The organism is Enterobacter sp. BIDMC 30 (assembly GCF_000534355.1).
Taxonomy (GTDB): domain Bacteria; phylum Pseudomonadota; class Gammaproteobacteria; order Enterobacterales; family Enterobacteriaceae; genus Enterobacter; species Enterobacter ludwigii.
In genome coordinates this window covers 4,223,913-4,339,255 of sequence record NZ_KI973169.1, presented here as the reverse complement: position 1 = coordinate 4,339,255, position 115,343 = coordinate 4,223,913, and the positions used below count along the sequence as shown (strand labels likewise).

The 115,343-nt window shown below is 55.4% G+C and carries 102 protein-coding genes, 1 pseudogene, 1 riboswitch and 1 other annotated feature (2 of these 105 cut by a window edge); of the genes and pseudogenes, 60 read left to right on the top strand and 43 right to left on the bottom strand.

Annotated features, from left to right (window positions below):
* The 8 genes from L466_RS02075 to L466_RS02110 form a co-directional block, all read right to left on the bottom strand.
* Nucleotides 1–289 carry the 5' portion of a DUF1120 domain-containing protein gene (locus L466_RS02075; RefSeq protein WP_223398459.1) on the bottom strand. 281 nt of this gene lie to the left of the window's left edge, so the window shows 289 of its 570 coding nt (coding positions 1–289); the start codon lies at nt 287–289; the stop codon falls past the left edge of the window.
* Nucleotides 286–2,700: a fimbrial biogenesis usher protein gene (locus L466_RS02080; RefSeq protein ID WP_032681696.1), complete on the bottom strand. Its 2,415-nt coding sequence runs from the start codon at nt 2,698–2,700 to the stop codon at nt 286–288. The genes L466_RS02075 and L466_RS02080 overlap by 4 nt, the downstream gene beginning before the upstream one ends.
* Nucleotides 2,701–2,715: 15 nt before the next feature.
* Entirely contained in the window at nt 2,716–3,420 is a 705-nt protein-coding gene (locus L466_RS02085) for a fimbria/pilus chaperone family protein (RefSeq protein WP_044867940.1), read from the bottom strand.
* Nucleotides 3,421–3,491: 71 nt separating this feature from the next.
* Nucleotides 3,492–4,208: a DUF1120 domain-containing protein gene (locus L466_RS02090; RefSeq protein ID WP_014168534.1), complete on the bottom strand. Its 717-nt coding sequence runs from the start codon at nt 4,206–4,208 to the stop codon at nt 3,492–3,494.
* A 252-nt stretch (nt 4,209–4,460) separates the two neighbouring features.
* Nucleotides 4,461–5,171 (bottom strand): DUF1120 domain-containing protein, encoded by a 711-nt coding sequence (locus L466_RS02095; RefSeq protein WP_020885275.1) that lies wholly within the window; start codon nt 5,169–5,171, stop codon nt 4,461–4,463.
* Between the two features lie 271 nt (nt 5,172–5,442).
* Nucleotides 5,443–6,135: a DUF1120 domain-containing protein gene (locus tag L466_RS02100; RefSeq protein WP_032681695.1), complete on the bottom strand. Its 693-nt coding sequence runs from the start codon at nt 6,133–6,135 to the stop codon at nt 5,443–5,445.
* Between the two features lie 408 nt (nt 6,136–6,543).
* Complete coding sequence (gene lplA, locus L466_RS02105) at nt 6,544–7,560, bottom strand: lipoate--protein ligase LplA (RefSeq protein ID WP_032681694.1); 1,017 nt, start codon at nt 7,558–7,560, stop codon at nt 6,544–6,546.
* Nucleotides 7,561–7,599: 39 nt separating this feature from the next.
* A complete protein-coding gene (locus L466_RS02110; protein ID WP_020885273.1) occupies nt 7,600–8,244 on the bottom strand; it encodes a YtjB family periplasmic protein in 645 nt (214 codons plus the stop codon).
* Nucleotides 8,245–8,361: 117 nt separating this feature from the next.
* Between L466_RS02110 and serB the strand changes: the two genes are divergently transcribed.
* The 3 genes from serB to nadR are packed head-to-tail and all read left to right on the top strand — an operon-like array spanning nt 8,362 to nt 11,995.
* Complete coding sequence (gene serB / locus L466_RS02115; RefSeq protein WP_020885272.1) at nt 8,362–9,330, top strand: phosphoserine phosphatase; 969 nt, start codon at nt 8,362–8,364, stop codon at nt 9,328–9,330.
* Between the two features lie 11 nt (nt 9,331–9,341).
* Nucleotides 9,342–10,727: a DNA repair protein RadA gene (gene radA, locus L466_RS02120; protein ID WP_014168542.1), complete on the top strand. Its 1,386-nt coding sequence runs from the start codon at nt 9,342–9,344 to the stop codon at nt 10,725–10,727.
* Between the two features lie 35 nt (nt 10,728–10,762).
* Entirely contained in the window at nt 10,763–11,995 is a 1,233-nt protein-coding gene (gene nadR / locus L466_RS02125; protein ID WP_014168543.1) for a multifunctional transcriptional regulator/nicotinamide-nucleotide adenylyltransferase/ribosylnicotinamide kinase NadR, read from the top strand.
* A 58-nt stretch (nt 11,996–12,053) separates the two neighbouring features.
* Here the strand turns inward: nadR and L466_RS02130 are convergent, their stop codons facing one another.
* Nucleotides 12,054–13,055: a zinc-binding alcohol dehydrogenase family protein gene (locus L466_RS02130; protein ID WP_032679592.1), complete on the bottom strand. Its 1,002-nt coding sequence runs from the start codon at nt 13,053–13,055 to the stop codon at nt 12,054–12,056.
* Between the two features lie 108 nt (nt 13,056–13,163).
* Between L466_RS02130 and L466_RS02135 the strand changes: the two genes are divergently transcribed.
* Nucleotides 13,164–14,063, top strand: a complete 900-nt coding sequence (locus L466_RS02135; protein ID WP_032681692.1) for a LysR family transcriptional regulator — start codon at nt 13,164–13,166, stop codon at nt 14,061–14,063.
* 67 nt (nt 14,064–14,130) lie between these two features.
* Here L466_RS02135 and ettA read toward each other — a convergent pair whose 3' ends face one another.
* Nucleotides 14,131–15,798: an energy-dependent translational throttle protein EttA gene (gene ettA, locus L466_RS02140; protein ID WP_014168546.1), complete on the bottom strand. Its 1,668-nt coding sequence runs from the start codon at nt 15,796–15,798 to the stop codon at nt 14,131–14,133.
* 227 nt (nt 15,799–16,025) lie between these two features.
* On the opposite strand from ettA, the gene sltY reads away from it, so the two are divergent.
* The gene (gene sltY / locus L466_RS02145; RefSeq protein WP_014168547.1) at nt 16,026–17,963 is read left to right on the top strand and encodes a murein transglycosylase; all 1,938 of its coding nucleotides are present in this window, start codon (nt 16,026–16,028) and stop codon (nt 17,961–17,963) included.
* A 55-nt stretch (nt 17,964–18,018) separates the two neighbouring features.
* Complete coding sequence (gene trpR, locus L466_RS02150; RefSeq protein ID WP_020885267.1) at nt 18,019–18,348, top strand: trp operon repressor; 330 nt, start codon at nt 18,019–18,021, stop codon at nt 18,346–18,348.
* Here the strand turns inward: trpR and yjjX are convergent.
* Nucleotides 18,339–18,854, bottom strand: coding sequence for an inosine/xanthosine triphosphatase (gene yjjX / locus L466_RS02155; RefSeq protein WP_014168549.1), 516 nt, complete (start codon nt 18,852–18,854; stop codon nt 18,339–18,341). The genes trpR and yjjX overlap by 10 nt on opposite strands.
* A gap of 50 nt (nt 18,855–18,904) precedes the next feature.
* On the opposite strand from yjjX, the gene gpmB reads away from it, so the two are divergent.
* Nucleotides 18,905–19,552 carry a 2,3-diphosphoglycerate-dependent phosphoglycerate mutase GpmB gene (gene gpmB, locus L466_RS02160; RefSeq protein WP_014168550.1) on the top strand — a complete coding sequence of 216 codons (648 nt, stop codon included), beginning with the start codon at nt 18,905–18,907 and terminating at the stop codon, nt 19,550–19,552.
* On the opposite strand, the gene robA is transcribed toward gpmB, so the two are convergent.
* Complete coding sequence (gene robA / locus L466_RS02165) at nt 19,549–20,418, bottom strand: MDR efflux pump AcrAB transcriptional activator RobA (protein WP_014168551.1); 870 nt, start codon at nt 20,416–20,418, stop codon at nt 19,549–19,551. The genes gpmB and robA overlap by 4 nt on opposite strands.
* Before the next feature lie 211 nt (nt 20,419–20,629).
* Between robA and creA the strand changes: the two genes are divergently transcribed.
* Genes creA through creD form a run of 4 tightly spaced genes read left to right on the top strand, consistent with a single transcriptional unit; the run spans nt 20,630 to nt 24,637 of the window.
* The gene (gene creA, locus L466_RS02170) at nt 20,630–21,100 is read left to right on the top strand and encodes a protein CreA (protein ID WP_014168552.1); all 471 of its coding nucleotides are present in this window, start codon (nt 20,630–20,632) and stop codon (nt 21,098–21,100) included.
* 14 nt (nt 21,101–21,114) lie between these two features.
* Nucleotides 21,115–21,804, top strand: coding sequence for a two-component system response regulator CreB (creB, locus tag L466_RS02175; RefSeq protein WP_014168553.1), 690 nt, complete (start codon nt 21,115–21,117; stop codon nt 21,802–21,804).
* On the top strand, nt 21,804–23,228 hold the full coding sequence (gene creC / locus L466_RS02180; protein WP_032681691.1) for a two-component system sensor histidine kinase CreC: 1,425 nt from the start codon (nt 21,804–21,806) through the stop codon (nt 23,226–23,228). The genes creB and creC overlap by 1 nt, the downstream gene beginning before the upstream one ends.
* A 56-nt stretch (nt 23,229–23,284) precedes the next feature.
* Nucleotides 23,285–24,637, top strand: a complete 1,353-nt coding sequence (gene creD / locus L466_RS02185; RefSeq protein ID WP_032681690.1) for a cell envelope integrity protein CreD — start codon at nt 23,285–23,287, stop codon at nt 24,635–24,637.
* 42 nt (nt 24,638–24,679) lie between these two features.
* Here the strand turns inward: creD and arcA are convergent, their stop codons facing one another.
* Complete coding sequence (arcA, locus tag L466_RS02190) at nt 24,680–25,396, bottom strand: two-component system response regulator ArcA (RefSeq protein WP_003856501.1); 717 nt, start codon at nt 25,394–25,396, stop codon at nt 24,680–24,682.
* A 95-nt stretch (nt 25,397–25,491) separates the two neighbouring features.
* On the opposite strand from arcA, the gene yjjY reads away from it, so the two are divergent.
* The 7 genes from yjjY (at nt 25,492) to L466_RS02215 (ending at nt 32,273) form a co-directional block, all read left to right on the top strand.
* A complete protein-coding gene (gene yjjY / locus L466_RS23770) occupies nt 25,492–25,632 on the top strand; it encodes a YjjY family protein (RefSeq protein WP_001541509.1) in 141 nt (46 codons plus the stop codon).
* 399 nt (nt 25,633–26,031) lie between these two features.
* Nucleotides 26,032–26,718 carry a tRNA/rRNA methyltransferase gene (locus tag L466_RS02195; RefSeq protein WP_032679596.1) on the top strand — a complete coding sequence of 229 codons (687 nt, stop codon included), beginning with the start codon at nt 26,032–26,034 and terminating at the stop codon, nt 26,716–26,718.
* Between the two features lie 211 nt (nt 26,719–26,929).
* Entirely contained in the window at nt 26,930–26,998 is a 69-nt protein-coding gene (gene thrL, locus L466_RS23365; protein WP_015572623.1) for a thr operon leader peptide, read from the top strand.
* Nucleotides 26,937–27,054, top strand: a sequence feature (Thr leader region). (Overlaps the previous gene by 62 nt.)
* A gap of 24 nt (nt 27,055–27,078) precedes the next feature.
* Nucleotides 27,079–29,541, top strand: coding sequence for a bifunctional aspartate kinase/homoserine dehydrogenase I (gene thrA / locus L466_RS02200; protein ID WP_014168557.1), 2,463 nt, complete (start codon nt 27,079–27,081; stop codon nt 29,539–29,541).
* 1 nt (nt 29,542) lies between these two features.
* Entirely contained in the window at nt 29,543–30,472 is a 930-nt protein-coding gene (gene thrB, locus L466_RS02205) for a homoserine kinase (RefSeq protein ID WP_014168558.1), read from the top strand.
* A 3-nt stretch (nt 30,473–30,475) separates the two neighbouring features.
* Complete coding sequence (gene thrC / locus L466_RS02210) at nt 30,476–31,762, top strand: threonine synthase (protein ID WP_020882536.1); 1,287 nt, start codon at nt 30,476–30,478, stop codon at nt 31,760–31,762.
* A 211-nt stretch (nt 31,763–31,973) separates the two neighbouring features.
* Complete coding sequence (locus tag L466_RS02215) at nt 31,974–32,273, top strand: DUF2502 domain-containing protein (RefSeq protein WP_032681689.1); 300 nt, start codon at nt 31,974–31,976, stop codon at nt 32,271–32,273.
* A 34-nt stretch (nt 32,274–32,307) separates the two neighbouring features.
* On the opposite strand, the gene yaaA is transcribed toward L466_RS02215, so the two are convergent.
* Nucleotides 32,308–33,078 (bottom strand): peroxide stress protein YaaA, encoded by a 771-nt coding sequence (yaaA, locus tag L466_RS02220; protein ID WP_032681688.1) that lies wholly within the window; start codon nt 33,076–33,078, stop codon nt 32,308–32,310.
* A gap of 66 nt (nt 33,079–33,144) precedes the next feature.
* Nucleotides 33,145–34,575 carry an alanine/glycine:cation symporter family protein gene (locus tag L466_RS02225; protein WP_032681687.1) on the bottom strand — a complete coding sequence of 477 codons (1,431 nt, stop codon included), beginning with the start codon at nt 34,573–34,575 and terminating at the stop codon, nt 33,145–33,147.
* A gap of 262 nt (nt 34,576–34,837) precedes the next feature.
* Between L466_RS02225 and tal the strand changes: the two genes are divergently transcribed.
* The 3 genes from tal to L466_RS02240 all read left to right on the top strand — a co-directional run bounded on the left by tal (nt 34,838) and on the right by L466_RS02240 (nt 37,935).
* Nucleotides 34,838–35,791, top strand: coding sequence for a transaldolase (tal, locus tag L466_RS02230; protein WP_014168563.1), 954 nt, complete (start codon nt 34,838–34,840; stop codon nt 35,789–35,791).
* A 111-nt stretch (nt 35,792–35,902) separates the two neighbouring features.
* On the top strand, nt 35,903–36,490 hold the full coding sequence (gene mog / locus L466_RS02235) for a molybdopterin adenylyltransferase (protein WP_020882540.1): 588 nt from the start codon (nt 35,903–35,905) through the stop codon (nt 36,488–36,490).
* A 122-nt stretch (nt 36,491–36,612) separates the two neighbouring features.
* Nucleotides 36,613–37,935 (top strand): MFS transporter, encoded by a 1,323-nt coding sequence (locus L466_RS02240; RefSeq protein WP_032681686.1) that lies wholly within the window; start codon nt 36,613–36,615, stop codon nt 37,933–37,935.
* Here the strand turns inward: L466_RS02240 and satP are convergent.
* On the bottom strand, nt 37,912–38,478 hold the full coding sequence (gene satP, locus L466_RS02245; protein WP_020882542.1) for an acetate uptake transporter: 567 nt from the start codon (nt 38,476–38,478) through the stop codon (nt 37,912–37,914). The two genes, L466_RS02240 and satP, sit on opposite strands and share 24 nt — an antisense overlap.
* A gap of 297 nt (nt 38,479–38,775) precedes the next feature.
* Between satP and dnaK the strand changes: the two genes are divergently transcribed.
* The 4 genes from dnaK to nhaR all read left to right on the top strand — a co-directional run bounded on the left by dnaK (nt 38,776) and on the right by nhaR (nt 44,237).
* Complete coding sequence (dnaK, locus tag L466_RS02250) at nt 38,776–40,689, top strand: molecular chaperone DnaK (RefSeq protein WP_014168568.1); 1,914 nt, start codon at nt 38,776–38,778, stop codon at nt 40,687–40,689.
* 87 nt (nt 40,690–40,776) lie between these two features.
* On the top strand, nt 40,777–41,922 hold the full coding sequence (gene dnaJ, locus L466_RS02255) for a molecular chaperone DnaJ (protein WP_020882543.1): 1,146 nt from the start codon (nt 40,777–40,779) through the stop codon (nt 41,920–41,922).
* Between the two features lie 182 nt (nt 41,923–42,104).
* Nucleotides 42,105–43,280 (top strand): Na+/H+ antiporter NhaA, encoded by a 1,176-nt coding sequence (gene nhaA / locus L466_RS02260; RefSeq protein WP_014168571.1) that lies wholly within the window; start codon nt 42,105–42,107, stop codon nt 43,278–43,280.
* 57 nt (nt 43,281–43,337) lie between these two features.
* A complete protein-coding gene (nhaR, locus tag L466_RS02265) occupies nt 43,338–44,237 on the top strand; it encodes a transcriptional activator NhaR (protein ID WP_014168572.1) in 900 nt (299 codons plus the stop codon).
* A gap of 59 nt (nt 44,238–44,296) precedes the next feature.
* On the opposite strand, the gene rpsT is transcribed toward nhaR, so the two are convergent.
* On the bottom strand, nt 44,297–44,560 hold the full coding sequence (gene rpsT / locus L466_RS02270) for a 30S ribosomal protein S20 (protein WP_008502037.1): 264 nt from the start codon (nt 44,558–44,560) through the stop codon (nt 44,297–44,299).
* Nucleotides 44,561–44,662: 102 nt separating this feature from the next.
* Here rpsT and L466_RS24065 point away from each other — a divergent pair.
* The 8 genes and pseudogenes from L466_RS24065 (at nt 44,663) to L466_RS02305 (ending at nt 52,148) form a co-directional block, all read left to right on the top strand.
* Nucleotides 44,663–44,881, top strand: a pseudogene (locus L466_RS24065) (DUF2575 domain-containing protein).
* Nucleotides 44,882–44,888: 7 nt separating this feature from the next.
* A complete protein-coding gene (gene ribF / locus L466_RS02275; protein WP_014168574.1) occupies nt 44,889–45,827 on the top strand; it encodes a bifunctional riboflavin kinase/FAD synthetase in 939 nt (312 codons plus the stop codon).
* A gap of 34 nt (nt 45,828–45,861) precedes the next feature.
* A complete protein-coding gene (gene ileS / locus L466_RS02280) occupies nt 45,862–48,678 on the top strand; it encodes an isoleucine--tRNA ligase (protein WP_032681685.1) in 2,817 nt (938 codons plus the stop codon).
* Complete coding sequence (lspA, locus tag L466_RS02285; RefSeq protein ID WP_020882545.1) at nt 48,678–49,178, top strand: signal peptidase II; 501 nt, start codon at nt 48,678–48,680, stop codon at nt 49,176–49,178. Before ileS ends, lspA begins: the two co-directional genes overlap by 1 nt.
* A 92-nt stretch (nt 49,179–49,270) precedes the next feature.
* A complete protein-coding gene (fkpB, locus tag L466_RS02290) occupies nt 49,271–49,720 on the top strand; it encodes an FKBP-type peptidyl-prolyl cis-trans isomerase (RefSeq protein ID WP_020882546.1) in 450 nt (149 codons plus the stop codon).
* A 1-nt stretch (nt 49,721) separates the two neighbouring features.
* Entirely contained in the window at nt 49,722–50,672 is a 951-nt protein-coding gene (gene ispH / locus L466_RS02295) for a 4-hydroxy-3-methylbut-2-enyl diphosphate reductase (protein WP_025205467.1), read from the top strand.
* Nucleotides 50,673–50,830: 158 nt separating this feature from the next.
* Nucleotides 50,831–51,385 (top strand): glucose-6-phosphate isomerase family protein, encoded by a 555-nt coding sequence (locus L466_RS02300; protein ID WP_032681684.1) that lies wholly within the window; start codon nt 50,831–50,833, stop codon nt 51,383–51,385.
* A complete protein-coding gene (locus L466_RS02305) occupies nt 51,378–52,148 on the top strand; it encodes a glucose-6-phosphate isomerase family protein (RefSeq protein WP_032681683.1) in 771 nt (256 codons plus the stop codon). Before L466_RS02300 ends, L466_RS02305 begins: the two co-directional genes overlap by 8 nt.
* A 26-nt stretch (nt 52,149–52,174) precedes the next feature.
* Here the strand turns inward: L466_RS02305 and L466_RS02310 are convergent, their stop codons facing one another.
* Genes L466_RS02310 through L466_RS02330 form a run of 5 tightly spaced genes read right to left on the bottom strand, consistent with a single transcriptional unit; the run spans nt 52,175 to nt 56,478 of the window.
* Nucleotides 52,175–52,993 (bottom strand): PTS system mannose/fructose/sorbose family transporter subunit IID, encoded by an 819-nt coding sequence (locus L466_RS02310; RefSeq protein ID WP_032681682.1) that lies wholly within the window; start codon nt 52,991–52,993, stop codon nt 52,175–52,177.
* A complete protein-coding gene (locus tag L466_RS02315; RefSeq protein WP_025205460.1) occupies nt 52,993–53,790 on the bottom strand; it encodes a PTS mannose/fructose/sorbose/N-acetylgalactosamine transporter subunit IIC in 798 nt (265 codons plus the stop codon). The genes L466_RS02310 and L466_RS02315 overlap by 1 nt, the downstream gene beginning before the upstream one ends.
* 10 nt (nt 53,791–53,800) lie before the next feature.
* Complete coding sequence (locus L466_RS02320) at nt 53,801–54,295, bottom strand: PTS sugar transporter subunit IIB (protein WP_020882551.1); 495 nt, start codon at nt 54,293–54,295, stop codon at nt 53,801–53,803.
* Nucleotides 54,296–54,304: 9 nt separating this feature from the next.
* Nucleotides 54,305–54,733 carry a PTS sugar transporter subunit IIA gene (locus L466_RS02325; RefSeq protein WP_032681681.1) on the bottom strand — a complete coding sequence of 143 codons (429 nt, stop codon included), beginning with the start codon at nt 54,731–54,733 and terminating at the stop codon, nt 54,305–54,307.
* A 2-nt stretch (nt 54,734–54,735) separates the two neighbouring features.
* A complete protein-coding gene (locus L466_RS02330; protein ID WP_032681680.1) occupies nt 54,736–56,478 on the bottom strand; it encodes a class I mannose-6-phosphate isomerase in 1,743 nt (580 codons plus the stop codon).
* A gap of 188 nt (nt 56,479–56,666) precedes the next feature.
* Between L466_RS02330 and L466_RS02335 the strand changes: the two genes are divergently transcribed.
* The 8 genes from L466_RS02335 (at nt 56,667) to folA (ending at nt 66,935) form a co-directional block, all read left to right on the top strand.
* Nucleotides 56,667–57,674, top strand: coding sequence for a LacI family DNA-binding transcriptional regulator (locus L466_RS02335; RefSeq protein ID WP_020882554.1), 1,008 nt, complete (start codon nt 56,667–56,669; stop codon nt 57,672–57,674).
* Nucleotides 57,675–57,807: 133 nt separating this feature from the next.
* Nucleotides 57,808–58,629, top strand: coding sequence for a 4-hydroxy-tetrahydrodipicolinate reductase (dapB, locus tag L466_RS02340; protein WP_032681679.1), 822 nt, complete (start codon nt 57,808–57,810; stop codon nt 58,627–58,629).
* A 454-nt stretch (nt 58,630–59,083) separates the two neighbouring features.
* Nucleotides 59,084–60,232, top strand: a complete 1,149-nt coding sequence (carA, locus tag L466_RS02345) for a glutamine-hydrolyzing carbamoyl-phosphate synthase small subunit (RefSeq protein WP_020882556.1) — start codon at nt 59,084–59,086, stop codon at nt 60,230–60,232.
* Between the two features lie 18 nt (nt 60,233–60,250).
* Nucleotides 60,251–63,475 carry a carbamoyl-phosphate synthase large subunit gene (carB, locus tag L466_RS02350; protein WP_014168589.1) on the top strand — a complete coding sequence of 1,075 codons (3,225 nt, stop codon included), beginning with the start codon at nt 60,251–60,253 and terminating at the stop codon, nt 63,473–63,475.
* A 138-nt stretch (nt 63,476–63,613) separates the two neighbouring features.
* Nucleotides 63,614–63,847 carry a YgdI/YgdR family lipoprotein gene (locus L466_RS02355; protein WP_032681678.1) on the top strand — a complete coding sequence of 78 codons (234 nt, stop codon included), beginning with the start codon at nt 63,614–63,616 and terminating at the stop codon, nt 63,845–63,847.
* Nucleotides 63,848–63,952: 105 nt separating this feature from the next.
* Nucleotides 63,953–64,483 (top strand): glutathione-regulated potassium-efflux system oxidoreductase KefF, encoded by a 531-nt coding sequence (gene kefF, locus L466_RS02360; protein WP_020882557.1) that lies wholly within the window; start codon nt 63,953–63,955, stop codon nt 64,481–64,483.
* Entirely contained in the window at nt 64,476–66,341 is a 1,866-nt protein-coding gene (kefC, locus tag L466_RS02365) for a glutathione-regulated potassium-efflux system protein KefC (protein ID WP_020882558.1), read from the top strand. Before kefF ends, kefC begins: the two co-directional genes overlap by 8 nt.
* 114 nt (nt 66,342–66,455) lie before the next feature.
* On the top strand, nt 66,456–66,935 hold the full coding sequence (gene folA, locus L466_RS02370; RefSeq protein ID WP_008502023.1) for a type 3 dihydrofolate reductase: 480 nt from the start codon (nt 66,456–66,458) through the stop codon (nt 66,933–66,935).
* 39 nt (nt 66,936–66,974) lie between these two features.
* Here the strand turns inward: folA and apaH are convergent, their stop codons facing one another.
* From apaH to lptD, 6 genes are read right to left on the bottom strand one after another with little or no spacing between them, the layout of a single operon-like run.
* Nucleotides 66,975–67,823 carry a bis(5'-nucleosyl)-tetraphosphatase (symmetrical) ApaH gene (gene apaH, locus L466_RS02375; protein WP_014168593.1) on the bottom strand — a complete coding sequence of 283 codons (849 nt, stop codon included), beginning with the start codon at nt 67,821–67,823 and terminating at the stop codon, nt 66,975–66,977.
* 4 nt (nt 67,824–67,827) lie between these two features.
* Nucleotides 67,828–68,205 (bottom strand): Co2+/Mg2+ efflux protein ApaG, encoded by a 378-nt coding sequence (apaG, locus tag L466_RS02380; protein WP_014168594.1) that lies wholly within the window; start codon nt 68,203–68,205, stop codon nt 67,828–67,830.
* 3 nt (nt 68,206–68,208) lie between these two features.
* Nucleotides 68,209–69,030, bottom strand: coding sequence for a 16S rRNA (adenine(1518)-N(6)/adenine(1519)-N(6))-dimethyltransferase RsmA (rsmA, locus tag L466_RS02385; protein WP_014168595.1), 822 nt, complete (start codon nt 69,028–69,030; stop codon nt 68,209–68,211).
* Nucleotides 69,027–70,013 (bottom strand): 4-hydroxythreonine-4-phosphate dehydrogenase PdxA, encoded by a 987-nt coding sequence (gene pdxA / locus L466_RS02390; RefSeq protein ID WP_020882559.1) that lies wholly within the window; start codon nt 70,011–70,013, stop codon nt 69,027–69,029. Before pdxA ends, rsmA begins: the two co-directional genes overlap by 4 nt.
* Nucleotides 70,013–71,299: a peptidylprolyl isomerase SurA gene (gene surA, locus L466_RS02395; protein WP_014168597.1), complete on the bottom strand. Its 1,287-nt coding sequence runs from the start codon at nt 71,297–71,299 to the stop codon at nt 70,013–70,015. The genes pdxA and surA overlap by 1 nt, the downstream gene beginning before the upstream one ends.
* 53 nt (nt 71,300–71,352) lie before the next feature.
* Nucleotides 71,353–73,704 carry an LPS assembly protein LptD gene (lptD, locus tag L466_RS02400; RefSeq protein ID WP_014168598.1) on the bottom strand — a complete coding sequence of 784 codons (2,352 nt, stop codon included), beginning with the start codon at nt 73,702–73,704 and terminating at the stop codon, nt 71,353–71,355.
* 239 nt (nt 73,705–73,943) lie between these two features.
* Here lptD and djlA point away from each other — a divergent pair, with 239 nt between their 5' ends.
* Nucleotides 73,944–74,759, top strand: a complete 816-nt coding sequence (gene djlA, locus L466_RS02405; RefSeq protein ID WP_014168599.1) for a co-chaperone DjlA — start codon at nt 73,944–73,946, stop codon at nt 74,757–74,759.
* 30 nt (nt 74,760–74,789) lie between these two features.
* Here the strand turns inward: djlA and rluA are convergent, their stop codons facing one another.
* The 6 genes from rluA to araB form a co-directional block, all read right to left on the bottom strand.
* Nucleotides 74,790–75,449: a bifunctional tRNA pseudouridine(32) synthase/23S rRNA pseudouridine(746) synthase RluA gene (gene rluA / locus L466_RS02410; protein WP_014168600.1), complete on the bottom strand. Its 660-nt coding sequence runs from the start codon at nt 75,447–75,449 to the stop codon at nt 74,790–74,792.
* Between the two features lie 12 nt (nt 75,450–75,461).
* Nucleotides 75,462–78,368, bottom strand: coding sequence for an RNA polymerase-associated protein RapA (gene rapA, locus L466_RS02415; RefSeq protein ID WP_032681677.1), 2,907 nt, complete (start codon nt 78,366–78,368; stop codon nt 75,462–75,464).
* Nucleotides 78,369–78,496: 128 nt separating this feature from the next.
* Entirely contained in the window at nt 78,497–80,854 is a 2,358-nt protein-coding gene (gene polB / locus L466_RS02420; protein WP_032681676.1) for a DNA polymerase II, read from the bottom strand.
* Nucleotides 80,855–80,928: 74 nt separating this feature from the next.
* Nucleotides 80,929–81,624 (bottom strand): L-ribulose-5-phosphate 4-epimerase, encoded by a 696-nt coding sequence (araD, locus tag L466_RS02425; protein ID WP_032681675.1) that lies wholly within the window; start codon nt 81,622–81,624, stop codon nt 80,929–80,931.
* A 52-nt stretch (nt 81,625–81,676) separates the two neighbouring features.
* The gene (gene araA / locus L466_RS02430; RefSeq protein ID WP_014168604.1) at nt 81,677–83,179 is read right to left on the bottom strand and encodes an L-arabinose isomerase; all 1,503 of its coding nucleotides are present in this window, start codon (nt 83,177–83,179) and stop codon (nt 81,677–81,679) included.
* 10 nt (nt 83,180–83,189) lie between these two features.
* Nucleotides 83,190–84,899, bottom strand: a complete 1,710-nt coding sequence (gene araB / locus L466_RS02435) for a ribulokinase (protein ID WP_032681674.1) — start codon at nt 84,897–84,899, stop codon at nt 83,190–83,192.
* Nucleotides 84,900–85,235: 336 nt separating this feature from the next.
* Between araB and araC the strand changes: the two genes are divergently transcribed.
* Both araC and L466_RS02445 read left to right on the top strand, forming a co-directional pair.
* Nucleotides 85,236–86,081 carry an arabinose operon transcriptional regulator AraC gene (gene araC / locus L466_RS02440; RefSeq protein WP_025205437.1) on the top strand — a complete coding sequence of 282 codons (846 nt, stop codon included), beginning with the start codon at nt 85,236–85,238 and terminating at the stop codon, nt 86,079–86,081.
* Nucleotides 86,082–86,209: 128 nt separating this feature from the next.
* Nucleotides 86,210–86,977, top strand: a complete 768-nt coding sequence (locus tag L466_RS02445) for a DedA family protein (protein ID WP_014168607.1) — start codon at nt 86,210–86,212, stop codon at nt 86,975–86,977.
* Nucleotides 86,978–87,004: 27 nt separating this feature from the next.
* Here L466_RS02445 and thiQ read toward each other — a convergent pair whose 3' ends face one another.
* From thiQ to sgrR, 4 genes are all read right to left on the bottom strand, one after another.
* Entirely contained in the window at nt 87,005–87,706 is a 702-nt protein-coding gene (thiQ, locus tag L466_RS02450) for a thiamine ABC transporter ATP-binding protein ThiQ (protein ID WP_032681673.1), read from the bottom strand.
* A complete protein-coding gene (gene thiP / locus L466_RS02455) occupies nt 87,690–89,300 on the bottom strand; it encodes a thiamine/thiamine pyrophosphate ABC transporter permease ThiP (RefSeq protein ID WP_032681672.1) in 1,611 nt (536 codons plus the stop codon). The genes thiQ and thiP overlap by 17 nt, the downstream gene beginning before the upstream one ends.
* Nucleotides 89,276–90,259, bottom strand: coding sequence for a thiamine ABC transporter substrate binding subunit (gene thiB / locus L466_RS02460; protein ID WP_032681671.1), 984 nt, complete (start codon nt 90,257–90,259; stop codon nt 89,276–89,278). The genes thiP and thiB overlap by 25 nt, the downstream gene beginning before the upstream one ends.
* Nucleotides 90,260–90,290: 31 nt before the next feature.
* A riboswitch (TPP riboswitch) is annotated at nt 90,291–90,391 on the bottom strand.
* A gap of 36 nt (nt 90,392–90,427) precedes the next feature.
* Nucleotides 90,428–92,083, bottom strand: a complete 1,656-nt coding sequence (sgrR, locus tag L466_RS02465) for an HTH-type transcriptional regulator SgrR (RefSeq protein ID WP_032681670.1) — start codon at nt 92,081–92,083, stop codon at nt 90,428–90,430.
* An 88-nt stretch (nt 92,084–92,171) separates the two neighbouring features.
* Here sgrR and sgrT point away from each other — a divergent pair, with 88 nt between their 5' ends.
* Together sgrT and L466_RS02475 are read left to right on the top strand one after the other, a co-directional pair.
* A complete protein-coding gene (gene sgrT, locus L466_RS02470; RefSeq protein WP_014168612.1) occupies nt 92,172–92,324 on the top strand; it encodes a glucose uptake inhibitor SgrT in 153 nt (50 codons plus the stop codon).
* 119 nt (nt 92,325–92,443) lie between these two features.
* Nucleotides 92,444–93,622: a sugar efflux transporter gene (locus L466_RS02475; protein ID WP_020882570.1), complete on the top strand. Its 1,179-nt coding sequence runs from the start codon at nt 92,444–92,446 to the stop codon at nt 93,620–93,622.
* A gap of 201 nt (nt 93,623–93,823) precedes the next feature.
* On the opposite strand, the gene leuD is transcribed toward L466_RS02475, so the two are convergent.
* From leuD to leuL, 5 genes are all read right to left on the bottom strand, one after another.
* Nucleotides 93,824–94,429, bottom strand: a complete 606-nt coding sequence (gene leuD / locus L466_RS02480; protein ID WP_014168614.1) for a 3-isopropylmalate dehydratase small subunit — start codon at nt 94,427–94,429, stop codon at nt 93,824–93,826.
* Between the two features lie 10 nt (nt 94,430–94,439).
* A complete protein-coding gene (gene leuC, locus L466_RS02485) occupies nt 94,440–95,840 on the bottom strand; it encodes a 3-isopropylmalate dehydratase large subunit (protein WP_020882571.1) in 1,401 nt (466 codons plus the stop codon).
* 2 nt (nt 95,841–95,842) lie between these two features.
* Nucleotides 95,843–96,934 carry a 3-isopropylmalate dehydrogenase gene (gene leuB / locus L466_RS02490; RefSeq protein ID WP_032679621.1) on the bottom strand — a complete coding sequence of 364 codons (1,092 nt, stop codon included), beginning with the start codon at nt 96,932–96,934 and terminating at the stop codon, nt 95,843–95,845.
* Nucleotides 96,934–98,505, bottom strand: coding sequence for a 2-isopropylmalate synthase (leuA, locus tag L466_RS02495; protein ID WP_014168617.1), 1,572 nt, complete (start codon nt 98,503–98,505; stop codon nt 96,934–96,936). The genes leuB and leuA overlap by 1 nt, the downstream gene beginning before the upstream one ends.
* A gap of 91 nt (nt 98,506–98,596) precedes the next feature.
* Entirely contained in the window at nt 98,597–98,683 is an 87-nt protein-coding gene (leuL, locus tag L466_RS24155) for a leu operon leader peptide (RefSeq protein WP_071530973.1), read from the bottom strand.
* Between the two features lie 635 nt (nt 98,684–99,318).
* Between leuL and leuO the strand changes: the two genes are divergently transcribed.
* From leuO to murG, 14 genes are all read left to right on the top strand, one after another.
* The gene (leuO, locus tag L466_RS02500) at nt 99,319–100,263 is read left to right on the top strand and encodes a transcriptional regulator LeuO (protein ID WP_032669418.1); all 945 of its coding nucleotides are present in this window, start codon (nt 99,319–99,321) and stop codon (nt 100,261–100,263) included.
* Nucleotides 100,264–100,643: 380 nt separating this feature from the next.
* The gene (ilvI, locus tag L466_RS02505) at nt 100,644–102,368 is read left to right on the top strand and encodes an acetolactate synthase 3 large subunit (RefSeq protein WP_014168620.1); all 1,725 of its coding nucleotides are present in this window, start codon (nt 100,644–100,646) and stop codon (nt 102,366–102,368) included.
* A 1-nt stretch (nt 102,369) separates the two neighbouring features.
* Nucleotides 102,370–102,861 carry an acetolactate synthase small subunit gene (gene ilvN, locus L466_RS02510; RefSeq protein ID WP_003856371.1) on the top strand — a complete coding sequence of 164 codons (492 nt, stop codon included), beginning with the start codon at nt 102,370–102,372 and terminating at the stop codon, nt 102,859–102,861.
* Nucleotides 102,862–103,040: 179 nt separating this feature from the next.
* On the top strand, nt 103,041–104,048 hold the full coding sequence (gene cra, locus L466_RS02515; RefSeq protein ID WP_014168621.1) for a catabolite repressor/activator: 1,008 nt from the start codon (nt 103,041–103,043) through the stop codon (nt 104,046–104,048).
* 598 nt (nt 104,049–104,646) lie between these two features.
* Nucleotides 104,647–105,105: a division/cell wall cluster transcriptional repressor MraZ gene (gene mraZ / locus L466_RS02520; RefSeq protein WP_025205427.1), complete on the top strand. Its 459-nt coding sequence runs from the start codon at nt 104,647–104,649 to the stop codon at nt 105,103–105,105.
* 2 nt (nt 105,106–105,107) lie between these two features.
* Nucleotides 105,108–106,049, top strand: a complete 942-nt coding sequence (gene rsmH / locus L466_RS02525) for a 16S rRNA (cytosine(1402)-N(4))-methyltransferase RsmH (protein ID WP_014168623.1) — start codon at nt 105,108–105,110, stop codon at nt 106,047–106,049.
* Nucleotides 106,046–106,411: a cell division protein FtsL gene (ftsL, locus tag L466_RS02530; protein ID WP_008501989.1), complete on the top strand. Its 366-nt coding sequence runs from the start codon at nt 106,046–106,048 to the stop codon at nt 106,409–106,411. The genes rsmH and ftsL overlap by 4 nt, the downstream gene beginning before the upstream one ends.
* Nucleotides 106,412–106,426: 15 nt before the next feature.
* Nucleotides 106,427–108,193 carry a peptidoglycan glycosyltransferase FtsI gene (locus L466_RS02535; RefSeq protein WP_014168624.1) on the top strand — a complete coding sequence of 589 codons (1,767 nt, stop codon included), beginning with the start codon at nt 106,427–106,429 and terminating at the stop codon, nt 108,191–108,193.
* Nucleotides 108,180–109,667, top strand: coding sequence for a UDP-N-acetylmuramoyl-L-alanyl-D-glutamate--2,6-diaminopimelate ligase (murE, locus tag L466_RS02540; RefSeq protein ID WP_014168625.1), 1,488 nt, complete (start codon nt 108,180–108,182; stop codon nt 109,665–109,667). The genes L466_RS02535 and murE overlap by 14 nt, the downstream gene beginning before the upstream one ends.
* A complete protein-coding gene (murF, locus tag L466_RS02545; RefSeq protein WP_032681669.1) occupies nt 109,664–111,022 on the top strand; it encodes a UDP-N-acetylmuramoyl-tripeptide--D-alanyl-D-alanine ligase in 1,359 nt (452 codons plus the stop codon). The genes murE and murF overlap by 4 nt, the downstream gene beginning before the upstream one ends.
* Complete coding sequence (gene mraY, locus L466_RS02550) at nt 111,016–112,098, top strand: phospho-N-acetylmuramoyl-pentapeptide-transferase (RefSeq protein WP_008501985.1); 1,083 nt, start codon at nt 111,016–111,018, stop codon at nt 112,096–112,098. Before murF ends, mraY begins: the two co-directional genes overlap by 7 nt.
* A 2-nt stretch (nt 112,099–112,100) precedes the next feature.
* Nucleotides 112,101–113,417 carry a UDP-N-acetylmuramoyl-L-alanine--D-glutamate ligase gene (gene murD / locus L466_RS02555; protein WP_032681668.1) on the top strand — a complete coding sequence of 439 codons (1,317 nt, stop codon included), beginning with the start codon at nt 112,101–112,103 and terminating at the stop codon, nt 113,415–113,417.
* On the top strand, nt 113,417–114,661 hold the full coding sequence (gene ftsW / locus L466_RS02560; protein ID WP_014168628.1) for a cell division protein FtsW: 1,245 nt from the start codon (nt 113,417–113,419) through the stop codon (nt 114,659–114,661). Before murD ends, ftsW begins: the two co-directional genes overlap by 1 nt.
* Nucleotides 114,658–115,343, top strand: the 5' portion of a protein-coding gene (gene murG, locus L466_RS02565; protein ID WP_032681667.1) for an undecaprenyldiphospho-muramoylpentapeptide beta-N-acetylglucosaminyltransferase. The gene runs 379 nt beyond the window's last position; the window shows 686 of its 1,065 coding nt (coding positions 1–686); it begins with the start codon at nt 114,658–114,660; the stop codon falls past the right edge of the window. Before ftsW ends, murG begins: the two co-directional genes overlap by 4 nt.

The following is a 115,343-nucleotide window of genomic DNA, read 5'->3' as shown; positions in this document are numbered from 1 at the left end:
CCAGTCGCCCGTCCTGACCAAAGAGAACCCCCCCGTTGACGCCGGCAGTGGACTGCAGAAACAAGGCCATCACTCTCGGCTCGGGGCAGAAGACGTTGGCCGTAATTTCTTTGGCCGGCATCCGGTTCCAGTTCTTCTGCGAGGCGGCGATATCCGACGGTTTGAGTTTTCCAAACGAGACAACAGGCTGCGAAAACGTAACCTGACACTCTTCACTGGACGCGCGTGCGGAGAAGAGCAAAATCATGCTGGCAAACGCCGCGAATAAAAGGGAATAACAGGTTTTCACTGGCACATTCCTTCTGCTTTTTCGTAATAGGACTCGGTATTTTTGTCTTCGCTGAGCGAATACGTGATATGGCAAATTTTTGCCATGTTGTCGTCCACCACATACAGGGCGGGCGCATCCGTGGCGTCGGGAATAAACACGCTGCCGTTATCCATTACGCTGACGATATAACGGCTATCTTTATCCACCACGCTAAGCCCTCTGGCGAGCCATGACCCGTCAGGGCGTTTCACGCTCAGCATTAGACGACGCGTGTTCAGCACGTGGAAATCCACCTGCGCGAATGAGCCGTAAGCTGCGGAAACGGTCTGTATCCCGTTCGATAAATCCATTCCCTGTGGCAGGGAGCTGGCATCAATGACAATCTGAGAGGTTTGCCACTCGCGCAGACCCGGCACCACGGCTTGTCCCCACGCATCGGTCCAGACGGTTCCATCAGGCGTGGCGATTTGAATACCGCTTTCCGGCTCGCTTAATCGCGCAATGCCAAAGGTGTCTTTAATCGGGTAGGGTGCAAACGTAATGCCATGACCATGCAGGGCGATGCCGCCACTGAGGGAGGTGCTGTAATTATGCTGGTTCCCGTCGTTCAGCCCTGCGGCCATGCCCAACTGTGTGTAGTGCAGGTTGGTGCTGACATTGCCGTTAAACGACTGGGTCTTGTCCTGATTGTCGCGATCGACCGAGAGGTTGTAATTGGTGTTTTGACCCCACGATCCGCTGTCCTGAATACCGAGGTTTTGTTTTTCACCCTGGCTGCGCATATAGGTACTGATGCGCTCAGTACCAAACGGAATGACCAGATTAAGATAGAGCAGGTCGCCATCACTTGTGCCGCCCTTCTCCGTCTCACTGCTGCTGAGGGCGTGCTGCCAGTTCACTGAGAGCGACGTGTGCCCCAGACTCTTGCCCCAGGAGACCATCAGGTAGCGGGAGCTACTGCTCTCTTCATCCCCGGCATTCTCGCTGTACTGGAATGAAAGCGAGCCAACCCATGCGTTGTTCCAGTTGAGGCTGGTATTCCAGGCGCTTTGATAGCGCTGGGATTCAGCGTCCATCGCCTCGTTTAACTCCCGGTAGCCGGTGCTGTAGGTTGATGCGCTGACCCCAAGCGTGAGTTGCTCGGGCAGGGAAAGGTGACTTTGCAATTCTATCTTGCGGCCATTTTGTTGACCGTAGAACTGCGCGCGGCTCATCTGAATGCTGGGAGAAAGGAGCCAGTACTCGGCTGGCGACCATTCCAGCATCGCCCCGAGGGCCTGATACTGCTCTGCCAGCACGCCCGCCGTGACGCCGGTGAGCTGGGGCGTAAACCGGGTTCCGTCAGAAAAATTAAATACCCAGGGCGACCCCTGTTCATCCCCGGTATCGCGAACTTTACCCAACGAGACGCTGAGCCCTTCGGTGCGCGTCATCCCGCTCACGTTCAGTGAGGAGGAGGGAACCGTAAACGTCGTGGTGGAACCGTCGGTTTCGACCACGCTGATGTCCAAATCCACGTTGCCACGCACCACCGGGACATCGGTCAGAGTAAACGGACCGGCATTCACCAGCGAAGAGTAGATAACCTGCCCGGACTGACGAACGTCAACGCGCGCCTGGTTGGTGCGGGCGATGCCGGAAATGGTCGTCGCCGGAATATTCGGTTGCAGGCCCGTTTCCGGCAGGAACTGAACGCCATTAATTTGTGCGCCACTGAACAGCGCCGAGTTGACGTTAATCTGCCCCGCCTGAATGCGAAGTTTCCGTTCTTCGAAGACGTGTTCCGCGTAGGTATAGAGATTCTCTGTGCTGCGGGTTCCGTTATCGTCGGTCAGGATAAAGTTGCTGCGCAGCGTCCAGTTCGCCACGTTGAGACCGGCGCCAATATTGCCCTGGGAAAAGGTACTGTTTCCGCCGCTGCCGTACTCGTTGTAGTTGCTGAACGCACTGTAATTGATAAGACCCGCCGCACCGCCGTGCGCGTAGTATTTCGCGGCATAAAAACCATTGTCCATCGCCTCTGCGGGAACATAAATCTCAAGCGACTCCGCGTTGGGCAGCAGCGTGACGGTGGCCGTCGGGTAATCTTGCAGAAGATTATGGCAGGGCTCTTTTGCATCGATATTCAGCGGGAGAAGACCTGCCGCACGGGTAAAGTCATCATCCAGACACAGTTGCCCTTCCTCTCCCACGCGGATCGCAAGCGTGCCTTTATCGACGCCGTTAATTTTTACCTGCACGGCATGCGGCCCCGGCAGGTATCGCTGGGCCTGGGAGAAGTAGTGGGCGAGGTTGGTGCTGATACCCCGGGTCGCCAGAATATCGGTATTAAAATCCATACCGGCCGCCGATACCGACTGGGCGGGCAATGTCAAAGCCCCCAGTATGGCGGCGCGAAGCGTCTGATTACGCAAAGAGAACTCAATCACCAAAACATCCCTGTCTTACTGGCGCGTCAGGGAAGCGGTAAAGCTCTCAACTTCAATCCCGTAGCGGCTGGCCGGATTGAACTCAATGGCGTTATCGGTGCCGTTAACCGGGGTGTCGGTCTGCACCGTCATGGTCTCTCCCGGCAGGATAAACGTCTTGTTGACCAGACCTTCCGTATGCGAAGGCAGTAAGGTGACAGAGGTGGAGAAACGGACCACGTAGGCGGACGGATTCTGCACCTTGACCTCTTTCCCGGTGACTGACCAGGTCAGTAATTTCCAGGCGTCGGTGACCACCGGCAGATCTTTGGGATGGATCAGGACCGGTAAATCCTGACGCAGGTTGATCCCGACCTTCACGTTTTTATCCGTGCTCTTGGGCGGAATACCTTCGAACACCACGCGTTTGTACTGTTCAACGCTAAGCGGTTTGTCGGTTTCAAGAATAAAGCGAACCTGTTGCTCCTGGCCTGGCTCGAGGCGCACCACCGGCTGGGTGACGTTGAGTTTTACCCCCTGGTCGCCCCCGATATCCCGGATGGAGGTATAAAGCAGGGTGGGAATGCTGTCGGTGTTTTTCACGCTCATGACGCCGCCGTGGTTCGCTTCGTCAATCAGCAGCAGGGTGGTTTCAGGCACCATTCCGGCGGCAAAAAGCGAAGCCGGAAGGGCGAGGCACAGTGAGCAGATCAAACGTGTTGATGTGTGGATCGTAGACATAGTGGGTTTCATTCGCTGGTCAGGAAAAAAACTCCCCATGTAACTGGAGAGTTTTGCGTCAGGGGGCTGGATTAGAGGTAAACCAGGGTGATCGTTGACTGGCCTTCAAGCTCGGTTTTGTCGGTCAGGGTCAGCTTGTCGCTTGGGGCTACGGCCAGCGCAATCTTCAGCGGGAATGCCGCGCTCATGAAGGCTAAAGGCGCACGCTGGCCGCTTTTGGAAACGGTCATGACGTCGGTGCCATCGTTGGAGAGGATGCCGCTGGTCCACATGTTCATCCAGCTTCTGCTGCTGATCGTGCCGCCGGTATACAGGGTAGCCGCGATAGGCTGTACCGCCGCGCCGTCTGCGGTAACGGAGGTCAGGTAGGTAGAAATGGCATACGCACCAATGTTCTCGCCGGCGCTGGTTTTACCTACGCCGTTCAGTTGACTGGAGCCAGATGCCTGGCCACCGTTTGCGGTAGCGTTATCCACGTGGAACTGGTTGGCTGGCAGGCTGGCACCGGCGTTGGAGTCCGCACGATCGTCGTGAAGCGTCCAGCCCACGCGTGTGGCGGACTGGCACTTGATGGTCAGGGTGACATCTTTATGGCCTGCCTGATATGGCACGCTGGAGGAGAGGGAGTCCAGACCGATTTCACCGAAGTTGGCCAGACCCCCGTTGCTGATTTCCGGCACGCAGCCTGCGCTGGTCAGTGAGCCCTGTACTTTGAGCATGGCGGTCGGTTCTGCGCAAACGGCTGTTGCCGCCATGGATAGCACGGTGGCAAGAAGAAGCTTTTTCATTGTTATTCCTTAACCTGAAAGAGAGTGACTAAAAAAGATATTTTTAGTCCGCAAAGTGCTTGCATGAATACACGTGTTAAATAACAAGCGCCGCTGATTCTATTAATGATTCACAGAATGCAATAATTAGATTTTCTAACGAGCACATTGAGATTTTATTAAGTCATTACAATCAGATATGAATGGATTTATATTCTGCTTTAAAACGGCGGAATATCTCCGCCGGAGAAAAGAAAACATGACCTTAACGTATCAGAGATAAACCAGCGTAATGGTGGTTTCGCCGCTCAGTTGAGCTTCATCAGTCGTGGTCAGGCGATCGGTATTCACAATGGCCATCGAGACTTTAAACGGGAAGACGACGTTGGTAATCGCCAGCGGAGAAGATTTGCCTGGGGTGGTCGCCGTCATAATTTCTGCGTTACCGTTGGCAATAATACCGGTACTCAGGTTACGCCACATGTATTCGCCATTGCTGTTGACGTACGCCGGGGCATAAATGGCCTGAGCCGGAAGACCATTGGCGGTAACTTCATTCACGCGCGTTGCGATGGCATACGCCCCAATCTTTTCGCCCGCCGCCGTGGTGCCAACGCCATAGGTCGTACCAGCGCCCCAGGCATCACCCCCGTTATCCGCCGCATCGCGGATGTAGAACTGGCTGGACGTCAGGTCATTTGCCGCATTGGTATCTTCTTTATTGTCCGCGATGCTCCAGGCCACTTTGGTCGCTGAAGGGCAGGTAATGGTTAACGACATGTCCTTTTGACCCATCTGATTCGTCTGGGTAGGAGAAAGTTGATCCAGGGCGATGGTGCCAAAATCGATTGAACCGCCATTGCTTAATTCAGGCGTACAGGACGCATTATTCATTTTGCCTTTCACCTTCATCACAACGGTAGAGTCGGCGAGCGCAGCGTGAGAAGCCACGGCAATCAGAGTGGCGAGAAGAAGTTTTTTCACTGTTATTCCTTAACCAAAAAGTGGACATTTTCTTGTGTGCGTATAATTAACGTATTGATTCACAAGCGCGGGAATTCTATTAATGGTCAGAGTTATTTGTGAAATGAGAAATTCTACACTCGGTTGTGAGTTTAATTAAGGGCTGTAAATACAATCATGTATGTATTTACGTCTTGCGAATAATATGATGGATGCAGTATGAATAAAGGAATAAAAAACGGCGAATTAAATTCGCCGTCAGAGATACGTTATCGCCTGAGCGATAATTTAATTAGAGGTATTTTAGCGTAATGGTCGCCTGACCATCCAGTTCGGTATCTTCGGTAATGCTCAGTCTGTCGGTATTTCTGATTGCCATGGAGACTTTCATTGGGAATACGGCTTCGGTAAAGGCCATCGGCACGAGCTCACCCGGTTTGGCGACGGACATGGTTTCGTAGTCATCCAGAACAAGACGACCCGTCGTATTTTTTTTCCATTTAGTCAGATTAGTGCCTCCCGCGGTAATCGCATCAGCAGGTGCGCCGTCTACCGTGACATATGGCAGGTTGGTATACACTGACCATCCGCCAATCTTCTGACCTTCTTTGGTAAAACCTAAACCGCTTGTGTACTGAGGGCTGAATGTCGAGCTGCCATCAACGGCAGAATCATCGACTTCAATATAATGGCCGTCAGCCAGACTGTCTTTGCGGTTGTCGTACATTGTCCAGCCGACTTTGGTCGCAGAATTACAGGTAATTGTCATGGTGATATCACGCTGGCCGAGCTGGTTATCCTCAGTCGCGCTCAGTGAGCCCATTGATATTTTGCCATAATCTACTGCACCGCCGTTGCTCATTGTAGGAGTACATGACGCGTTGGTCAGTTTGCCTTGCACTTTCATGACGGCGGTGTTAGCCGCATGGGCTGCGGTCATGGACGTTGCCGCAGCGATGGCCGCGACAAGAAGAATTTTTTTCATTGTTGTTCCTTAACGAAGAGAAATTATAGAGCTGTCGACTAGTAATGTAATCAATAGGTTTTATATATGGGTGTAACCACGGGCAGTAGTATATTGTGGCTGCTCTAAATGGTGTATTTAGAATTTCTAAACGGGCAGTAATGAAAATATAAAAGCATAGATGGTGTGAATATTTTCACGCTTTTTACAGGCATATTTCCGCTTTTATTGTTCAATTTATTATTGAACGTTATTAGCGGTTTTCGTAAGGCCGGGAAACATTCAATGCCCTTCCCGACGATAATATAATATTTTTTAATAAGATGGGCCAGTCTGGATCCCTGAAGCCTGCTTAAAAAATAAGAATAAGACGTTATCGCGTAAACAGGTTACATCACTCGCCCGGCGAAGCACGCCGGGCAACATAGTTTAGCGTACCGCCTGCGAAAGCCAGGCAGAAAGCTCGCCCAGCTCAATTGCCTGATCGGGGAACTCGCCACGTAACGCCTCACATGTCAACTGCACCGTGTCGGCCCGATACAGGCAGCCCTGTAAGCGGTTGGCCAGCGCCTCCAGCGGCGCAGGGTTCAGACTGTCCGTAAAGACCTGCGCCCGGGTAATGTGGCCTTTTTCCACGTCAAAATGAAGCTCCACGCCGCCCCAGGTGAAGCGCTCGTCCAGCAGGTGCGAGAAGGCCGGCGCCTGACCAAAGTTCCACTCCCAGCTGCTCTGACGGGCAAAGGTTTCCGCAAAGTTTGGCAGGTCAGGGGTGTTATCCGGGGAGATCACTTCGGCTTCGACCTGCTCGCCGTAGTGAGCGAAAAACGCTTCGCGGATGGCATCGCAGATCTGTTCGTGGGTGATGCCCGGCAGTAATTCGATCAGGTTGGCGACGCGGCCACGCACGGAGGTGATACCTTTGGCCTGCAGTTTTTTCTTATCGGGATTAAGGTAATTCGCAAGACGGCTGAGGTCGGCATTCAGCAACAATGTACCGTGATGGAATCCCCGGTCCAGGGTTTCACGGTAGGCGGAGCCGGAGACTTTGCGATCCCCGTCGGGGGTTTTGACGACCAGATCGTTGCGGCCTGACGCTTCGGCAGTCACGCCCAGCGATGTCAGGGCGTTAAGCACAATCGCGGTGGAAATGGTTTTATCGTATTCAGGTTTGCCCGCCATAAAGGTAAAGCAGGTATTGCCGAGGTCGTGAAATACCGCGCCGCCGCCGCTGCTGCGTCGCGCCAGGCGGACGTTATCCTCTTCCATACGCCGGGTATTACACTCTTTCCAGGGATTCTGCGCACGGCCAATCACCACCGTATCGGCGTTGCGCCATAAAAATAACACCCGTTGAGTGGCTGGCATCTGACGGAAGATGCACTCTTCTACCGCGAGATTGAACCAGGGATCGTGAGAGTCAGAGATAAGCAGGCGTAACGTCGTCATGGCAAAGTTCCTTTTCCGAATCGTAAGCCTACTTTATCACTATTCTTTCTTATCGCCCTCGTCCTCTTCGGGCACCGATTTACTGGCGGTCAGGAGGAAAGGCGATTGCTGCCAGCGGGTGCGTTTACCCTGCAGCAGCGTGCGTGCCAGCACCACACCGATGGCCAACGAGAGCAGCAGCATCAGGCGCAAAATATTGGTGGTGTTGTCCACCTGTTTTGCTTCGGTGGGCAGGGTGTGGGTGTCGAGCGTCAGCCGCAAATACCCGAGCGGACCATTTTTCCCCTGCACGGGTTCGACGATCTGCTGATTGAAATAGCCGCCGGCTTTTTTGCCGTCCAGCGCCAGCCTGTCACGGACGTCAACGTGCTCACCGGCACGGGCGATCAAGTCGCCCTGTTCGTCATAGACACCGGCATCAAGAATGCGGCTGTTTTCGGTTAACTGGCGTAATATCTGACCTATGCGCTTCTCGTCCGGCGTTTCGGTGCGCATCGCCGGGGCGATGTTGAGCGTGACCTGACGCGCCAGAGTACGCGCCAGTTCCTCAAACTGCGGGTTACGTTGCCGCTGGTGGTTCTGGCTGAACCACGATGCCCCTTGCATCAGCGCGACCAAGAGTGCGAGACATATCAGGACAATCACGGCACGATGAAGTCGGAATTTCAGTTTTGCGCGAGCCATATTCCACCTGCTGAAAATTTACGGCTTAATGTTGCCAGAAGTGATGGTTACAAGGTAGCCTCATGCGTTATTTTCCCTCTGGAACCTTCCGGCGCGAACGAATTCACAGGAGCTTCAATGCCGAACATTACCTGGTGCGACCTGCCTACGGATGTCTCTTTATGGCCAGGATTGCCGCTCTCTTTAAGTGGTGATGAGGTGATGCCTCTGGATTACCACGCTGGCCGTAGCGGCTGGCTGCTGTACGGACGCGGCCTGGACAAGCAACGCCTGACCCAATATCAAACCAAACTGGGTGCAGCGATGGTCATTGTGGCGGCCTGGTGCGTAGAGGATTATCAGGTCATCCGCCTGGCAGGTTCCCTGACGCAGCGCGCGACCCGTCTGGCGCATGATGCCGGCCTGGACGTGGCGCCTCTCGGCAAAATTCCACACCTGAAAACGCCGGGTCTGCTGGTGATGGACATGGATTCCACCGCCATCCAGATCGAGTGCATCGACGAGATCGCCAGGCTTGCCGGCAGCGGCGAGCTGGTGGCCGATGTGACCGAACGCGCGATGCGCGGCGAGCTGGATTTCACCGCCAGTCTGAGACAGCGCGTGGCGACCCTGAAAGGGGCGGACGCGAACATCCTGCGCCAGGTGCGTGATGAGCTGCCGTTAATGCCGGGGCTGACGCAGCTGGTGCTGAAGTTAGAAACGCTGGGCTGGAAAGTGGCTATCGCCTCGGGCGGGTTCACCTTCTTCGCCGACTACCTTCGCGACACGTTGCGCCTGACCACCGTGGTGGCGAATGAGCTGGAAATCATGGACGGCAAGCTGACCGGCCAGGTGATCGGCGATATCGTGGATGCCCAGTACAAAGCCAATACCCTGACCCGTCTGGCGGAAAAATATGAAATTCCTGTCGTCCAGACCGTTGCCATCGGTGATGGCGCGAACGACCTGCCGATGATCAAAGCGGCAGGCCTTGGCATTGCCTACCATGCCAAGCCTAAAGTGAATGAAAAGACGGAAGTCACCATCCGTCATGCTGACCTGATGGGGGTGTTCTGCATTCTCTCCGGCAGCGTGAATCAGAAATAACGAGGTAAACCGTGGCGAAAGCTCCAAAACGCGCATTTGTCTGTAATGAATGTGGTGCGGATTATCCGCGCTGGCAGGGGCAATGTAGCGCCTGTCATGCCTGGAACACCATCACCGAAGTGCGTGGTGTGGCGGCTTCGCCGAGCGTGGCCCGCAATGAACGCCTGAGCGGTTATGCCGGCAACGCCGGTGTCGCGAAAGTGCAAAAGCTCTCGGATATCAGCCTCGAAGAGCTGCCGCGTTTCTCGACCGGCTTCAAAGAGTTTGACCGTGTGCTCGGCGGGGGAGTGGTGCCGGGCAGTGCGATCCTGATCGGTGGTAACCCGGGAGCGGGTAAATCAACACTGCTGTTGCAAACGCTCTGCAAGCTCGCCGAACAGATGAAAACCCTGTACGTCACCGGTGAAGAGTCCCTGCAGCAGGTGGCGATGCGTGCGCACCGTCTGGGCCTGCCAACCGGCAACCTCAACATGCTTTCGGAAACCAGCATCGAGCAAATCTGCATGATTGCCGAAGAAGAGCAGCCGAAGCTGATGGTTATCGACTCCATTCAGGTGATGCACATGGCGGATATCCAGTCTTCACCGGGGAGCGTGGCGCAGGTGCGTGAAACCGCCGCCTATCTCACGCGCTTTGCCAAAACGCGCGGTGTGGCGATTGTGATGGTCGGCCACGTCACGAAAGATGGCTCGCTGGCGGGGCCGAAAGTGCTGGAGCACTGTATCGACTGCTCCGTCATGCTCGACGGCGATGCCGATTCCCGTTTCCGTACGTTGCGCAGCCACAAAAACCGTTTTGGTGCGGTGAACGAGTTGGGCGTGTTTGCCATGACCGAGCAGGGGCTGCGTGAAGTCAGCAACCCGTCTGCCATCTTCCTCAGCCGGGGCGATGAAGTGACCTCCGGTAGCTCGGTGATGGTGCTCTGGGAAGGGACGCGTCCGCTGCTCGTGGAAATTCAGGCGCTGGTGGATCACTCAATGATGGGTAACCCACGGCGTGTGGCCGTTGGCCTGGAACAAAACCGCCTGGCGATCCTGTTGGCCGTACTGCACCGCCACGGCGGCCTGCAGATGGCGGATCAGGACGTGTTCGTCAACGTGGTCGGCGGGGTCAAAGTCACTGAGACCAGTGCGGATCTGGCGCTGCTGCTGGCAATGGTCTCCAGCCTGCGTGACAGACCGTTGCCGCAGGACCTGGTGGTGTTTGGTGAAGTGGGTCTGGCCGGGGAGATACGCCCGGTGCCTAGCGGCCAGGAGCGCATCTCCGAGGCGGCGAAGCACGGCTTTCGCCGCGCCATTGTGCCCGCCGCCAACGTGCCGAAAAAAATCCCGGAAGGGATGCAGGTCTTTGGCGTGAAGAAACTCGCAGATGCGTTAAATGTCTTTGACGACTTATAATTACGTATTCGATTTTGCAGGAGGCACCGTAATTTATGTCATCATTTGACTACATCAAGACCGCAATCCGCCAGAAAGGCTGCACGCTGCAGCAGGTGGCGGATGCCAGCGGCATGACCAAAGGCTACCTGAGCCAACTGCTGAACGCCAAAATCAAAAGCCCCAGCGCACAAAAGCTGGAAGCGTTGCATCGCTTTCTGGGGCTTGAATTCCCGCGTATGCAAAAGAACGTCGGCGTGGTATTTGGCAAGTTTTACCCGCTGCATACCGGGCACATCTATCTGATCCAGCGTGCCTGTAGCCAAGTGGACGAGCTGCATATCATCATGGGTTACGATGAAACCCGCGACCGTCAGCTGTTCGAGGACAGCGCCATGTCGCAGCAGCCAACCGTGCCGGATCGTCTGCGCTGGCTGCTGCAGACCTTTAAGTACCAGAAAAACATTCGTATTCATGCTTTTAATGAAGAGGGCATGGAGCCGTATCCGCACGGCTGGGATGTGTGGAGCAATGGCGTCAAAGCGTTCATGGACGAAAAGGGGATCACCCCGAACTGGATCTACACCTCTGAAGAGTCCGATGCGCCGCAGTTCCGCGAGCATCTGGGCATTGAAACCGTGCTGATCGATCCAAAGCGTACCTTTATGAACATCAGCGGGGCGCTGATCCGCGAAAACCCGTTCCGCTACTGGGATTACATCCCAACCGAGGTAAAACCGTTCTTTGTGCGCACCGTTGCGATTCTGGGCGGCGAGTCGAGCGGGAAATCGACGCTGGTCAACAAGCTGGCCAACATCTTTAACACCACCAGTGCGTGGGAGTACGGGCGTGATTACGTCTTCTCACATCTGGGCGGTGACGAGATGGCGTTGCAGTACTCCGACTACGATAAAATCGCGCTCGGTCATGCGCAGTACATTGATTTCGCGGTGAAATACGCCAATAAAGTGGCCTTCATTGATACCGATTTCGTCACCACCCAGGCGTTTTGCAAAAAATACGAGGGACGCGAGCATCCGTTTGTGCAGGCGCTGATAGACGAATACCGCTTTGACCTGGTGATTTTGCTCGAAAACAACACCCCGTGGGTTGCCGACGGGATCCGCAGCCTCGGCAGTTCCGTCGACAGAAAAGAGTTCCAGAGCATGCTCATCGACATGCTGCACGAAAATAACGTGGAGTTTGTGCATGTGGAGGAGTCAGATTACGACAGCCGTTTCCTGCGCTGCGTAGAGCTGGTGAAAGAGATGATGGGGGAGCAGGGGTAATTCCCTCATCCTAACCCTCTCCTGAGGGAGAGGGCCGGTGTGAGGGGGAACATCCCCCTCAATACTCAACCACCACTTTGCCACGCATATGCCCGTCCAGCACTTTTCGGTGCGCTTCGGTGATGCTTTCGACGCTCAGCCCGTGTAGCGTTTCGCTCAGTGAGCTTTCCACCACGCCGTTATCCACCAGCTTCGCAACCTCGTTTAAGATCTCGCCCTGACGCGCCATGTCGGCGGTCTGGTACATGCTGCGGGTGTACATAAACTCCCAGTGCAGCGCGGCGGATTTGGATTTCAGCTTATCCTGGTTCAGCGGATGTGCGTTCTCAACGATGGAGCAGATATGCCCCTGCGGTGCGATCAGTTCACTGACGGCATCCCAGTGGCCGTCGGTATCATTGAGAATGAAAATGTAATCCACAAACGTCAGGCCCTGTTTAGCCAGTTCACCTTTCAGGTCCCGGTAATTCACCACGTGATCGGCACCGCGATCGCGACACCACTGAGCAGAATCTTCCCGCGAGGCGGTCGCGACGATCTTCACGTTGCTGCGATGTTTCGCAAACGGGATCGCCAGCGATCCTACGCCGCCCGCGCCGCCAATAATGAGCAGCGTTTTGTCCGGGCCGGCATCCTGGATATTCAGCCGTTCAAACAATCCTTCCCAGGCGGTGAGGGCGGTTAACGGCAAGGCTGCTGCGGCAGCCCAGCCGAGGCTTGCCGGCTTATGCCCGACAATGCGCGCATCGATCAGCTGATGGGTGGTATTGCTGCCCGGGCGGGTAATATCGCCCGCGTACCACACTTCATCCCCCGGTTTAAAACCGCTAACGCCTGCACCCACGGCTTTCACAATGCCGCTGGCGTCCCAGCCGAGAACGCGTGGTTCCGTCAGGCCGCTTCTGACGATACCCGCGTGAACTTTGGTATCGACCGGGTTGATGGAAACGGCTTTTACCTCAACCAGCAGATCGTGCTCGCCGGGCTGCGGCATCGGTTGGGTAATTTCAATGAAATCAGCAGGACTGTCTGGATTAACGGCAATGGCTTTAACTGACATGGTGAGCTCCTTTAGGGAAAGCGTGTTGTTGAGACTAGTCTATTAAGTGCTCAGTCGCGTGATAAGATGGACAATTAAGAACGAAGTGTTCGTACAGGATGAACAATCATGTTTAAACAACTTCAGGATATGGCGCTGTTTGCGCTGGTGGCAGAGTTGGGCAGCTTTACCGCGGCGGCACAGAAAGCTGAGCTGCCGAAATCCAGCGTCAGTCAGCGAATCAGCCAGCTTGAGCAGCAGGTGGGGATCCGCTTGCTCAACCGTACTACGCGCAGGCTGAACCTGACGTTCGCCGGCGAGCACTATCTGGTTCACTGCCGCGAGATGCTGGCGGCAAGTGAACGGGCGGAGTACGCCATTCAGCGGCTGCGTGAAAACCCCAGCGGTCGGCTGCGCATCACCTGTCCGGCTGGGATCGGCGCGACGCTGCTGGCGCATTTGAATGCGGAGTTCCAGCTCCGCTATCCGGACGTTTCGCTTGACGTGTCCATTTCTGACGACGTGCTCGACCTGGTCGAGTCAGGTTTTGACGTGGCGCTGCGTACCGGTAAGCCGCAGGACTCCTCCCTGATTGGCCGTATGATCGGTCATTGCCCGCGCTATATGCTGGCCTCACCGGCTTACCTGGCGCGCCGGGAGCCGCTGACGCATCCCCGGCAGCTGGTGGATCACCGCTGTATTACCCACAAGGCGTGGTCTGAGTGGCTGCTGCAAAGCGAAAGTGAGGATTACCGTTATCTGCCGGATAACGCCCATCTGACGGATAATCTGGTGTATGCGCGCGAATGTGCCATCGCCGGCGCCGGGATCACGCTGCTTCCCGCTTTTTTGCTTGAGGATAAGGTTGAAAAGGGCGCGCTGGTGAAGGTGCTGCCGGAGTGGAACGTCGAGGGGAACGATCTGTGGCTGGCTTACCCGAGCCGCAAGCTGAACTCGCCGGCGCTGATGCGTTATATCGACTTTGCGATGCAGTGTGATGAGGTGAAGCGGTTTTACGTGGGTGGGTGAACGGTGCGTTACTCACAGGGTGTAGGAACAAACAAAAAAAACGGCAACTGACGTTGCCGTTTTACATTTATTTCGCGATACGTTTGTACTTAATACGTTTCGGCTCCAGCGCATCCGCGCCCAGCGTACGTTTCTTGTACTCTTCGTATTCGGTGAAGTTACCTTCGAAGAACTCCACTTTCCCTTCGTCCTGGTAGTCCAGGATGTGGGTTGCGATACGGTCAAGGAACCAACGGTCGTGCGAGATAACCATTGCACAGCCCGGGAACTCCAGCAGGGCGTTTTCCAGTGCGCGCAGGGTTTCAATGTCCAGGTCGTTGGTCGGTTCATCGAGCAGCAGCACGTTACCGCCAACCTGCAGCAGTTTGGCCAGGTGCAGACGACCACGTTCACCACCGGAGAGCTCGCCCACGCGTTTACCCTGGTCGGTGCCTTTGAAGTTAAAGCGGCCAACGTAAGCGCGGCTTGGCATTTCAGTGTTACCGATACGCATGATATCCAGGCCGCCGGAGACTTCTTCCCACACGGTTTTGCTGTTATCCATGGCGTCACGGAACTGGTCAACGGAAGCCAGTTTCACGGTTTCACCCAGAGTGATTGAACCACTGTCTGGCTGTTCCTGACCGGACATCATGCGGAACAGGGTGGATTTACCCGCGCCGTTCGGACCGATGATCCCCACGATGGCACCTTTCGGTACGGAGAAGGTCAGGTCGTCAATCAGCAGGCGATCGCCATAAGACTTACGCAGATTGGTGACTTCAACCACTTTATCCCCCAGACGTGCGCCAGGCGGAATAAACAGTTCGTTGGTCTCGTTACGTTTCTGGTATTCGGTGTTGTTCAGCTCTTCAAAGCGTGCCAGACGGGCTTTGCCCTTAGACTGACGGCCTTTAGCGCCCTGACGAACCCACTCCAGCTCTTTCTCGATAGACTTACGACGCGCGGCTTCCTGAGAGGCTTCCTGCGCCAGACGCTGGTCTTTCTGCTCCAGCCAGGAGGAGTAGTTGCCTTCCCATGGAATGCCTTCACCACGGTCAAGCTCCAGGATCCAGCCTGCAACGTTGTCGAGGAAGTAACGGTCGTGGGTGATCGCCACAACGGTACCTTCGAAATCGTGCAGGAAACGCTCCAGCCATGCCACGGATTCCGCATCCAGGTGGTTGGTCGGTTCGTCGAGCAGCAGCATGTCTGGCTTTTCCAGCAGCAGACGGCACAGCGCCACGCGGCGGCGTTCACCCCCGGAGAGGTTCGCGATTTTCGCATCCCAGTCTGGCAGACGCAGGGCGTCAGCGGCGCGCTCGAGCTGCACGTTCAGGTTGTGGCCGTCATGTGCCTGGATAATCTCTTCAAACTTGCCTTGCTGAGCGGCCAGTTTATCGAAGTCCGCATCCGGTTCAGCGTATTTGGCATACACTTCATCCAGACCTTTCAGTGCGTTAACGACGTCAGAAACCGCCTCTTCAACGGATTCACGAACGGTGTGTTCCGGGTTGAGCTGAGGCTCCTGCGGCAGGTAGCCAATTTTGATGCCAGGCTGCGGACGGGCTTCACCTTCGATGTCTGTATCGATGCCGGCCATGATGCGCAGCAGGGTGGACTTACCGGCACCGTTGAGACCCAGAACACCGATTTTTGCGCCCGGGAAGAAGCTCAGCGAGATATTTTTAAGAATATGACGTTTCGGCGGGACAACTTTGCCGACACGATGCATGGTATAAACGAATTGAGCCACGTTGGACTTCGCCTCTTTTATCGTGATGAGAAAGAATATCAGCCTCGAAGTGTAGCCTTTTTCCCGTCCTAATCCCAGCCAGGAACGTCGGGAGTGTTAAAACGCGCAAGAAAGGTAAAAAAGTGTCCGCGACGTGGCGCGTTGCAGGATGCCTGGTTAGCATAAGTTAATTAGACTTTGACGTGGCAAGACGCTGCAATTGACGAAAAAACAATGAGGAAGAGCTTGTGGGAAAAGCCAAACAGGTGGTCTGGCGTCTGCTGGCTGCCAGCGTATGCGTGATGGCGGCAAGCCAGGCGGTGCATGCCGATTCACTGGATGAACAACGTAATCGCTACGCCCAGATTAAACAGGCGTGGGACAATAAGCAGATGGATACCGTGCAGGCGCTGATGCCGACCTTAAAAGCGTATCCTCTCTATCCATATCTGGAGTATCGGCAGATCACTGACGATCTCATGAATCAACCCACGGTCACCGTGAATAACTTTATTCAGGCGAACCCGACGCTGCCGCCCGCGCGGACGCTGCAGTCTCGTTTTGTGAACGAGCTGGCACGTCGTGAAGACTGGCGTGGGCTGCTGGCGTTTAGCCCGGAAAAACCGAACACCACCGAAGCCCAGTGTAACTATTACTATGCGAAGTGGGTTACCGGACAGCAGGAAGAGGCCTGGGCAGGCGCGAAGGATCTGTGGTTGACCGGAAAAAGCCAGCCAAATGCCTGTGATTCCCTCTTTGGCGCATGGCGTGCGTCAGGTAAGCAGGATCCGCTGGCGTACCTTGAACGTATTCGCCTGGCGATGAAAGCCGGAAACACGCGGCTGGTTACCACGCTTGCGGGACAAATGCCGTCTGATTATCAGACGATCTCAACCGCCGTCATCGCCCTGGCGAACGATCCGAACAGCGTACTGACCTTTGCCCGCAGCACCGGCGCGACCGATTTTACCCGCCAGATGGCCGCAGTGGCTTTTGCCAGCGTGGCGCGTGACGACGTGGAAAATGCGCGGCTGATGATCCCGCAGCTGGTGCAGGCGCAGCAGCTCAATGAAGATCAAACTCAGGAGCTGCGCGACATTGTGGCGTGGCGACTGATGAGCACCGATGTAACCGACGAGCAGGCGCGCTGGCGAGACGATGCGATTATGCGTTCGAACTCCACGTCGCTGGTGGAGCGCCGCGTGCGTATGGCGCTGGGGACGGGCGATCGCCGGGGGCTGAACACCTGGCTTGCGCGTCTGCCAATGGACGCCAAAGAGAAAGACGAATGGCGTTACTGGCAGGCGGATCTGCTGATGGAGCGCGGGCGTGACGATGAAGCCAAAGAGATCCTTCATGCGCTGATGCAGCAGCGTGGGTTCTATCCGATGGCGGCCGCACAGCGTTTGGGTGAGGAGTACACGTTCCGCATTGATAAAGCCCCTGCTAACGCCAACCCGGCGTTGACTCAGGGGCCAGAAATGGCGCGCGTTCGCGAGCTGATGTACTGGAACATGGACAATACCGCCCGTAGCGAATGGGCGAATCTGGTGACCAGCCGTACGACCGATGAGAAGGCACAGCTTGCCCGCTATGCCTTTGATAACCACTGGTGGGATCTGAGCGTGCAGGCAACGATCGCTGGCAAGCTGTGGGATCATCTCGAAGAGCGTTTCCCACTGGCCTATAAAGATCTGTTTGAGCGCTACACCAGCGGTAAAGACATTCCGCAAAGCTACGCCATGGCCATTGCCCGCCAGGAGAGTGCGTGGAACCCGAAAGTCCGTTCTCCGGTCGGGGCCAGCGGCCTGATGCAGGTGATGCCGGGAACCGCGACGCACACGGTGAAGATGTTTAACATCCCGGGATACAGCAGCCCGTCACAGCTGCTGGATCCGGAGACCAACATCAATATCGGTACCAGCTACCTGCAGTATGTTTATCAGCAGTTCGGCAATAACCGCATCTTCTCCTCGGCGGCGTATAACGCAGGCCCGGGCCGCGTGCGCACCTGGCTTGGCAACAGCGCCGGGCGCATTGACGCCGTCGCGTTTGTGGAAAGTATTCCGTTCTCGGAAACCCGCGGCTACGTGAAGAACGTATTGGCTTATGACGCCTACTATCGCTATTTCATGGGACAAAAAGATACCCTGATGAGCGATGCTGAGTGGCAGAGACGTTACTGATGGGGGCGGGTTGTGTTATGCTGTACTCGTTAATGAGTACAACAGGCGGCATAACATGACCCAGCATTCCCCGTATTCCTCGGCAATGGCCGAACAACGTCATCAGGAGTGGCTTCGTTTTGTGGAGTTGCTCCGCCAGTCTTATGACCAGGATCTGCATTTGCCTTTATTGCAGCTGATGCTGACGCCGGATGAGCGTGAAGCCCTGGGCACACGCGTGCGGATCATCGAAGAGCTGTTGCGCGGTGAGATGAGCCAGCGTGAGCTCAAAAATGAGCTGGGCGCGGGTATCGCAACGATCACCCGCGGATCGAACAGCCTGAAATCCGCACCGGTGGAGCTGCGTCAGTGGCTGGAGTCTGTGCTGCTGGGCGCTCAGCGATAAATCGCGTTATGGAACGGGCTCAGGGCCAGAATCACCGCCTGGTGGTAAACGCCTGAACGCGTTAGTGCGCCAGCGGTAAAGACGCCAATCGCGCCTTCTTTGCGGCCAATTTCATCGATGCCGGTGTACTGAGACATCACCGGCCCGAGCGCTTCACCCGCGGATACTTTTTCCAGAATGATTTTTGGCAGCGGCAGGGTTGCTGAACGCGCTTCTCCACGCTGTTCACGGTTCTCGATGACCACCCAGCTGAACGTCGCGCCTTCGTCGATACCCGCTTCAATTGCCACCCAGAAGTCAGCATCCGGTGCGGCAGCCCTGGCGTTTGCCACGCGATTTCGTGCGCCAGCGCGCGTTTCCTCGCTGCCAAATGGCTGTTCAGGCACGCCGCTCTCGACGCCGATGGCATCAATATGGCAGGATCCTTCGCCGAAAATCTCTTCGAATGCCCTTAGAATTGCCTGAATTTTGGCAGGATTGGTGGTAGCAGAGACAACATGGTGCATAATTAAGCTCGATTCAAAAAAAACTCATCGCAGTATAACGGAAAAAAAGCATGTTACAGGTATACCTTGTTCGCCACGGTGAGACGCAGTGGAACGCCGAGCGACGTATTCAAGGCCAGTCAGACAGTCCTCTTACTGAAAAGGGTGTGCAGCAGGCGTGGCAGGTGGCAGAACGCGCCAGAACGCTGGGCATTACGCATGTTATCACCAGCGACTTAGGTCGCACACAGCAGACGGCGCGCATCATTGCCGATGCCTGTGGTTGTGATGTCATGATCGAGCCGCGTCTGCGCGAGCTGGATATGGGCGTGCTGGAAAAACGGCATATTGATACGCTGACGGAAACGGAAGAGGGCTGGCGTCGCACGCTGGTCAACGGCACCGAAGATGGCCGTATTCCGGAAGGCGAATCCATGCAGGAGCTGAGCGTGCGTATGCATGCCGCGCTGGCGGAATGCCTGAAGCTTCCGGCCGGGAGCCGTCCGCTGCTGGTGAGTCACGGTATTGCGCTGGGCTGCCTGGTGAGCACGATTCTGGGGTTACCTGCGTATGCAGAGCGCCGTTTGCGTCTGCGCAACTGCTCTATTTCCCGTATCGACTATCAGGAAAGCGCGTGGCTGGCGTCAGGTTGGGTCGTAGAGATGGCAGGGGACATTTCGCATCTTGATGCCCCTGCACTTGACGAACTTCAGCGTTAACGACGTATCGGAATTAAGAATTCCATACGCAGATTGATTGGGCCTTCTTCCGGTTTAGCATCGCTTGCCGGATAGTAGCGCTCAATATCCTGACCTTTACGGCGATTCAGGTTCAGCATTGGCATGCAGGTTCCGTAAACGGTCAGGATAAATTCCTGTACACCCGTTCCCAGCCCTTCATAAGCGAACATCACGTATTCGCCGCCTTCCAGCACCACGGGCTTTGAACCCTGAATATAGCCATTCGCCAGCTCTGGCGTTAACGCGGTGGTGTAGAACACCTCCTGCTCGTCGTCTTTTTCCTGGCTTGGGTGCGTTTCGTTGAGACCATACAGGATGGGCGGGATCGCCGGTGCATGGCTCAGGAAGTCGCGCCAGAACTGAACGCGCATCTGATGACGGAATTCGGAAATCTGCTCCAGCGAACAGGAGTAGCTTTGCGTCGTACCAATCAGGTGCGTTTCTGGCAGGGTGATAAATTCATATTTCGGCATTGCAAACTCGCCCAGACGCAGCGGCGGACGCATGCCAAACGAGCTCCAGTCAGGCGAGCGGCGATAGAGCGCTGGCGTTAACGAGAACTGTTTTTTAAAGGCGCGGGTAAAGGTTTGCTGCGAGTCGAAACGATATTGCAGTGCAATATCCAGAATCGGCCGCGCGGTCAGGCGTAATGCCACCGCTGATTTTGACAGACGACGTGCGCGGATATAGGCCCCGATAGCATGACCGGTGACATCCTTGAACATCCTTTGCAGATGCCACTTGGAATAGCCTGCTTTAGCCGCCACATTATCCAGTGACAAAGGCTGGTCGAGATGACCTTCCAGCCAGGTGAGCAGGTCGCGAATAATTCCAGCCTGATCCATATACTATCCTCATCCTTAAAACAGCAGGTGCCTGATAACAGGTTAGCGGATAATAGCATTTTTTGATGTTTTAGCATTCAGTGTTTTTTTTGCTCATTAATGCCTTTTGTTCCTCGTTTTGGGTGAATATATTCTAATCCTGTGATCTTGCTACATTTTTGTCTACAGTGTTGAATAATCGCTCAGCGTAATTCTTAAAAATGGTAACAATATGAAATACAAGACTTTGATCTTCACTGCCCTGATGTTGACGGTGGGGCACGCCGCGCAGGCGGAACAGATTGGTTCTGTCGATACCGTTTTCAAAGTGTTCGGCCCGGACCACAAGATTGTGGTGGAGGCGTTTGACGATCCGGACGTGAAAAACGTCACCTGCTACGTTAGTCGGGCGAAAACCGGGGGCATTAAAGGCGGGCTTGGGCTGGCTGAAGATACCTCCGATGCGGCAATCTCCTGCCAGCAGGTCGGTCCTGTGGAGCTGAGTGACAAAATCAAAAACGGCAAAGCGCAGGGCGACGTGGTTTTCCAGAAACGGACCTCGCTAGTGTTTAAAAAGCTGCAGGTGGTGCGTTTTTATGATGCCAAACGCAACACGCTCGCCTATCTGGCCTATTCCGACAAAGTGGTTGAAGGTTCACCGAAAAACGCCATCAGCGCCGTGCCGATCATGCCGTGGCACTAATTCAGGGATGAATCATGCAGCAACCTCTGGTCTGGCTGGTTGAGGACGAAATCAGTATCGCCGACACGCTACTCTACATGCTTCAGCAGGAGGGGTTTGCGGTGAAGGCTTTCGGGCGTGGGTTACCGGTACTGGAAGAGGCGCGGCGGCAGGTCCCCGCGCTGGCGATTCTGGATGTCGGGTTGCCTGACATCAGCGGCTTTGAACTCTGCCGTCAGCTTCTGGCGCAGCATCCGTCACTGCCGATCCTCTTCCTGACGGCGCGAAGTGACGAGGTGGATAAGCTGCTCGGGCTGGAGATGGGCGCGGATGATTATGTCGCTAAACCCTTCTCCCCGCGTGAAGTCTGTGCCCGGGTGAGGACTATTCTACGGCGGTTACAAAAATCCACCGCCCCCGCCGAGATCGTGCGTATCGGGCAGTTTGAACTGAACGAACCCGCCGCCAGAATCAGCTGGTATGGGGAGCCTTTACCGCTCACGCGCTACGAGTTCCTGCTGCTCAAAACATTGTTGCAGGCGCCGGGCCGGGTCTTTTCTCGCCAGCAGCTTATGGACAAAGTGTGGGGCGAAGACGGCGATAGCTTCGATCGTACCGTGGATACGCATATCAAAACCTTGCGCGCCAAGCTGCGCGCGGTCAATGACGGGCTTTCGCCCATCAGTACCCATCGCGGGATGGGTTACAGTCTGGGGCTTTATTAATGCGTATTGGCATGCGTCTGCTGCTGGGCTATTTCCTGATTGTCGCTATCGCCGCGTGGTTTGTGCTGTCTATCTTCGTGCAGGAGGTCAAGCCCGGCGTGCGCAGAGCCACCGAAGGCACGCTGATTGACACCGCGACCCTGCTGGCGGAAGTGGGGCGAGACGACCTGCTCGCAGGCAATCCGCAGGAGGGCCAGCTGGCGCAGGCCTTTTCACGGCTCCATCAGCGGCCGTTTCGCGCCAACATTGGCGGCATTCATAAAGTCCGCAACGAGTACCACGTTTACATGACCGATGCCACGGGCAAGGTGGTGTTTGATTCGGCGGGCCTGGCGGTAGGAAAAGACTACTCCCGCTGGAATGACGTCTGGCTGACGCTTCGCGGGGAATATGGCGCGCGCAGCACCCAGAGCAACCCTGACGATCCGGAAAGTACGGTGATGTATGTTGCCGCACCGGTCATGGACAGGGGCAACATTATCGGCGTGCTGTCGGTCGGAAAACCTAACAGCGCCATGGCACCGGTTATTCACCGTAGCGAGCGGCGGATCCTGTGGGCGGGTGGGGCGCTGCTCGGCATTGCCCTGCTGATTGGTCTGCTGGTGGCGGGATGGATCAATCGTTCCATTGGCAGATTGTCGCGCTACGCCGATGCGGTGACCACGGACACGCCTCTCCCGCTGCCTAACCCCGGCAGCAGTGAGCTACGAAAGCTGGCGCAGGCGCTGGAAAATATGCGCATTCGCCTCGAGGGTAAGAATTACATCGAGCATTATGTGCATGCGCTTACTCACGAACTCAAAAGCCCGCTGGCGGCAATCCGCGGCGCGGCAGAGATCCTTAATGAGCAGCCGCCGCCGGCGGTGGCCGCGCGGTTTATCGATAATATTCTGGTGCAAAACGCGCGTATGCAGTCGCTGGTGGAAAAACTGCTCTCTCAGGCGCGTCTTGAAAACCGGGTAGAGATAGAGCCGGTGAGCGTGAGTATCAGCACGCTGTTTTCACGGCTTGCGGATTCACGCTCCGCCGTTATCACGGCGAAAAATATCATCCTGACCTGCCAGCCCACTTCGCTGCAGGTGCAGGGCGACCCCGAGCTGCTTGAACAGGCGCTGGGCAATTTGCTGGATAACGCCATCGATTTTACCCCGCAGGGCGGGACGCTTCAGCTGGCTGCCGAGGAGACGCCAACCGAGATCCGGCTTACCGTAAGCGACAGCGGAAGCGGGATACCGGACTATGCCATGGCGCGTATTTTTGAACGTTTTTACTCGCTCCCCCGCGAGAACGGGTTGAAAAGCAGCGGGCTGGGTCTGGCATTCGTGCAGGAGGTGGCGCGTCTGCATCAGGGGGACATTGCTCTGCATAACCAACCAGAAGGCGGCGTGAAAGCCACGCTGACACTTCACCGTCACTTCACATAACTTCAAACTGGCCCCACATAGCCCCGGTACGCTCTCCACATCACAAAGGAGACGTAATGATGAAATCCCCCCTGTTCTGGAAAGTAAGCACCCTGCTGGGGTGCATTCTGCTGTTGTTAGTCCCGCTCTTTATGGTCAGTAACCTGATTTCGGAGCGTGAGAGCTACCGTAACGATGTTGAACACTCGCTTCGCCAAAGCACCAGCGGGCCGCAAAAGCTGGTAGGACCGCTGATTGCCATTCCTGTCACCGAGGTTTTTTACAAACTTGAGGATGAGAAAAAGGTCGAATACAAAAAAAGCTACCTGCACTTTATCCTGCCGGAATCTCTGCTCGTTGAGGGAAATCAGCACGTGGAGTCCAGAAGCATCGGTATTTATGACGGGCAAATCTGGAACACCGATCTCAAAATAAAAGCGCAGTTTTCGACGGAGAAAATGGCGCAGCTGAAGGGCGAAACCATGACGCTGGGGCAGCCATTCCTGGTGATTGGCGTGGGTGATGCCCGGGGCATTGGTACGGTGAAGGTCGCAAAAATCAACGGTGAGGCGCTCAGCGTAGAACCGGGAACCGGCGTGTATGGCACACTTGCCGGTATTCATATTCCGCTGAGTGATAAAGCCCTTGAGCCGAAAACGCTCGCCCTTGATATGTCGTTTAACCTGGCAGGGACGGGCAGTTTTGCGGTGGTGCCGGTCGGGCGTAACAGTGAAATGACGCTGAGCAGTAACTGGCCGCACCCGGGATTTATGGGATACTACTTGCCTGTTAAACATCAGATTAGCGAGTCTGGTTTCCAGGCAAACTGGCAGAGCAGCTGGTTTGCTAACAACATGCAAAGCTGGTTTGCCGAGGGCGAGTCACCGGAGTGGAGTTCTATCCCGGCCTTTAGCGTGACGGTTGCCACGCCAGCGGATCAGTACCAGCTGACAGACCGCGCGATCAAATACGCTATTTTACTGATTGCCCTGACGTTTATGGCCTTCTTCGTGTTCGAAACCCTCACCGGATTGCGTCTGCACCCAATGCAGTATCTGCTGGTGGGGTTGTCGCTGGTCCTGTTCTATCTCGTCTTACTTGCCCTGTCTGAGCATGTCGGGTTTACGCCGGCCTGGATTATTGCAAGCCTTGTCGGCGCGATGATGAATGGTGTGTACCTGCAGGCGGTACTGAAAAGCTGGAGGCGAAGCGGGGTGTTTATTCTGGCGCTGCTGGGGCTGGATGTCGTGATGTGGTTCCTGCTGCGTTCTGAGGACAGCGCGTTGCTGCTGGGAGCTGCCGTACTGGCGATGGCACTGTTTGCGGTCATGTACCTGACGCGTCACCTTGACTGGTATTCACTCTCTCAGCCGAAGCGTCCCGTGCCCCCCGTTGAACCTGATGCGGGTACGATGCGAGTCTGGAAATAAAAAACGGCGCGAAAGCGCCGTTTTTTTACTTCAGTTGCCGGATTACTCCTGCAGGTCGCCGCAGAAACGATAACCTTCACCGTGAATAGTGGCGATAATTTCCGGCGTATCAGGCGTAGATTCGAAATGTTTACGGATACGACGGATGGTCACGTCTACGGTACGGTCGTGCGGCTTCAGCTCACGGCCGGTCATTTTCTTCAGCAGTTCTGCACGGGACTGAATTTTGCCCGGATTTTCACAGAAGTGCAGCATCGCGCGGAATTCACTGCGCGGCAGTTTATACTGCTCACCGTTCGGGCTAATCAGTGAACGGCTATTGATATCAAGTTCCCAGCCGTTGAACTTGTAGCTGTCTACGCTACGACGCTCTTCGCTGACCGTGCCCAGGTTCATGGTGCGGGACAGCAGGTTGCGTGCACGAATGGTTAACTCGCGTGGATTAAACGGTTTAGTGATGTAGTCATCCGCACCGATTTCCAGGCCAAGGATTTTATCAACTTCGTTATCACGGCCTGTCAGGAACATTAACGCGACATTCGCCTGTTCACGCAGTTCGCGCGCCAGAAGAAGACCGTTTTTGCCCGGCAGGTTGATATCCATGATCACCAGGTTGATATCATTTTCAGAAAGGATCTGATGCATCTCTGCGCCATCGGTCGCTTCAAAGACATCGTAGCCTTCTGCTTCGAAAATGCTCTTTAACGTGTTGCGTGTTACCAACTCGTCTTCAACGATAAGAATGTGCGGGGTCTGCATGTTTGCTACCTAAATTGCCAACTAAATCGAAACAGGAAGTACAAAAGTCCCTGACCTGCCTGATGCATGTCGCAAATTAACATGACCGGCCTAACGTGACTAAAGTACGTAATTGCGTTCTTGATGCACTTTCCATCAACGTCAACAACATCATTAGCTTGGTCGTGGGTACTTTCCCTTTGGACCCGACAGTGTCAAAAACGGCTGTCATCCTAACCATTTTAACAGCAACATAACAGGCTAAGTGACACCAGACACCCAATAAAACTACGCTTCGTTGACATATATCAAGTTCAATTGTAGCACGTTAACAGTTTGATGAAATCATCGTAGCCGAATGCTAGCCTTTGTCACAATTTTTCAATAAACCAACTAGTTGCGTACCTTGATTTATAAACGATACGAATCCAATCAGAAAAGAGTATTCATGAGGTCATTACCATTATAAAACATAAGGATAATAGCCTTCTGTTAACATTCTAACTGATTGTTCAGCCACAAAATAGTTTAGCGTTTTTAATTTGTTCTGAAACGCTATTTCGGTGATTTGTGTTGCATTTTTGTAAATTCGCGCCGCGTAATATGTTGAAGTGCATCACATTTTTACCCGCTAACTGATTAAAAAGAGAGCATAAATGCATCTGTCGATTGTACTGGTCGCCCCAGCCAGAGCCGAAAATATAGGCGCTGCGGCGCGTGCCATGAAGACCATGGGTTTTACCGATCTTCGCATCGTGGACAGCCAGGCGCACCTCGAGCCCGCGGCCCGTTGGGTGGCGCACGGTTCAGGGGATATTCTCGATAATATAACCACTTACGACACGCTCGCCGCTGCGTTGCACGACATTTCTTTTACCGTGGCGACCACGGCACGCAGCCGGGCAAAGTTCCACTATTACGCCACGCCGGCGGAACTGGTGCCGATGTTAACGGAGAAAAGCCAGTGGCTGACGAAGGCCGCGCTGGTCTTTGGGCGGGAAGATTCCGGTCTGACGAACGAGGAGCTGGCGTTGGCGGACGTCCTGACCGGTGCGCCGATGGTGGCGGATTATCCGTCGCTGAATTTAGGCCAGGCGGTAATGGTGTATTGCTATCAATTAGCCTCCCTAATACAAATTCCTCAACCCCAGGCTGAAGGGGCAGATGAAAACCAGCTGGCCGCGCTGCGCGCTCGCGTTGACCATCTGTTATTACAACTCGGTGTCGCGGAAGATCAAAAAATGGCGGACTGGTTGCATCAGCGACTTGGGCGTCTTGAGCAGCGAGACACGGCAATGTTGCACCGTTTGCTGCATGATATTGAAAAAAAATTGGCCGAGTAAAATGCTGTCATAAGTTTTTACTATGGCGTATCCGTCTGTCTGGGTGGGGTGCGTCTGGGGGAATCGGATGAAAATAAATCTGCAAGCAGCGGGACGTGAGAGCGTCCCGAATTGTGATCAAATTAAAAATTCATTGACTTAAGGTGCCCAATCCTTTAACCCTAAAAGAATACAGCACAGACAGATAATAATGACAGAGTACACAACATCCATGAAACGCATCAGCATCACCACCATTACAACAACCATCATCATTACCACAGGAAATGATGCGGGCTGACGCGTACAGGAAAAACAGAAAAAAGCCCGCACCCAAACAGTGCGGGCTTTTTTTTCGGCTAAAGGAAACGAGGTAGAACCATGCGAGTGTTGAAGTTCGGCGGTACATCAGTGGCAAATGCAGAACGTTTTCTGCGTGTTGCCGATATCCTGGAGAGCAACGCCAGGCAGGGGCAGGTCGCGACCGTGCTCTCTGCCCCGGCAAAAATCACCAACCACCTGGTGGCGATGATTGAAAAGACCATCGGTGGCCAGGATGCACTCCCGAACTTGAGCGACGCCGAGCGTATCTTCGCTGAGCTGCTGCAGGGACTGGCGGAGGCGCAGCCGGGTTTCCCGCTCGCACAGCTGAAATCCTTTGTTGAGCAAGAGTTCGCCCAAATCAAACACGTGCTGCACGGTATCAGCCTTTTAGGTCAGTGCCCGGACAGCATCAACGCGGCGTTAATCTGCCGTGGTGAAAAATTGTCGATTGCCATCATGGCGGGCCTGCTGGAAGCGCGTGGCCACAATGTGTCGGTTATCGATCCCGTTGAAAAACTGCTGGCAGTGGGTCACTACCTCGAGTCTACCGTTGATATAGCCGAATCAACCCGTCGCATTGCCGCGAGCAAAATTCCGTCTGACCATATGATCCTGATGGCGGGCTTCACCGCCGGAAACGAGAAGGGTGAACTTGTCGTACTGGGCCGTAACGGCTCCGACTACTCTGCTGCCGTGCTGGCAGCCTGTTTACGCGCCGACTGTTGTGAGATCTGGACTGACGTCGACGGTGTATACACCTGCGATCCGCGCCAGGTGCCGGACGCCAGGCTGCTGAAGTCGATGTCATACCAGGAAGCGATGGAGCTTTCCTACTTCGGCGCTAAAGTTCTTCACCCTCGCACCATCTCTCCCATTGCCCAGTTCCAGATCCCTTGCCTGATTAAAAACACCGGTAACCCGCAAGCGCCAGGCACGCTGATTGGTGCCAGTACCGATGAAGACGGCCTGCCGGTGAAAGGCATTTCTAACCTGAACAATATGGCCATGTTCAGCGTTTCCGGCCCGGGAATGAAAGGCATGGTCGGTATGGCGGCCCGCGTTTTCGCGGCCATGTCCCGCAACGGTATCTCGGTTGTGCTGATCACTCAGTCCTCTTCTGAATACAGCATCAGCTTCTGCGTACCGCAGGGGGATTGCCTGCGCGCCCGTCGTGCGCTGGAAGAAGAGTTTTACCTTGAGCTGAAAGAAGAGCTGCTGGAGCCGCTTTCTATCCAGGAACGCCTGGCGGTTATCTCGGTGGTGGGCGACGGTATGCGTACGCTGCGCGGTATCTCGGCCAAATTCTTTGCCGCGCTGGCCAGGGCCAACATCAACATTGTGGCCATTGCCCAGGGGTCATCTGAGCGTTCAATCTCGGTGGTCGTTGACAACGACGATGCGACAACCGGCGTTCGCGTGGTTCATCAGATGCTGTTCAACACCGATCAGGTGATCGAGCTGTTCCTGATTGGCGTGGGCGGTGTGGGTGGCGCGCTGCTGGAGCAGGTGAAGCGTCAGCAGGAGTGGTTGAAGAAAAAGCACATTGATCTGCGCGTGTGCGGTATCGCGAACTCAAAAGCGCTGCTGACCAACGTTCATGGCCTGAACCTGGAAAACTGGCAGGCTGAGCTGAATGATGCCAAAGAGCCCTTTAATCTGGGCCGGTTAATCCGTCTGGTGAAAGAGTATCACCTGCTTAACCCGGTCATTGTCGATTGTACCTCGAACCAGGCGGTGGCCGATCAGTACGCCGATTTCCTGCGCGAAGGTTTCCACGTGGTGACGCCAAACAAAAAGGCCAACACCTCGTCGATGGATTACTATCACCAGCTGCGTCTGGCGGCGAGCAAGTCACGGCGTAAGTTCCTCTACGACACCAACGTGGGCGCGGGCCTGCCGGTGATCGAGAACCTGCAAAACCTGCTGAACGCGGGGGATGAACTGCAGCGTTTCTCCGGCATTCTTTCCGGCTCGCTGTCGTTTATCTTCGGCAAGCTGGATGAGGGCATGAGCCTGTCGGAAGCGACCCGTGCCGCGCGTGAACTGGGGTACACCGAGCCGGATCCGCGAGACGATCTCTCCGGTATGGATGTGGCGCGTAAGTTGCTCATACTGGTGCGTGAAACGGGCCGTGAGCTGGAGCTTTCCGATATCGTGATTGAGCCTGTTCTGCCTGCCGGGTTTGACGACAGCGGTGACGTGAACACCTTTATGGCCAATTTAGCGCAGCTAGACGACGCCTTTGCCGCACGCGTTGCGAAAGCCCGTGATGAAGGTAAGGTATTGCGCTATGTTGGCAATATTGAAGACGATGGTATGTGCCGCGTGAAGATTGCTGAAGTGGATGGCAACGACCCGCTGTTCAAAGTAAAAAACGGCGAAAACGCCCTCGCGTTTTACAGCCACTATTATCAGCCACTGCCGCTGGTGCTTCGCGGCTATGGCGCAGGGAATGATGTTACCGCGGCGGGTGTATTTGCCGATTTGCTGCGTACCCTGTCATGGAAGTTAGGAGTTTAACATGGTGAAAGTTTATGCCCCGGCTTCCAGCGCCAACATGAGCGTCGGATTTGATGTGCTGGGTGCGGCGGTGACGCCGGTGGATGGTTCGCTGCTGGGCGATACGGTAACGGTTGAAGCGGCAGAGAGCTTTAGCCTGAATAACGTGGGCCGCTTCGCCAGCAAACTGCCGACAGACCCGCGCGAGAATATCGTTTATCAGTGCTGGGAGCGGTTCTGTCAGGAGATCGGCAAAAATGTGCCGGTCGCCATGACGCTGGAAAAAAGTATGCCGATTGGCTCTGGTCTGGGTTCCAGCGCCTGCTCCGTGGTCGCCGGACTGGTGGCTATGAATGAGCACTGCGGCAAGCCACTGAATAATAACCGTCTGCTCGGGTTAATGGGCGAGCTGGAAGGGCGCATCTCCGGCAGCATTCATTATGACAACGTCGCCCCCTGCTTCCTCGGCGGTATGCAGCTGATGATTGAAGAAAATGGCATCATCAGCCAGCAGGTGCCAGGGTTTGATGAGTGGCTGTGGGTGCTGGCCTATCCCGGCATTAAGGTATCCACCGCTGAAGCGCGTGCGATCCTGCCTGCGCAGTATCGTCGTCAGGACTGTATCGCTCACGGACGTCATCTGGCCGGCTTTATTCACGCCTGCTACACCCGTCAGCCGCAGCTGGCAGCAAAATTAATGAAAGACGTTATCGCCGAGCCGTACCGCACTAAGCTGCTGCCTGGCTTTAACGAGGCGCGACAGGCGTCAATGGATACCGGCGCACTGGCGTGCGGTATCTCCGGCTCCGGCCCGACGCTGTTCGCCCTGTGCGATAAGCCAGACACGGCGCAGCGCGTGGCGGACTGGCTCTCTAAACACTACCTGCAAAATCAGGAAGGCTTTGTTCATATTTGCCGTCTGGACACGGCTGGCGCACGAGTACTGGGATAACGAATGAAACTCTACAACCTTAAAGATCATAACGAGCAGGTCAGCTTCGCGCAGGCGGTGACTCAGGGACTGGGCAAAAATCAGGGGCTGTTCTTCCCCCATGACCTGCCGGAATTTCAGCTGACCGACATTGATGAACTGCTGAAGCAGGATTTTGTCACCCGCAGCACTAAAATTCTCTCTGCCTTTATCGGCGATGAAATCCCGCAGGAGCTGCTGGAAGAGCGCGTGCGTGCAGCGTTCGCTTTCCCGGCACCGGTTAAGCAGGTTGAGCCGGATGTCGGCTGCCTTGAGCTGTTCCACGGTCCAACCCTGGCGTTTAAAGACTTCGGTGGCCGCTTTATGGCGCAGATGCTGACTCACATCAGCGGCGACAAACCGGTAACGATTCTGACAGCGACCTCCGGCGATACCGGTGCGGCCGTTGCCCATGCGTTCTACGGTCTGAAGAACGTTCGCGTGGTGATCCTCTACCCGAAAGGCAAAATCAGTCCGCTGCAGGAAAAACTGTTCTGTACGCTCGGGGGCAACATTGAAACCGTGGCGATTGACGGCGATTTCGATGCCTGTCAGGCGCTGGTCAAGCAGGCCTTCGATGATGAAGAGCTGAAAGTGGCGCTGGGTCTGAACTCGGCGAACTCCATTAACATCAGCCGTCTGCTGGCGCAGATCTGCTACTACTTCGAAGCGGTTGCACAGCTGCCACAGGAGGCGCGCAATCAGCTGGTCGTCTCCGTACCAAGCGGCAACTTTGGTGACCTGACGGCGGGCCTGCTGGCGAAATCGCTCGGCCTGCCGGTAAAACGCTTTATCGCCGCCACCAACGCCAACGACACCGTGCCGCGCTTCCTGAAAGACGGTAAATGGGCGCCGAACGCCACGCAGGCGACGCTTTCGAATGCGATGGACGTAAGCCAGCCGAACAACTGGCCGCGTGTGGAAGAGCTGTTCCGCCGTAAGGTCTGGCGTCTGGGCGATCTGGGTTACGCCGCGGTGACGGATGAGACCACCAAAGCCACCCTGCGTGAGCTGAAAGCGGTGGGGTACACCTCTGAACCGCATGCGGCGATCGCTTACCGTGCGCTGCGCGATCAGCTGAATCCGGGGGAGTATGGCCTGTTCCTGGGAACGGCTCATCCGGCGAAGTTCAAAGAGAGCGTGGAAGTGATTCTGGGTGAAACGCTGCCGCTGCCAAAAGAGCTGGCCGAGCGTGCGGATCTGCCGCTGCTTTCGCATGAACTGCCCGCGGATTTCGCCGCGCTGCGTAAGTTGATGATGACGCGCGGATAACGGTTCTGTCACCCTATGCAGGCCGGGTAAGGTAAAACTTACCCGGCTTTTTTTATGGAGAAATTAAGGAGGAAAATAGCAGTAAAAAAGCAGAAATTCCCAATAAATGCGGTCACTTAGCGATTAGGATTGCAGAGAATAACATCCCCCGTCCTCCTCACGTATTCTCCTTACATCGGCCCACATCGGGTAAATGAATAAGGAGTCACCTATGTCTAAACTGAAATCTGCTCTGCTGGTGCTTTCAATGATGCTGGTCGCTCCGATGGCGGTTCAGGCCTCTGAAATCACCCTCGTCCCTGCGGTAAAACTGCAGATTGGCGATCAGGATAATCGTGGTCACTACTGGGATGGTGGTCGCTGGCGCGACCATGACTGGTGGAAGGCTCACTATGACTGGCGCGATAATCACTGGCGCCCACATGACGAGCATCACGATCGTCATCATGATGACCACCATCACGATCGTCACGACGACCCGCGTCCTGGCCCGGACTGGAAACACCATTAATACAAAACCCCGCCATCTGGCGGGGTTTGTTTTACTACTCGTGACGCTTAAACACCAGTTCGCCTTTCCCTGACGCTTCTTCATCGAAGAAGTAGCCTTCGCTGTTGAAGCCGGTCAGTTGCTCCGGCTTCGTCAGGCGGTTCTGAATGATGTAGCGGCTCATCAACCCACGCGCTTTTTTGGCGTAGAAGCTGATGACCTTGAACTTGCCGTTTTTCTCATCGAGGAAAACGGGCTTGATAATTTCCGCATCCAGCTTTTTCGGCTTCACCGATTTGTAGTATTCATCGGAGGCCAGATTGATCACCACATTATCGCCCTGAGCACGCAGCGCAGCGTTCAGTTTGTCGGTGATGATATCGCCCCAGAAATGGTACAGATCTTTGCCTTTAGGGTTTTCCAGGCGGATACCCATCTCCAGACGATACGGCTGCATCAGGTCCAACGGGCGCAGCACGCCGTACAGACCTGACAACATGCGCAGATGCTGCTGGGCGAAGTCGAAATCGGCTTCGCTAAAATCTTCCGCCTGCAGGCCGGTATACACATCACCTTTAAACGCCAGAAGCGCCTGGCGGGCGTTGTTCGGCGTGAAGTCCGGGTGCCACTCGTGGAAACGGGTCGCGTTAAGATCCGCCAGTTTGTCGCTGATGCTCATCAGCGAGGCAATTTGTGGCGCAGAGAGCTTACGCGCGACGTGAATCAGCTGTTGCGAATAGTCCAGCAGTTCAGGCTGGGTATAGCGCTCGGTGGCGAGCGGGCTCTGGTAATCGAGCGTTTTAGCAGGTGAAATCAGAATCAGCATATCCAGTCCTTGCAGGAAATTTAGAGCGACTTTAGCAAAAAATCGCCCTCAATTGATCGATAGCTGTTATTGCCGTGGCAAATCATCCCAGGTGCCGGGCGCAATTTGCGCCTGGATGTCGGGATAACGCGAGGCATCAAAGACCGGCGGTACGCCCAGTTTGCGCTGACGAAGATAGTCCCGTGCGATAAGCGTAACCACGGGTGAGAGCAGCAGGATCGCCGTCAGGTTAGTGATGGCCATGAGCGCCATAAAGACATCCGCCAGTTGCCAGACCAGCGGCATGCTGAGCAGCGAACCTGCTAACACCATCAGTATCACCCCGAGGCGCAGCAGCGTGATCATACGGCGGGAGTCCACTTTCAGGAAAATAAGGTTATTTTCGGCGTAGAGGTAATTCACAACAATCGAGCTGAAGGCGAATAACAGCAGGATGAGCGAGACAAACCCGGCTCCCCAGCCGCCCGTCAGATTCACCAGTGCCTGCTGAAGCAGTTGTATGCCGGCTGTTTCCGATGAGTGAGGTACCGGACCGGCCAGCAGCAGGATCATGGCGCTGGCGGAACAGATAATAATGGTGTCCGTAAAAACGCCAATCATCTGAACAATGCCTTGTGCCGCCGGGTGGGGCGGCCAGGACGCGGCGGCGGCTGCGGCATTGGGCGTTGATCCCATACCGGCTTCATTGGAGAACATTCCGCGCTGAAAGCCCGACATCAGCGCCTGGCTGAAGGTATAGCCCAGTGCGCCTGATGCCGCCTCGCGCCAGCCAAATGCGCTTTTGAAGATGGTTGCAATCACTTCCGGCACCTGCTCGATATGCCGTGCGGCGACGAACAGGCTGGCGGCAACCCACAGCAGCGCCATGACCGGCACCAGCCACTGCATCAGGCGGGCGACACCTTTTAGGCCGGTCGAAATCGTCAGCAGGATACAGAGGGCTAAAACAAGCCCGGTGATCCACTCCGGACATGCAAAGGCATAGCGCAAAGCATGGGCGACAGAATTCGCCTGAACGGTATTGAAAATCAGACCGTACGCGAGCAGTAAAAACAGCGAAAACAGCACGCCCATCCAGCGCATTCCCAAGCCACGCGCCATGTACCAGGCCGGGCCGCCGCGAAACTGTCCGTTTTTATCTTTTTCTTTGTAGAGTTGGGCGAGGGCGCTTTCGGCAAAGGAGGTGGCCATCCCGATAAGCGCCGTGACCCACATCCAGAAAACGGCGCCCGGGCCACCGGCGCTGATGGCCAGTGCTACCCCTGCCATATTACCGCTGCCGAGGCGTGCGGCAATGCTGGTGCAGAGGGCCTGGAAAGAGGTTAATCCGCCCGGCTGGGGCGTGACGCTGTTTTTCAGACTTCTGCCAAATTTGCGAATATAACGAAACTGGATAAACCCGCTGCGTAGCGTAAACCAAATACCTGCACCCAGCAGCAGGTATATCATTATCGAACCCCAAAGGACTTCATTAATAAAGAAAAGGAAATCAGGCATTAACGTCCCTCTTGTTGATGCCAAAATGAATATGTAAGCGCTACCACTGATTGGACATGCTGTTACTTAGCAGCCTGTTAATATTCTGAGTTTATCATACTCTGTCTAAGCGCACTGTCTGCGGTTGCGCTACCCCTCCGTCGTGTTATCATCAGGGCAGACCGGTTACATCCCCCTAACAAGTAAACCTGTCATTTTTCCGCTGCAGGCATGCTGTCGGTAGCGTGAATTATCCAGGGCACGTTAAAAGAGAAACACTATCATGACGGATAAATTGACCTCCCTTCGTCAGTTCACCACTGTCGTAGCTGACACCGGAGATATCGCGGCAATGAAGCTGTACCAGCCGCAGGATGCCACCACCAACCCTTCTCTGATCCTTAACGCCGCACAGATCCCTGAGTATCGCAAACTGATTGACGACGCAGTGACCTGGGCGAAAGCACAGAGCAACGACCGCGCGCAGCAGGTTGTTGATGCCACTGATAAACTGGCCGTGAACATTGGTCTGGAAATTCTGAAACTGGTTCCTGGCCGCATCTCTACCGAAGTTGACGCACGTCTCTCCTACGACACCGAAGCGTCTATCGCCAAAGCAAAACGTCTGATCAAAATGTACAACGATGCCGGCATCAGCAATGACCGCATCCTGATCAAACTGGCGTCAACCTGGCAGGGTATTCGTGCAGCTGAACAGCTGGAAAAAGACGGTATCAACTGTAACCTGACGCTGCTGTTCTCCTTCGCACAGGCGCGTGCATGTGCGGAAGCCGGCGTATACCTGATTTCTCCATTCGTTGGCCGTATTCTGGACTGGTACAAAGCCAACACGGATAAGAAAGAGTACGCGGCATCTGAAGATCCAGGCGTCGTTTCCGTGACCGAAATCTACGAATACTACAAACAGCACGGTTATGAGACTGTGGTGATGGGCGCAAGCTTCCGTAACGTAGGTGAAATCATCGAACTGGCTGGCTGTGACCGCCTGACCATCGCCCCGGCACTGCTGAAAGAGCTGGCTGAAAGCGAAGGTGCTATCGAGCGTAAACTGTCCTACACCGGTGAAGTGAAAGCGCGTCCGGAGCGCATCACTGAATCTGAGTTCCTGTGGCAGCATAACCAGGATCCAATGGCTGTAGATAAACTGGCGGACGGTATCCGTAAGTTTGCTATCGACCAGGAAAAACTGGAAAAAATGATCGGCGACCTGCTGTAATCATTCTGCGTGACCGGGTTCCCGGTCACGCTACTTCTTTCGTACTCTGTCTGAATTTCCCCTCTGCGTGTATCATTCCCTTTAATCAGTACTTTTTTGAATGGAATGGATATGAATACCTTACGCATCGGCTTAGTGTCGATTTCTGACCGCGCCTCCAGCGGTGTTTATCAGGATAAAGGCATCCCCGCGCTGGAAGAATGGCTGGGCAGTGCGTTGACAACCCCCTTTGAGATCCAGACCCGCCTGATCCCTGACGAACAGCCCATTATCGAACAGACACTCTGTGAGCTGGTGGATGAGATGAGCTGCCACCTGGTATTGACCACGGGAGGCACCGGGCCTGCGCGCCGGGACGTCACTCCGGATGCCACGCTGGCGGTTGCCGATCGTGAGATGCCTGGCTTCGGTGAGCAGATGCGCCAGATCAGTCTACACTTTGTCCCGACGGCGATCCTCTCCCGTCAGGTCGGGGTAATCCGCAAGCAGGCATTGATTCTGAATTTGCCGGGCCAGCCGAAGTCCATCAAAGAGACGCTTGAAGGACTGAAAGCGGAAGATGGCAGCGTGATCGTGCACGGGATTTTTGCAAGTGTACCGTATTGTATACAGTTGCTTGACGGTCCGTATGTGGAGACCGATGAGAAAGTGGTAGCAGCTTTTCGTCCGAAAAACGCTCGTCGCGAGACAATCTCCTGAAATTAATCAATATGTGACATTAGCTGAAGCGACGGTAGCGTGGTAAGGGTTTTACGGTATAGTAATTTTTTCTTTACGTTTGCTGTAAAAATAAATCCACAACACAAGCCAAATGGTTCGCTATGTCACATAACACCCGACCTCTGAATCGACAGGACTATAAAACCCTCACGCTCGCGGCCTTAGGCGGTGCGCTGGAGTTTTACGACTTTATCATCTTCGTCTTCTTCGCCGCCGTGGTGGGGGAGCTTTTCTTCCCGGCAGATATCCCGGAGTGGTTGCGCCAGGTGCAAACCTTCGGCATTTTTGCCGCCGGGTATCTGGCACGACCGCTGGGTGGCATTGTGATGGCCCACTTTGGTGACCTGGTCGGGCGTAAGAAGATGTTCACGCTCAGCATTTTACTGATGGCCGTGCCGACGCTGGCCATTGGTCTGCTGCCCACTTACGCCTCAATGGGCATTGTTGCTCCGCTGCTGCTGTTGCTGATGCGCATTCTTCAGGGGGCGGCAATTGGCGGCGAAGTGCCGGGGGCCTGGGTGTTTGTGGCGGAGCATGTGCCGGCGCGCCGCATCGGCATCGCCTGTGGAACCTTAACGGCGGGGCTGACTGTCGGTATCCTCCTCGGTTCAGTGGTGGCCACTATCGTGAATACCAGCATGACGCAACAGGCGGTTCACGACTGGGGATGGCGCGTACCGTTCCTGCTCGGCGGGGCGTTTGGCCTGGTGGCGATGTATCTTCGCCGCTGGCTGCAGGAGACACCCATTTTCCTTGAGATGCAGCAGCGCAAGGCGCTGGCGCAGGAGTTGCCGGTAAAAGCCGTGGTGGTGCGCCACCGAAGCGCGGTTGTGGTGTCGATGCTGCTCACCTGGCTGCTGTCGGCGGGCATCGTGGTCGTTATCTTAATGTCTCCGGTATGGCTGCAAAAGCAGTACGGTTTTGCGCCGGCGGTAACGTTGCAGGCAAACAGTATCGCCACCATTATGCTCTGCTTTGGCTGTCTGGCCGCGGGGCTGGCCGTTGATCGTATCGGTGCCGGCCTGACTTTCATCATCGGCAGCCTGCTGCTGGCTGCGTCGAGCTGGGCGTTTTACCACCTGGCAGGCAGCCATCCTGAACAGCTGTTCCTGCTCTACGGTACGGTCGGGCTGTGCGTGGGGGTTGTCGGTGCAGTGCCGTATGTGATGGTGCGAGCTTTTCCACCAGAGGTCCGCTTCACCGGGATCTCTTTCTCCTATAACGTCTCTTACGCCATCTTTGGCGGGCTGACGCCGATTGCGGTCACGGTGTTGATGGGAGTATCCCCGATGGCACCCGCCTGGTATGTGCTCGCGTTGTCGGTGATGGGGCTAGTGTTAGGCATTTGGCTTCGGCAGAAACAGGGATGTCGTGCCCGCGAGGCGGACACGACAGATGGATCAGTGTTTTTCACCAATCGGTAGGATGGTGCGGTCAAACTGCTCGTTCAGCACTTCACCCATTGCCAGGTAGATAGCGCTTGCGCCGCACACCAGACCAATCCAGCCGGCAATATGCACGATGCTTTCGTTATCCACGAGGTGGCCGATCGCCAGCAGGGCGAACAGCACGGTCAGGCTCAGGAAAACAAACTGCAGTGCGCGGTTGCCTTTCAGGGTGCCGAAGAACATAAACAGCGTGAAGACGCCCCACAGACCAAGGTAAACGCCCAGGAAATGTGCGTTTGCCGCATCTGCCAGGCCCATTTTAGGCATCAGCAGGATCGCGACCAGGGTCAGCCAGAAAGAACCATAAGAGGTAAATGCGGTTAAGCCGAAGGTGTTGCCTTTCTTATATTCCAGCAGGCCCGCGAAGATTTGCGCGATACCGCCGTAAAAAATGCCCATCGCCAGGATAATGCCATCCATCGGGAACATCCCGATGTTGTGCAGGTTCAGCAGGATAGTGGTCATGCCAAAACCCATCAGGCCCAGCGGAGCCGGATTAGCCAACTTAGTGTTGCCCATAAGTCCTCAAAAAAATCATCATTAATATGGTGAAATGGTTAAACCCGCGTCAGTTCTCCCTGACGGGGCGCGGCATCATAATGGGCGCAATCAATGCCGTCTATGATCTCATCAGGGTGAAATTAAAAATTTTTTTTACCGTTCCCCCTTGATGGACGCTGGCGCGACCCCATCTTGTAGTCAACCGCAGTGTGTGGACCTGAAAAAAATCAATTGTGGGCAGTTGAAAAAGCACGTTCTGCCCTTATTACAGGTACACAACCACATGTTGACTGAATTTTAAGTGGAGACGTTTAGATGGGTAAAATTATTGGTATCGACCTGGGTACTACCAACTCTTGTGTAGCGATTATGGATGGCACTACCGCACGCGTGCTGGAGAACGCCGAGGGCGATCGCACCACGCCTTCTATCATTGCTTATACCCAGGATGGTGAAACTCTGGTTGGTCAGCCGGCTAAACGTCAGGCAGTGACAAACCCGCAAAATACCCTGTTTGCGATTAAACGCCTGATTGGCCGCCGCTTCCAGGACGAAGAAGTTCAGCGTGACGTTTCTATCATGCCTTACAAAATCATCGCAGCAGATAACGGCGATGCATGGCTTGATGTGAAAGGCACCAAAACGGCACCACCGCAGATCTCTGCTGAAGTGCTGAAAAAAATGAAGAAAACCGCAGAAGATTACCTGGGTGAACCGGTAACTGAAGCTGTTATCACCGTTCCTGCTTACTTCAACGATGCTCAGCGTCAGGCAACGAAAGATGCTGGCCGTATCGCAGGTCTGGAAGTAAAACGTATCATCAACGAACCAACCGCAGCGGCACTGGCTTACGGTCTGGATAAAGAAGTTGGCAACCGTACTATCGCGGTTTACGACCTGGGTGGTGGTACTTTCGATATCTCTATTATCGAAATCGACGAAGTTGATGGCGAAAAAACCTTCGAAGTTCTGGCAACCAACGGTGATACCCACCTGGGTGGTGAAGACTTCGATACCCGTCTGATCAACTACCTCGTTGACGAGTTCAAGAAAGATCAGGGCATTGACCTGCGTAACGACCCGCTGGCAATGCAGCGCCTGAAAGAAGCCGCTGAGAAAGCGAAGATCGAACTGTCTTCCGCTCAGCAGACCGACGTGAACCTGCCGTATATCACTGCAGACGCGACCGGTCCTAAACACATGAACATTAAAGTGACCCGTGCGAAACTGGAAAGCCTGGTAGAAGACCTGGTGAACCGTTCCATCGAGCCACTGAAAGTTGCTCTGCAGGATGCTGGCCTGTCCGTGTCTGATATCAACGACGTTATCCTCGTCGGTGGCCAGACCCGTATGCCAATGGTTCAGAAGAAAGTGGCTGAATTCTTTGGTAAAGAGCCACGTAAAGACGTTAACCCGGACGAAGCAGTGGCTATCGGTGCTGCCGTTCAGGGTGGTGTGTTGACGGGTGATGTGAAAGACGTTCTGCTGCTGGACGTTACCCCGCTGTCTCTGGGTATCGAAACCATGGGCGGTGTAATGACGGCGCTTATCACCAAAAACACCACTATCCCTACTAAGCACAGCCAGGTGTTCTCTACTGCTGAAGACAACCAGTCTGCAGTAACCATCCATGTGCTGCAGGGTGAGCGTAAGCGTGCGGCGGATAACAAGTCACTGGGTCAGTTCAACCTGGATGGCATCAACCCGGCGCCACGCGGTATGCCGCAGATCGAAGTAACCTTCGATATCGATGCTGACGGTATCCTGCACGTTTCCGCGAAAGACAAAAACAGCGGTAAAGAGCAGAAGATCACCATTAAGGCCTCTTCCGGTCTGAACGAAGAAGAGATCCAGAAAATGGTTCGTGAAGCAGAAGCGAACGCGGAATCTGACCGTAAGTTCGAAGAGCTGGTTCAGACCCGTAACCAGGGCGACCATCTGCTGCACAGCACCCGTAAGCAGGTTGAAGAAGCCGGCGATAAACTGCCAGCTGAAGACAAAACGGCTATCGAAGCTGCACTGAGCGCGCTGGAAACGTCTCTGAAAGGCGAAGATAAAGCGGATATCGAAGCGAAGATGCAGGAGCTGGCACAGGCTTCTCAGAAGCTGATGGAAATCGCTCAGCAGCAGCACGCCCAACAGCAGGCTGGCGCTGACGCTTCTCAGAACAACGCGAAAGACGACGACGTTGTCGACGCTGAGTTCGAAGAAGTGAAAGACAAAAAATAATCGCCCTGATGCAGGGTAATTAATCGGCACGGGCGTAGGAGAACTCTCCACGCCCGTGCTCGCATGTTAAGGGGCTTAAAAAAACCAATGGCAAAGCAAGACTATTACGAGATTTTAGGCGTTCCGAAAACTGCGGAAGAGCGTGAAATCAAAAAGGCGTATAAGCGCCTGGCCATGAAATTCCACCCGGATCGCAACCAGGGTGACAAAGAGGCTGAAGCCAAATTTAAAGAGATCAAAGAAGCCTACGAAGTCCTGACCGATGCACAGAAACGTGCGGCCTATGACCAGTACGGCCACGCAGCCTTCGAACAAGGCGGCATGGGCGGCGGTGGATTCGGTGGCGGCGGCTTTGGCGGCGGCGCTGACTTCAGCGATATCTTTGGCGATGTTTTCGGCGACATTTTTGGCGGCGGTCGTGGCCGTCAGCGCGCGGCGCGCGGCGCCGACCTGCGCTACAACATGGATCTGACGCTGGAAGAGGCCGTACGTGGCGTCACCAAAGAGATCCGTATTCCGACGCTGGAAGAGTGTGACGTTTGCCACGGCAGCGGCGCGAAAGCAGGCACCCAGCCGCAAACCTGTCCAACCTGTCACGGTTCCGGTCAGGTGCAGATGCGTCAGGGCTTCTTCGCCGTGCAGCAGGCGTGTCCGCACTGTCATGGTCGCGGTACGCTGATTAAAGACCCCTGCACAAAATGCCACGGTCATGGTCGCGTTGAGAAAACCAAGACGCTGTCCGTTAAAATCCCGGCAGGCGTGGACACGGGCGACCGTATCCGTCTGGCAGGTGAAGGTGAGGCCGGCGAGCACGGTGCACCGGCAGGCGATCTGTACGTTCAGGTTCAGGTCAAGCAGCACGCCATCTTTGAGCGTGAAGGCAACAACCTGTACTGTGAAGTGCCCATCAACTTCGCCATGGCGGCACTCGGTGGCGAAATTGAAGTGCCAACGCTTGATGGTCGCGTCAATCTGAAGGTTCCAGGCGAAACCCAGACCGGCAAGCTGTTCCGCATGCGTGGTAAAGGTGTTAAATCCGTTCGCGGTGGTGCGCAGGGCGACCTGCTGTGCCGCGTGGTGGTTGAAACCCCGGTTGGCCTGAACGACAAGCAGAAACAGCTGCTGAAAGAGCTGCAGGAAAGTTTTGGCGGCCCGACGGGTGAGAAAAACAGCCCGCGCTCCAAAAGCTTCTTCGATGGCGTCAAAAAATTCTTCGACGATTTGACCCGCTGATCCGTTAGCTGGTGTTCATCTCAAAAAGCCCGGAAGCGATTTCGGGCTTTTTCTTTTTGTAGCTGTCCTCATGGCTATCATTCGGTAAAACTGAATATATACTCAACATTAATCTGCTTTTGCCGAGCTGTTTGGCCTGGTATTATGGTTTTACCGAAGTATTGCTGTAAGAGAGAGCCTACGTGAAATTAATACACCGTTTTTTTAGCAGTGAAGCATCAGGCGGCATCATCCTGATTATTGCCGCTGCGGCCGCGATGGCGCTGGCCAATATGGGTTTCACACGCGACTTTTACCACGCGTTTCTGGAAACTCCCGTCGAGCTGAAAGTCGGGGCGCTGGAAATTAACAAGAACATGCTGCTGTGGATCAACGATGCACTGATGGCCGTGTTTTTCTTGCTGGTAGGGCTGGAGGTTAAGCGTGAGCTGGTCCTGGGCTCGCTTGCCAGCCGTCAGCGTGCCGCGTTCCCGGTGATTGCCGCATTCGGGGGGATGGTCATTCCGGCGTTGCTCTTCCTGGCGTTCACCTGGCAGGATCCGGTATCGCGTCATGGCTGGGCTATTCCGGCAGCAACGGATATCGCGTTTGCCCTGGGTGTGCTGGCCTTACTGGGAAGCCGCGTGCCGGTGGCACTGAAAATCTTCCTGATGGCGCTGGCGATCATTGATGACCTGGGCGCGATTGTCATTATTGCGCTGTTCTACACCAGCGACCTGTCGATCCTGTCGTTGAGCGTTGCCGCAGGAGCGATTGCGGTACTGGCGCTGTTGAACATTTGCAACGTGCGCCGCATCGGGATCTACGTGCTGGTGGGGATGGTGCTGTGGACCGCGGTACTGAAATCAGGCGTGCACGCTACGCTCGCCGGGGTCATCGTCGGCTTCTTCGTTCCGCTTAAGCCGCAGGAGGGGAAATCGCCTGCTAAACAGCTGGAGCATGTACTGCACCCGTGGGTCGCCTTTATGATCCTGCCGCTGTTTGCTTTCGCTAATGCAGGCGTTTCGCTGGAAGGGGTAACCCTTGAGGGACTGACCTCAATGTTGCCGCTGGGCATTATTGCCGGACTGTTTATTGGTAAGCCGCTGGGCATTAGCCTGTTCTGCTGGCTGGCGCTGAAGCTGAAGCTGGCGTCACTGCCGCACGGTACCACGTTTAAGCAGATCATGGCGGTGGGCGTGCTGTGCGGCATTGGGTTTACCATGTCGATCTTTATCTCAACGCTGGCTTTTGGTGCCCATGCGCCTGAGCTTATCGTCTGGGCGAAGCTGGGCATCCTTATCGGATCGTTACTGGCCGCAGTCACTGGCTATACCTTATTGAAGGTCAAACTGTCCGGACCGGTCGTTCAGGCATAACAGGAAACCGGGAGAAGAACACCTTCTCCCGCTACACGATCAGGGAGCGAAGACACGATGTCTCATTTGAATTACAACCACCTTTACTACTTCTGGCACGTCTATAAGCAGGGCTCGGTCGTGGGGGCGGCAGAGGCGCTCTACCTGACGCCGCAGACCATCACCGGGCAAATCAAGGCGCTGGAAGAGCGGCTACAGGGCAAGCTCTTTAAGCGCAAGGGCCGTGGGATTGAGCCAAGTGAGCTGGGCGAACTGGTTTTCCGCTATGCGGATAAAATGTTCACCTTAAGCCAGGAGATGCTGGATATCGTTAACTACCGCAAAGAGTCAAACCTGCTCTTTGACGTCGGCGTGGCGGATGCGTTGTCAAAACGGCTGGTCAGCGGCGTGCTGGATGCGGCGGTGGTCGAAGATGAGCAAATCCATCTGCGCTGTTTTGAGTCCACGCACGAGATGCTGCTGGAGCAGCTGAGCCAGCATAAGCTGGATATGATTATCTCGGACTGCCCGATCGACTCTACGCAGCAGGAAGGGCTGTTCTCTGTGAAGATTGGCGAATGCGGGGTCAGCTTCTGGTGCATTAACCCGCCGCCGGAAAAACCGTTTCCTGCCTGTCTGGAGGAGCGTCGTTTGCTGGTGCCAGGCCGGCGCTCCATGCTTGGGCGCAAACTGCTGAACTGGTTTAACTCTCAGGGACTGAAGGTGGAGATCCTCGGCGAGTTTGATGATGCTGCGCTAATGAAAGCCTTTGGTGAGGCGCATAACGCCATCTTCGTTGCACCGACACTGTACGTGCACGATCTCTATTCAGATAACAAGATTACGGAGATTGGCCGGGTCGATAACGTGATGGAGGAGTATCACGCGATATTTGCAGAAAGGATGATTCAACATCCGGCGGTACAGCGCATCTGTAACCGCGACTACTCGGCGCTGTTTACGCCACCGGCAATCTGAAGATATAAAAAAACCCGCGTTAAGCGGGTTCTTTTAAAACAAGCAACAACAAGTGGCGATTAAGCCAGTTTGTTGATCTGCGCGGTCAGGTTTGCTTTATGACGCGCTGCTTTGTTTTTGTGGATCAGACCTTTAGCAGCCTGACGATCCACGATTGGTTGCATTTCATTAAATGCGTTCTGCGCAGCAGCTTTGTCGCCAGCTTCGATAGCTGCGTATACTTTCTTGATGAAAGTACGCATCATAGAGCGACGGCTTGCATTGTGCTTACGAGCCTTTTCAGACTGGATAGCACGTTTCTTAGCTGATTTGATATTAGCCAAGGTCCAACTCCCAAATATGATCTATGTGGACAATTCAAAGGCCGAGGAATATGCCCTCTATACCTTCTTTTGTCAATGGATTTGTGCAAATAAGCGCCGTTGATTGGCGACGCTACGTTACGTAGTGATGGCGCAGGATTCTACCAGCTTGTCGCTCGTGAATACAGCTTTTCGGCACAAAAAACGCAGTTCACGGGCAGATTTTTTTGCTGTGAAAGGTCAGCCTGATGAAATCATTACGGCTTTCTGTTTTGCGCGAACAATCGCCGGTTAACCTTAACCGCTGTACAAGGTATACTTTGGCGATTTTCACTGTTTTGAGCCAGACATGAAGCTGATACGCGGCATACATAATCTCAGCAGAGCACCGCACGGGTGCGTGCTGACCATTGGTAATTTCGACGGCGTGCATCGTGGTCATCAGGCGCTGCTGCAGGGATTGCGTAAAGAAGGGGAGGCGCGTGGCCTGCCCGTTGTAGTGATGATTTTTGAGCCGCAGCCGCTGGAGCTGTTTGCCGGCGATAAATCACCGGCTCGCCTCACTCGCCTGCGCGAGAAGTTGCGCTACCTTGCAGAGTCCGGGGTGGACTACGTATTGTGCGTGCGTTTCGATCGCCGCTTTGCCGCGCTCACAGCACAAAATTTCGTCAGTGACCTGCTGGTCAGGCGCCTTGGCGTGCAGTTTCTGGCCGTGGGTGATGATTTCCGCTTTGGCGCTGGTCGTCAGGGCGATTTCTTGCTATTACAGAAGGCTGGCCTCGAGTACGGCTTTGATGTCACCAGCGCAATGACCTTTTGCGAAGGCGGCGTCCGGGTTAGCAGCACTGCGGTGCGTCAAGCGCTGGCCAACGATGAACTGGATACGGCGGAAACGCTGCTGGGACATCCGTTTAGCATTTCAGGCCGTGTGGTTCATGGCGATGCGCTGGGCCGCACCATAGGTTTCCCGACGGCGAATATACCGCTACGTCGTCAGGTCTCCCCGGTTAAAGGGGTATATGCGGTGGAAGTGGCTGGTCTGGGCGATAAACCGTATTTCGGTGTCGCCAATATTGGCACACGTCCTACAGTCGCCGGTGTCCGTCAACAATTAGAAGTGCACCTGCTGGACGTTGTAATGGACCTTTATGGTCGCCATATAGATGTGATACTGCGTAAAAAAATACGCAATGAGCAGCGATTTGCTTCGCTGGATGAACTAAAGGCGCAAATCGCGCGAGATGAATTAACGGCCCGCGAGTTTTTTGGGCGAGTAAACCCGGCTTAAATGCCTACGTGAAAAATACGGAACCGAGAATCTGATGAGTGACTATAAATCAACCCTGAATTTGCCGGAAACAGGGTTCCCGATGCGCGGCGATCTCGCCAAGCGCGAACCGGGAATGCTGGCGCGTTGGACCGATGATGACCTGTACGGCATCATCCGTGCAGCCAAAAAAGGCAAAAAAACCTTCATTCTGCATGATGGCCCTCCATATGCGAATGGCAGCATTCATATTGGTCACTCTGTAAACAAGATTCTGAAAGACATTATCGTGAAGTCCAAAGGCCTCGCGGGATATGACTCGCCTTACGTTCCGGGCTGGGACTGCCATGGTCTGCCAATTGAACTGAAAGTTGAGCAAGAGTTTGGTAAGCCGGGTGAGAAGTTCACCGCAGCAGAATTCCGCGCAAAATGTCGCGAATACGCGGCTACGCAGGTTGACGGTCAGCGTCAGGACTTTATCCGCCTGGGCGTGCTGGGTGACTGGTCACGTCCGTACCTGACCATGGACTTCAAAACCGAAGCCAACATCATCCGTGCGCTGGGTAAAATCATCGGTAACGGCCATCTGCACAAAGGCGCGAAGCCGGTGCACTGGTGCGTGGACTGCCGTTCTGCGCTGGCAGAAGCGGAAGTGGAGTATTACGACAAAACCTCTCCGTCTATCGACGTGGCCTTCCACGCGGTCGATCAGGAGGCGGTGAAAGCCAAATTTGGCGTGACCTCTGTCAATGGCACCATCTCGCTGGTTATCTGGACCACCACCCCGTGGACACTGCCAGCAAACCGCGCGATCTCCCTGTCCGGTGAGTTCGAGTACGCGCTGGTGCAGGTTGACGGTCAGGCGCTGATCCTGGCGAAAGATCTGGTCGAAAGCGTGCTGAAACGCGCGAACATCGCCGACTACACCGTGCTGGGCACCGTGAAAGGTGACGCGCTGGAGCTGATGCGCTTCAAACACCCGTTCCTGGACTTCGATGTGCCGGCGATTCTGGGCGATCACGTGACGCTGGATGCGGGTACCGGTGCGGTACATACCGCCGGTGGCCACGGTCCTGACGACTACAGCATCAGCCTGAAATACGGTCTTGAAATCGCGAACCCGGTGGGTCCTGATGGTTCTTACCTGCCAGGCACCTACCCGGCGCTGGACGGTATCAACGTCTTCAAAGCGAACGACATCATCGTTGATATGCTGCGCACCAGCGGCGCGCTGCTGCACGTTGAGAAAATGCAGCACAGCTATCCGTGCTGCTGGCGTCACAAATCTCCGATCATCTTCCGTGCGACCCCACAGTGGTTCATCAGCATGGATCAGAAAGGCCTGCGCGAGCAGTCCCTGAAAGAGATCAAAGGCGTGCAGTGGATCCCGGACTGGGGTCAGGCGCGTATCGAATCCATGGTCGCTAACCGTCCTGACTGGTGTATCTCCCGTCAGCGTACCTGGGGCGTGCCAATGTCTCTGTTCGTGCACAAAGAGACACAGGAACTGCACCCGAACACCCTGGCGCTGATGGAAGAAGTCGCGAAGCGTGTTGAAGTTGACGGCATTCAGGCATGGTGGGATCTCGATTCCCGCGACATCCTGGGCGCTGATGCAGACAACTACGAGAAAGTGCCTGATACCCTGGACGTGTGGTTTGACTCCGGTTCAACGCACGCGTCTGTTGTTGACGTGCGTCCGGAATTTTCCGGCCACGCGGCAGATATGTACCTGGAAGGTTCTGACCAACACCGTGGCTGGTTCATGTCATCGCTGATGATTTCCACCGCCATGAAAGGTAAAGCACCGTATCGCCAGGTGCTGACCCACGGTTTCACCGTGGATGGTCAGGGCCGTAAGATGTCTAAATCGATCGGTAACACCGTCTCTCCGCAGGACGTGATGAACAAACTGGGCGCGGACATTCTGCGTCTGTGGGTTGCTTCTACCGACTATACCGGCGAAATGGCGGTGTCGGACGAGATCCTGAAACGTGCTGCCGACAGCTATCGTCGTATCCGTAACACCGCGCGCTTCCTGCTGGCGAACCTGAACGGGTTCGATCCGGTAAAAGATATGGTGAAACCGGAAGAGATGGTGGTGCTGGATCGCTGGGCGGTAGGCTGCGCGAAAGCGGCACAGGAAGATATCCTGAAGGCTTACGAATCTTACGATTTCCACGAAGTGGTGCAGCGCCTGATGCGCTTCTGCTCCATCGAGATGGGCTCGTTCTACCTCGACATCATCAAAGACCGCCAGTACACCGCGAAAGCGGACAGCGTGGCGCGTCGTAGCTGCCAGACTGCGCTGTTCCACATCGCAGAAGCGCTGGTTCGCTGGATGGCACCGATCATGTCCTTCACCGCAGATGAAATCTGGGGTTACCTGCCAGGCGACCGTGAGAAGTATGTCTTCACCGGCGAGTGGTATGAAGGTCTGTTCGATCTCTCCAGCACCGAAGCGATGAACGATGCCTTCTGGGACGATCTGCTGAAAGTGCGTGGCGAAGTGAACAAGGTTATCGAGCAGGCGCGTGCTGACAAGAAAGTCGGCGGCTCGCTGGAAGCGGCAGTTACCCTGTACGCCGAGCCAGAGCTGGCGGCGAAACTGACGGCGCTGGGCGATGAATTACGATTTGTCCTGTTGACCTCCGGTGCGAAAGTTGCGGATTATGCCCAGGCGTCTGCTGATGCACAGCAGAGCGAACTGCTCAAAGGACTGAAAGTCGCACTGAGCAAAGCCGAAGGTGATAAATGCCCGCGTTGCTGGCATTACACCACTGATGTCGGCCAGGTGGCGGAACACGCAGATATCTGCGGACGCTGTGTCAGCAACGTCGCCGGTGACGGCGAGAAACGTAAGTTTGCCTGATGAGTAAAACTCTCTGTTCAACAGGACTGCGCTGGCTGTGGCTGGTGGTGGTAGTGCTGATTATCGATCTGGGCAGCAAGTTCCTGATCCTCCAGAATTTTGCTCTGGGGGAGACGGTGTCGCTGTTCCCGTCGCTTAACCTGCATTACGCACGTAACTACGGTGCGGCGTTTAGTTTCCTTGCTGACAGCGGTGGCTGGCAGCGCTGGTTCTTTGCAGGTATCGCTATCGGTATCTGTGTGGTGCTATCGCTGCTGATGTACCGTTCGAAGGCAACACAAAAGCTAAATAACATCGCCTATGCGCTGATTATCGGTGGCGCGCTGGGCAACCTGTTTGATCGCCTGTGGCACGGCTTTGTGGTCGATATGATCGACTTCTATGTCGGCGACTGGCACTTCGCGACCTTTAACCTCGCCGACAGCGCAATTTGCATCGGCGCGGCGTTAATCGTGCTGGAAGGCTTCTTGCCGAACGCGGCCGCGAAGAAACAGGCTTAAATGTAAATGCCGGGTGGCGCATGCGCCCCCGGCCTACAGAATGTCTGGCCTGCCGTCTCTTACCGGTGGGTCAAAACAAGCGAGCAATTTGCATGTCTAAATCCGTACAGAGCAACAGCGCGGTTCTCGTTCATTTCACGCTGAAACTGGATGATGGCTCCACGGCTGAATCCACCCGCAATAACGGCAAACCCGCCCTGTTTCGTCTCGGCGACACCTCCCTGTCTGAAGGTCTTGAGCAACAGCTGCTTGGCCTGAAAGAAGGCGAGAAAAAGGCATTTTCGCTGGAGCCGGATGCCGCGTTTGGCGTGCCAAGCCCGGACCTTGTTCAGTACTTCTCGCGCCGCGAGTTTATGGATGCAGGTGAGCCGGAAATCGGGGCGATCATGCTCTTTACCGCTATGGATGGCAGCGAAATGCCTGGCGTGATCCGCGAAATCAATGGTGACTCCATCACCGTTGACTTCAACCATCCGCTTGCCGGGCGCACCGTCCATTTTGATATTGAAGTGCTGGAGATCGATCCGGTACTGGAGGCCTGAAATGCAGATCCTGTTGGCTAACCCGCGCGGCTTTTGCGCCGGTGTAGACCGCGCTATCAGCATTGTTGAAAACGCGCTCGAGATTTACGGCGCGCCGATTTATGTGCGTCACGAAGTGGTGCATAACCGTTATGTCGTCGACAGCCTGCGCGAGCGTGGCGCGATCTTCATTGAGCAGATCAGCGAAGTGCCTGACGGCGCGATCCTGATTTTCTCCGCACACGGGGTTTCTCAAGCGGTGCGTAACGAAGCGAAAAGCCGCGATCTGACCGTGTTCGACGCCACCTGCCCATTAGTGACCAAAGTGCATATGGAAGTGGCGCGCGCCAGCCGTCGTGGTGAAGAGTCGATCCTGATTGGCCATGCCGGCCACCCGGAAGTCGAAGGTACCATGGGCCAGTACAGCAACCCGGAAGGGGGGATGTACCTGGTGGAGTCGCCGGAAGATGTGTTTACGCTGAACGTCAAAAATGAAACGCGTCTCTCGTTTATGACCCAGACGACGCTCTCCGTTGACGATACGTCGGACGTGATTGACGCCCTGCGTCAGCGCTTCCCGAAAATCGTCGGCCCGCGTAAGGACGACATTTGCTACGCCACCACCAATCGCCAGGAAGCGGTGCGTGCTCTGGCTGAACAGGCGGACGTGGTGCTGGTTGTCGGTTCGAAAAACTCCTCTAACTCCAACCGTCTGGCTGAACTTGCGCAGCGAATGGGGAAAGCGGCCTATCTGATTGATGATTCCAGCGATATCCAGGAAGCGTGGGTGAAAAACATGGCCTGTGTCGGGGTAACCGCCGGCGCCTCGGCACCTGATATCCTGGTGCAGAACGTGATTTCCCGTCTGCAGGAACTGGGCGGCGGCGAAGCGGTCCCGCTGGAAGGACGCGAAGAGAATATTGTTTTCGAGGTCCCGAAAGAGCTGCGTATCGACGCACGCGAAGTCGAGTAAGTTTCCTCGCGCATGACCCGAATGCCGGCCACGTCAGTGGCCGGCATTTTTATTGCTGATTAACTGTGATTCACCTGACACATTGCGCCTTTGATGCGCAGGTTAATCGTTTAAATTGTTATGCTGGGCGGGTTGTTCTCCTCGGGCCGGAGAAGACGATGACTTCAGATATTATCCTGCCGCCTCTGGTGGCCTGGGCCAGTGGTACACTTGCCCGCGGCGCACTTATTCTTAAATCCACACGCCTTGCCGATCTCAATGGTTTGTTTGCCGATCGAGACGCCTGGGCACAATGCGATCCGCATCAGACGGTGTATGACGTCGAAATGCTGGAATCGCCTGCACAGGAAGGGGCGTTGTTTGTCGGCGTTACCCATTTACATGCAGGTAAAATCGGCCGGGAATTCTTTATGACCCGCGGCCATTTTCATCAACGTCGTGAACAGGGCGAAGTCTATTTTGGACTGCGGGGAAGTGGCCTGCTTTTACTCCAGACGACATCCGGCGAAACCCGTCTGGAGTGCGTGATGCCGGGATCCGTCCATATTATTGCGCCTTTTACCGCCCACCGTTTAATCAATACCGGTGAGACCACGCTCTCTTCACTCGCGGTCTGGCCCGCCGTCGCCGGACACGACTATGCCGCGTTACCCCACGGTTTTGCCGTGCGGGTATTGGCCACTGACGGTGGCTGGGAGGTTCAGAATGGATAACTTTGGGCTGGACATGACCATCACCCGACACCCGCTGGGGTTCAGCTACGGTGAGGACGTCACTGGCCCGATGCCAGAGATCCGTACGCTTGATGAGATCCGCGCGTCGTTACGGGATCCTGACTGCTCAGGGCCGGAAGACGTTTATGCTATTGCGATGGATGTCGCCCGTCTGGCAGACCGGCAGGAGCTGAAAAAACGCATGCTGCTGTTTGGGGTCGTGACCTACGCGACGGGAACGCTGGGTGAAGAGCCGATCCGCAGCCAGGGGCATGTTCACCGTAAAAGCCGTCACAGCGGCTGGTCTCCGCCCGAGCTGTATGAAATCTGGCAGGGGCGCGCCATTATCTATATGCAGGAGTATGTTGCGGACGATCCCGGGCGCTGTTTCGCCGTACTGGCCGGGCCGGGTGAAAAGGTGCTGGTTCCGCCTGGCTGGGGGCATGCCACTATCTCTGCCTCGCCGGATGAACCGCTGACCTTCGGTGCGTGGTGCGACAGGGAATATGGTTTTGAATATGAAGCCGTGCGGGCGCGTAAAGGACTGGCCTGGTATCCGCTGCTGCAGGGGAGCCATATCATCTGGCAGCACAACACGCATTATCTGCCGGGGCGGCTACAGATGATCACACCGCGTCGCTACAGCGAATTCGGCCTGACGGATGAGCCTGTCTATACGCAATTTATTGCCGATCCTGCTCGCTTTCAGTTTATCTCTCGCCCGGATAAAGTGGCCGAACTGTGGCATAACTTCCACCCATAAAAAACCGGGGCATTGCCCCGGCTGTCTTATCCGGCAAACAGACCTGACGCGACGCCCAGCGCCGCCAGCGCAAGCAGCACAATCATGGCCCTGACCGGGGAGACGCCACGTTTTGCCATCAGATACCAGGTGCCCAGAACCACCAGAAGCGGTAATAGCTGCGGGAAGATACCGTCAAGCATCTGCTGAACATGGATGTTAACCCCGTCACGGGTGATAAATTCCAGCCCGGTGCCCAGCTTAACGTAGCTTGCCGCCACGCCGCCCATCACAAATACACCCAGCAGAGACAAAGCTTCGCGCAGTCGCGTTGACTTGCTGCTCACCAGCATCTCGACCGATCCTGAGCCCATCTGGTAGCCTTTCAGAAACAGAAACCAGGATCCCGGGATAATGATGGCCAGCCAGGCGACGGTGTAGAACAACGGGCCAAGAACATTTCCTCCGGCGGCAAGCGCCATACCGATGCTCAGCAAAATGGGGATCAGCATGCCGGGGATCATTGAGTCACCAATCCCCGCGATTGGCCCCATCAGCCCCACCTTCAGGGTATTGATCGTTTCGCCATCAATGGGCTCGCCGTTGGCTTTTTTCTCTTCCAGCCCAAGCGCCATACCGTTTACGATGGCACCGATCTGCGGCTCCGTGTTGTAAAACGAGGCGTGGCGGCGCAGCATCTCGGTGCGCTGGGCGGCATTCGGGTAGAGTTTTTTGGCGACCGGTAACATGCTCAGACAGAAGCCGAACGATTCCAGACGCTCGAAGCTCATCGAAGAGAGGTTATGCATCATCCACGCTCGCCAGCAGCGGCGCAGATCTTGTCGGGTCAGTTTACGGTCTTCCATCAGAATTCATCCTCATCGTCGGCGGGCCTACCCGGCGTGACAGCCTGCGGCGCTTCCGGCTTATAGTTGTAATGAATTAACGCCAGCAGGGCGCCCACAATCACCAGTGCCACCATGTTGAGCTTCAGGAACACAATGCATATGAAGCCCACCAGGAAGTAGATCAGCATGCTGTAGCTTTTGATGATCTGCTTAAGCAGGATGGCGATCCCAACGGCCGGTAAGATGCCCCCCAGCACGTTCATGGTCGAAAGCACGATGCCGGGCAGACTGTCCATAAACCCGCTGATGTACTGCGCGCCAAAATAGACGGCGATAAACGTCGGCACAAAGCGCAGAACAAAGTTCATCACCTGCGGCCAGACCGCGCTGTTAAGATAAATTCCGCGCTCATCACCGAGCTCAAGCGCCACGTCGGCGCGGTGGTTCCAGAACGAGTTCAATACCATCATGGCGTTAAACAGGATCGTTCCGGCAATGCCAATGGTCGCCGCCAGCGCCACGGCCACCTCTGGCCCTTTGCCCGACAGAATCCCCAGTGCGATAGCGGGATAAGCGACAAAATTGAGGTCGGCAGGCATTGAACCGCCGGGGGTGACCATCGCGATATAAACGGCCTGCACCGCCACACCAATCATGATCCCGGTTTTAACGTCGCCCAGAATCAGGCCCACCAGCATCCCCGAAACCAGCGGGCGGGAGATGAGATACCAGCCGCCCGTCAGGCCAAACAGCCAGGGACTACTGAGTGCACCGAGATAGCAAAGCAGACCGATGAGAGAAGCTTCGAAAATCATCATGCGCTCCTTATTTCAGTTTTTGCCGGGCGTCCTGCCAGCTGTAAAAACTGGCATCGGGCACCAGACGAAACTCAATGGCATGCCCCTGTTCAGTCAGCCAGTCAAAGGCTGCTGCCTCCTCTGGCGTTACGGACTGATTAGGGCCAATGGTGATGGTGTTGGCGCGGGCACTCATTGGCCCGACGTTAATTTTGCCATTGCCGTTCTTCAGGCTTATGCCTGCCTGTTCAAGGCGTTGCAGGGTGACAGGCGATTTGCCAATCACGAAGTAACGCTTATCGCTGGCAATCACTTTCGGCAGCTTTTCGATGGCGGTCAGGGTATCGAACAGCCACACTCTGGTATCTGACACCGCGCCTTTCATTACCGACGAGAGCAGCGGATCGGCCGCGACGGCATCGTCAATTGCCACGATGCCATCACAGGGCAGCTCTTTGGCCCAGCGTGTGACGAGCTGCCCGTGGATCACCCGGTCGTCAATACGTACAAACGAAATGCTCATATAAGCTCCTTAGAAATCGTCGTTCTGGGCGGATTCCACCCGTTTTGCCTGAACCAGGGTGGGCTGCGTTAATTCGATGAGCTGCGCGGCGGCGGCATGGACATCCCGGGCCATCAGGATGTCGTCGGTGAGCAAGAGCATGGGGAAGTTGACTCCTGCCACCACGGCGACCGGCGGGTGCGTCTGGGGATTAAACGCGTATTCGCAGGCCACATTCCAGGGCGTTCCGCTCTGCATATCGCACAGGACGACGATGCCGTCTGCGCCCGCATCTGCGCGGTGGTATGCCGCAGCGAAATCACGGCGAAACCCCGCTATGCCAGCCTGTGCGTTCAGACATACCGCCTGTCGATGAGGAAGATCGCCATACACCATTTTTCCGCTTTCCAGCAGGGCGGTGGCCAGCGGGCCGTGTGTCGCCACAATAATGTGAATCATGGTTAACCTCTTACCCAGGCTTTAATGGTGGCAATGGATTTACCGCAGCTCGGCCCTGACGGAGAAATACGGTATTCGCCTGCGTCAGCGGGGACGATAAACGTTTCTGCGTAGTGCACGACGAACGGGGCGAATGCGCCGCCGGGGCTGTCTACCGTCGCCTCTTCACCTTCAACAAGATTAAGGACATTCACGCCTCCGTGGGGGGAGTGCGTCACCGGTTCACTGAACCAGTGGCGACGCGTTTCGATGAATTCACGTTCGTGAAGCCCGGTCCGCTCTTCGCGCCAGCCGGTGCCTTCGCCGAGGGGTTCACACTGATTCACAAGATGCTGTTCGACCCACTTCGTATCGCGTTGCCAGTCGATCACCTTTTCGCCATGCGCCAGATGAACCGGGCGGGGCTGCCCATCCATTCCCAGTCGTCCCCAGTCCCAGAGCTTGAAGGTGAAAATGTAAGGCGTGGCGCTGATCTCAAGTACCACGGTTCCTGCTCCAGAACAGTGAACCGTACCGGCGGGGATCAAAAAATGATCGTGCTTGTTCGCCGCAAGATGATTGACGAAGCGGGCGTCGTCGAACGGCTTTTCACCGCGGCTGGCCCGTCTGAGGTCGTCCATCATCGCTTCGGGCCGGGTACCCGTTCGGGTCCCCAGATACACCTGAGCCCCTGGCTCTGCCTCAAGGATGTAATAGCTCTCATCCTGGGTGTAATGCATACCAAAATGCTGCTGTATGTACTCCGTGGTCGGATGCACCTGAAAACTCAGGTTCTGCCCGCCGAAGGTATCAAGCAGGTCAAAGCGGATGGGAAATTCCGCGCCAAAACGGGCATGCACTTTTTCACCCAGCAGCGCCCGGGGGTGCAGCAGCACCAAATCCTGAGAGGGGATCTCGATCCGCACCGCGCCGTAACGAAGCAACAGGCTGTTTTCCTCGGGCACGCAGTCAAAACACCATGCGTAGTTAGGCGCAGAGGGATCGAGATCGAATTTCTGTTTCATCCATTGTCCGCCCCAGACGCCGGGGTCGAAAAAGGGCACTACACGAAAAGGACGTTGGGTGGTGTGTTGCAACCCGGCGCGCAGCGCATCGCCGCCGACCATCGCCGGATTATCCGCCTGGGTGGTATCCAGGAGATAATCAGTACGCCGTAGCAGCGGGGTTTTGTGACGATCGAATACGCGCCACTCGATGAAAAAGGCGCGTTTATAGCGACGCAGAATATCCTCGTGTTGGTTCGCTGCGCCCCAGTTAGCCAGTTCACCGCTGCGCATGCGCTGCTGGATCTCCCAGCGCGGTAAATCGGCGTAGACCAGAATATCGCCTGCATTAACCAGTGCGGAACCGGGCCCGTAAATAACGATTATCCCTTCGCGGCACAGTTCGACCTGCGCCTGCAACGCCTCGCGTTTCACCGGGTCAATGAATTCCTCGAGCTGGTGGCAGGAGAGCACGCCGAAGACGCGGTCGTCAGTGAGATGTCGGGCCAGCAACCGGCTTAAAGCGTGTTCGTCGAGACGCATCTGTTCGGCATTGAGCGTCAGCGTAGCCCCCAATGCTGGCAGTAGTTTTGTCTCCAGTTCCTCCAGCCTGACGCCGGGGTAGCAGTCAATGACCAGCACGGTGCGTGTATATTGACCCGCTCTGTGGGTAAGCTCGCGCACAATCGCGTCCCAGCCCTGCCAGGCACAATCGTCATACCCCTCTACTGCGACTTCCGGGATTTTATCGTAAGTTGCCATCTTTTCTCTCCGTCTTCGTTGCTTAAGGTTATTCGATTAACCTTGTTTGGGAAGGGTGATTAACGCGATTAACCCGCCAGTTCTGGCGATAAGTGGCGAAAAGGCGGCCATTATGTGAAGAGGCTCACGCGCAAAAGTGCAAAATTGAGGTTATTCGATTAATCTGATGTGAACGACAAGGAGCGATCATGACGGGTATCACGCTGGCTGATGTGGCAAAACGCGCCGGGGTTTCAACCGCCACCGTATCAATGGTGCTGTGTAATAAAGGGCGGATCTCGCAACGGACCCGGGAGCGCGTACTTCAGGCGCTGGATGAATCGGGCTATGTTTACAATCAGACGGCAGCCAACCTGCGAAACCGCAGCAGTAATCAGGTGGGGCTCCTGTTGCATGACATCACGAACCCATTTTATGGCGAAATGACGGCAGGTCTAAGCCATGAGATGGAACGCCACGACCTTCTGCTGTTTCTGGCAAACAGCGAAGAGTCGTCCGAGCGACAGCAAAAGTTTGTGGATTCGCTGATGCGTAACAACGTCTGTGGCATGGTGCTGTGTGCCGCGCGAGAAACCCCGCAGGCCTTTTTCGATGGTCTTAAGCGACGCAATATTCCGGCAATTATGGTCGTGCGACCGCTAAACGATCCGGACTTTGATTTTGTGGGAACCGATAACTTCCTTGGCACCCAAATGGCGACAGAGCATCTTCTGAGGATGGGGCATCGTCAGATTGCCTTTATCGGCGGTAGCCTGAATTCGGGGTCTCGCGCTCAGCGTATCGGCGGATTTACCAGTAAATTACTGGAGTATGGTGTGACGCCGAATCCCGAATGGATCGTCACCTCACAGGCAAGCCAGAGTGATGGCGCGCGCGTGGCGGAAGCGTTGTTGATGAACCATCCGCAGATTACCGCGGCAGTGTGTTACCAGGACATTGTTGCCCTTGGCGTTATGCAGTGTTTACGCAAAATGGGACGCGAGCCGGGACGCCATTTTGCCCTGGTGGGCTTTGACGATATTACCGAGGCCGGGCTGGTACAGCCTGCACTGACTACCGTCTCCGTTGCCGCGAAGGAGATAGGACGTAAGGCCGGCGAGTTGCTTTTCAGCCGGATACAGGGGAACCGGGAGCCGGCGAAACGCATTATTTTACCGCCCGCGCTGGTGGTCCGCGAATCGTGCGGTTTTCGCTGAAGATTATGCCTTTTGCTGATATTTCTTCCTGTTTATCATTAAATTCTAATTATCGTCGTTTTCAGTTGGCAGCATCTGCAAAGGCTGGTTAATCTGAAAACGGTTTACATCATTTTAACGTAAGAGAATAACTATGCATGATGCACAGATCCGTGTCGCCATTGCGGGCGCGGGTGGACGTATGGGTCGCCAGCTGATTCAGGCGGCACTACAGATGGATGGCGTGGCACTGGGCGCGGCGCTGGAGCGTGACGGCTCATCGTTGCTTGGCGCTGACGCGGGTGAGCTGGCGGGCGCGGGTAAGACAGGCGTTACCGTGCAGAGCAGCCTGGAGGCGGTAAAAGATGACTTTGATGTGTTCATCGATTTTACCCGTCCGGAAGGCACGCTCACGCATCTGGCATTTTGCCGTCAGCACGGTAAAGGAATGGTGATCGGCACCACCGGTTTTGATGATGCCGGGAAGCAGGCCATTCAGGATGCCTCACACGAGATTGCGATTGTCTTCGCCGCAAACTTTAGCGTGGGGGTGAACGTCATGCTGAAGCTGCTGGAGAAGGCAGCGAAGGTCATGGGCAGTTATACCGACATTGAGATTGTTGAAGCGCACCATCGTTATAAAGTCGACGCGCCATCCGGTACGGCGCTGGCGATGGGGGAAGCGATTGCTCATGCACTGGATAAAGATTTGAAAGACTGCGCGGTCTACACCCGTGAAGGGCACACCGGTGAACGTGTTCCCGGCACGATTGGTTTTGCTACCGTCCGCGCGGGCGATATCGTCGGCGAACATACGGCGATGTTCGCCGATATTGGGGAACGCGTCGAGATTACGCATAAGGCATCCAGCCGGATGACGTTTGCAAATGGCGCTGTACGCTCCGCCTTGTGGTTAAAAGGCAAGAAAGAGGGTCTTTTTGATATGCGAGATGTGCTCGATCTCAACAATTTGTAACCGTTATTATCCATCGTGATGTGGTTATTGCAGTCGTAATGCTTTGATTGCATAGGGCAATATTTTATTGCCCTTTTATTTTATGTGTTTCATAGTAATTTTATTAATTTGCACACTAAAGTTAATCTCTTCCACGTGTTTTGTGTTATCTGAATGTAAATTTTGACCGTCTGGTCCACTTTTTGATGCCACGAAGCGGTCTTTCCCATTAAACTTGCCGCGCAAGCGTTTTCCGCAGTGATTTACCTGATCTTTTTGCCGCTTAAGCTCTCCTGGCTCTCTCAGGCTCGCAAAAGAATATGACAAATCTCCGTTTTAAGTTGACTTTTAGCCACCAAATCCCCAGAATGCCGCCGTTTGCCAAAAATCCGCTGGCAACACATTTGCATTGATTCATGACGCGGTTATGAATTAATATGCAAATAAAGTGAGTGAATATTCTCTGGAGGGTGTTTTGATTAAGTCAGCGCTATTGGTTCTGGAAGACGGAACCCAGTTTATCGGTCGGGCCATAGGGGCAACGGGTTCGGCGGTTGGGGAAGTCGTTTTCAATACTTCAATGACCGGTTATCAAGAAATCCTCACTGATCCTTCCTATTCTCGCCAAATCGTTACTCTTACTTATCCTCATATCGGCAATGTCGGCACCAATGCTGCTGACGAAGAATCCTCTCAGGTACATGCGCAAGGCCTGGTCATTCGCGACCTGCCGCTGATTGCCAGCAACTACCGCAATACCGAGGACCTCTCTTCCTACCTGAAGCGCCATAACATCGTGGCGATTGCTGATATCGATACCCGTAAGCTGACGCGTCTGCTGCGCGAGAAGGGTGCACAAAACGGTTGTATCATCGCAGGAGATAACCTCGATGCAGCCCTGGCGCTGGAAAAAGCGAAAGCTTTCCCGGGTCTGAACGGCATGGACCTGGCGAAAGAAGTGACCACAGCAGAAGCCTACAGCTGGACGCAGGGAAGCTGGACGCTGGCGGGAGACCTGCCGGAAGCGAAAAAAGAGAGCGACCTGCCATTCCACGTGGTGGCGTACGATTTTGGTGCCAAGCGCAACATCCTGCGTATGCTGGTCGACCGCGGCTGCCGCCTGACGGTCGTCCCGGCGAAAACCTCTGCTGAAGAGGTACTGAAGATGAATCCGGACGGTATCTTCCTGTCCAACGGTCCTGGCGACCCGGCACCGTGCGATTACGCTATCGACGCCATCAAATCCTTCCTGGAAACCGATATCCCGGTATTCGGCATCTGCCTGGGTCATCAGCTGCTGGCGCTGGCGAGCGGTGCTAACACCGTGAAGATGAAGTTCGGTCACCACGGTGGGAACCACCCGGTGAAAGATATCGATAACAACACGGTAATGATTACGGCACAGAACCACGGCTTCGCAGTGGATGAGGCGTCAATGCCTGCTAACCTGCGCGTGACCCACAAGTCTCTTTTCGATGGCACCCTGCAGGGGATTCATCGTACCGATAAGCCAGCGTTCAGCTTCCAGGGCCACCCTGAAGCCAGCCCGGGCCCGCACGATGCCGCGCCGCTGTTCGATCACTTCATCGAACTTATTGAGCAATACCGTAAGACCGCTAAATAATCAGGAGCCGAGAAGACCATGCCAAAACGTACAGACATAAAAAGCATCCTGATCCTTGGCGCTGGCCCGATTGTGATCGGCCAGGCCTGCGAATTCGACTACTCCGGTGCCCAGGCGTGTAAAGCCCTGCGCGAAGAGGGTTACCGCGTTATCCTGGTGAACTCTAACCCGGCCACCATCATGACTGACCCGGAAATGGCAGATGCAACCTACATCGAGCCGATTCACTGGGAAGTGGTACGCAAAATCATCGAAAAAGAGCGTCCGGACGCGGTTCTGCCTACCATGGGCGGCCAGACGGCGCTGAACTGTGCGCTGGAGCTGGAGCGTCAGGGCGTGCTGGAAGAATTCGGCGTGACCATGATTGGTGCGACAGCCGATGCCATTGATAAAGCTGAAGACCGTCGTCGCTTCGACGTGGCGATGAAGAAAATCGGCCTCGACACCGCGCGTTCCGGTATCGCACATACCATGGAAGAAGCGCTGGCCGTGGCGGCTGACGTTGGTTATCCGTGCATCATCCGTCCATCCTTCACCATGGGTGGCACCGGCGGCGGTATCGCCTACAACCGCGAAGAGTTCGAAGAGATTTGTGAACGCGGTCTGGATCTCTCCCCCACCAAAGAGCTGCTGATTGATGAATCGCTGATTGGCTGGAAAGAGTACGAGATGGAAGTGGTGCGTGATAAAAACGACAACTGCATCATCGTCTGCTCCATCGAAAACTTCGATGCGATGGGTATCCACACCGGCGACTCCATCACCGTAGCGCCAGCCCAGACGCTGACCGACAAAGAGTATCAAATCATGCGTAACGCCTCGATGGCGGTACTGCGTGAAATCGGCGTAGAAACGGGTGGCTCTAACGTTCAGTTTGCGGTGAACCCGAAAAACGGTCGCCTGATTGTTATCGAAATGAACCCGCGTGTTTCTCGCTCCTCCGCGCTGGCCTCGAAAGCCACTGGCTTCCCGATTGCGAAAGTGGCCGCGAAACTGGCGGTGGGGTATACCCTCGATGAGCTGATGAATGATATCACCGGTGGCCGCACTCCAGCGTCCTTCGAGCCGTCCATCGACTACGTCGTGACCAAGATCCCTCGCTTTAACTTCGAGAAGTTCGCTGGCGCAAACGACCGTCTGACCACGCAGATGAAATCTGTTGGCGAAGTGATGGCGATTGGGCGTACTCAGCAGGAATCCCTGCAGAAAGCGCTGCGCGGCCTGGAAGTGGGGGCCACGGGTTTTGACCCGAAAGTGAGCCTGGAAGACCCTGAAGCGCTGACCAAAATTCGCCGCGAGCTGAAAGACGCAGGCGCAGAGCGTATCTGGTACATCGCCGATGCGTTCCGTGCGGGCCTCTCTGTTGATGGCGTGTTCAACCTGACCAACATCGACCGCTGGTTCCTGGTGCAGATTGAAGAGCTGGTACGTCTGGAAGAAAGAGTCGCGGACCTGGGCATCAATGGCCTGGACGCTGACTTCCTGCGCGTACTGAAGCGTAAAGGCTTCGCCGATGCGCGTCTGGCCAAACTGGCGGGCGTACGTGAAGCGGAAATCCGCAAGCTGCGTGACCAGTATGACCTGCACCCGGTCTACAAACGCGTGGATACCTGTGCAGCGGAGTTCGCGACCGACACCGCTTACATGTACTCCACGTATGAAGATGAGTGTGAAGCGAACCCGTCCGTCGACCGCGACAAGATTATGGTGCTGGGCGGCGGTCCTAACCGTATCGGCCAGGGCATCGAGTTTGACTACTGCTGCGTTCACGCCTCCCTGGCACTGCGCGAAGACGGTTACGAGACCATCATGGTCAACTGTAACCCGGAAACCGTGTCGACCGACTACGATACCTCCGACCGCCTCTACTTTGAGCCGGTAACGCTGGAAGATGTGCTGGAAATCGTGCGTATCGAGAAGCCTAAAGGCGTAATCGTGCAATACGGTGGCCAGACCCCACTGAAACTGGCGCGCGCGCTGGAAGCCGCTGGTGTGCCGGTAATCGGTACCAGCCCGGATGCAATCGACCGTGCAGAAGACCGTGAACGTTTCCAGCAGGCGGTTGACCGTCTGAAGCTGAAACAGCCGGCCAATGCCACCGTCACCGCTATCGAGATGGCTGTTGAGAAGGCGAAAGAGATTGGCTACCCGCTGGTGGTACGTCCTTCGTACGTGCTGGGCGGCCGCGCGATGGAAATCGTCTACGACGAAGCTGATCTGCGTCGTTACTTCCAGACGGCAGTGAGCGTGTCCAACGATGCGCCGGTTCTGCTCGACCGCTTCCTCGACGATGCCGTTGAAGTGGATGTGGATGCCATCTGTGACGGCGAAATGGTGCTGATTGGCGGTATCATGGAGCACATCGAACAGGCAGGCGTTCACTCCGGTGACTCCGCATGTTCCCTGCCAGCGTACACCCTGAGCCAGGAAATTCAGGACGTGATGCGCCAGCAGGTGCAGAAGCTGGCCTTCGAACTGCAGGTTCGCGGTCTGATGAACGTCCAGTTCGCTGTCAAGGACAACGAAGTCTACCTGATTGAAGTGAACCCGCGTGCAGCACGTACCGTACCGTTCGTCTCTAAAGCTACCGGTGTTCCGCTGGCGAAAGTGGCGGCGCGCGTGATGGCGGGCCAGACGCTGGCACAGCAGGGCGTGACGAAAGAAATTATCCCACCGTACTACTCGGTGAAAGAAGTGGTACTGCCGTTCAACAAATTCCCGGGCGTCGACCCGCTGTTAGGGCCAGAAATGCGTTCTACCGGGGAAGTGATGGGCGTGGGCCGCACCTTCGCAGAAGCGTTTGCGAAGGCGCAGTTAGGCAGTAACTCCACCATGAAAAAATCTGGCCGTGCGCTGCTCTCTGTTCGCGAAGGCGATAAAGAGCGCGTGGTTGACCTGGCGGCTAAGCTGCTGAAACAGGGCTTCGAGCTGGATGCAACCCACGGCACGGCCATTGTGCTGGGTGAAGCGGGCATTAATCCGCGTCTGGTGAACAAGGTGCATGAAGGTCGTCCGCACATTCAGGATCGCATCAAGAATGGCGAATACACCTACATCATTAACACCACCGCAGGTCGTCAGGCGATTGAAGACTCCAAGCTGATTCGCCGCAGCGCGCTGCAGTACAAAGTGCATTACGACACCACCCTGAACGGTGGTTTCGCCACCGCGATGGCACTTAACGCTGATGCCACCGAGAAGGTGATTTCCGTTCAGGAAATGCACGCCCAGATTAACAAGTAAGCCAACATACCCGGCAGTATTCGCTGCCGGGTATTATTCCCACCTTCAGAACCTTCTGGTTTTCCAACCGCATTCAGTCAGTTAGCCTAAAATGGTTAGGTCGATAACGAAATTCAACTGAGAGCAGGGGAAAACACCATGCAAAATAAACGACTGATCGCGTCCGTTCTGGCTGCCACCGCCATGTTTACCGTTGCGGGCTGTTCATCTAATCAGGCAGTAAAAACCACGGATGGCCGTACGATAGTGACTGACGGTAAGCCGCAGGTCGATGATGACACCGGTCTGGTTTCCTATAAAAACGCCGAAACGGGTCAAACTGAACAGATCAACCGTGACCAGGTGAAATCCATGGGCGAACTGGATAACTAGTTCAGATTTCTGACGTTAGCCCGTCAATAATATTCACTATTAGCCTGTTGAATTACTGACTACACTCTTTTGGTAAAAGAAGGCAGTAAAACAACAGGCTAATTAATGATTCTGATAATTTACGCACATCCGTATCCGCATCACTCGCATGCAAATAAACGGATGCTTGAGCAGGTAAGGACGCTTGATAACGTAGAGATACGTTCCCTCTATCAACTTTATCCCGATTTTAATATCGATATCGCCGCCGAACAGGAGGCGCTCTCTCGTGCCGATTTAATTATCTGGCAGCATCCGATGCAATGGTACAGCACCCCTCCGCTCCTCAAACTGTGGATCGATAAAGTCTTTTCGCACGGCTGGGCGTACGGCCACAACGGTCACGCGCTTAAAGGTAAAAGCCTGATGTGGGCCGTGACCACCGGCGGGGGAGAAAGCCACTTCGATATTGGTGCTTTCCCGGGCTTTGAGGTGCTGTCACAGCCGCTGCAGGCGACGGCGCTCTATTGTGGGCTGAACTGGCTCCCTCCTTTTGCGATGCACTGTACGTTCGTTTGCGATGATGAGACGTTGCAGGCGCAGGCACGCCATTATAAACAACGGTTACTTGAGTGGCAGGAGGCGAACAATGGATAGCCATACGCTGATACAGGCGTTGATTTACCTCGGCGCGGCTGCGCTGATTGTACCCGTGGCGGTACGTCTGGGGCTGGGTTCGGTGCTGGGTTACCTCATTGCCGGCTGTGTCATTGGACCGTGGGGCTTCCGTCTGGTGACCGATGCCGAGGCGATTCTCCATTTCGCTGAGATCGGCGTCGTGCTGATGCTGTTTGTAATTGGCCTGGAGCTGGATCCCCGGCGGTTATGGAAACTGCGCGCTTCGGTATTTGGTGGGGGAGCCTTGCAGATGGTGGCCTGTGGTCTGCTGCTGGGTGGGTTCTGTATCCTGCTGGGCATGGACTGGAAAGTTGCGACACTCATCGGCCTGACGCTGGCACTCTCCTCAACGGCCATTGCCATGCAGGCAATGAACGAGCGTAACCTGACGGTCTCTCAGATGGGGCGCAGCGCGTTTTCGGTGCTGCTGTTCCAGGATATTGCCGCCATCCCGCTGGTGGCGATGATCCCGCTGCTGGCCGCAAGCGGTGCCTCAACGACCATGGGAGCTTTTGCGCTTTCCGCGCTGAAAGTGGTTGGTGCCCTGGCGCTGGTTATTCTGCTTGGCCGCTACGTGACCCGACCGTTGCTGCGCTTTGTCGCTCGCTCCGGCCTGCGTGAAGTTTTCAGTGCCGTTGCGCTGTTCCTGGTGTTTGGCTTTGGTTTGCTGCTCGAGGAAGCCGGCCTATCGATGGCTATGGGGGCGTTCCTGGCCGGGGTGCTGCTGGCCAGCTCTGAATATCGCCATGCGCTGGAAAGTGATATCGAGCCGTTTAAGGGATTATTGCTGGGGCTGTTTTTCATCGGAGTGGGGATGTCTATCGACTTTGGCACGCTGGTAACGCATCCGCTGCGGATCCTCATCCTGCTGGTCGGTTTCCTGGTCATTAAGATGGGCATGTTGTGGCTGATAGCGCGTCCATTAACGGTGCCCAACAAGCAGCGTCGTTGGTTTGCCGTACTGCTGGGGCAGGGGAGTGAGTTTGCATTCGTGGTCTTTGGCGCGGCGCAGATGGCCAACGTACTGGATGCTGAGTGGGCGAAAGCGCTGACGCTTGCGGTCGCACTGTCGATGGCCGCAACGCCTGTTCTGCTGGTGGTGCTGGCGCGTCTGGAAAAAACGGGGAGCGAGCAAGAACGCGAAGCCGACGAGATCGACGAGGAGCAGCCACGGGTGATCATCGCCGGGTTTGGTCGCTTCGGGCAGATCGTGGGCCGTTTGCTGTTGTCGAGCGGGGTCAAAATGGTGATCCTCGACCACGATCCCGACCATGTTGAGACCCTGCGGAAATTCGACATGAAAGTGTTTTACGGGGATGCGACCCGTGTCGATCTGCTGGAATCCGCCGGGGCGGCGAAAGCGGAAGTGTTGATTAACGCGATCGACGATCCGGAGACCAGCATGCAGATGGTGGAGCTGGTCAAGGAACACTTCCCCGAGCTGACCATTATCTCTCGCGCCCGCGATGTGGATCACTACATCCGGCTGCGTCAGGCAGGTGTGGAGGCGCCAGAGCGTGAAACGTTCGAAGGTGCGCTCAAGTCTGGCCGGATGGCGCTGGAAAATCTGGGGCTAGGTGCCTATGAAGCACGTGAACGTGCGGACCTGTTCCGCCGCTTTAACACCGAGATGGTGGAAGAGATGGTGGCGATGGCGGGCAGCACAGCCACCGAGCGTGCTGCGGTGTTTAAACGCACCAGCGCGATGCTGACGGAAATCATTAACGAGGACCGCAATCACCTGTCGCTTATCCAGCGTCACGGCTGGCAGGGCACGGAAGAGGGCAAGCATACCGGCGATCCGGCGGACGAACCGGAGAGTAAACCTTCCGCGTGAAGTGGAGTTGCCAGCAATATTAAAAAATTTCTCTATCTTTACTCAGCCGCCAGTCGACGAAAGATTAAGCTTTCCGTATAGTGGCGGCAATTTTTTGCATCCGGGAAATTTTCAATGATCAGTCTGATTGCAGCGCTGGCGGTGGACCGTGTTATCGGTATGGAAAATGCCATGCCGTGGAACCTGCCTGCCGATCTCGCATGGTTTAAACGTACTACGTTAAACAAGCCGGTAGTGATGGGCCGCCTGACCTGGGAGTCGATTGGTCGTCCATTACCGGGCCGTAAAAATATCGTTATCAGTAGCCAGCCTGGCACTGACGATCGCGTCGAATGGGTGAAGTCCGTAGACGAGGCCATTGCCGCATGCGGTAATGCCGAAGAGATCATGGTGATTGGCGGTGGGCGTGTGTACGAACAGTTCCTGCCGAAAGCACAGAAGCTGTATCTGACCCACATTGATGCGGAAGTGGAAGGGGATACGCATTTCCCGGACTACGATCCTGATGAGTGGGAATCTGTCTTCAGTGAATTCCACGACGCGGATGCGCAGAACTCCCACAGCTACTGCTTCGAAATTCTGGAACGTCGCTAAGTGAATTTCCCTCTCCCGTCCGGGGGAGGGAAATCCTCATCAGGAGGCAACGGCCTCGTCTTCCCCTAAGTCCAGCTGTCGGTTGGATGGCTGAACAAAGTACGTTTTATCTTCCCAGCGCAAGCAGGTTAACTCTCCACCCCAGCAGCAGCCGGTATCGAGACCGTAGATCCCCTCCGGTGTGCCTTTTCCTTCAAGCGACGCCCAGTGGCCAAACACCACGTTATAGGCGTTGGTCACCGGACCGGGAATGGCAAACCACGGTTTAAGAGGCGCAGGGGCGCTTTCCGGTGTCTCTTTGCAATACATATCCAGTTGCCCGTTCGGGAAGCAAAAACGCATGCGGGTGAAAGCGTTCGTAATAAAGCGCAGGCGGGCCAGACCGCTAAGATCTTCGCTCCAGTGATTCGGCATATCGCCGTACATCGCGTCGAGGAAGAAAGGATACGAATCGCTTGCCAGCACCGCTTCAACGTCACGCGCACAGGTTTTCGCCGTCTCAAGATCCCACTGAGGGGTGATCCCGGCATGCGCCATGACCAGTTTTTTCTCTTCATCGATCTGCAGCAGCGGCTGGCGGCGTAGCCAGTTGATGAGAACATCCGCGTCCGGGGCATCCAGCAAAGGCGAGAGACGATCTTTGGGTTTGTTGCGACTGATCCCGGCAAAGACGGCCAGCAAATGCAGATCATGATTGCCCAGTACCATGCGCACGCTGTCGCCCAGTGATTTGACGAAGCGTAGAACGTCCAGCGAGCCAGGGCCACGCGCCACTAAATCGCCCGTCAGCCAGAGCGTATCTTGTCCAGGCGTAAAGTCGACCTGTTTTAACAATGCGATCAGTTCATCGTAGCAACCGTGAACGTCGCCAATCAGATATGTAGACATTAGATTAATGAATGAGTGTTGTAACGGCGAGACGGAACACAGGAATAGCAACGCGGAACACATTGCCATCGACGTCGACCATTTCGTAATGGCCCTGCATGGTGCCCAGCGGCGTTTCGATCACGGCACCGCTGGTATATTGATACTCTTCGCCAGGGTCGATGTGGGGCTGTTCACCAACCACACCTTCACCCTGAACTTCGATTTCGCGGCCGTTGCCGTTGGTGATAAGCCAGTAGCGCCCAAGCAGTTGCACAGGCATCCGCCCCAGATTGCGAATGGTCACGGTGTAAGCGAAGACAAAACGTTCTTCATCCGGTGAGGACTGGGATTCAACATAAACGCTTTGTACATGGACACATACGCGGGGCGAATCAATCATGGCTTAACTCTCCTTCGGCGGCGCATTTTCGCTGATGTAATTAGCCAGCTTGCAGTACTGTTCTACGGAAATATTTTCTGCACGCATTGCCGGGTCAATACCCAACTCAGTCAGCACTTCAACGGTAAACAGATTGCCCAGGCTGTTACGGATCGTTTTACGGCGCTGGTTAAACGCTTCCGTAGTAATGCGGCTCAGCACGCGCAGGTCTTTCACCGGGTACGGCATTATTTTATGCGGTACAAGACGCACTACCGCAGAGTCCACTTTTGGTGGCGGCGTAAAGGCGGTTGGCGGTACTTCGAGCACCGGGATCACGTTGCAGAAATATTGCGCCATCACGCTCAAACGACCATACGCTTTACTGTTCGGCCCTGCAACCAGACGGTTAACCACCTCTTTTTGCAACATGAAGTGCATGTCGGCAATGGCATCAGTATAGCTAAACAGGTGGAACATTAGCGGTGTGGAAATGTTGTACGGCAGGTTACCGAACACGCGCAGCGGTTGGCCCATTTTTTCCGACAGCTCACCAAAGTTCATAGTCATGGCATCCTGCTGATAAATCGTCAGCTTTGGCCCCAGGAACGGATGAGTTTGCAGGCGAGCGGCGAGATCGCGATCGAGTTCGATAACGGTCAGTTCGTCCAGGCGTTCGCCTACGGGTTCAGTCAGAGCGGCAAGACCCGGGCCGATTTCGACCATAGCCTGACCTTTCTGCGGATTAATGGCAGACACGATACTGTCGATCACGAACTGATCGTTGAGGAAGTTTTGCCCGAAGCGTTTTCGGGCTAAGTGGCCCTGATGGACTCGATTAGTCATTGAGTATTAACAATCATTTTGATGGCGAGATTAAGCGCCGTAATAAAACTGCCGACATCCGCTTTCCCCTGTCCTGCCAGATCCAGCGCAGTACCGTGGTCAACGGACGTTCGAATAAAAGGTAAACCGAGGGTGATATTCACCCCGCGGCCAAAGCCCTGGTATTTTAGCACGGGCAGGCCTTGATCGTGGTACATCGCGAGCACGGCGTCCGCATTATCCAGGTATTTTGGCTGGAAAAGGGTATCGGCAGGCAACGGCCCGCTTAAGTTCATCCCTTTTGCCCGCATTTCTTCAAGCACCGGAATAATGGTGTCGATCTCTTCGGTACCCATATGTCCGCCTTCACCGGCGTGCGGGTTCAGGCCGCAGACCAGGACGTGCGGCTGTTTGATGCCGAATTTGGTTTGCAGGTCGTGATGCAGGATCCCAATGATCTCCCGTAAAAGAGACGGAGTAATGGCATCCGGAATGGCCCTGATGGGCAAATGGGTCGTCACGAGGGCAACGCGCATTGCTTCTGTCGCCAGCATCATGACCACTTTCGGGCTGTGCGAGCGCTCTTCAAAGAACTCCGTGTGCCCGGTAAACGGTATCCCCGCCTCGTTGATAACGCCTTTGTGCACGGGACCGGTGATCAGGGCGGCAAATTCGCCCTTCAGGCAACCGTCGCAGGCACGCGCCAGCGTCTCTACAACATAGTGTCCGTTTTCGGTACTGAGCTGACCCGGGATGACGGGAGTACGAAGTGGAACAGGAAGAAGCGTAAGCGTGCCGGCTTGCTGTGGTGCAGGCTGCTGGCCTTCAACGTAGGGGATGAGCGTTAAAGGCAGACCGAGCAGCGTTGCCCGGTCTTGTAACAGTGTTGCATCAGCGCAGACAACCAGTTCCACCGGCCAGCTGCGCTGGGCGAGCTGGACAACGAGGTCAGGCCCAATCCCGGCAGGTTCGCCGGGAGTGATCACAACACGATGCTGTTTCATTAGTTGCTCAGTACTTTCACATAAGCGCTGGCGCGTTGTTCCTGCATCCAGGTTGCTGCTTCTTCAGAGAACTTACGGTTAAACAGCATGCGGTAGGCTCTGTCTTTCTGCGCCGCGTCCGTTTTATCAACATTGCGGGTATCCAACAGTTCGATCAGATGCCAGCCGAAGGAGGAGTGCACCGGGGCGCTCATCTGGCCTTTGTTCAGCTTCATCAGTGCGTCCCGGAACGCAGGATCGTAGATATCCGCGGCCGCCCAGCCCAGATCGCCGCCCTGATTAGCAGAGCCGGGATCCTGAGAGAACTCTTTCGCGGCATTCGCAAACGAGGTTTTCCCGCTCTTGATGTCTGCAGCAATCTGTTGCAGTTTCACGCGCGCCTGATCGTCAGTCATGATAGGTGACGGCTTGAGGAGAATATGGCGAGCGTGAACTTCGGTAACCGAAATGTTCTGACTCTGACCGCGCAGATCGTTCACTTTCAGGATATGGAAGCCCACGCCTGAACGGATGGGACCCACGATGTCACCTTTCTTCGCCGTGCTCAGCGCCTGGGCAAAGATGGAAGGCAGCTCCTGGATACGTCCCCAGCCCATCTGGCCGCCTTTCAGCGCCTGTTGGTCAGCGGAGTAGGTGATGGCCAGTTTGCCAAAGTCACCGCCGTTACGTGCCTGCTCGACAATCGAACGCGCCTGGCTTTCAGCTTCCGCAGCCTGGTCGGAGGTTGGGTTCTCTGGCAGCGGGATCAGAATGTGGCTCAGGTTTAGTTCGGTGCTGGCGTCGTTCTGGTTACCCACCTGTTTTGCCAGCGCGTCCACTTCCTGAGGCAGGATCGTGACGCGGCGACGGACTTCATTGTTACGTACTTCCGAAATCAGCATCTCTTTACGGATCTGATTACGGTACGTTGCATAGCTGATGCCATCATAGGCCAGACGGCTGCGCATCTGGTCCAGGCTCATGTTGTTCTGCTTCGCGATGTTAGCAATGGCCTGATCGAGCTGCTCGTCAGTGACCTTCACACCCATTTTCTGACCCATTTGCAGGACAATCTGATCCATGATCAGACGTTCCAGGATCTGATGGCGCAGGGTAGCGTCATCCGGAAGTTGCTGACCTGCTTCACCCGAATTGAGCTTCACAGATTTCATCAAACCGTCAACGTCGCTTTCGAGCACGACGCCGTTGTTAACCACAGCGGCGACCTTATCAACAACCTGGGGGGCCGCGAAGCTGGTATTCGCAACCATAGCGACACCGAGCAGCAGCGTTTTCCAGTTCTTCATACTTTTTCCATTTCAATTAACCGCAAAGCGGATTACGTTGCAAATTAAGCACATTACAAGGAACTGCGGTACGGCAGAATGTTCGAGCGCAGCATCTGCTGCGTGCCCAGGCCGTAGTTGGAGCTCAGGCCGCGCAGTTCGACATTAAAGCCAATCACGTTATCGTATTTGCCCTGTTCATTCTTGGTATCCCAGCCGTTAAGCTTACGTTCGTAACCGACACGCAGCGCGTAGCAGCAGGAGTTATATTGCAGACCAACCATCTGGTCAGCAGGTTTACTGGTGTTGGTGTCAAAGTAGTAAGCACCGACGATTGACCAGCGATCGGCGATTGGCCAGCTCGCTGCGCCACCCACCTGCGAGATGCCGTCTTTGTACTGATCCGTATTCGCATAGTTTGGCAACGTGGCCTGAATATATTCCGGGCTGGCGTAACGATAGGTCAACTGCAGCATACGGTCTTCATCACGACGGTATTCAATCGCCGCACTGCTTGTCGCAACGTTGTTGAGACGCGTATCGTACTGCACACCCCCGCGTAAACCCCAGCGATCGGTCATACGCCAGTAGGTATCACCCGCCCACACCAGAGAACCCGTTTTGTTGTCTTTTTCCCAGTTAATGTCGTCATCACCGGTCCGGGACTCGGTGAAATAGTAGATTTGACCAACAGAAACGTTAAAACGTTCAACGGCGGCATCATCATAAACGCGCGTTGTGACGCCGGTCGTTAACTGGTTTGCTGACGCAATACGGTCGAGGCCACCGTAGGTACGGTCGCGGAACAGACCGCTGTAGTCAGACTGCAGGAATGAGGAGTCATAGTTCTGAATGTTGCTCTGATCGCGATACGGGACGTACAGATACTGCATACGTGGCTCAAGCGTCTGGGTATAACCCTCCGCCAGAAGACCCATATCGCGTTCGAAGATCAGTTTGCCGTCCATTTTGAACTGCGGCAGGACGCGGTTCACGGATTCTTCGAGATCGGTGCCGTAACGGTTGTTATACCAGTCGAGATTCTTCTGCTGGTAATGGGTGGCCATCAGTTTGGCCTCGGTATTCAGGCTCGACCAGTCATTTGACACCGGCAAATTGATGGTTGGCTCAAGGTGAACACGCGTGGATTCCGGCATATCCGAGTTGGTGTTAACGAAGTGCACGGCCTGGGCGTACACGTGGGTATCAAACGGGCCAACATCGTTCTGGTACCAGTTAACGTCCAGCTGCGGTTCTGCACCATAAGTGCTTCTCGTCTGGGTATCAAAGACCTGGAATTGCTTGGTAGAGACCGTGGCGTTGAAGTTCTCAATAGCGTATCCCACGCTGAATTTCTGCGTGGCGTAGCCATCGGTACTGGACCCGTATTTGGAGTCAAAGTCGTTGAAATAGTAAGGGTCGCTGACTTTGGTGTAGTCGACGTTAAACCGCCAGACCTGGTCCATTACCCCGGCATGTTTCCAGTAGAACAACCAGCGGTGTTTATCACCTTCTGTTGGATGCTCATCCTGGAAGACTTTATCCGACGGCAGATAATCCAGTTCCATCAGGCCAGTACCCGCCTGCGTCAGGTAGCGGAACTCGTTTTCCCACATAACGTTGCCGCGCTTATGGATATAGTGCGGCGTGATCGTGGCGTCCATGTTGGGCGCGATGTTCCAGTAATACGGCAGATAGAACTCAAAGTAGTTCGTGGTGCTGTATTTGGCATTCGGGATCAGGAAACCTGAGCGGCGTTTGTCACCCACAGGAAGCTGCAGGTAAGGGCTGTAGAAAACAGGCACCGGACCGAGCTTGAAGCGGGCGTTCCAGATCTCTGCAACCTGCTCTTCACGGTCATGGATGACTTCACTTCCGACCACGCTCCAGGTATTAGACCCGGGCAGACAGGACGTGAAGGAGCCGTTTTCGAGAATCGTATAGCGGTTTTCACCGCGCTGTTTCATCAGGTCTGCATCACCGCGCCCCTGGCGACCTACCATCTGGTAATCACCTTCCCAGACGTTAGTGTCTTTGGTATTCAGGTTTGACCAGGCTTTCGGACCTTTCAGGATGACCTGATTGTCGTCATAGTGCACATTACCCAGCGCATCCACCGTTCGTACCGGCTCGGCCGCACCTTCCGGCTGCTTCTGATGTAATTGCACTTCATCTGCCTGCAGACGGCTGTTGCCCTGGTTAATATCCACATTGCCAGTAAATGTCGCATTGTCAGGATATGTGCCTTTAGAGCTATCGGCAGTAATGGTTACCGGCAAGCTATTCGTATCGCCCTTTACCAGTGGACGATTATAACTTGGGACGCCAAGCATACACTGCGAGGCGAGATCGGCCGCCAGTCCCTGTTGGCTGTACAGGGCGGTGCCAATCATTGTGGCCAGGAGGGTGGGGATACGTTTTTTCATACGTTGTATTTTATTGTTCCGTCATCAGTGGCTACGGCTTACAAACGCTCAGAGACTATCTTACTCATCAGCGCAGTACCAGCGTTAATCCTGCCCGTTTGCGCGCCAGAGTGTTAGGCTCGCTATCGAATGACGAGTATGATAAAGCAAATTATAGGCGATGTCCTTCAATTGACCGTGGCTTGAACACTGTGATGATGACGTTGCGTCGGCCAGGAACATGACTAACCGGGGAGTATATGCAGTATTGGGGTAAAATAATCGGCGTTGCGTTCGCCATCATCATGGGTGCCGGGTTCTGGGGGATCGTACTGGGGCTTATTATCGGCCATATGTTTGATAAGGCTCGCAGCCGCAAAATGGCCTGGTTTGCCAATCAGCGTGAGCGTCAGTCCCTCTTTTTCTCCACCACGTTTGAGGTGATGGGGCACTTAACCAAATCAAAAGGGCGTGTGACGGAAGCCGATATTCAGATAGCCAGCGTCTTTATGGACCGCATGAATCTGCATGGTGACTCCCGTCTCGCGGCACAAAATGCGTTTCGCATCGGTAAAGCGGATAACTATCCGCTGCGCGATAAAATGCGACAGTTCCGCAGCATCTGCTTCGGCCGTTTTGATTTAATTCGGATGTTTCTGGAGATCCAAATCCAGGCGGCGTTTGCCGATGGTTCACTTCATCCGAATGAACGCGATGTTTTATATGTTATTGCGGAAGAACTGGGCATCTCCCGTATGCAGTTCGACCAGTTCCTGCGCATGATGCAGGGCGGTGCGCAGTTTGGCGGCGGCTATCACCAGCAGTCCTCTGGCGGTGCCTGGCAGCAGGCGCAGCGGGGTCCGACGCTGGAGGATGCCTGTAATGTGCTGGGGGTGAAGCCATCGGACGATGTGACCACTATCAAGCGTGCCTATCGTAAGCTGATGAGTGAGCACCACCCGGACAAACTGGTCGCGAAAGGCTTACCGCCGGAGATGATGGAGATGGCGAAGCAAAAAGCGCAGGAAATTCAGAAAGCGTACGAGTTGATTAAAGAGAAGAAAAGTTTCAAATAAAAAAGGCCCGACACTGTCGGGCCTTTTTTTTTAGAAGTCGACTGGGGCTTTAAACGTCATTGCATTGCCAAAAACCGGATGGGTGATGGTGAGCGTCTGCGCATGCAGCTGCAGGCGTGGCGCCAGCGCCAGCGCATCGGGCGGCGCGTAAAATCTGTCCCCCAGAATCGGGTGCCCCAGCGCAAGCATATGGACACGCAACTGGTGCGAGCGCCCGGTAATCGGTTTAAGCAGTACGCGCGCAGTGTTATCTGGCGCGTACTCCAGCACTTCATACTCGGTTTGTGCTGCTTTGCCGGTTTCGTAACAGACCTTTTGTTTTGGTCGGTTCGGCCAGTCGCAGATCAGCGGTAAATCCACCAGCCCTTCCGCCGGCTGAGGATGCCCCCAGACACGTGCGACATACTGCTTTTTCGGCTCGCGATCGCGGAACTGGCGTTTCAGCTCGCGTTCCGCCGCTTTATTCAGCGCCACTACAATCACACCGCTGGTGGCCATGTCCAGACGATGGACAGACTCCGCCTGAGGATAATCACGCTGAATACGCGTCATCACACTGTCTTTGTGCTCATCCAGACGCCCTGGCACGGACAACAAGCCGCTGGGCTTGTTGACCACCATAATGTGCTCATCCTGATAAAGCACCACCAGCCAGGGATCCTGAGGTGGATTGTAAGGCTCCATCACCATCTTGCGCTCCGTTTACTGATGCGTCACAACGATAAGACGCAAGGCATCCAGACGCCAGCCTGCCTGATTAAGGCTTTCCAGCACCTGCTTACGGTTGCTCTCGATCGCTGCCAGCTCGTCATCGCGGATGTTTGGGTTTACCGCTTTCAACGCTTCCAGACGGGAGAGTTCCGCGGACAGTTTGTCGTCGGCTTCTTGACGTGCGGCATCAATCAGCGCCCGGGCCGCTTTTTCGATCTGCGTTTCACCCAGCTGCAGAATAGCGTGCACATCCTGCTGTACCGCATTGACCAGCTTACTGCCGGTATGGCGGTTCACGGCGCTCAGCTGGCGGTTAAAGCTCTCGAATTCAACCTGAGCGGCGAGGTTCGTGCCGTTTTTGTCCAGCAGCAGACGCACAGGCGTTGACGGCAGGAAGCGGTTGAGCTGCAGCTGTTTCGGCGCCTGCGCTTCGACAACGTAAATCAGTTCCAGCAACAGAGTACCCACTGGCAGCGCTTTGTTTTTCAACAACGAGATGGTGCTGCTGCCGGTATCGCCTGAGAGGATCAAATCCAGACCGTTGCGGATCAGCGGGTGCTCCCAGGTGATGAACTGCGCATCTTCGCGCGACAGCGCCACATCACGTTCAAAGGTGATGGTGCATCCATCTTCCGGCAGGCCAGGGAAATCCGGGACCAGCATATGGTCGGATGGGGTCAGGACAATCAAATTCTCGCCACGATCGTCCTGATTTATGCCAACGATGTCGAACAGGTTCATGGAGAAGCTGATCAGGCTGGTGTCATCATCCTGCTCTTCAATGCTTTCAGCGAGCGCCTGGGCTTTTTCACCGCCGTTGGAGTGGATCTCCAGCAGGCGGTCACGGCCCTGTTCCAGCTGAGATTTCAGCGCTTCATGCTTATCACGGCAGGCTTTGATCAATTCATCAAACCCGTCGGTGTTCTCTGGCGCGGCCAGATAGCCGATCAGATCGGCGTGCACCTGATCGTAAATCGGGCGGCCGGTCGGGCAGGTGTGCTCAAACGCATCCAGACCTTCGTGGAACCAACGCACCAGTACGGACTGGGCGGTTTTTTCCAGGTAAGGAACGTGGATCTGAATATCATGCGCCTGTCCAATACGATCCAGACGGCCGATACGCTGTTCCAGCAGATCCGGGTTGAACGGCAAATCGAACATCACCAGGTTGCTGGCAAACTGGAAGTTACGGCCTTCAGACCCGATTTCAGAGCACAGCAGAACCTGGGCACCGCTGTCCTCTTCTGCAAACCATGCCGCGGCACGGTCACGCTCGACGATGGACATCCCTTCGTGGAACACGGCGGCGCGAATACCTTCGCGTTCGCGCAGGACCTGCTCCAGCTGCAGTGCGGTGGCTGCTTTGGCGCAGATCACCAGCACTTTCTGAGAACGGTGCGCGGTCAAATAGCCCATCAGCCACTCAACACGCGGGTCGAAGTTCCACCAGGTGCCGGTATCGCCTTCAAATTCCTGGTAAATCTGTTCCGGGTAGAGCATGTCGCGTGCACGCTCTTCTGCAGTTTTGCGCGCGCCCATAATGCCGGAAACTTTAATGGCTGTCTGGTACTGCGTCGGCAGTGGCAATTTGATGGTATGCAGTTCGCGTTTCGGGAAACCTTTCACCCCGTTACGGGTGTTACGGAACAGGACGCGGCTGGTGCCGTGGCGATCCATCAGCATATCGATCAGTTCTTTACGCGCGGAATCCGCGTTGTCACTGTCGCTGTTGGCCGCCTGCAGCAGAGGCTCAATATCCTGCTCGCCAATCAGATCGCTCAGGGTGTTGAGCTCGTCATTCGAGAGATGTTTACCCGCCAGCAGCAGGGCAACGGCATCGGCGACCGGACGGTAGTTATTCTGCTCTTCAACGAACTGCTCAAAGTCATGGAAGCGGTTTGGATCGAGCAGGCGCAAACGGGCGAAGTGGCTCTCCAGACCTAACTGCTCCGGCGTTGCGGTCAGCAGCAGGACGCCTGGTACGCGCTCGGCAAGCTGTTCGATAGCCATGTATTCCCGGCTTGGTGCATCTTCGCTCCAGACCAGATGGTGCGCTTCATCGACCACCATCAGGTCCCATTCGGCGTCGCACAGATGCTCAAGACGTTGCTTGCTGCGGCGTACGAAATCCAGAGAGCAGATCACCAGCTGTTCCGTTTCAAACGGGTTGTCCGCATCGTGCTGGGCTTCTGCATAGCGCTCGTCATCAAACAGAGCGAAACGCAGGTTAAAGCGGCGCAGCATCTCGACCAGCCATTGATGCTGCAGGGTTTCCGGTACCACAATCAGCACGCGCTCGGCTGCGCCGGAAAGCAGCTGTTGATGCAGGATCATGCCCGCTTCAATGGTTTTCCCCAGGCCCACTTCATCTGCCAGCAGAACGCGAGGTGCGTGACGGCGGCCCACGTCATGGGCGATGTTCAGCTGGTGGGGAATAAGGCTGGTACGCTGACCGCGCAGGCCGCTCCACGGCATACGGTACTGTTCACTCTGGAACTTGCGCGCGCGATAGCGCAGGGAGAAGCGATCCATACGGTCGATTTGCCCGGCAAACAGGCGATCCTGCGGCTTACTGAATACCAGTTTGCTGTCGAGCAGCACCTCACGCAGGATGACATTGGCCTCGTCGGTGTCCAGGCGAGTCCCGATGTAGGCGAGCAGTCCATTCTCTTCTTTTACGTCTTCGACCTTTAGCTGCCAGCCGTCGTGGCTGGTCACGGTGTCACCCGGGTTGAACATCACGCGGGTCACAGGGGAATCATTGCGGGCGTACAGGCGGTTTTCACCGGTAGCAGGGAAAAGGAGGGTAACCATTCGTGCATCCACGGCAACCACGGTTCCTAATCCAAGTTCGCTTTCTGTATCGCTGATCCAGCGTTGACCAAGTGTAAAAGGCATATTTGTTCGGCTCTAATCGTAAATTGCAGGCAATAGTTCAACCACCGTCAAAAAAGACAGTCATTGAAAAATGGGTCCGGGAATGGAAAGGGCGCTATGGTACTGGATGGCAGCCATTTCGTCACGTGTCAAAATAGGCCAAGTTGCCCTGTCACTAGTGTAGCAAAGTCGTCGTCGATGAAGGGCAAAATTCCGTCCGCGACCGGCTGAAGCTGACGCGTAAGATAGTGCTCGTAATCCAGAGGCGAGTGCTGGTAATCCACCGGTTCCGGGCCGCTGGTGGTCCAGAGGTATTTGATGGTTCCCCGGTTCTGATACTGCGGGGCACGCCCCCGGCGCACGTTCTCCTCATCCGCCAGACGCGCGGCGCGGACGTGCGGCGGAACGTTGCGCTGGTATTCCGCCAGTGGGCGGCGCAGGCGCTTGCGGTACACCAGCTGGGCGTCGAGTTCACCGGCCATCAGGCTGGCAATTGTTTCACGCACGTAGTCCTGATAAGGCTCGTTGCGAAAGATACGCAGATAAAGCGTTTGCTGAAACTGCTGTGCCAGCGGCGTCCAGTCGGTGCGTACGGTTTCCAGCCCTTTAAAGACCATTCGCTGCTTGTCACCTTCCTGAATAAGACCGGCGTAGCGCTTCTTACTGCCCTGGTCGGTACCGCGAATGGTGGGCATTAAAAAGCGGCTGAAATGGGTTTCAAACTCCAGTTCTAACGCGCTGCTTAACCGCTCTTTTTGCAAACTTTCCTGCCACCAGGCGTTCACAAAAGCCACCAGTGATTTGCCGATTCGCGCGGCATCCTCTTCTGAATGCGCGCCCTTAAGCCAGACAAAGGTGGAATCCGTATCGCCATAAATAACGTCATAACCCTGGGATTCAATCAACGCTTTGGTCTGGCGCATGATGTCGTGCCCGCGCATGGTGATAGATGACGCCAGTCGTGGGTCGAAGAAGCGGCAGGCGCTGGTCCCCAGAACCCCGTAAAACGCGTTCATGATAATTTTCAGCGCCTGAGAAAGGGGCTTGTTGCCATGACGCTTAGCCTCGTCGCGACCGTGCCAGATGTTTCCCACGATTTCCGGTAGACAGTGCTTTTCCCGTGAGAAGCGGGCCCCGAGAAAACCTTCTGTGCTGTGCAAATCGTCAGGCTGCGCCATCCCTTCCACCAGCCCGACGGGATCGATCAGGAAGGTGCGAATAATGGACGGATAGAGGCTTTTGTAGTCCAGCACCAGCACGGAGTCATACAACCCGGGCCGGGAATCCATCACGTAACCGCCCGGGCTTGCCTGCGGCGGTACGTCACCGAGGTTGGGGGCGACATAGCCCGCCCGGTGCATACGCGGGAAATAGAGGTGGCTAAAGGCGGCCACGGAGCCACCGTGCCGGTCAGCGGCGAGGCCGTTCACCGTCGCGCGCTCGAGCAGGAAGGGCATGATCTCCGTTTTGTGGAAAATCTGCGTCACCAGTTCACAATCTTTCAGGTTGTAGGTGGCGAGCGCCGGTTTGTCTTCGTTAAAGCGCCGGTCGATTTCATCCATTCTGTCCCACGGATTGTCGATGGATTTCCCTTCGCCGAGCAGCTCCTGCGCCACCGCTTCCAGAGAGAAAGAGGAAAAATTCCAGAAGGCAGATTTGAGCGCCTCAATGCCGTCGATAATCAGGCGGCCATTGGCCTGCGCGAAAAACACACCGTTTTTAAAACCGTGCTCGCGCCATTCCAGCTCGCTGTTTCCGCGCCCCAGCATCAGAGGAATGCGGTAACGTTCAGCATGTTTTTGCAGCACGCGCAGATCGAACTGCACCACGTTCCAGCCGATCAACACATCGGGATCGCGATCGGCAAACCACTGGTTAAGCTTTTCCAGAAGCTGTGGCCGGCTGTTGACATACTCCAGCCGGAAATCCAGCGCGGATGCGTTGCCATTCGGGGGGCCAAGCATATAAACAACCCGATCCCCGCAGCCTTCAAGGCCGATACAGTACAGCTCACCGTGGCGAGTGGTTTCGATATCCAGCGAGACCCATTTCAACGGCGGCCGGTAGGTAGGGTTGGGTTTGAGACGGGCGTTAATAAGGCTGCCGTTTTGCGCGGTGCCGTCGACCCAGACGGGGGCAGTAATAAACCGCTCCATCAGAAAACGTTCTGGCGGGCGGATATCGGCTTCGTACAGCGTCACGCCAGCGTCGCGCAGCAGTTTTTCATAACGCATCAGCTGGCGATGGGCGCGGCAGTAAAGGCCATGTACTTGCTGACGGTGGAAATCTTTCAGTTCAAGCGGCGTCAGGCGCCAGCCATTTTCACCGCGCAGCAGTTGCTTTACTTTCTCAACATGATCGTTCGGGATAAAAGCCACGGACTCCTGCGGCGGCAGGGTCACGTGCAGCGGGCCGTTGTCCGTCGCCAGCCAGAATGCCACCTCGGTGCCCTGAGGAGTATCCCGCCAGTGTCGGGTAAGTAAAAAACCTTCTTGCGCCTGCGCCACGCCGCTATCCCATAAAACAAAACCAGGCTTAATTATAGCCTGGTTGAATATTTTATGCTGGGTATATATACAGTTTACTGCCCGTAATAGGCTTTTGCGCCATGTTTACGCAGGTAGTGTTTATCCAGCAGGGTTGGCTGCATATCCGGAAGCTGCGGTGCCAGCTGGCGGCAGAAGATGCCCATATACGCGACCTCTTCCAGCACAATCGCGTTATGTACCGCATCTTCGGCGTTTTTGCCCCAGGCAAAAGGTCCATGGGAGTGCACCAGCACGCCGGGCATTTGCGCAGCGTCGATACCCTGTTTTTCAAACGTTTCGACGATAACGTTGCCAGTTTCCCACTCATACGCGCCGTTGATCTCTTCATCAGTCATCAAACGGGTGCAGGGAATGGTGCCGTAAAAGTAGTCTGCGTGCGTGGTTCCGGTCGCCGGAATGGACTGGCCGGCCTGCGCCCAGATGGTCGCATGACGCGAATGGGTATGCACAATACCGCCAATGGTCGGGAAGGCCTGGTAGAGCAGGCGATGCGTTGGCGTGTCGGAGGAGGGTTTTTTCTTTCCTTCCACCACTTCGCCCGTGGCGATGCTGACGACAACCATATCTTCTGCGGTCATTACCGTGTAATCCACCCCTGACGGCTTTATCACGAAGACGCCGTGCTCGCGGTCAACGGCGCTGACGTTGCCCCAGGTCAGCGTCACCAGATTGTGTTTGGGCAGCGCCAGGTTGGCTTCAAGTACCTGACGTTTGAGATCTTCTAACATGCAATCCTCCAGGAAAAGAGGCCCGCCCTGCGGCAGGCCAAAGGTTCCCCTGTTAACGTTTTGAACCGTAATAGACTTCGTTCCAGCGCAGCGCGTCTTTGAACGCGGGCAGGCGGGTATCGTTATCAATGACGGTCAGTTCGATGTCGTGCAGTTCGGCGAACTGACGCATGTCGTTCAGATCCAGCGCGTGGCTGAAGACGGTGTGGTGCGCGCCACCGGCCAGGATCCAGGCTTCCGAGGCGGTTGGCAGGTCAGGCTGCGCTTTCCACAGGGCGTTGGCGACCGGCAGTTTTGGCAGAGAATGCGGGGTTTCAACCGCATCCACACAGTTCACCAGCAGGCGGAAACGGTCGCCAAGGTCAATCAGGCTGGCGTTGATGGCAGGACCGGTACGGGTGTTGAAGATCAGACGTGCCGGGTCGGCTTTTCCGCCAATGCCAAGGTACTGCACGTCGAGGATCGGTTTCTCTTCAACGGCAATGGAAGGACACACTTCCAGCATATGCGAGCCAAGTACCAGGTCGTTGCCGTTTTCGAAGTGGTAGGTGTAGTCCTCCATAAAGGAGGTGCCGCCCTGCAGACCGGTTGACATCACTTTCATAATGCGAAGCAGAGCGGCAGTTTTCCAGTCGCCTTCGCCGGCAAAGCCGTAGCCCTGCTGCATCAGACGTTGTACCGCCAGGCCGGGCAGTTGTTTCAGGCCGTGGAGGTCTTCAAAGGTGGTGGTAAAGGCATGGAAGCCACCCTGTTCCAGGAAGCGTTTCATACCCAGCTCGATACGTGCTGCATCCAGCACGTTCTGGCGTTTGTCACCGTGAATTTGTGCAGCAGGGGTCAGACGGTAGCTGCTTTCGTATTCGTCGACCAGCGCGCTTACGTCGCCATCGCTGATTTCATTCACCACCTGCACCAGGTCGCCCACGGCCCAGGTATTCACCGAGAAACCAAATTTAATCTGTGCGGCAACTTTATCGCCGTCGGTGACCGCCACTTCACGCATGTTGTCGCCGAAACGCACCACTTTCAGGTGGCGAGTATCTTGTCGGGACACCGCCTGGCGCATCCAGGAGCCGATACGTTTTTGCGCATGCTGATCCTGCCAGTGGCCGGTGACGACCGCATGTTGCTGGCGCATACGTGCGCCGATAAAGCCGAACTCGCGGCCGCCGTGCGCGGTCTGGTTCAGGTTCATAAAGTCCATATCAATGCTGTCCCACGGCAGGGACGCGTTGAACTGGGTATGGAACTGCATCAGTGGTTTATTGAGGATGGCCAGACCGTTGATCCACATTTTGGCCGGCGAGAAGGTGTGCAGCCACACCACCATGCCAGCGCATTTATCGTCGTAGTTCGCGTCGCGGCAGATGTTCGTGATCTCATCCGGGGTCGTGCCGAGCGGTTTGAGCACCAGTTTGCACGGCAGTTTAGCCTCTGCATTGAGCGCGTTGACCACGTGCTCAGCATGTTTCGTCACCTGTTGCAGCGCTTCCGGCCCGTACAGATGTTGGCTGCCAATGACAAACCACACTTCATAATTATTAAAAATGGTCATTATTGTGTCCTTAATGTGTCAGGGTTGCCGTAGTGTCCGCGGTGTGTTTGGCCGGGGCGGCGACAGGGAGATAGTGAAGTTCGGCGCTTTTTGCCCATTGCTGATAGCGCTGATAAAGCTGTTCAAAACGCTGCGCCTGCTGAGCACGCGGCTGGAGGGTATTTTCGACAGCGCTCGCCATGTGCTGCTGCGCGGTCGGGATATCGGCATGAACGCCTGCCGCAACGGCCGCGAAGATCGCTGCTCCGAGGGCACAGCACTGATCGGAGGCGACAATCTGCAGTGGACGGTTCAGCACGTCACAACAGGCCTGCATGATTACCGGGTTTTTACGGGCGATGCCGCCTAGTGCCATCACGTTGTTGACGTCAATGCCCTGCTCGGTGAAGCACTCCATAATGGCGCGCGCCCCAAAGGCAGTTGCGGCAATCAGGCCGCCAAACAGCGCTGGCGCGTCGGTGGCGAGGTTAAGATCGGTGATCACCCCTTTCAGGCGCTGGTTGGCAAATGGCGTACGGCGACCGTTGAACCAGTCGAGCACCACCGGCAGGTGATCGAGAGAAGGATTCTTTGCCCACGCGGCGGTGAGCTGCGGCAAAAGCTGCTTTTTACTTTCGGCAATCTGGGTCTTCAGCTCAGGATGTGCCGCCGCCAACTGATCCAGCGGCCAGCCCAGCACGCGGCCAAACCAGGCGTAGATATCGCCAAAGGCGGACTGACCCGCTTCCAGACCGATAAACTCCGGTACGACGCTACCGTCAACCTGGCCGCAGATGCCTTTTACCGCCCGATCGCCTACGCTGGCTTTATCCGCGGTGAGAATGTCGCAGGTGGAGGTGCCGATAACTTTCACCAGCGTGTTTGGCTGGGCACCGGCGCCCACCGCGCCCATGTGGCAGTCAAACGCCCCGCCGGAGATGGCCACGTTTTGCGGCAGACCCAGGCGCGTCGCCCACTCTTCACAAAGCGTACCCACCGGAATATCGGCGGTGAAGGTGTCGGTGAACAGCGGGTATTGCAGACTCTTGTTGATGACGGGATCGAGTTCATCGAAGAACGCCGCCGGTGGCAGGCCACCCCAGCTTTCATGCCACAGGGATTTGTGTCCGGCGCTGCAGCGTCCGCGGCGGATATCCTGCGGACGCGTGGTACCGGAGAGCAGGGCTGGTACCCAGTCGCACAGTTCAATCCAGGATACCGCGGCCTGCGCAACGGATGCGTCCGCGCGGGTTACGTGAAGGATCTTTGCCCAGAACCATTCACTGGAGTAAATACCGCCGATGTAGCGCGAGTAGTCCGTTTTACCGGGCTGGTGACACAAGCGGGTAATGGCCTCGGCCTCTTCAACGGCGGTGTGATCTTTCCACAGCACGAACATGGCGTTCGGGTTATCAGCAAACTCCGGACGCAGCGCCAGAACATGGCCTTCGGCATCCACAGGGGCAGGCGTTGAGCCGGTACTGTCGACGCCAATCCCGACGATCTCTGCCCGCTGGGCGTCGGTCAGTTCAGCCAGCACGGTTTTGATTGCCGCTTCCATCGACTCAATGTAGTCACGTGGATGGTGACGGAACTGGTTATTTGGCGCATCGCAGTAGCGCCCCTCTTGCCAGCGCGGGTACCACTCAACGCTGGTTGCTATTTCCTGGCCGCTTGTACAGTCCACTGCCAGAGCGCGAACCGAGTCGCTGCCAAAATCGAGGCCAATCGCAATTGCCATGGTGTTGCTCCATCAAAAAACAGGTATGAGAGAACATTAGAGACTGGAGGCGAAAATCGTCAGGCAGGATCCGCTAATCTTATGGACTAAATTGCTGTTGCAATAGAAAGTGTGACGCCGTGCAAATAATCAATGTGGACATTTCTGCCGCACTTATAGACACTTTTGTTACTGCTGATCTGCCCCCGTGGGCGGATAAATCAGGGGGAAAGGCTGAAACATGGCGGACGTAAAAGAGGCGTGATGCTTTTTGGATCTTTTCGCGGGCCATTTTTATACTGCTTTTATCGATATGGACAATTGGTTTCCTTCAGGACCCTTGGGAGAACTGAATCTATGGCCGAAACGCAAAACGATCCCTTATTACCGGGCTACTCGTTTAATGCTCACCTGGTGGCGGGGCTGACCCCTATCGAGGCTGAGGGATATCTCGATTTTTACGTCGACCGACCGCTCGGGATGAAAGGGTATATTCTGAACCTGACGGTGCGTGGGGAAGGGATTATCAAAAATAACGATCAGCAGTTTGTCTGCCGTCCGGGCGATATGCTGCTGTTTCCGCCGGGAGAGATCCACCACTACGGGCGTCACCCGGAGGCCAAAGAGTGGTATCACCAGTGGGTCTACTTCCGCCCGCGCGCCTACTGGCAGGAGTGGCTCTCGTGGCCGGCTATTTTTGCGCACACCGGTTTTTATCGCCCGGACGAGGTTCATCTGGCTCAGTTCCGCGAACTCTTTGCCCAAATTATTGAAGCGGGGCAGGCGGGTGGCCGGTATGCCGAACTGCTGGCGATTAACCTGCTTGAACAGGTGCTGTTGCGCCGGATGGAGGCGATAAACGCGTCACTTAATCCTCCGCTGGACAACCGCGTGCGCGACGCCTGCCAGTACATCAGCGACCATCTGGCCGACAGCCAGTTCGATATCGCCAGCGTCGCCCAGCATGTGTGTCTCTCACCGTCGCGGCTGTCACATCTGTTCCGTCAGCAGCTGGGCGTTAGCGTCCTGAGCTGGCGTGAGGACCAGCGTATCAGCCAGGCGAAGCTCCTGCTCAGCACCACCCGCATGCCCATTGCCACCGTGGGGCGCAATGTGGGCTTTGAAGACCAGCTCTATTTCTCCCGGGTATTTAAAAAATGCACCGGTGCCAGCCCCAGTGAATTCCGGGCAGGATGTGAATAAACGGTAAAAAAAGATAAACAAGCAGGTGAACTGTGGAAGCAACCTGTAAACTATTCAGACAATTGTTGTCTTGACGCGGTGCAGGGCGCTAAGCAGAATCCCTGATTCGTTTTCTGACCGGAATAGTTATGCAGGCATTGCTGGAACATTTTATCACCCAGTCCGTTATGTATTCGCTTATCGCCGTTGCGCTGGTGGCGTTTCTGGAATCGCTTGCACTTGTTGGGTTGATCCTCCCCGGCACGGTGATGATGGCGGGGCTGGGCGCGTTGATTGGCAGCGGTGAAGTGAATTTCTGGCAGGCGTGGATGGCGGGGATTATTGGCTGTTTACTTGGCGACTGGATCTCCTTCTGGCTGGGCTGGCGCTTTAAGAAACCGCTGCACCGCTGGTCGTTCATGAAAAAGAACAAAGCCTTGCTGGATAAAACCGAACACGCGCTGCATCAGCACAGCATGTTCACGATCCTCGTCGGTCGCTTTGTTGGACCAACGCGTCCGCTGGTGCCGATGGTCGCGGGGATGCTGGATCTGCCGGTTGCGAAATTCGTGGTGCCGAACATCATCGGCTGTGTTTTCTGGCCGCCGTTCTATTTTCTGCCGGGGATCCTGGCAGGGGCCACCGTTGATATTCCTGACGGAATGCAAAGCGGTGAATTTAAGTGGTTGTTGCTGGCTACGGCCCTGCTGTTGTGGATCGCTGCCTGGCTGTGCTGGCGACTGTGGCGCAGCGCGAAAGCGAATGTTGATCGCCTGACGCGTTATCTGCCACGCTCGCGCCTGCTGTGGCTCGCGCCGTTAATGCTGGGGGTTGCCGTGGTGGCGCTGGTCGCCCTGATTCGCCACCCGCTGATGCCGGTGTACGGTGAAATCCTCTTGAAGGTGGTGAGCCGTTAATCTGTTTCCCTCTCCCGTGGGAGAGGGTCAGCCCGCACTGATGCCTAACAATGAAGACGCCCCTGCGTAACCGCTGAGCAGTTCCTCTGTGCCGCCATCCCAGGCAATTCGCCCTTCTGCAATGACCACCGATCGTGGCGCAATCCGCGCGGCATCCTCGATGCTGTGCGAAACCATCAGCATTGTCAGTTGCTGACGCTGGCACACGTCCTGCACCAGGGTAAGCATCTCCTGGCGCAAGGCAGGATCGAGTGCAGAGAAGGGCTCATCCAGAAGCAGTATGGGCTGCTCGCGCACCAGGCAGCGCGCCAGCGCCACCCGCTGACGCTGCCCGCCGGAGAGGGCTTCGGGGAGGCGGTCAATAAACGCGGTAATGCCCATCTGAGCGGCAATCAGCTCCAGCTTCTGGCGCTGGCCGTCGTTGAGTTTCAGGCCAGGATCCATACCCAGGGCGATGTTTTGCCGCACCGTCAGATGCATGAACAGATTATTTTCCTGGAACAGCATCGACACCGGACGTCGGGCGGGTGGCGTGCGCGTATGGTCGCGGTTTTCAATCACTATCGACCCGCTCGCCGGTTGCAGAAAACCGGCAATCAGATTGAGCAAAGTACTCTTTCCGGCCCCGCTCGGACCCAGAACCGCAATCATCTCTCCCTGACGAACCGAAAGGGAGAAGCGCATTGGCAGATGCTGGTAGAGCCAGGTTACATCAGTCAGTTTTAACATTACGCCCCGGAAGTTTTTCGATAACGGTAAATAAGGCAAAGCAGAGCATCAGTAACAGCAGCGCCGTGACGGCTCCCTCCTGGCTACGATAGGAGCCAATTTGCTGGTACAGCCAGTACGGGAGGGTGCGGAAATCTTCATTACCGAAGAGCGCCACGACACCAAAATCACCAATTGAGAGCACACAGGCGAAGGCCAGGGCTTGGGCCAGCGGGCGTTTCAGCGCACGCAGTTCGATAATCTTTAGCCGCTGCCAGCCCTGCAGACCGAGCGACTGGCACAGCAGCGCGTAGCGGCTGTTGATGTCTCGCATCGGATTTTCCAGCACCTTCAGCACGTAGGGGATCGCCATCAGGGCATTGGTGAAAATCACGATGCCATCGGCGTTTTCCGGCAGGCCAATAGTGCTGTTGAACAATAAAAAGAACCCCGTCGCCAGTACAATGCCGGGCATCGCCAGGATCAGCATGCCTGTCAGCTCCAGGGCATGCCCGGCTTTACGGGCCTGACGCGCATAAAGCTCGCGGCTGCTCCATAAAAGCATCATGGTCAGCATGACACACAGCAGCCCGGCGGCCAGCGCGATCCGTAACGAGGTCCACGTTGCCTGCCAGAGAACGGGCTGCTGCAACACGGTAACGAGATTCAGGTTCAGGCCATCGACGATGACGGCCATCAGCGGCGGAAGCAGAAGCAGCAGCGCCAGCGTGATAAGCAGCAGGTCAGCGATCCGGCTATGCATGCTGTCCAGCGGGTCGCGCCAGCCGGTTATCTGATTACTGCCCGGCGGGATGGCTTTGCTCAGACGCTGGCTCAGCAGTACAAGGCACAGGCAGCAAACCATCTGCACCATCGCCAGCAGCGCGGCGCGGCCGGGGTCATAGTCGTAACTGAGCGCCTGGTAAATTGCCAGTTCGATGGTGGTGGCCTGCGGGCCGCCGCCGAGTGAAAGCACGGTGGCAAAACTGGCGAAACAGAGCATAAAGATCAGAGCCGCAACCGGCGGGATCTGACGACGCAGCCACGGCCATTCGACCAGGCGGAAGAAGGATACGCCGCGCATGCCCAACTGGGCGGCAAGCTGGCGCTGTTCACCGGGGATGTTTTCCAGTGCCTGTAAAAAGAGTCTGGTCGCCATCGGCATATTGAAAAAGATGTGCGCCAGCAGAATGCCCTTCAGTCCGTAGGGCGAGAAGCGCCACTCCAGACCCATCAGGCTGAAAAGTGAAGCCAGCCACCCCTGACGACCATAGACGCTCAGGATGCCAAACACGGCCACCAGGACCGGCAGGATCAGCGTCATGGCGCACAGGCGCAGCAGGGCCTGCCTGCCGGGGAAACGGCGACGATAAAGCGCGCGTGCCAGGAAAATGGCGGGGATAACCGACAGCAGCGCAGAGAGAAAGGCCTGCCAGAAAGAGAAACGGATAACGTGCCAGAGATAGCTGTCGTGCCAGAGCGCGAACAGGTCGCTCTCTGGCGCGTTAAACCACAAGGCAAGGAATGCGCCCAGACTGACCGCCACCATCAATACGGCGGCGAGCAGCCCAGGAATTAACCAGCCGGGAATTAACGGCTGACGGCGCGTTGCCATTCACTTACCCATGCTGCTCGCTGCGCGGCAACCTGCTGAGGCGTAAACTCCAGCGAGGTTTGCGGTTTGGTCAGTTTCTCAAAGCCCGCTGGCAACGCCACGCTGGTCACGGGGTACATCCAGTTACCCGCTGGAATCGCGTTCTGGAATGCCGGGGAGACCATAAATTTCAGGAACTTCTCGGCCAGTTCGGGCTGTTTGCTGGATGCCGTGCGGGCTGCCACTTCGACCTGCAGATAGTGCCCTTCAGCAAAACTGGCGGCGGCGTAATTGTCTTTTTTCTCGGCGATGATGTGATAAGCCGGGGAGGTGGTGTAGCTCAGAACCAGATCACTTTCCCCTTTCAGGAACAGACCGTAGGCTTCGCTCCAGCCTTTTGTCACGGTGACGGTTTTGGCGGCCAGCTTCTGCCACGCTTGCGGAGCGTCATCGCCGTAGACTTTCTGCATCCACAGCAGCAGCCCCAGGCCTGGCGTACTGGTGCGAGGATCTTCATAAATAACGCGCCATTTCTGCTCGCTTTCGACCAGTTCCTTCAGGCTTTTCGGCGGGTTTTTAAGCTTGTTTTTGTCGTAAACAAACGCGAAGTAACCGTAATCGAACGGCACAAAGGTGTCGTTCTGCCAGCCGCCCGGGATGCTGACGGCATCGGTGGCGACGCCGCTTTTGGCAAACAGTCTGGTTTTCGAGGCGGCCTCCAGCAGGTTGTTATCCAGCCCAAGCACCACATCGGCTTTACTGTTTTTGCCTTCCATGCGCAGGCGGTTAAGCAGCGAGACGCCATCTTCCAGCGCCACGAACTTCAGTTCGCACTGACAGTCAGCTTCAAAGGCTTTTTTCACCACCGGACCCGGACCCCAGTCGGCTGAGAAGGAGTCGTAGGTGTAGACCGTCAGGACGGGCTTCGCGACGGCAGGCAGCGCAAACAGCGCCAGAAGGGGGAGAACTTTTTTTAACACTTTGCACCTCAAGGTTGAGTGGCAAAGGATTTTGAGTGACAGCCTCAAATCCCTTCGCCGGCGTTATCCGGATCAGGTTCGACGGGTATTATCTCAGCGCACATCAGTGATGCAGCACCCCGTTGAGAACGGCGCTATTGTAATGATTTGGCAAATATTACGAAAGTTTTATGGCTCCGGCGGGGAAAACCAGGCGGATTTAAAATCAAACCAGCCCAGCGTATTCATTCTGACACCGCGCATACTACGCTGCCCCTGGATCATCAGCCAGTGATGGATCAACGGCACGATCGCTTGTTCAGCCAGCAACTGCTGGCACCATGAGGCCAGATTCATGTCGCCAGCGCGCCAGAGGGCCGCGTCCTGCTGCCAGTCCCGGTCTATGCAGTGCTGGATAAGCGGGACCTCATACAGGTGAGAGAAGAGCGAGAAATCAAGCGGCAGGGTAAAGTTGGCACTGTTGAGCCAGATGTCGCTGACAATCTCCCCCTGATGCCATTCATCGTAATCCACCTCTTTGACATCCAGCCTCACCCCAACGGCGGCCAGCAGTCGGGTCATAATTCTGGCGATAAAGCGGTGTTCAACGTGCTCGCGATAGTAGGTCAGGGTGATGGACTCCAGCCCGGCGGGCTTGTCGCAGTATGTCGGACGGGCGTGATGCCAGCGAGGAAGCAGACCATACGCCGGGAACCAGTAGGTTTGGTACTGCTCCTCCGCATGATAAATCAGGCTGGAGGGCGACAACACGTGGCTTATCCATTTGCGCACCTCATGGTTTGCCCCGCGATGGGTACGGCCGTCGAACAGCAGGTAGTAACACCCTTCTTCGAGCCGGCTCTCCACGGCCTTTTCGCCCGTGGTAGGCCCTTCCAGCGTCAGCCCGGCGCTCAGCTCTTCGTTGAGATCCGGTAATACCCACACGTTCACTTCGTCGATCAGCGCCCGGTAGCCAAAATAGTCATCAAAAGCGCGGATTTTCAGCTGGTTGTTGTTATTGCGCGATACAGAGTAGGGGCCGGTGCCAATCGGCAGGCTGGCAAAATTATTCATCGACTCCCATTCACCGGGCAAAATCATCGACGGTACATAGCCCAGCAGCCACGGAAGCCATTTGTCCGGCTGAGACAGTTCAACATCCAGTGTCCATGCCGTAGGGGAGTGAACGCGTGAAATATGGGAATAGAGCGGTAGCGTGCAGGCGCGCTCTAAAGAGGCAATTACATCGACCATCTCCAGCTCGCGGCCGTGGTGGAAATGAATACCAGGACGTAGAAAGAAGCGCCAGTGAAGAGGAGAAAGTTGCTGCCAGTGGTGCGCAATATCCGCTTCCAGTTCCCCATTTTCCTCATTTATGCGCGTCAGGCCGCTGAATATTTGTCGGGCCATATGGGTTTCAGAGCGGCGTAACGCCGTGCCGGGCAACAGGTTTTTCATCGGTCGATAGTAGAGCACCCGCAGAATGTGGCGACCCTGACGAAAGCTGCGCCCGAGATGCGACACCAGCATCTGGCGTACTGCCGCTTTGTCCCCCACCAGCTGCACCAACTGGTCGATGCGGTCCTGTTCCAGCAGGTCTTCCGCTCGCTGCTGCTGCAACGCCAGCCCGGTATACAGGAAGGTCAGGCGGGAGCGTTTTCCGCGACCCGCCTCGGCCTCCCAGTTGAGCCAGCCCTGCTGCTGCATGGTATTAAGCAGCGTGCGCATGTGCCGGCGCGAACAGCTGAGCAGGTCCGCCAGCTCGTTCAGCGTGGTCTCCTGCGATCGCCCCTCGCAGCATTGCCAGAGGCGGATAAATTGTTGTTGCAGACGACCAGAGGGCATAAAAGGGGAACTCCTGACAAAAAATCAGCAATTTATTAATCCCTATATTAGGCCAATAATTCTTCCCGATGAAGTGAGGAGGTAAATTATGAAGAGGTCTACCGCACGTCAGTTTTATCAGCGTTATTTTTCAGCGACGCAGGGAGCGTCCTGGCTGGCCCGCCAGTGTGCAGAGCAACGGTTGAAAATCCTGGAAGATCTGATGCAGTGGGACGTTACGAAACCGACCTCTTCTTGCTAACTCGCCTCGATCATGTGTGACTGAGTATTGGTGCTTATCACCCGCCAGCAAAATGTTTTTGCTGGCTTTTTTCGTTTACTATTCACCCACTTTCGATTCGCTTTCACAAGGACTTGCGCATGCTCTGGTTGATGACGATGGGGCGACGCCTGAACGGCGTGTATGCCGCTTTTATGCTGGTGGCCTTTATGATGGGCGTGGCGGGGGCCTTGCAGGCTCCGACGCTGAGTCTGTTTCTCAGCCGTGAGGTGGGGGCGCAGCCGTTTTGGGTGGGGCTGTTTTATACCGTGAACGCCATCGCCGGGATCCTGGTCAGTCTGGCACTGGCAAAACGATCGGACAATCGGGGCGATCGTCGCAAACTGATCCTCTTTTGCTGCGCCATGGCCGTGGGTAACGCGCTGCTGTTTGCCTTCAATCGCCATTACCTGACGCTGATTACCTGCGGCGTGCTTCTGGCGTCCCTCGCCAATACCGCCATGCCGCAGCTGTTCGCGCTGGCCCGTGAATACGCGGATAACTCGGCGCGGGAAGTGGTGATGTTCAGCTCGGTCATGCGTGCGCAGCTCTCTCTGGCCTGGGTGATCGGCCCGCCGCTGGCGTTTATGCTGGCGCTGAACTATGGCTTTACCACCATGTTTTCTATCGCTGCCGGCATTTTTGTCATCAGCCTGATACTGATTGCCTTTGCGCTACCCTCGGTGGCGCGAGTGGAGCAGACGACCGATAAACCCATCACCCAGGTGAGCGGCTGGCAGGATAAAAACGTCCGCATGCTGTTTATCGCGTCCATGCTGATGTGGACCTGCAACACCATGTACATCATTGATATGCCGCTGTGGATCAGCAGCGATCTGGGGTTGCCGGACAAGCTTGCGGGGATCCTGATGGGGACGGCTGCCGGCCTGGAAATTCCGGCGATGATCCTGGCGGGTTATTACGTTAAGCGTTTTGGAAAGCGTCGCATGATGATCGTCGCCGTGGCGGCGGGAGTGCTTTTTTATCTGGGGCTGATCGTCTTCCATTCGCGCGAAGCACTGCTTGCGCTGCAGCTGTTTAATGCCGTGTTTATTGGCATCGTGGCCGGGATTGGGATGCTCTGGTTCCAGGACTTAATGCCGGGACGGGCAGGCTCTGCCACTACGCTCTTTACCAACAGCATTTCAACGGGCGTTATTCTGGCAGGGGTGATTCAGGGGGCGTTGTCACAAACCTACGGTCACGCGTCAGTGTACTGGATGATTGCGGCCATTTCCGTGGTGACGCTGGTGCTAACCTGCCGGGTAAAAGATGTGTGATTCTGGAAGGCGGCTTCACGAAATAAAACGATTTTCTGACAGGGTCTGAGAAGGCGCATAGAGCGCGTGGCGTCAGCCGAGGCTGTTTGCCTCAGGCTGACGCAAGAGGCAAACAGTGATGAGGCCCACATCAATTAACACTGAGGGTGTACTGCACCATTTTGTTGGACGATGTTGATCTTCACCGGGATGGTACGCAGCCTACCCCATAAACGCAGGCTGTTTTTGCTCATAGGCGGAGATGGCATCTTCGTGCTGCAGCGTCAGGCCAATACTGTCCAGGCCATTCAGCATGCAGTGACGACGAAAGGCGTCAATGCTGAAGCTGTAGGATTTATCACCCGCTTTCACCACTTCCGCTTCCAGATCCACTTCAAACGAAATCCCAGGATTTGCCTTCACCAGGGCGAACAATTCGTCTACCTGCGCATCGCTCAGCGTCACCGGCAGCAGCTGGTTATTAAAGCTGTTGCCGTAGAAGATATCGGCAAAGCTTGGGGCGATAACCACTTTGAACCCGTAGTCGGTGAGCGCCCAGGGTGCATGTTCACGGGAAGAGCCGCAGCCAAAGTTTTCACGCGCCAGCAGAATCGATGCGCCTTTAAACTCCGGGAAGTTCAGCACGAACTCGGGATTGGGCACTTCGCCTTTGTCATCCAGGAAGCGCCAGTCGTTAAACAGATGCGCGCCAAACCCGGTACGGGTCACCTTCTGCAAAAACTGCTTTGGAATGATGGCGTCAGTGTCGACGTTAGCGGCGTCCAGTGGGACAACCCGGCCCGTATGTTGGGTAAATTTCTCTGCCATGATTGTCTCCTTATTTCAGGCTGCGAATATCGGCGAAATGACCGGTCACTGCCGCAGCGGCGGCCATTGCCGGGCTGACCAGGTGAGTACGCCCACCGCGGCCCTGACGGCCTTCAAAGTTACGGTTACTGGTGGAGGCACAACGCTCGCCAGGATTCAGGCGGTCATTGTTCATGGCCAGGCACATGGAGCAGCCAGGCAGGCGCCATTCGAAGCCCGCTTCGATAAAGATCTTATCCAGGCCTTCGGCTTCCGCCTGGGCTTTCACCGGGCCAGAGCCCGGCACAACCAGCGCCTGAACGCCCGGTGCCACTTTGCGGCCTTTGGCAATCTCGGCCGCCGCGCGCAAATCTTCGATACGGGAGTTGGTGCAGGAGCCGATAAACACTTTATCAATGGTCACGTCAGTCAACGGAATGCCTGGCTTCAGACCCATATAGGCCAGCGCTTTTTCCGCACTGGCGCGCTCGACCGGATCGCTGAAAGAGGCCGGGTCAGGAATGTTATCGTTGACGGAAATCACCTGGCCCGGGTTGGTTCCCCAGGTCACCTGTGGCGCAATGTCTTCCGCCTGCAGCGTAACCACGGTGTCAAACGTCGCACCATCGTCGGTTTTCAGGGTTTTCCAGTACGCAACCGCCTCAATAAAATCCTGGTCTTTCGGCGCGTGCAGACGGCCCTTCACATAGCTGAAGGTTGTTTCGTCTGGCGCAACCAGGCCCGCTTTCGCCCCCATCTCAATGGCCATGTTGCAGAGCGTCATACGGCCCTCCATGCTCAGTGCCTGGATGGCTTCACCGCAGAATTCAACCACGTGACCGGTGCCGCCTGCGCTGCCGGTTTTACCGATGATGGCCAGCACGATGTCTTTGGCGGTAATGCCCGGGGCCGCTTTGCCTTTCACTTCAATCTTCATGGTTTTGGCGCGGCCCTGTTTCAGGGTCTGCGTCGCCAGAACATGTTCAACTTCAGAGGTACCAATACCGAACGCCAGGGCCCCAAACGCGCCGTGGGTGGCCGTGTGGGAGTCACCGCAGACAATGGTCATGCCTGGCAGGGTGATGCCCTGTTCTGGCCCCATCACGTGGACGATACCCTGATACGGGTGGTTCAGATCGTAGAGCTCGACGCCAAATTCATTGCAGTTTTTGATCAGCTCCTGCATCTGGATACGCGCCATTTCGCCCGACGCATTGATATCTTTGGTTTGCGTGGAGACGTTGTGATCCATTGTCGCGAAGGTTTTACCTGGCTGGCGCACCGGGCGCTTATGCGCACGCAGTCCGTCGAATGCCTGAGGGGAGGTAACCTCGTGCACCAGATGGCGATCGATATACAACAGTGGGGTTTCGTTTGGTGCCTCGTAGACTACGTGCGCATCAAACAATTTTTCATATAACGTTTTCGCCATGATTACACCCCTTCAGCGACATAGCGGGCAATAATGTCGCCCATTTCATCGGTACTGACTGCCGCCGTGCCGCGTGCTAAATCACCGGTACGGACACCTTCTTCTAACGCACGGTTAATGGCGTTTTCAATTGCGGTTGCTGCATCACCGGCATCAAGGCTGTAGCGCAACAGCAAGGCCAGGGAGAGGATCTGCGCAATCGGGTTGGCAATGTTTTTGCCGGCGATATCGGGCGCGGAGCCGCCTGCAGGTTCGTACAGGCCAAATCCCTCTTCATTGAGGCTGGCTGATGGCAACATCCCCATAGAGCCTGTGATCATTGCGCATTCGTCCGAGAGAATATCGCCGAACAGGTTGGAACACAGCAGAACGTCAAACTGCGACGGATCTTTAATCAGCTGCATGGTCGCGTTGTCGATGTACATATGGGACAGTTCGACATCCGGATACTGTTTCGCGACTTCACTGACGATTTCACGCCACAAAATAGAAGACTGCAGAACGTTCGCTTTATCGATAGACGTCACTTTATGGCGGCGTTTGCGCGCCGACTCAAAGGCGATATGGGCGATACGTTCAATTTCAAAACGGTGATAGACCTCGGTATCAAAGGCTTTTTCATGCTGACCGCTGCCTTCGCGCCCTTTAGGCTGCCCGAAGTAGATCCCGCCGGTCAGTTCACGCACGCACAGGATGTCAAAGCCGTTAGCCGCGATATCTGCACGCAGCGGACAGAACGTTTCCAGCCCCTGGTACAGCTTCGCCGGACGCAGGTTGCTGAACAATTTAAAATGTTTACGCAGTGGCAGCAGCGCGCCGCGCTCAGGCTGCTCGGCGGGCGGCAGGTGTTCCCATTTAGGGCCACCCACGGAGCCAAACAGCACAGCATCCGCATTTTCACACCCTTCAACGGTCGCTTTTGGCAGCGGAGTACCGTGATTATCGATGGCGATACCGCCCACATCATAGTGGCTGGTGGAGATTTTCATCGCAAAACGCGAACGAACGGCTTCCAGTACTTTCAGCGCCTGTGCCATCACTTCCGGGCCAATACCGTCACCCGGTAACACAGCAATATGGTAATTCTTCGACATTACACGGTTTCCTTGTTGTTCTCTTTATTCTGAGCTTTGCGTTGCAACTCTTTTTCAACTTCAGCGGCGCGCCAGATGTTGTTCAGCACGTGGACCATCGCCTTCGCGGAGGATTCAACAATATCCGTCGCCAGGCCCACACCGTGGAAACGACGGCCATTGTGGGTGACCACGATATCAACCTGACCCAGGGCATTCTCACCGTGGCCCTTGGCCGTCAGGTCATATTTCACCAGCTCTACGTCGTACTCGGTGACGCGGTTAATTGCGCGGTAAATGGCATCAACCGGGCCATTGCCGTTTGCCGCTTCGGCCTTAATGTCTTCGCCACAGGCCAGTTTGACCGAGGCAGTCGCAATGTCGCTGGAGCCTGACTGCACGCTGAAGTAATCGAGGCGGAAGTGCTCAGGCTCTTCCTGCTGTTTATTGATGAAGGCCAGCGCTTCCAGGTCATAGTCGAATACCTGACCTTTTTTATCGGCCAGCTTCAGGAAGGCGTCGTACAGCTGATCCATGTTGTAATCGCTGTCCTTATAACCCATCTCTTCCATACGGTGTTTCACCGCCGCACGACCGGAACGGGAGGTCAGGTTCAACTGAACCTGGTTCAGGCCGATGGATTCCGGGGTCATGATTTCGTAGTTTTCACGGTTTTTCAGCACGCCATCCTGATGAATACCGGAGGAGTGCGCAAAGGCGCCGGTACCCACAATCGCCTTGTTAGCCGGGATGGGCATGTTGCAGATCTGGCTGACGGTCTGGCTGGTACGCCAGATTTCGTTGTGATTGATGCGGGTATGCACATTCATGATGTCTTTGCGCACTTTGATCGCCATGATCACTTCTTCCAGTGAACAGTTACCTGCACGTTCACCGATGCCGTTCATCGCGCCTTCTACCTGACGTGCACCGGCGTGCACCGCAGCGATGGCGTTGCCAACGGCCAGCCCCAGGTCATCGTGGGTATGTACGGAGATAATCGCTTGATCAATGTTTGGTACGCGTTCATACAGACCGGTAATGATGTTGGAGAACTCAAACGGCATGGTGTAGCCGACAGTGTCCGGGATGTTGATGGTTTTAGCGCCCGCATTGATGGCAGCTTCCACCACGCGCGCCAAATCTTCAATCGGCGTACGGCCAGCATCTTCACAGGAGAATTCAACGTCATCCGTGTAGTTACGGGCACGTTTGACCATGTAGACCGCGCGCTCAATGACCTCATCCAGCGTGCTGCGCAGCTTGGTGGCAATGTGCATAGGAGAGGTAGCAATAAAGGTATGAATACGGAATGCTTCGGCAACCTTCAACGACTCGGCTGCAACATCGATATCTTTTTCCACACAGCGTGCCAGGCCACAGACGCGGCTGTTCTTAATGGTACGCGCAATGGTCTGCACGGATTCGAAGTCACCCGGAGAAGAGACAGGGAAACCGACCTCCATCACGTCGACACCCATACGTTCGAGAGCCAGCGCGATCTGCAGTTTCTCTTTCACACTCAGGCTTGCCTGTAATGCCTGTTCACCGTCACGTAAAGTTGTATCGAAAATAATGACTTGCTGGCTCATGGGTTAGGTCCTTGTCAGTCTTAGGGCGCCTTGCTACGAGCATAAAAAAACCCGCGCAGTGGCGCGGGTTTTTAGTCTTACTGGTGACGATTCAACGCTGAATTTCGCCCGCCAGTCTACCGCGCACAGTGGATGCGTTTAGTAGTAGTAGACCGGTGAAACGAATGGTGCGAATCATGAATCGTGCTCCGTTAAATTCAATATGCTTTTAGTGGTACTGGATACGACTGTGCATGTCAACCCCTGCAGGCAAAAACGCACCCGGCTGGCCAGGTTGACAGGATATGTGCTTTAGCTAATTGTGCTGGGTTTTGCTTTTCCGACCCTACAAATTGTCTAATTTTGGACTGAGAAAAAGGTTGCAGAAATAATTGAATATAATTGTGATGAATAACTTAAAAGTTCGCTACTCAATTGTGTGGGGCGCAAATGGGTTTGATATCATTAAGTTATAAATGCGGTGAATGTTTTTTATCACTTCGGATGTCTTATGGTTATTACAGATTGTTAACTTATTTAATCGGGGTTGCAATAACAGTTTAATAATACTTAAGACATCATTAACCCGCTGACGATTGTATATTGGTCTGGTTTATGGTTTCATTCAAATCCTAAAGTGAATCATATCATTTGCAGTGGTGTTTATTTTATCGTTTGTCAGCGGCGAAAAGTCATTTTCGCTAAACTGTTATTTATATTTTCCGAATTTAAAATAATTCTCTTTCGCTGATCGTATATGCATGGTAAATCATATTCTTCGGAATTATTACAGTACGTTGGCAAAGGGAGTGTAGCGTGACAGTGGAGTCAGAAGTGCCAGAAATTAATATTAAACAACCTCAAACTACTGATGGGATTAAACCGCAGTTACGTACGGTGGACCTTAATCTGCTCACGGTATTTGATGCTGTCATGCAGGAGCAGAATATCACCCGGGCGGCCCATACGTTGGGGATGTCTCAGCCCGCGGTCAGTAATGCTGTTGCCAGACTTAAGGTTATGTTTAACGACGAGTTATTCGTTCGTTACGGGAGAGGAATACAGCCTACCGCACGGGCATTCCAGTTATTCGGCTCTATCCGTCAGGCGTTGCAGCTGGTTCAGAACGAGCTGCCAGGGTCAGGCTTTGAACCTTTAAGCAGTGAGCGTGTATTCAATCTTTGTGTTTGCAGTCCGTTAGATAATTATTTGACGTCGATTATTTATAATAAAGTTGAAGAGATCGCTCCCAATATCCATCTGGTTTTTAAATCATCCTTAAATCAAAACACAGAGCATCAGTTACGCTACCAGGAGACCGAGTTCGTTCTGGGATATGAAGAATTTCGACGTCCCGAATTTTCTTGCGTTCCGCTGTTTAAAGATGAAATGGTGTTGGTCGCCAGTAAAAAACACCCCCGACTCAATTCTCCGCTTCGGGAAAGTGACGTTTATAGTGAGCAGCATGCTGTTGTTGCGCTCGACAGATATGCTTCCTTTAGCCTGCCGTGGTATGACACGGCGGATAAACAGGCAAGCGTTGCTTATCAGGGAATGGCAATGGTCAGCGTATTGAACGTGGTCTCGCAGACACATCTGGTGGCTATTGCACCACGCTGGCTGGCTGAGGAGTTTTCCGGTCAACTACAACTGCAAATGTTGCCGTTGCCGCTCAAGCTGAATAGCCGTACCTGCTATCTCTCCTGGCATGAAGCCGCCGGTCGGGATAAAGGGCACCAGTGGATGGAAGAGTTGCTGATCAGTATTTGCCGTCGATAAGCGCATCAGGATAAATTGCATTTTCGCGTGTGATTTATCCTGGTTTTTTCTCTGTTATTGTTATTTTATTCTGTTGTGAATTTTTTCTTACTGCTCTCTGGCTCGCAAAAATAGATGATTTCCTGAATCGACGCGCTTTTCAGCGATGATTAATCATCTCATCCTCTAATACCAGATGAATTGACCATATCCTTCCTTAATACCTGTTTTTTCTGCTTTGCGAACCGTTTAGCTCACCCGGTCTGCTAATTGCCTGCCTCATAACGAGCGGTTAAGGTAACGATCACTCTGCAAAATATAAGATTGGTTTAACCCAGTCGTAAGACGGTGCGGAAATGAATTCTGCAACTCGTCTATAACAAAATGCCTGGAGGCAAAGCATGGAGATGTTGTCTGGCGCGGAAATGGTCGTCCGATCGTTAATCGATCAGGGCGTGAAGCAAGTGTTCGGTTATCCCGGCGGCGCAGTCCTGGATATTTATGATGCGCTTCATACGGTAGGCGGCATTGACCATGTTTTAGTACGCCACGAGCAGGCGGCGGTACATATGGCTGACGGGCTGGCCCGCGCGACAGGTGAAGTAGGCGTGGTATTAGTGACGTCAGGTCCCGGCGCGACAAACGCCATCACCGGCATTGCCACGGCGTATATGGACTCTATCCCGCTGGTTATTCTTTCCGGCCAAGTGGCGACGTCACTGATCGGCTACGACGCATTTCAGGAGTGCGACATGGTGGGGATTTCGCGTCCCGTTGTGAAGCACAGCTTCCTGGTTAAGCAAACTGAAGACATCCCGGGGATATTGAAAAAAGCCTTCTGGCTGGCAGCAAGCGGGCGTCCCGGCCCGGTGGTGGTCGATCTGCCGAAAGATATCTTGAACCCGGCGAACAAGCTTCCTTATGTCTGGCCGGAGTCGGTGAGCATGCGCTCATACAACCCAACGACGCAGGGCCACAAGGGGCAGATCAAACGTGCCTTGCAAACGCTGCTGGCCGCCAAAAAACCGGTAGTCTATGTCGGTGGTGGGGCAATCAATTCTGCCTGTGAAGGGCAGCTTCGGGAGCTTATCGAGAAACTCAATCTTCCCGTTGCGTCGTCGCTGATGGGGCTGGGCGCTTTCCCGGCAACTCACCGTCAGGCTCTGGGGATGCTGGGTATGCACGGTACCTATGAAGCCAACATGACGATGCACCATTCCGATGTGATCTTTGCCGTCGGCGTGCGCTTTGACGATCGCACCACCAACAATCTGGCGAAATACTGCCCGAACGCCACCGTGCTTCATATTGATATCGATCCCACTTCTATTTCGAAAACGGTGTCTGCGGATGTGCCGATCGTCGGTGATGCCCGCCAGGTGCTGGAGCAAATGCTGGATCTGCTGGCACAGGAGCCCCCTTCCCAGCCGCTGGATGAGATCCGTGACTGGTGGCAGCAGATCGAACAATGGCGTGCGCGTCAGTGCCTGAAGTATGACACGCAAAGCGACAGCATTAAGCCGCAGGCGGTGATCGAAACTATCTGGCGGCTGACGAAAGGCGAGGCATACGTGACGTCTGACGTGGGTCAGCATCAGATGTTTGCCGCCCTTTATTATCCGTTTGATAAACCGCGCCACTGGATTAACTCCGGAGGGTTAGGAACGATGGGCTTTGGCTTGCCTGCCGCACTGGGCGTCAAGCTGGCTCTGCCTGACGAAACCGTCGTCTGCGTGACGGGAGACGGCAGTATTCAGATGAACATCCAGGAGCTGTCGACGGCCCTTCAGTATGAGCTGCCGGTACTGGTGCTGAACCTGAATAACGGTTATCTCGGGATGGTGAAGCAGTGGCAGGACATGATCTACTCTGGTCGTCACTCTCAGTCCTACATGACGTCACTGCCGGACTTTGTTCGTCTGGCTGAAGCCTACGGCCATATTGGGATGCGAGTGACCGATCCGGCAGAGCTGGAAACGAAGCTCGGTGAAGCGCTTGAGCACGTTAAAAATAACCGCCTCGTTTTTATGGATGTCATTGTTGATGGCACCGAGCACGTATACCCGATGCATATTCGCGGTGGTGGTATGGATGAAATGTGGTTAAGCAAAACGGAGAGAACCTGATATGCGCCGGATATTATCTGTTTTACTGGAAAACGAGTCTGGCGCACTGTCGCGCGTCATTGGCCTTTTTGCACAGCGCGGCTATAACATTGAAAGCCTGACCGTTGCGCCGACTGACGATCCGACGCTGTCGCGCATGACCATCCAGACCGTCGGCGATGCCAAAGTGCTTGAGCAGATCGAGAAACAGCTGCATAAGCTGGTCGATGTTCTGCGCGTCAGCGAGCTGGGGCAGGGTGCCTACGTTGAGCGAGAGGTCATGCTGGTGAAAATCCAGGCCAGCGGTTACGGGCGCGAGGAAGTGAAACGTAATACGGATATCTTCCGTGGGCAGATTATAGACGTCACGCCTTCTATATATACGGTTCAGCTGGCCGGAACGAGTGACAAGCTGGATGCCTTCCTGGCATCTGTGCGGGATGTGGCAAAAATTGTTGAGGTTGCGAGATCGGGCGTTGTTGGCCTGTCACGCGGCGATAAGATCATGCGTTAGTTGTCTAAAAGGTTCGCCTCTTTCTGCCCGGTCACCAAAGCCGGGCTTTTTTTTGTGTAATCAGCCGACAACAGAGATAAAAGCGGTTGCCGCGAAGGCTATTCTGCGTTTAGATGTTAAAAGATTTAACCATAACCTTGCCAAGGCCATGGACTCTTTTCATTTTTTAAGGGGCAATTGTGAAACTGGATGAAATCGCCCGGCTAGCCGGCGTGTCACGAACAACGGCCAGCTATGTGATTAACGGTAAAGCAAAGCAGTACCGTGTCAGCGATAAGACCGTTGAAAAAGTTATGGCGGTGGTTCGTGAACATAACTACCATCCGAATGCTGTCGCAGCTGGCCTGCGTGCCGGACGCACCCGCTCTATTGGCCTGGTGATCCCGGATCTGGAAAACACCAGCTATACCCGTATCGCCAACTATCTTGAACGTCAGGCGCGCCAGCGTGGCTATCAGTTGCTGATTGCCTGCTCGGAAGACCAGCCCGACAACGAGATGCGCTGTATTGAGCATCTGCTCCAGCGTCAGGTCGATGCCATCATCGTCTCCACCTCTTTACCGCCTGAACACCCGTTTTATCAGCGCTGGGCGAACGACCCATTCCCGATTGTGGCGCTGGATCGTGCGCTCGACAGGGAGCATTTCACGAGCGTCGTCGGTGCCGATCAGGATGATGCCGAGATGCTGGCGGCAGAGCTGAGAACCTTCCCGGCTGAAACGGTGCTGTATCTGGGGGCGCTGCCTGAACTGTCAGTCAGCTTCCTGCGTGAACAGGGGTTCAGAACCGCCTGGAAAGACGATCCCCGTGAGGTGCACTACCTCTATGCCAACAGCTATGAACGTGAAGCGGCCGCACAGCTTTTTGAGAAATGGCTGGAAACGCACCCGATGCCGCAGGCGCTATTCACCACCTCATTTGCTCTGCTGCAGGGGGTGATGGATGTGACCTTACGCCGTGAGGGTAAACTGCCTTCCGACCTGGCCATCGCGACCTTCGGTGATAACGAGCTGCTCGACTTCCTCCAGTGCCCGGTTCTGGCGGTGGCTCAACGCCATCGTGATGTGGCTGAACGCGTGCTGGAAATTGTGCTGGCAAGTCTGGACGAGCCGCGTAAACCGAAGCCGGGTCTGACGCGTATTAAACGTAATCTTTACCATCGCGGAATTTTGAGCCGCCATAAATGAAATGACGGGGCGGAGAAATCTGCCCCCTTTTGACGAAATAATTCGCCGGGATAATTCCCGTAGAGAAATTAGGATAATTCTTGCGAATTTACCTTCTGCTATTTTTCTTAATTCATTTTGGCGTTTAATGGTTCCTTTAAAGGACGTTTAAACGATTTTAAACGCCTGTCTTTGTATTATTTTGTTACAAACCCTCTTCCGGCGATGAATATTCAGACGTTTTTCCTTCTCCTGTGCCAGCTTGCACGGCAACCGCCGCGTTTAGCGAGCGACAGGGTGAATCTGGCGCTGTTATCCCCTGAGAATCTGTCATAAAATGCTGCCCGCGTCGCAAACTGACACTTTATATTTATCTGCGATGATATTGAGTGAGCCTTAACGCTAGTGTGCATATTCGGTTTTTTTCTTACAAATATTCATAACGTTAATTTTGCCTCGCCAGTTGTGCAGTTATTAACCAGGACTGTTTATCTCTGTAAATAGAGGCCTTTCGGGCCTGTATAGGGAGAGTCCTGGCTTGACAAGCTTTTCCCTCGCTCCGTAAACTCCTTTAGGTGGGAATTTGTGGGTTAAAGTGGTGAGGAGGGGTGAGACTGGCATGTTCCGTGGAGCTACGTTAGTCAATCTCGACAGCAAAGGGCGTTTATCGGTACCAACCCGATACCGCGACCAGCTGATTGAGAACGCTACGGGTCAAATGGTTTGCACCATTGACATCAACTCCCCCTGCCTGCTGCTTTACCCCTTACCTGAATGGGAAATTATTGAGCAAAAGCTGTCGCGACTGTCGAGCATGAACCCGCAGGAACGCCGCGTGCAGCGGTTGTTATTGGGACATGCCAGTGAATGTCAGATGGATAGCGCAGGCCGGTTACTGATTGCCCCTGTGTTACGGCAACATGCCGGTCTGACCAAAGAAGTGATGCTGGTCGGGCAGTTCAACAAGTTTGAACTGTGGGATGAAACGACCTGGTATCAACAGGTCAAGGAAGATATCGACGCTGAGCAGTCTGATTCCGCGACATTATCGGAACGGCTGCAGGACTTGTCTCTATAAATATGATGGAAAATTACAAACATAAAACGGTGCTGCTGGATGAGGCCGTTAACGGCCTGAATATTCGTCCGGACGGCATCTACATTGATGGCACTTTTGGTCGCGGTGGCCACTCGCGTTTAATCCTCTCCCAGCTTGGAGCGGAAGGGCGTCTGCTGGCAATCGATCGCGATCCGCAGGCAATTGCCGTTGCGCAAACCATCGATGACCCACGCTTTTCCATCGTGCATGGACCTTTCTCTGCGCTTGCTGATTATGTTGCCGAGCGCGGCCTGACGGGCAAGATCGACGGAATCCTTCTCGATCTTGGCGTCTCTTCACCCCAGCTTGATGATGCTGAACGCGGCTTCTCTTTTATGCGCGATGGTCCACTGGACATGCGCATGGATCCGACTCGCGGTCAGTCTGCCGCCGAGTGGTTACAAACCGCGGACGAAGCGGATATTGCCTGGGTGATCAAAACCTTCGGCGAGGAGCGTTTTGGCAAGCGTATCGCGCGCGCCATCGTTGAGCGTAATCGCATTGAGCCGATGACCCGCACGAAAGAGCTGGCCGAGGTGATCGCGGCGGCGACGCCGGTGAAGGATAAGCACAAACATCCCGCGACCCGTACCTTCCAGGCGGTTCGCATCTGGGTAAACAGTGAACTGGAGGAAATAGAGCTGGCGCTAAAAAGCTCGCTCGACGTGCTGGCCCCGGGTGGGCGGTTATCCATCATCAGCTTCCATTCGCTGGAAGACCGCATTGTGAAGCGCTTTATGCGTGAACAAAGCCGCGGTCCACAGGTTCCAGCGGGGCTGCCGATGACGGAAGAACAACTCAGGAAGCTGGGTGGCCGTCAGTTGCGAGCATTAGGCAAGTTGATGCCGGGCGAAGAAGAAGTGGCACAGAATCCACGCGCCCGTAGTTCAGTGCTGCGTGTTGCAGAGAGGACGAACGCATGATCGGCAGAGTGACAGAGACCCTAAGCAAAGTTAAGGATTCGTTAGGAAGCAACGAGCGCCATGCCTTGCCTGGCGTGATCGGCGACGATCTTTTGCGGTTTGGGAAACTGCCACTCTGTCTGTTCATTTGCATCATTGTCACGGCCGTCACGGTGGTCACGACTGCCCACCACACACGCTTATTAACTGCGCAACGCGAGCAGATGGTACTGGAACGCGATGCGCTGGATATTGAATGGCGAAACCTGATCCTTGAAGAAAATGCGCTCGGCGATCACAGCCGGGTTGAACGGATCGCAACGGAAAAGCTGCAATTGCAGCATGTTGATCCTTCTCAGGAAAATATTGTAGTACAAAAATAAGGGAAAACGCGACGCATGAGAGCAGCGGCAAAAACGCTTAAACCAAAACGTCAGGAAGAACAGGCCAACTTTATCAGTTGGCGTTTTGCGTTGCTTTGCGGCTGCATTTTACTGGCGCTGGGTTTCCTGCTGGGACGCGTGGCATGGTTGCAAATCATCGCCCCTGACATGCTGGTTCGACAGGGCGACATGCGTTCCCTTCGCGTTCAGGAAGTGTCGACGTCCCGCGGGATGATCACCGACCGATCAGGCCGTCCACTGGCCGTGAGCGTACCGGTTAAAGCCATCTGGGCCGATCCGAAAGAGCTGCACGATGCGGGTGGCATTACGCTTGATAACCGCTGGAAGGCGCTCTCGGATGCCCTGAAAATGCCGCTGGATCAGCTCGCTTCCCGCGTCAACGCCAATCCAAAAGGGCGTTTTATCTATCTGGCGCGTCAGGTCAACCCTGACATGGCGGACTACATTCGTAAGCTGAAGCTGCCGGGTATTCACCTTCGTGAAGAATCCCGCCGCTACTATCCTTCCGGCGAAGTAACCGCTCACCTCATTGGCTTTACCAACGTTGATAGCCAGGGGATTGAAGGCGTTGAAAAAAGCTTCGATAAATGGCTCACTGGTCAGCCTGGCGAGCGAATTGTTCGTAAAGACCGCTACGGCCGCGTTATCGAAGATATCTCTTCCACTGACAGTCAGGCGGCACACAACCTGGCGCTGAGTATTGATGAGCGTCTGCAGGCATTGGTCTACCGCGAGCTGAACAACGCCGTCGCCTTCAACAAGGCGGAATCCGGCAGCGCTGTGCTGGTGGACGTCAGTACGGGCGAAGTGCTGGCGATGGCCAACAGCCCGTCCTATAACCCGAACAACTTTACCGGCACCGCAAAAGATGCGATGCGTAACCGGGCGATTACCGACGTGTTCGAACCGGGCTCCACGGTGAAACCGATGGTGGTCATGACGGCGCTTCAGCGTGGCATCGTCAATGAAAACACGGTTCTGAACACGATCCCTTACCGTATTAACGGCCACGAGATTAAAGACGTGGCGCGCTACAGCGAATTGACCCTGACCGGGGTTTTACAGAAGTCGAGTAACGTTGGCGTTTCAAAGCTGGCGTTAGCGATGCCGTCCTCAGCGTTAGTAGAGACTTACTCACGTTTTGGGCTTGGAAAGGCGACCAATTTGGGGTTGGTCGGAGAACGCAGTGGCTTATATCCTCAAAAACAACGGTGGTCTGACATAGAGAGGGCCACCTTCTCTTTCGGCTACGGGCTAATGGTAACGCCGTTACAGTTAGCGCGAGTCTACGCAACGATTGGCAGCTATGGCGTCTATCGTCCGCTGTCCATTACCAAAGTTGATCCACCGGTTCCAGGTGAGCGTATCTTCCCGGAATCCATCGTTCGTACCGTCGTTCATATGATGGAAAGCGTGGCGCTGCCTGGCGGCGGCGGCGTGAAGGCGGCGATCAAAGGCTATCGCATCGCCATCAAAACCGGTACCGCGAAAAAAGTGGGGCCAGACGGCCGTTACATCAACAAATACATTGCCTATACCGCAGGCGTTGCGCCTGCCAGTAATCCGCGTTTTGCGCTGGTGGTCGTCATTAACGATCCACAGGCGGGTAAATACTACGGCGGCGCCGTTTCCGCGCCTGTGTTCGGGGCCATCATGGGCGGCGTGTTGCGCACCATGAACATCGAACCGGATGCGCTGGCAACGGGCGAGAAAAGTGAATTTGTAATTAATCAAGGCGAGGGTACAGGTGGCAGATCGTAATTTGCGCGACCTTCTCGCTCCGTGGGTGCCTAATGCACCGGAGCGAGCACTGCGAGAGATGGTACTGGACAGCCGTGCGGCTGCTTCTGGCGATCTTTTTGTGGCGGTGGTCGGTCATCAGGCGGACGGGCGTCGTTATATCCCGCAGGCGATTGCGCAAGGTGTTGCTGCCATTATTGCTGAGGCCAAAGATGAGGCAACTGACGGTGAAATCCGTGAAATGCACGGGGTGCCGGTCATCTATCTCAGCCAGTTAAACGAGCGTCTTTCTGCGCTGGCCGGACGTTTCTATCACGAACCGTCCGATCGGCTGCGTCTGGTGGGCGTGACAGGTACAAACGGCAAAACCACGACCACGCAGCTCATGGCGCAGTGGGCGCAGCTGCTGGGTGAAACCGGTGCGGTCATGGGAACTGTCGGTAACGGTCTGTTGGGCAAAGTGAGCCCGACCGAAAACACCACCGGCTCCGCAGTCGACGTACAGCACGTGCTGGCCGGCCTGGCAGGGCAGGGGGCAACCTTTGCCGCGATGGAAGTCTCTTCCCACGGTCTGGTGCAGCACCGCGTGGCGGCGCTGAAGTTTGCCGCCTCGGTATTCACTAACCTGAGCCGCGATCACCTTGATTATCATGGTGATATGGAGCATTACGAAGCGGCGAAATGGCTGCTCTACTCCACCCACCATAGCGGACAGGCCATCATCAACGCTGACGACGAAGTCGGTCGCCGCTGGCTGGCGAAGCTGCCGGATGCGGTTGCGGTGTCGATGGAAGACCATATCAACCCGAACTGCCACGGCCGCTGGCTGAAGGCGGTTGCGGTGGATTATCACGACAGTGGCGCCACCATTCGTTTTAGCTCCTCATGGGGTGACGGTGAAATTGAAAGCCGTCTGATGGGCGCGTTTAACGTCAGCAACCTGCTGCTGGCGCTGGCGACGCTGCTGGCGCTGGGTTATCCGATGAACGCGCTGCTGGAAACGGCTGAGCGTCTGCAGCCGGTATGCGGCCGTATGGAAGTGTTCAGCGCGCCGGGCAAACCGACCGTGGTGGTCGATTATGCCCACACGCCGGACGCACTGGAAAAAGCACTGGAAGCGGCGCGTCTGCACTGCACCGGTAAGCTCTGGTGTGTGTTTGGCTGCGGTGGCGACCGTGATAAGGGCAAACGTCCACTGATGGGTGCCATTGCTGAACAGTTCGCGGATATTCCGGTTGTGACCGATGACAACCCGCGTACTGAAGAGCCGCGCGCCATTATTAACGACATTCTGTCGGGCATGCTGGATGCAGGCCGCGCCCGCGTGGTGGAAGGCCGTGCGGAAGCCGTGACCAACGCCATCATGCAAGCTCAGGAAAACGACGTTGTGCTGCTGGCCGGGAAAGGCCATGAGGATTATCAGATTGTTGGCAACCGTCGTCTTGATTATTCGGACCGCGTCACGGCCGCGCGTCTGCTGGGAGTCGTGGCATGATTAGCATCACCTTAAGTCAGGCCGCTGCGGTACTGCAGGGCGAGCTGCTGGGTCACGATCTGACCATCGAGGCCGTGACGACCGATACCCGCAAAGTGACCCCGGGTTGTCTGTTTGTGGCGCTGAAGGGCGAACGTTTTGACGCGCATGATTTTGCACAACAGGCCAGGGAGAATGGTGCAGGGGCGCTGCTGGTCAGCCGTAAACTCGCGGTCGATCTGCCGCAGATCGTGGTGAAAGATACCCGTCTGGCATTCGGCGAGCTGGCGGCTTGGGTTCGTCAGCAGATACCGACGCGCGTCGTCGCGCTGACCGGTTCATCAGGCAAAACCTCTGTGAAAGAGATGACTGCGGCCATCCTGAGCCAGTGCGGAAATACGCTCTATACGGCAGGCAACCTTAACAATGATATCGGCGTGCCGATGACATTACTTCGCCTGACCAAAGAGCATGAATTTGCCGTGATCGAGTTAGGGGCAAACCACCAGGGTGAAATCGCCTGGACCGTGAGCCTGACGCGCCCGGAAGCAGCGCTGGTGAATAACCTGGCCGCTGCACATCTGGAAGGTTTTGGTTCGCTGGAAGGCGTGGCGAAAGCTAAAGGCGAGATCTATACCGGCCTGCCGGAAGACGGTATCGCCATTATGAATGCCGACAACAATGACTGGCTGAACTGGCAACAGATCATTGGTTCCCGCAAGACCTGGCGCTTCTCGCCGAATGCGGCCAACAGTGATTTTACCGCGACCAATATTCATGTGACTTCGCATGGCACGGAATTCACCCTTAATACCCCAACCGGTGGCATTGAGGTGCTTCTGCCATTGCCGGGTCGTCATAATATCGCCAATGCGCTCGCGGCAGCGGCGCTGTCGATGGCGGTTGGTGCGTCGCATCAGGCGATTAAAACCGGTCTGGCAAATTTAAAAGCCGTGCCGGGGCGTCTGTTCCCGATCCAGCTTGCGGAAAACAAACTGCTTCTGGATGACTCCTATAACGCGAACGTCGGCTCAATGACCGCGGCGGTGCAGGTGTTGTCTGAGATGCCAGGTTATCGCGTGCTGGTAGTGGGCGATATGGCTGAGCTGGGTGATGAAAGCGAAGCCTGCCATGTCCAGGTGGGGGACGCGGCGAAAGCGGCAGGTATTGATTGCGTGCTGAGCGCTGGAAAACTGAGCCAGGCGATTAGCCATGCCAGCGGTGTTGGCGAGCACTTTGCCGATAAAGCCGCGCTGATTGAACGCCTTACGGCATTGATGACAGAAAAACAAATTGTGACTGTGTTAGTGAAAGGTTCACGTAGTGCCGCCATGGAAGAGGTTGTGCACGCATTACAGGAGAACGGGACATGTTAGTTTGGCTGGCCGAACATTTGGTCAAATATTATTCAGGCTTTAACGTCTTTTCCTATCTGACGTTTCGCGCCATTGTCAGCCTGCTGACTGCGCTGTTCATCTCTTTGTGGATGGGCCCGCGCATGATTGCCCGTCTGCAAAAACTCTCCTTCGGTCAGGTTGTGCGTAACGACGGTCCGGAGTCGCACTTCAGCAAGCGGGGTACGCCGACCATGGGCGGGATCATGATCCTGACCGCGATCGTTGTTTCCGTACTGCTGTGGGCTTATCCCTCTAACCCGTACGTCTGGTGCGTACTTACCGTGCTGGTGGGCTACGGCATCATTGGGTTTGTTGATGATTACCGCAAGGTCGTGCGTAAAGACACCAAAGGTCTGATCGCCCGCTGGAAATACTTCTGGATGTCGGTGATTGCGCTGGGCGTGGCCTTCGCGCTGTATCTGGCAGGAAAAGACACCCCCGCCACCGAGTTGGTGGTGCCGTTCTTTAAAGATGTGATGCCGCAGCTGGGGCTGTTCTACATTCTGCTGGCCTACTTCGTCATCGTGGGCACCGGTAACGCCGTAAACCTGACCGACGGTCTGGATGGCCTGGCGATTATGCCAACCGTCTTCGTCGCCGCCGGTTTTGCGCTGGTGGCGTGGGCCACCGGTAATATGAACTTTGCTAACTATCTGCACATTCCATACCTGCGACACGCAGGCGAACTGGTTATCGTCTGTACGGCGATTGTCGGGGCGGGACTGGGCTTCCTGTGGTTCAACACCTACCCGGCGCAGGTCTTTATGGGTGACGTCGGTTCACTGGCTCTGGGCGGCGCGCTGGGCATTATTGCCGTACTGCTGCGCCAGGAGTTCCTGCTGGTGATTATGGGTGGGGTATTTGTGGTTGAAACCCTTTCAGTGATTTTGCAGGTCGGGTCCTTCAAGCTGCGCGGTCAGCGCATCTTCCGTATGGCACCGATTCACCATCACTATGAACTGAAAGGCTGGCCGGAACCGCGCGTGATTGTGCGCTTCTGGATTATTTCGCTGATGCTGGTGCTGATTGGCCTGGCAACGCTGAAGGTACGTTAATCATGGCAGATTACCAGGGCAAAAAAGTCGTTATCATCGGGTTGGGGCTGACAGGCCTCTCCTGCGTGGACTTTTTCCTCGCGCGCGGCGTGACGCCTCGCGTAATGGATACGCGTGTTTCTCCGCCGGGTCTGGATAAACTGCCGGAACAGGTTGAACGCCACCTTGGTGGTCTGAATGATGACTGGCTGCTGGCAGCCGATCTGATTGTCGCCAGCCCCGGTATGGCGCTGGCGCATCCTTCACTCAGCGCCGCGGCCGATGCGGGCGTTGAGATTGTCGGTGATATTGAGTTGTTCTGCCGTGAAGCGCAGGCACCCGTTATCGCGATTACCGGCTCTAACGGTAAAAGCACCGTCACCACCCTTGTGGGTGAGATGGCGAAAGCGGCGGGCATGAACGTGGGCGTGGGAGGCAATATTGGCCTGCCAGCGCTGATGTTGCTGGATAAGGGCTGTGAATTGTACGTCCTCGAGCTTTCCAGCTTCCAGCTGGAAACGACCTCCAGCCTTCGTGCGGCCGCGGCGACGATCCTTAACGTTACTGAAGATCATATGGATCGCTATCCGTTTGGTCTGCAGCAGTACCGCGCCGCCAAACTGCGCATTTATGAAAATGCGAAGGTCTGCGTCGTCAACGCGGATGACGCCCTGACCATGCCGGTGCGCGGGGCGGACGATCGCTGCATTAGCTTTGGCATCACCATGGGTGACTATCATCTTAACCGTCAGTTGGGCGAAACCTGGCTGCGCGTGAAGGGTGAGAAAGTGCTGAACGTGAAAGAGATGAAGCTTACCGGCCTGCATAACTACACCAATGCTCTGGCGGCGCTGGCGCTGGCGGATGCCGTAGGGCTGCCGCGTTCGTCCAGCCTGCAAGCATTGACCACCTTTACCGGCCTGGCGCACCGTTTCCAGCTGGCGCTGGAGCACAACGGTGTGCGCTGGATTAACGACTCAAAAGCCACCAACGTCGGCAGTACCGAGGCCGCCCTGAACGGCCTGCACGTTGAAGGGACCCTGCATTTACTGCTGGGCGGCGACGGTAAATCGGCGGATTTCTCCACGCTGAAACCGTATCTCGCCGGGAATAATATCCGCTTGTACTGCTTTGGTCGCGACGGCAGTGAGCTGGCTGAGCTGCGTCCTGACATTGCCGAGCAAACCGAGACCATGGAGCAGGCGATGCGGCTGATTGCCCCTCGCGTGAAGCCGGGTGATATGGTGCTGCTCTCTCCGGCCTGCGCCAGCCTCGATCAATTCAAGAATTTCGAACAGCGTGGCGATCTCTTTACCCGTCTGGCGAAGGAGTTAGGCTGATGCGTTTATCTCTCCCTCGCCTGAAAATGCCGCGCCTGCCAGGATTTGGCGTTCTGGCGTGGGTGTTTGCGGCACTCAAAGGCTGGGTGATGGGCTCTCGTCAAAAAGATAACGACAGCCTGGTCATGTACGACCGTACGCTCTTCTGGCTCACGCTGGGGCTGGCGGCGGTTGGTTTTATCATGGTGACCTCGGCGTCCATGCCTGTCGGGCAGCGACTGGCGAACGATCCGTTCCTGTTTGCGAAACGTGATGGCCTGTACATCATCCTGGCGTTCTGTCTGGCGCTGGTGACATTACGTCTGCCGATGGAGTTCTGGCAGCGGCACAGTACCGCGATGCTGATCGCCTCCATCATTATGCTGCTGATCGTACTGGTGGTGGGGAGCTCCGTAAACGGGGCATCGCGCTGGATTGCCTTTGGCCCACTGCGTATTCAGCCCGCGGAATTTACCAAGCTCTCCCTGTTCTGCTACCTGGCTAACTACCTGGTACGTAAAGTGGATGAAGTGCGTAATAACCTGCGCGGCTTCTTAAAACCCATGGGCGTTATTCTGGTGCTGGCGGTCTTACTGCTGGCGCAGCCTGACCTTGGTACCGTGGTCGTGCTGTTTGTCACCACGCTGGCAATGCTGTTCCTGGCCGGGGCGAAGCTGTGGCAGTTCATCGCCATCATCGGAATGGGTATCTCAGCGGTTGTGCTGCTGATCCTCGCCGAGCCTTACCGTATCCGCCGTGTGACCTCATTCTGGAACCCGTGGGAAGACCCGTTTGGCAGCGGTTATCAGCTGACGCAGTCGCTGATGGCTTTTGGTCGCGGTGAAGTCTGGGGTCAGGGCCTGGGCAACTCGGTACAGAAACTGGAGTATTTACCCGAAGCGCACACTGACTTCATCTTCTCCATTATTGGGGAAGAACTGGGTTATATCGGTGTGGTATTAGCGCTATTAATGGTATTCTTCGTCGCTTTCCGCGCCATGTCGATTGGGCGGAAAGCGCTGGAGATCGATCACCGCTTTTCAGGTTTCTTAGCCTGCTCAATAGGTATCTGGTTTAGTTTCCAGGCATTGGTTAACGTCGGGGCCGCAGCGGGTATGCTGCCGACCAAAGGCCTGACGTTGCCGTTGATCAGTTATGGTGGTTCCAGTCTGCTGATTATGTCGACGGCCATCATGATGTTGTTACGCATAGATTATGAAACGCGTCTGGAAAAAGCCCAGGCGTTTACACGAGGTTCACGATGAATCAACCGAAGCGGTTAATGGTGATGGCAGGCGGTACCGGTGGACATGTGTTCCCGGGGCTCGCAGTTGCGCACCATTTAATGGAACAGGGCTGGCAGGTACGCTGGCTGGGAACCGCGGACCGCATGGAAGCCGACCTGGTACCGAAGCACGGTATCGAGATCGACTTTATTCGCATTTCCGGCTTACGCGGAAAAGGCCTTACGGCCCAGCTTCTGGCACCGGTGCGTATTTTCAACGCCTGGCGTCAGGCGCGCGCCATCATGAAGCGTTTTAAGCCTGATGTGGTGCTGGGGATGGGTGGCTATGTTTCTGGCCCGGGTGGGCTGGCGGCCTGGTCGTTGGGCATCCCCGTGGTGCTGCATGAGCAGAACGGCATTGCCGGTCTGACCAATAAATGGCTGGCGAAAATTGCCACCAAAGTGATGCAGGCTTTCCCGGGAGCCTTCCCGAAGGCGGACGTGGTGGGTAACCCGGTGCGCGTAGACGTGCTGGCGCTGCCATTACCGGATGCGCGCCTGCCTGGTCGTGAAGGGCCGGTCCGTGTGCTGGTCGTTGGCGGTTCTCAGGGCGCACGCATTTTAAACCAGACGATGCCGCAGGTTGCAGCAAAGCTGGGTGATGCGGTGACAATCTGGCACCAAAGCGGAAAAGGTGCTCAACAGATGGTTGAGCAGGCTTA

Bases quoted from the DNA above. Each gene is read 5' to 3' on its own strand.
- L466_RS02085 (WP_044867940.1), bottom strand. From the start codon at position 3,420: ATGTCTACGATCCACACATCAACACGTTTGATCTGCTCACTGTGCCTC.
- L466_RS02090 (WP_014168534.1), bottom strand. From the start codon at position 4,208: ATGAAAAAGCTTCTTCTTGCCACCGTGCTATCCATGGCGGCAACAGCC.
- L466_RS02100 (WP_032681695.1), bottom strand. From the start codon at position 6,135: ATGAAAAAAATTCTTCTTGTCGCGGCCATCGCTGCGGCAACGTCCATG.
- lplA (WP_032681694.1), bottom strand. From the start codon at position 7,560: ATGACGACGTTACGCCTGCTTATCTCTGACTCTCACGATCCCTGGTTC.
- L466_RS02110 (WP_020885273.1), bottom strand. From the start codon at position 8,244: ATGGCTCGCGCAAAACTGAAATTCCGACTTCATCGTGCCGTGATTGTC.
- serB (WP_020885272.1), top strand. From the start codon at position 8,362: ATGCCGAACATTACCTGGTGCGACCTGCCTACGGATGTCTCTTTATGG.
- nadR (WP_014168543.1), top strand. From the start codon at position 10,763: ATGTCATCATTTGACTACATCAAGACCGCAATCCGCCAGAAAGGCTGC.
- L466_RS02130 (WP_032679592.1), bottom strand. From the start codon at position 13,055: ATGTCAGTTAAAGCCATTGCCGTTAATCCAGACAGTCCTGCTGATTTC.
- L466_RS02135 (WP_032681692.1), top strand. From the start codon at position 13,164: ATGTTTAAACAACTTCAGGATATGGCGCTGTTTGCGCTGGTGGCAGAG.
- trpR (WP_020885267.1), top strand. From the start codon at position 18,019: ATGACCCAGCATTCCCCGTATTCCTCGGCAATGGCCGAACAACGTCAT.
- yjjX (WP_014168549.1), bottom strand. From the start codon at position 18,854: ATGCACCATGTTGTCTCTGCTACCACCAATCCTGCCAAAATTCAGGCA.
- gpmB (WP_014168550.1), top strand. From the start codon at position 18,905: ATGTTACAGGTATACCTTGTTCGCCACGGTGAGACGCAGTGGAACGCC.
- robA (WP_014168551.1), bottom strand. From the start codon at position 20,418: ATGGATCAGGCTGGAATTATTCGCGACCTGCTCACCTGGCTGGAAGGT.
- creA (WP_014168552.1), top strand. From the start codon at position 20,630: ATGAAATACAAGACTTTGATCTTCACTGCCCTGATGTTGACGGTGGGG.
- creB (WP_014168553.1), top strand. From the start codon at position 21,115: ATGCAGCAACCTCTGGTCTGGCTGGTTGAGGACGAAATCAGTATCGCC.
- creC (WP_032681691.1), top strand. From the start codon at position 21,804: ATGCGTATTGGCATGCGTCTGCTGCTGGGCTATTTCCTGATTGTCGCT.
- creD (WP_032681690.1), top strand. From the start codon at position 23,285: ATGATGAAATCCCCCCTGTTCTGGAAAGTAAGCACCCTGCTGGGGTGC.
- arcA (WP_003856501.1), bottom strand. From the start codon at position 25,396: ATGCAGACCCCGCACATTCTTATCGTTGAAGACGAGTTGGTAACACGC.
- L466_RS02195 (WP_032679596.1), top strand. From the start codon at position 26,032: ATGCATCTGTCGATTGTACTGGTCGCCCCAGCCAGAGCCGAAAATATA.
- thrA (WP_014168557.1), top strand. From the start codon at position 27,079: ATGCGAGTGTTGAAGTTCGGCGGTACATCAGTGGCAAATGCAGAACGT.
- thrB (WP_014168558.1), top strand. From the start codon at position 29,543: ATGGTGAAAGTTTATGCCCCGGCTTCCAGCGCCAACATGAGCGTCGGA.
- thrC (WP_020882536.1), top strand. From the start codon at position 30,476: ATGAAACTCTACAACCTTAAAGATCATAACGAGCAGGTCAGCTTCGCG.
- L466_RS02215 (WP_032681689.1), top strand. From the start codon at position 31,974: ATGTCTAAACTGAAATCTGCTCTGCTGGTGCTTTCAATGATGCTGGTC.
- yaaA (WP_032681688.1), bottom strand. From the start codon at position 33,078: ATGCTGATTCTGATTTCACCTGCTAAAACGCTCGATTACCAGAGCCCG.
- L466_RS02225 (WP_032681687.1), bottom strand. From the start codon at position 34,575: ATGCCTGATTTCCTTTTCTTTATTAATGAAGTCCTTTGGGGTTCGATA.
- tal (WP_014168563.1), top strand. From the start codon at position 34,838: ATGACGGATAAATTGACCTCCCTTCGTCAGTTCACCACTGTCGTAGCT.
- mog (WP_020882540.1), top strand. From the start codon at position 35,903: ATGAATACCTTACGCATCGGCTTAGTGTCGATTTCTGACCGCGCCTCC.
- L466_RS02240 (WP_032681686.1), top strand. From the start codon at position 36,613: ATGTCACATAACACCCGACCTCTGAATCGACAGGACTATAAAACCCTC.
- satP (WP_020882542.1), bottom strand. From the start codon at position 38,478: ATGGGCAACACTAAGTTGGCTAATCCGGCTCCGCTGGGCCTGATGGGT.
- dnaK (WP_014168568.1), top strand. From the start codon at position 38,776: ATGGGTAAAATTATTGGTATCGACCTGGGTACTACCAACTCTTGTGTA.
- dnaJ (WP_020882543.1), top strand. From the start codon at position 40,777: ATGGCAAAGCAAGACTATTACGAGATTTTAGGCGTTCCGAAAACTGCG.
- nhaR (WP_014168572.1), top strand. From the start codon at position 43,338: ATGTCTCATTTGAATTACAACCACCTTTACTACTTCTGGCACGTCTAT.
- ribF (WP_014168574.1), top strand. From the start codon at position 44,889: ATGAAGCTGATACGCGGCATACATAATCTCAGCAGAGCACCGCACGGG.
- ileS (WP_032681685.1), top strand. From the start codon at position 45,862: ATGAGTGACTATAAATCAACCCTGAATTTGCCGGAAACAGGGTTCCCG.
- lspA (WP_020882545.1), top strand. From the start codon at position 48,678: ATGAGTAAAACTCTCTGTTCAACAGGACTGCGCTGGCTGTGGCTGGTG.
- fkpB (WP_020882546.1), top strand. From the start codon at position 49,271: ATGTCTAAATCCGTACAGAGCAACAGCGCGGTTCTCGTTCATTTCACG.
- ispH (WP_025205467.1), top strand. From the start codon at position 49,722: ATGCAGATCCTGTTGGCTAACCCGCGCGGCTTTTGCGCCGGTGTAGAC.
- L466_RS02300 (WP_032681684.1), top strand. From the start codon at position 50,831: ATGACTTCAGATATTATCCTGCCGCCTCTGGTGGCCTGGGCCAGTGGT.
- L466_RS02305 (WP_032681683.1), top strand. From the start codon at position 51,378: ATGGATAACTTTGGGCTGGACATGACCATCACCCGACACCCGCTGGGG.
- L466_RS02310 (WP_032681682.1), bottom strand. From the start codon at position 52,993: ATGGAAGACCGTAAACTGACCCGACAAGATCTGCGCCGCTGCTGGCGA.
- L466_RS02315 (WP_025205460.1), bottom strand. From the start codon at position 53,790: ATGATTTTCGAAGCTTCTCTCATCGGTCTGCTTTGCTATCTCGGTGCA.
- L466_RS02320 (WP_020882551.1), bottom strand. From the start codon at position 54,295: ATGAGCATTTCGTTTGTACGTATTGACGACCGGGTGATCCACGGGCAG.
- L466_RS02325 (WP_032681681.1), bottom strand. From the start codon at position 54,733: ATGATTCACATTATTGTGGCGACACACGGCCCGCTGGCCACCGCCCTG.
- L466_RS02330 (WP_032681680.1), bottom strand. From the start codon at position 56,478: ATGGCAACTTACGATAAAATCCCGGAAGTCGCAGTAGAGGGGTATGAC.
- L466_RS02335 (WP_020882554.1), top strand. From the start codon at position 56,667: ATGACGGGTATCACGCTGGCTGATGTGGCAAAACGCGCCGGGGTTTCA.
- dapB (WP_032681679.1), top strand. From the start codon at position 57,808: ATGCATGATGCACAGATCCGTGTCGCCATTGCGGGCGCGGGTGGACGT.
- carB (WP_014168589.1), top strand. From the start codon at position 60,251: ATGCCAAAACGTACAGACATAAAAAGCATCCTGATCCTTGGCGCTGGC.
- L466_RS02355 (WP_032681678.1), top strand. From the start codon at position 63,614: ATGCAAAATAAACGACTGATCGCGTCCGTTCTGGCTGCCACCGCCATG.
- kefF (WP_020882557.1), top strand. From the start codon at position 63,953: ATGATTCTGATAATTTACGCACATCCGTATCCGCATCACTCGCATGCA.
- kefC (WP_020882558.1), top strand. From the start codon at position 64,476: ATGGATAGCCATACGCTGATACAGGCGTTGATTTACCTCGGCGCGGCT.
- folA (WP_008502023.1), top strand. From the start codon at position 66,456: ATGATCAGTCTGATTGCAGCGCTGGCGGTGGACCGTGTTATCGGTATG.
- apaH (WP_014168593.1), bottom strand. From the start codon at position 67,823: ATGTCTACATATCTGATTGGCGACGTTCACGGTTGCTACGATGAACTG.
- apaG (WP_014168594.1), bottom strand. From the start codon at position 68,205: ATGATTGATTCGCCCCGCGTATGTGTCCATGTACAAAGCGTTTATGTT.
- rsmA (WP_014168595.1), bottom strand. From the start codon at position 69,030: ATGACTAATCGAGTCCATCAGGGCCACTTAGCCCGAAAACGCTTCGGG.
- pdxA (WP_020882559.1), bottom strand. From the start codon at position 70,013: ATGAAACAGCATCGTGTTGTGATCACTCCCGGCGAACCTGCCGGGATT.
- surA (WP_014168597.1), bottom strand. From the start codon at position 71,299: ATGAAGAACTGGAAAACGCTGCTGCTCGGTGTCGCTATGGTTGCGAAT.
- lptD (WP_014168598.1), bottom strand. From the start codon at position 73,704: ATGAAAAAACGTATCCCCACCCTCCTGGCCACAATGATTGGCACCGCC.
- djlA (WP_014168599.1), top strand. From the start codon at position 73,944: ATGCAGTATTGGGGTAAAATAATCGGCGTTGCGTTCGCCATCATCATG.
- rluA (WP_014168600.1), bottom strand. From the start codon at position 75,449: ATGGTGATGGAGCCTTACAATCCACCTCAGGATCCCTGGCTGGTGGTG.
- rapA (WP_032681677.1), bottom strand. From the start codon at position 78,368: ATGCCTTTTACACTTGGTCAACGCTGGATCAGCGATACAGAAAGCGAA.
- araD (WP_032681675.1), bottom strand. From the start codon at position 81,624: ATGTTAGAAGATCTCAAACGTCAGGTACTTGAAGCCAACCTGGCGCTG.
- araA (WP_014168604.1), bottom strand. From the start codon at position 83,179: ATGACCATTTTTAATAATTATGAAGTGTGGTTTGTCATTGGCAGCCAA.
- araB (WP_032681674.1), bottom strand. From the start codon at position 84,899: ATGGCAATTGCGATTGGCCTCGATTTTGGCAGCGACTCGGTTCGCGCT.
- araC (WP_025205437.1), top strand. From the start codon at position 85,236: ATGGCCGAAACGCAAAACGATCCCTTATTACCGGGCTACTCGTTTAAT.
- L466_RS02445 (WP_014168607.1), top strand. From the start codon at position 86,210: ATGCAGGCATTGCTGGAACATTTTATCACCCAGTCCGTTATGTATTCG.
- thiQ (WP_032681673.1), bottom strand. From the start codon at position 87,706: ATGTTAAAACTGACTGATGTAACCTGGCTCTACCAGCATCTGCCAATG.
- thiP (WP_032681672.1), bottom strand. From the start codon at position 89,300: ATGGCAACGCGCCGTCAGCCGTTAATTCCCGGCTGGTTAATTCCTGGG.
- sgrR (WP_032681670.1), bottom strand. From the start codon at position 92,083: ATGCCCTCTGGTCGTCTGCAACAACAATTTATCCGCCTCTGGCAATGC.
- sgrT (WP_014168612.1), top strand. From the start codon at position 92,172: ATGAAGAGGTCTACCGCACGTCAGTTTTATCAGCGTTATTTTTCAGCG.
- L466_RS02475 (WP_020882570.1), top strand. From the start codon at position 92,444: ATGCTCTGGTTGATGACGATGGGGCGACGCCTGAACGGCGTGTATGCC.
- leuD (WP_014168614.1), bottom strand. From the start codon at position 94,429: ATGGCAGAGAAATTTACCCAACATACGGGCCGGGTTGTCCCACTGGAC.
- leuC (WP_020882571.1), bottom strand. From the start codon at position 95,840: ATGGCGAAAACGTTATATGAAAAATTGTTTGATGCGCACGTAGTCTAC.
- leuB (WP_032679621.1), bottom strand. From the start codon at position 96,934: ATGTCGAAGAATTACCATATTGCTGTGTTACCGGGTGACGGTATTGGC.
- leuA (WP_014168617.1), bottom strand. From the start codon at position 98,505: ATGAGCCAGCAAGTCATTATTTTCGATACAACTTTACGTGACGGTGAA.
- leuL (WP_071530973.1), bottom strand. From the start codon at position 98,683: ATGATTCGCACCATTCGTTTCACCGGTCTACTACTACTAAACGCATCC.
- ilvI (WP_014168620.1), top strand. From the start codon at position 100,644: ATGGAGATGTTGTCTGGCGCGGAAATGGTCGTCCGATCGTTAATCGAT.
- ilvN (WP_003856371.1), top strand. From the start codon at position 102,370: ATGCGCCGGATATTATCTGTTTTACTGGAAAACGAGTCTGGCGCACTG.
- mraZ (WP_025205427.1), top strand. From the start codon at position 104,647: ATGTTCCGTGGAGCTACGTTAGTCAATCTCGACAGCAAAGGGCGTTTA.
- rsmH (WP_014168623.1), top strand. From the start codon at position 105,108: ATGATGGAAAATTACAAACATAAAACGGTGCTGCTGGATGAGGCCGTT.
- ftsL (WP_008501989.1), top strand. From the start codon at position 106,046: ATGATCGGCAGAGTGACAGAGACCCTAAGCAAAGTTAAGGATTCGTTA.
- L466_RS02535 (WP_014168624.1), top strand. From the start codon at position 106,427: ATGAGAGCAGCGGCAAAAACGCTTAAACCAAAACGTCAGGAAGAACAG.
- murF (WP_032681669.1), top strand. From the start codon at position 109,664: ATGATTAGCATCACCTTAAGTCAGGCCGCTGCGGTACTGCAGGGCGAG.
- mraY (WP_008501985.1), top strand. From the start codon at position 111,016: ATGTTAGTTTGGCTGGCCGAACATTTGGTCAAATATTATTCAGGCTTT.
- murD (WP_032681668.1), top strand. From the start codon at position 112,101: ATGGCAGATTACCAGGGCAAAAAAGTCGTTATCATCGGGTTGGGGCTG.
- ftsW (WP_014168628.1), top strand. From the start codon at position 113,417: ATGCGTTTATCTCTCCCTCGCCTGAAAATGCCGCGCCTGCCAGGATTT.